This is a genomic window from Oceanobacillus timonensis (assembly GCF_900166635.1).
Classification (GTDB): Bacteria; Bacillota; Bacilli; order Bacillales; family Amphibacillaceae; genus Oceanobacillus; species Oceanobacillus timonensis.
This window is the reverse complement of sequence record NZ_LT800497.1, coordinates 1,683,711-1,799,053: the sequence shown is the minus strand read 5'-3', so window position 1 is coordinate 1,799,053 and position 115,343 is coordinate 1,683,711. Positions and strand designations below refer to the sequence as shown.

General features: G+C 38.7%; 99 protein-coding genes, 14 tRNA genes, 3 rRNA genes and 1 pseudogene. 23 read left to right on the top strand and 94 right to left on the bottom strand.

Annotated elements, in window-relative coordinates; translation table 11 throughout:
• Positions 1–69: 69 nt before the first annotated feature.
• The 5 genes from B7E05_RS08760 to B7E05_RS08740 all read right to left on the bottom strand — a co-directional run bounded on the left by B7E05_RS08760 (position 70) and on the right by B7E05_RS08740 (position 3,883).
• A complete protein-coding gene (locus tag B7E05_RS08760; protein ID WP_080873835.1) occupies positions 70–531 on the bottom strand; it encodes a GNAT family N-acetyltransferase in 462 nt (153 codons plus the stop codon).
• A gap of 109 nt (positions 532–640) precedes the next feature.
• Entirely contained in the window at positions 641–1,117 is a 477-nt protein-coding gene (locus tag B7E05_RS08755) for a GNAT family N-acetyltransferase (protein WP_218672698.1), read from the bottom strand.
• A 231-nt stretch (positions 1,118–1,348) separates the two neighbouring features.
• Positions 1,349–2,038: a DUF4097 family beta strand repeat-containing protein gene (locus tag B7E05_RS08750; protein WP_080873834.1), complete on the bottom strand. Its 690-nt coding sequence runs from the start codon at positions 2,036–2,038 to the stop codon at positions 1,349–1,351.
• Between the two features lie 30 nt (positions 2,039–2,068).
• Positions 2,069–2,650: a TetR/AcrR family transcriptional regulator gene (locus tag B7E05_RS08745; RefSeq protein WP_179134500.1), complete on the bottom strand. Its 582-nt coding sequence runs from the start codon at positions 2,648–2,650 to the stop codon at positions 2,069–2,071.
• Positions 2,651–3,007: 357 nt separating this feature from the next.
• Complete coding sequence (locus B7E05_RS08740; RefSeq protein ID WP_080873832.1) at positions 3,008–3,883, bottom strand: phosphotransferase family protein; 876 nt, start codon at positions 3,881–3,883, stop codon at positions 3,008–3,010.
• Positions 3,884–4,154: 271 nt separating this feature from the next.
• Between B7E05_RS08740 and B7E05_RS08735 the strand changes: the two genes are divergently transcribed.
• Positions 4,155–4,358, top strand: coding sequence for a hypothetical protein (locus tag B7E05_RS08735; RefSeq protein WP_179134499.1), 204 nt, complete (start codon positions 4,155–4,157; stop codon positions 4,356–4,358).
• Positions 4,359–4,463: 105 nt separating this feature from the next.
• On the opposite strand, the gene B7E05_RS08730 is transcribed toward B7E05_RS08735, so the two are convergent.
• The 5 genes from B7E05_RS08730 to B7E05_RS08705 all read right to left on the bottom strand — a co-directional run bounded on the left by B7E05_RS08730 (position 4,464) and on the right by B7E05_RS08705 (position 9,528).
• Positions 4,464–5,681, bottom strand: coding sequence for an erythromycin esterase family protein (locus tag B7E05_RS08730; protein WP_080873831.1), 1,218 nt, complete (start codon positions 5,679–5,681; stop codon positions 4,464–4,466).
• 82 nt (positions 5,682–5,763) lie between these two features.
• A complete protein-coding gene (locus tag B7E05_RS08725) occupies positions 5,764–5,934 on the bottom strand; it encodes a TetR family transcriptional regulator C-terminal domain-containing protein (protein WP_179134498.1) in 171 nt (56 codons plus the stop codon).
• Between the two features lie 85 nt (positions 5,935–6,019).
• Positions 6,020–7,444 carry an aspartate ammonia-lyase gene (locus B7E05_RS08720; protein WP_080873829.1) on the bottom strand — a complete coding sequence of 475 codons (1,425 nt, stop codon included), beginning with the start codon at positions 7,442–7,444 and terminating at the stop codon, positions 6,020–6,022.
• 709 nt (positions 7,445–8,153) lie between these two features.
• Positions 8,154–8,894 (bottom strand): type I methionyl aminopeptidase, encoded by a 741-nt coding sequence (gene map / locus B7E05_RS08710; RefSeq protein WP_080873827.1) that lies wholly within the window; start codon positions 8,892–8,894, stop codon positions 8,154–8,156.
• A 40-nt stretch (positions 8,895–8,934) separates the two neighbouring features.
• On the bottom strand, positions 8,935–9,528 hold the full coding sequence (locus B7E05_RS08705) for an AAA family ATPase (protein WP_080873826.1): 594 nt from the start codon (positions 9,526–9,528) through the stop codon (positions 8,935–8,937).
• 593 nt (positions 9,529–10,121) lie between these two features.
• On the opposite strand from B7E05_RS08705, the gene B7E05_RS22115 reads away from it, so the two are divergent.
• Positions 10,122–10,292: a hypothetical protein gene (locus B7E05_RS22115; RefSeq protein ID WP_179134497.1), complete on the top strand. Its 171-nt coding sequence runs from the start codon at positions 10,122–10,124 to the stop codon at positions 10,290–10,292.
• Positions 10,293–10,320: 28 nt separating this feature from the next.
• On the opposite strand, the gene B7E05_RS08695 is transcribed toward B7E05_RS22115, so the two are convergent.
• From B7E05_RS08695 to B7E05_RS08670, 6 genes are all read right to left on the bottom strand, one after another.
• Positions 10,321–11,724, bottom strand: a complete 1,404-nt coding sequence (locus tag B7E05_RS08695; RefSeq protein WP_080873824.1) for an MDR family MFS transporter — start codon at positions 11,722–11,724, stop codon at positions 10,321–10,323.
• 211 nt (positions 11,725–11,935) lie between these two features.
• Positions 11,936–13,378: an MDR family MFS transporter gene (locus B7E05_RS08690; protein ID WP_080873823.1), complete on the bottom strand. Its 1,443-nt coding sequence runs from the start codon at positions 13,376–13,378 to the stop codon at positions 11,936–11,938.
• Between the two features lie 346 nt (positions 13,379–13,724).
• Entirely contained in the window at positions 13,725–14,732 is a 1,008-nt protein-coding gene (locus B7E05_RS08685) for a ketoacyl-ACP synthase III (RefSeq protein WP_080873822.1), read from the bottom strand.
• 226 nt (positions 14,733–14,958) lie between these two features.
• Positions 14,959–15,171 carry a DUF3923 family protein gene (locus tag B7E05_RS08680; RefSeq protein ID WP_080873821.1) on the bottom strand — a complete coding sequence of 71 codons (213 nt, stop codon included), beginning with the start codon at positions 15,169–15,171 and terminating at the stop codon, positions 14,959–14,961.
• A 79-nt stretch (positions 15,172–15,250) separates the two neighbouring features.
• Positions 15,251–15,550: a DNA-binding protein gene (locus tag B7E05_RS08675; RefSeq protein ID WP_080873820.1), complete on the bottom strand. Its 300-nt coding sequence runs from the start codon at positions 15,548–15,550 to the stop codon at positions 15,251–15,253.
• A 207-nt stretch (positions 15,551–15,757) separates the two neighbouring features.
• Positions 15,758–16,453, bottom strand: a complete 696-nt coding sequence (locus B7E05_RS08670) for an SDR family NAD(P)-dependent oxidoreductase (RefSeq protein WP_080873819.1) — start codon at positions 16,451–16,453, stop codon at positions 15,758–15,760.
• A gap of 443 nt (positions 16,454–16,896) precedes the next feature.
• Between B7E05_RS08670 and B7E05_RS08660 the strand changes: the two genes are divergently transcribed.
• Positions 16,897–18,165, top strand: a complete 1,269-nt coding sequence (locus B7E05_RS08660; protein WP_080873817.1) for an aspartate aminotransferase type Ic — start codon at positions 16,897–16,899, stop codon at positions 18,163–18,165.
• Between the two features lie 110 nt (positions 18,166–18,275).
• Here B7E05_RS08660 and B7E05_RS08655 read toward each other — a convergent pair whose 3' ends face one another.
• The 7 genes and pseudogenes from B7E05_RS08655 to B7E05_RS08630 all read right to left on the bottom strand — a co-directional run bounded on the left by B7E05_RS08655 (position 18,276) and on the right by B7E05_RS08630 (position 24,373).
• Entirely contained in the window at positions 18,276–19,148 is an 873-nt protein-coding gene (locus tag B7E05_RS08655) for a DNA-3-methyladenine glycosylase family protein (protein ID WP_179134496.1), read from the bottom strand.
• Between the two features lie 160 nt (positions 19,149–19,308).
• Entirely contained in the window at positions 19,309–19,836 is a 528-nt protein-coding gene (locus B7E05_RS08650; RefSeq protein ID WP_179134495.1) for a GrpB family protein, read from the bottom strand.
• Positions 19,811–19,984: a hypothetical protein gene (locus B7E05_RS22110; protein WP_179134494.1), complete on the bottom strand. Its 174-nt coding sequence runs from the start codon at positions 19,982–19,984 to the stop codon at positions 19,811–19,813. The genes B7E05_RS08650 and B7E05_RS22110 overlap by 26 nt, the downstream gene beginning before the upstream one ends.
• A gap of 379 nt (positions 19,985–20,363) precedes the next feature.
• A pseudogene (locus tag B7E05_RS08645) lies at positions 20,364–20,841 on the bottom strand (GNAT family N-acetyltransferase).
• A 63-nt stretch (positions 20,842–20,904) separates the two neighbouring features.
• Entirely contained in the window at positions 20,905–21,804 is a 900-nt protein-coding gene (locus B7E05_RS08640) for a PhzF family phenazine biosynthesis protein (RefSeq protein ID WP_080873814.1), read from the bottom strand.
• A 76-nt stretch (positions 21,805–21,880) separates the two neighbouring features.
• Complete coding sequence (locus B7E05_RS08635) at positions 21,881–23,140, bottom strand: MFS transporter (RefSeq protein ID WP_080873813.1); 1,260 nt, start codon at positions 23,138–23,140, stop codon at positions 21,881–21,883.
• Between the two features lie 582 nt (positions 23,141–23,722).
• Entirely contained in the window at positions 23,723–24,373 is a 651-nt protein-coding gene (locus B7E05_RS08630) for an SDR family oxidoreductase (RefSeq protein ID WP_080873812.1), read from the bottom strand.
• Positions 24,374–24,722: 349 nt separating this feature from the next.
• On the opposite strand from B7E05_RS08630, the gene B7E05_RS08625 reads away from it, so the two are divergent.
• Positions 24,723–25,943: a dicarboxylate/amino acid:cation symporter gene (locus tag B7E05_RS08625; RefSeq protein ID WP_080873811.1), complete on the top strand. Its 1,221-nt coding sequence runs from the start codon at positions 24,723–24,725 to the stop codon at positions 25,941–25,943.
• A 94-nt stretch (positions 25,944–26,037) separates the two neighbouring features.
• Here the strand turns inward: B7E05_RS08625 and B7E05_RS08620 are convergent, their stop codons facing one another.
• Positions 26,038–26,937, bottom strand: a complete 900-nt coding sequence (locus B7E05_RS08620; protein ID WP_080873810.1) for a hypothetical protein — start codon at positions 26,935–26,937, stop codon at positions 26,038–26,040.
• Between the two features lie 812 nt (positions 26,938–27,749).
• Between B7E05_RS08620 and B7E05_RS22405 the strand changes: the two genes are divergently transcribed.
• From B7E05_RS22405 to B7E05_RS08610, 3 genes are all read left to right on the top strand, one after another.
• Complete coding sequence (locus tag B7E05_RS22405; RefSeq protein ID WP_245833039.1) at positions 27,750–27,890, top strand: hypothetical protein; 141 nt, start codon at positions 27,750–27,752, stop codon at positions 27,888–27,890.
• 14 nt (positions 27,891–27,904) lie between these two features.
• Positions 27,905–28,072 (top strand): helix-turn-helix domain-containing protein, encoded by a 168-nt coding sequence (locus B7E05_RS22400; protein WP_245833037.1) that lies wholly within the window; start codon positions 27,905–27,907, stop codon positions 28,070–28,072.
• 163 nt (positions 28,073–28,235) lie between these two features.
• A complete protein-coding gene (locus B7E05_RS08610; protein ID WP_080873809.1) occupies positions 28,236–28,640 on the top strand; it encodes a nuclear transport factor 2-like protein in 405 nt (134 codons plus the stop codon).
• A gap of 373 nt (positions 28,641–29,013) precedes the next feature.
• Here B7E05_RS08610 and B7E05_RS08605 read toward each other — a convergent pair.
• From B7E05_RS08605 to B7E05_RS08520, 18 genes are all read right to left on the bottom strand, one after another.
• Positions 29,014–29,095, bottom strand: a tRNA-Leu gene (locus B7E05_RS08605).
• Positions 29,096–29,102: 7 nt separating this feature from the next.
• Positions 29,103–29,176 (bottom strand) — tRNA-Cys (locus tag B7E05_RS08600).
• A gap of 8 nt (positions 29,177–29,184) precedes the next feature.
• Positions 29,185–29,259: transfer RNA gene (locus B7E05_RS08595), tRNA-Gly, on the bottom strand.
• A 4-nt stretch (positions 29,260–29,263) separates the two neighbouring features.
• Positions 29,264–29,338: transfer RNA gene (locus B7E05_RS08590), tRNA-Gln, on the bottom strand.
• Between the two features lie 40 nt (positions 29,339–29,378).
• Positions 29,379–29,451, bottom strand: a tRNA-His gene (locus B7E05_RS08585).
• Positions 29,452–29,456: 5 nt separating this feature from the next.
• Positions 29,457–29,530 (bottom strand) — tRNA-Trp (locus B7E05_RS08580).
• 15 nt (positions 29,531–29,545) lie between these two features.
• Positions 29,546–29,631 (bottom strand) — tRNA-Tyr (locus tag B7E05_RS08575).
• 15 nt (positions 29,632–29,646) lie between these two features.
• Positions 29,647–29,722: transfer RNA gene (locus B7E05_RS08570), tRNA-Phe, on the bottom strand.
• A 22-nt stretch (positions 29,723–29,744) separates the two neighbouring features.
• Positions 29,745–29,821 (bottom strand) — tRNA-Asp (locus tag B7E05_RS08565).
• Positions 29,822–29,825: 4 nt separating this feature from the next.
• A tRNA-Met gene (locus B7E05_RS08560) sits at positions 29,826–29,902 on the bottom strand.
• A gap of 22 nt (positions 29,903–29,924) precedes the next feature.
• Positions 29,925–30,000 (bottom strand) — tRNA-Val (locus B7E05_RS08555).
• Between the two features lie 30 nt (positions 30,001–30,030).
• Positions 30,031–30,105, bottom strand: a tRNA-Glu gene (locus tag B7E05_RS08550).
• Between the two features lie 16 nt (positions 30,106–30,121).
• Positions 30,122–30,213, bottom strand: a tRNA-Ser gene (locus tag B7E05_RS08545).
• 3 nt (positions 30,214–30,216) lie between these two features.
• Positions 30,217–30,291, bottom strand: a tRNA-Asn gene (locus B7E05_RS08540).
• 67 nt (positions 30,292–30,358) lie between these two features.
• Positions 30,359–30,474 (bottom strand): 5S ribosomal RNA (gene rrf / locus B7E05_RS08535).
• 130 nt (positions 30,475–30,604) lie between these two features.
• Positions 30,605–33,526 (bottom strand): 23S ribosomal RNA (locus B7E05_RS08530).
• A gap of 189 nt (positions 33,527–33,715) precedes the next feature.
• Positions 33,716–35,280: ribosomal RNA gene (locus tag B7E05_RS08525) — 16S ribosomal RNA — on the bottom strand.
• Together the 16S, 23S and 5S rRNA genes with 14 tRNA genes alongside form the textbook arrangement of a ribosomal RNA operon.
• 1,027 nt (positions 35,281–36,307) lie before the next feature.
• A complete protein-coding gene (locus tag B7E05_RS08520) occupies positions 36,308–37,189 on the bottom strand; it encodes a nucleotidyltransferase-like protein (RefSeq protein ID WP_080873808.1) in 882 nt (293 codons plus the stop codon).
• A 242-nt stretch (positions 37,190–37,431) separates the two neighbouring features.
• On the opposite strand from B7E05_RS08520, the gene B7E05_RS08515 reads away from it, so the two are divergent.
• Positions 37,432–37,803, top strand: coding sequence for a YgzB family protein (locus tag B7E05_RS08515; protein WP_080873807.1), 372 nt, complete (start codon positions 37,432–37,434; stop codon positions 37,801–37,803).
• Between the two features lie 91 nt (positions 37,804–37,894).
• Here the strand turns inward: B7E05_RS08515 and perR are convergent, their stop codons facing one another.
• The 4 genes from perR to B7E05_RS08495 form a co-directional block, all read right to left on the bottom strand.
• Positions 37,895–38,347 (bottom strand): peroxide-responsive transcriptional repressor PerR, encoded by a 453-nt coding sequence (perR, locus tag B7E05_RS08510; protein WP_080873806.1) that lies wholly within the window; start codon positions 38,345–38,347, stop codon positions 37,895–37,897.
• A 155-nt stretch (positions 38,348–38,502) separates the two neighbouring features.
• On the bottom strand, positions 38,503–39,060 hold the full coding sequence (locus B7E05_RS08505; protein ID WP_080873805.1) for a cob(I)yrinic acid a,c-diamide adenosyltransferase: 558 nt from the start codon (positions 39,058–39,060) through the stop codon (positions 38,503–38,505).
• 26 nt (positions 39,061–39,086) lie between these two features.
• On the bottom strand, positions 39,087–39,560 hold the full coding sequence (gene bcp / locus B7E05_RS08500; RefSeq protein ID WP_080873804.1) for a thioredoxin-dependent thiol peroxidase: 474 nt from the start codon (positions 39,558–39,560) through the stop codon (positions 39,087–39,089).
• Between the two features lie 62 nt (positions 39,561–39,622).
• The gene (locus B7E05_RS08495; protein ID WP_080873803.1) at positions 39,623–40,057 is read right to left on the bottom strand and encodes a potassium channel family protein; all 435 of its coding nucleotides are present in this window, start codon (positions 40,055–40,057) and stop codon (positions 39,623–39,625) included.
• 399 nt (positions 40,058–40,456) lie between these two features.
• Here B7E05_RS08495 and B7E05_RS08490 point away from each other — a divergent pair, with 399 nt between their 5' ends.
• Positions 40,457–41,755, top strand: a complete 1,299-nt coding sequence (locus tag B7E05_RS08490) for a glutamate-1-semialdehyde 2,1-aminomutase (protein ID WP_080873802.1) — start codon at positions 40,457–40,459, stop codon at positions 41,753–41,755.
• 74 nt (positions 41,756–41,829) lie between these two features.
• Here the strand turns inward: B7E05_RS08490 and B7E05_RS08485 are convergent, their stop codons facing one another.
• From B7E05_RS08485 to mutY, 4 genes are all read right to left on the bottom strand, one after another.
• The gene (locus tag B7E05_RS08485) at positions 41,830–43,578 is read right to left on the bottom strand and encodes an ABC transporter ATP-binding protein (protein ID WP_080873801.1); all 1,749 of its coding nucleotides are present in this window, start codon (positions 43,576–43,578) and stop codon (positions 41,830–41,832) included.
• Positions 43,579–43,735: 157 nt separating this feature from the next.
• Positions 43,736–44,269: a nucleoside tri-diphosphate phosphatase gene (gene ntdP, locus B7E05_RS08480; protein WP_080873800.1), complete on the bottom strand. Its 534-nt coding sequence runs from the start codon at positions 44,267–44,269 to the stop codon at positions 43,736–43,738.
• Positions 44,270–45,167: 898 nt separating this feature from the next.
• Positions 45,168–45,344 carry a gamma-type small acid-soluble spore protein gene (locus B7E05_RS08475; protein WP_080873799.1) on the bottom strand — a complete coding sequence of 59 codons (177 nt, stop codon included), beginning with the start codon at positions 45,342–45,344 and terminating at the stop codon, positions 45,168–45,170.
• 135 nt (positions 45,345–45,479) lie between these two features.
• Positions 45,480–46,556, bottom strand: coding sequence for an A/G-specific adenine glycosylase (gene mutY / locus B7E05_RS08470; RefSeq protein WP_080873798.1), 1,077 nt, complete (start codon positions 46,554–46,556; stop codon positions 45,480–45,482).
• Between the two features lie 72 nt (positions 46,557–46,628).
• On the opposite strand from mutY, the gene B7E05_RS08465 reads away from it, so the two are divergent.
• Positions 46,629–47,618, top strand: a complete 990-nt coding sequence (locus B7E05_RS08465; protein ID WP_080873797.1) for a metal-dependent hydrolase — start codon at positions 46,629–46,631, stop codon at positions 47,616–47,618.
• A gap of 196 nt (positions 47,619–47,814) precedes the next feature.
• Here the strand turns inward: B7E05_RS08465 and B7E05_RS08460 are convergent, their stop codons facing one another.
• Both B7E05_RS08460 and recX read right to left on the bottom strand, forming a co-directional pair.
• Positions 47,815–48,147 (bottom strand): YfhH family protein, encoded by a 333-nt coding sequence (locus tag B7E05_RS08460; protein ID WP_080873796.1) that lies wholly within the window; start codon positions 48,145–48,147, stop codon positions 47,815–47,817.
• Between the two features lie 61 nt (positions 48,148–48,208).
• Positions 48,209–49,027 carry a recombination regulator RecX gene (gene recX / locus B7E05_RS08455; protein ID WP_080873795.1) on the bottom strand — a complete coding sequence of 273 codons (819 nt, stop codon included), beginning with the start codon at positions 49,025–49,027 and terminating at the stop codon, positions 48,209–48,211.
• An 86-nt stretch (positions 49,028–49,113) separates the two neighbouring features.
• Between recX and B7E05_RS08450 the strand changes: the two genes are divergently transcribed.
• Positions 49,114–50,007, top strand: a complete 894-nt coding sequence (locus B7E05_RS08450) for a TIGR01777 family oxidoreductase (protein WP_080873794.1) — start codon at positions 49,114–49,116, stop codon at positions 50,005–50,007.
• A 165-nt stretch (positions 50,008–50,172) separates the two neighbouring features.
• Here the strand turns inward: B7E05_RS08450 and B7E05_RS08445 are convergent, their stop codons facing one another.
• The 15 genes from B7E05_RS08445 to B7E05_RS08375 form a co-directional block, all read right to left on the bottom strand.
• On the bottom strand, positions 50,173–50,352 hold the full coding sequence (locus tag B7E05_RS08445; protein ID WP_080873793.1) for a type II toxin-antitoxin system antitoxin: 180 nt from the start codon (positions 50,350–50,352) through the stop codon (positions 50,173–50,175).
• A gap of 12 nt (positions 50,353–50,364) precedes the next feature.
• Positions 50,365–51,210: an SPFH domain-containing protein gene (locus tag B7E05_RS08440; RefSeq protein ID WP_080873792.1), complete on the bottom strand. Its 846-nt coding sequence runs from the start codon at positions 51,208–51,210 to the stop codon at positions 50,365–50,367.
• A gap of 74 nt (positions 51,211–51,284) precedes the next feature.
• On the bottom strand, positions 51,285–52,163 hold the full coding sequence (locus B7E05_RS08435) for a ComEC/Rec2 family competence protein (protein WP_080873791.1): 879 nt from the start codon (positions 52,161–52,163) through the stop codon (positions 51,285–51,287).
• Between the two features lie 185 nt (positions 52,164–52,348).
• Entirely contained in the window at positions 52,349–55,393 is a 3,045-nt protein-coding gene (locus B7E05_RS08430) for an ATP-binding protein (protein ID WP_080873790.1), read from the bottom strand.
• 27 nt (positions 55,394–55,420) lie between these two features.
• Entirely contained in the window at positions 55,421–56,422 is a 1,002-nt protein-coding gene (locus B7E05_RS08425) for a response regulator (RefSeq protein ID WP_080873789.1), read from the bottom strand.
• A gap of 407 nt (positions 56,423–56,829) precedes the next feature.
• On the bottom strand, positions 56,830–59,838 hold the full coding sequence (locus B7E05_RS08420) for an ATP-binding response regulator (protein WP_080876259.1): 3,009 nt from the start codon (positions 59,836–59,838) through the stop codon (positions 56,830–56,832).
• 269 nt (positions 59,839–60,107) lie between these two features.
• Positions 60,108–62,255, bottom strand: a complete 2,148-nt coding sequence (locus tag B7E05_RS08415; protein ID WP_080873788.1) for an ATP-dependent Clp protease ATP-binding subunit — start codon at positions 62,253–62,255, stop codon at positions 60,108–60,110.
• Positions 62,256–62,585: 330 nt separating this feature from the next.
• Entirely contained in the window at positions 62,586–63,368 is a 783-nt protein-coding gene (pdaA, locus tag B7E05_RS08410; protein ID WP_080873787.1) for a delta-lactam-biosynthetic de-N-acetylase, read from the bottom strand.
• Positions 63,369–63,449: 81 nt separating this feature from the next.
• Positions 63,450–64,757: a Na+/H+ antiporter family protein gene (locus B7E05_RS08405; protein ID WP_080876258.1), complete on the bottom strand. Its 1,308-nt coding sequence runs from the start codon at positions 64,755–64,757 to the stop codon at positions 63,450–63,452.
• Positions 64,758–64,902: 145 nt separating this feature from the next.
• On the bottom strand, positions 64,903–65,703 hold the full coding sequence (locus B7E05_RS08400; protein ID WP_080873786.1) for a YfkD famly protein: 801 nt from the start codon (positions 65,701–65,703) through the stop codon (positions 64,903–64,905).
• A gap of 131 nt (positions 65,704–65,834) precedes the next feature.
• Entirely contained in the window at positions 65,835–66,647 is an 813-nt protein-coding gene (locus B7E05_RS08395) for a YihY/virulence factor BrkB family protein (RefSeq protein ID WP_080873785.1), read from the bottom strand.
• Positions 66,648–66,776: 129 nt separating this feature from the next.
• Positions 66,777–67,073 (bottom strand): YtxH domain-containing protein, encoded by a 297-nt coding sequence (locus tag B7E05_RS08390; protein WP_080873784.1) that lies wholly within the window; start codon positions 67,071–67,073, stop codon positions 66,777–66,779.
• A 13-nt stretch (positions 67,074–67,086) separates the two neighbouring features.
• On the bottom strand, positions 67,087–67,554 hold the full coding sequence (locus tag B7E05_RS08385) for a low molecular weight protein-tyrosine-phosphatase (protein ID WP_342744989.1): 468 nt from the start codon (positions 67,552–67,554) through the stop codon (positions 67,087–67,089).
• Positions 67,555–67,744: 190 nt separating this feature from the next.
• Positions 67,745–68,740: a glutaminase gene (locus B7E05_RS08380; protein ID WP_080873782.1), complete on the bottom strand. Its 996-nt coding sequence runs from the start codon at positions 68,738–68,740 to the stop codon at positions 67,745–67,747.
• A gap of 878 nt (positions 68,741–69,618) precedes the next feature.
• Positions 69,619–70,344: a CAP domain-containing protein gene (locus B7E05_RS08375; RefSeq protein ID WP_080873781.1), complete on the bottom strand. Its 726-nt coding sequence runs from the start codon at positions 70,342–70,344 to the stop codon at positions 69,619–69,621.
• A gap of 650 nt (positions 70,345–70,994) precedes the next feature.
• Here B7E05_RS08375 and mreBH point away from each other — a divergent pair.
• Positions 70,995–72,002, top strand: a complete 1,008-nt coding sequence (gene mreBH, locus B7E05_RS08370; RefSeq protein ID WP_080873780.1) for a rod-share determining protein MreBH — start codon at positions 70,995–70,997, stop codon at positions 72,000–72,002.
• Positions 72,003–72,367: 365 nt separating this feature from the next.
• On the opposite strand, the gene B7E05_RS08365 is transcribed toward mreBH, so the two are convergent.
• From B7E05_RS08365 to B7E05_RS08350, 4 genes are all read right to left on the bottom strand, one after another.
• Complete coding sequence (locus B7E05_RS08365) at positions 72,368–73,540, bottom strand: saccharopine dehydrogenase family protein (protein ID WP_080873779.1); 1,173 nt, start codon at positions 73,538–73,540, stop codon at positions 72,368–72,370.
• Between the two features lie 52 nt (positions 73,541–73,592).
• Positions 73,593–75,092 (bottom strand): aldehyde dehydrogenase family protein, encoded by a 1,500-nt coding sequence (locus B7E05_RS08360; protein WP_080873778.1) that lies wholly within the window; start codon positions 75,090–75,092, stop codon positions 73,593–73,595.
• Between the two features lie 402 nt (positions 75,093–75,494).
• On the bottom strand, positions 75,495–76,400 hold the full coding sequence (locus B7E05_RS08355; RefSeq protein WP_425435090.1) for a quinate/shikimate dehydrogenase: 906 nt from the start codon (positions 76,398–76,400) through the stop codon (positions 75,495–75,497).
• A 21-nt stretch (positions 76,401–76,421) separates the two neighbouring features.
• The gene (locus tag B7E05_RS08350) at positions 76,422–77,618 is read right to left on the bottom strand and encodes an MFS transporter (RefSeq protein WP_080873776.1); all 1,197 of its coding nucleotides are present in this window, start codon (positions 77,616–77,618) and stop codon (positions 76,422–76,424) included.
• A gap of 279 nt (positions 77,619–77,897) precedes the next feature.
• Between B7E05_RS08350 and B7E05_RS08345 the strand changes: the two genes are divergently transcribed.
• On the top strand, positions 77,898–79,250 hold the full coding sequence (locus B7E05_RS08345; protein WP_080876257.1) for a sodium-dependent transporter: 1,353 nt from the start codon (positions 77,898–77,900) through the stop codon (positions 79,248–79,250).
• Positions 79,251–79,424: 174 nt separating this feature from the next.
• On the top strand, positions 79,425–80,774 hold the full coding sequence (locus B7E05_RS08340) for a CoA-disulfide reductase (protein WP_080873775.1): 1,350 nt from the start codon (positions 79,425–79,427) through the stop codon (positions 80,772–80,774).
• Between the two features lie 46 nt (positions 80,775–80,820).
• On the opposite strand, the gene B7E05_RS08335 is transcribed toward B7E05_RS08340, so the two are convergent.
• From B7E05_RS08335 to B7E05_RS08320, 4 genes are all read right to left on the bottom strand, one after another.
• Entirely contained in the window at positions 80,821–81,489 is a 669-nt protein-coding gene (locus B7E05_RS08335; protein ID WP_080873774.1) for a hypothetical protein, read from the bottom strand.
• 330 nt (positions 81,490–81,819) lie between these two features.
• Complete coding sequence (locus B7E05_RS08330; RefSeq protein WP_080873773.1) at positions 81,820–83,706, bottom strand: ABC-F family ATP-binding cassette domain-containing protein; 1,887 nt, start codon at positions 83,704–83,706, stop codon at positions 81,820–81,822.
• A gap of 33 nt (positions 83,707–83,739) precedes the next feature.
• Positions 83,740–83,925: a hypothetical protein gene (locus tag B7E05_RS08325; protein ID WP_080873772.1), complete on the bottom strand. Its 186-nt coding sequence runs from the start codon at positions 83,923–83,925 to the stop codon at positions 83,740–83,742.
• Positions 83,926–84,153: 228 nt separating this feature from the next.
• Entirely contained in the window at positions 84,154–84,660 is a 507-nt protein-coding gene (locus tag B7E05_RS08320; protein ID WP_245833035.1) for a redoxin domain-containing protein, read from the bottom strand.
• A gap of 110 nt (positions 84,661–84,770) precedes the next feature.
• Here B7E05_RS08320 and B7E05_RS08315 point away from each other — a divergent pair, with 110 nt between their 5' ends.
• Positions 84,771–85,757 carry a P1 family peptidase gene (locus B7E05_RS08315; protein ID WP_080873770.1) on the top strand — a complete coding sequence of 329 codons (987 nt, stop codon included), beginning with the start codon at positions 84,771–84,773 and terminating at the stop codon, positions 85,755–85,757.
• Positions 85,758–85,849: 92 nt separating this feature from the next.
• Here B7E05_RS08315 and B7E05_RS08310 read toward each other — a convergent pair whose 3' ends face one another.
• From B7E05_RS08310 to B7E05_RS08300, 3 genes are all read right to left on the bottom strand, one after another.
• Positions 85,850–86,761: an RluA family pseudouridine synthase gene (locus tag B7E05_RS08310; protein ID WP_080873769.1), complete on the bottom strand. Its 912-nt coding sequence runs from the start codon at positions 86,759–86,761 to the stop codon at positions 85,850–85,852.
• Positions 86,762–86,845: 84 nt separating this feature from the next.
• A complete protein-coding gene (locus B7E05_RS08305) occupies positions 86,846–87,076 on the bottom strand; it encodes a helix-turn-helix domain-containing protein (RefSeq protein WP_080873768.1) in 231 nt (76 codons plus the stop codon).
• Positions 87,077–87,364, bottom strand: a complete 288-nt coding sequence (locus B7E05_RS08300) for a GNAT family N-acetyltransferase (RefSeq protein WP_080873767.1) — start codon at positions 87,362–87,364, stop codon at positions 87,077–87,079.
• 172 nt (positions 87,365–87,536) lie between these two features.
• Between B7E05_RS08300 and B7E05_RS08295 the strand changes: the two genes are divergently transcribed.
• Positions 87,537–88,397: a GNAT family N-acetyltransferase gene (locus tag B7E05_RS08295; RefSeq protein ID WP_080873766.1), complete on the top strand. Its 861-nt coding sequence runs from the start codon at positions 87,537–87,539 to the stop codon at positions 88,395–88,397.
• 79 nt (positions 88,398–88,476) lie between these two features.
• Here the strand turns inward: B7E05_RS08295 and B7E05_RS08290 are convergent, their stop codons facing one another.
• Both B7E05_RS08290 and B7E05_RS08285 read right to left on the bottom strand, forming a co-directional pair.
• Positions 88,477–89,007 carry a thermonuclease family protein gene (locus tag B7E05_RS08290; protein ID WP_080873765.1) on the bottom strand — a complete coding sequence of 177 codons (531 nt, stop codon included), beginning with the start codon at positions 89,005–89,007 and terminating at the stop codon, positions 88,477–88,479.
• Positions 89,008–89,052: 45 nt separating this feature from the next.
• Entirely contained in the window at positions 89,053–90,006 is a 954-nt protein-coding gene (locus B7E05_RS08285) for a D-2-hydroxyacid dehydrogenase (protein WP_080873764.1), read from the bottom strand.
• Positions 90,007–90,747: 741 nt separating this feature from the next.
• On the opposite strand from B7E05_RS08285, the gene B7E05_RS08275 reads away from it, so the two are divergent.
• Entirely contained in the window at positions 90,748–91,617 is an 870-nt protein-coding gene (locus B7E05_RS08275; protein WP_080873762.1) for an ATP-binding protein, read from the top strand.
• 30 nt (positions 91,618–91,647) lie between these two features.
• Positions 91,648–93,561, top strand: coding sequence for a vWA domain-containing protein (locus B7E05_RS08270; protein ID WP_080873761.1), 1,914 nt, complete (start codon positions 91,648–91,650; stop codon positions 93,559–93,561).
• A gap of 111 nt (positions 93,562–93,672) precedes the next feature.
• Here the strand turns inward: B7E05_RS08270 and B7E05_RS08265 are convergent, their stop codons facing one another.
• Positions 93,673–94,701, bottom strand: a complete 1,029-nt coding sequence (locus B7E05_RS08265) for a PTS sugar transporter subunit IIC (protein ID WP_080873760.1) — start codon at positions 94,699–94,701, stop codon at positions 93,673–93,675.
• A gap of 218 nt (positions 94,702–94,919) precedes the next feature.
• On the opposite strand from B7E05_RS08265, the gene B7E05_RS08260 reads away from it, so the two are divergent.
• Genes B7E05_RS08260 through B7E05_RS08250 form a run of 3 tightly spaced genes read left to right on the top strand, consistent with a single transcriptional unit; the run spans position 94,920 to position 98,490 of the window.
• A complete protein-coding gene (locus tag B7E05_RS08260; RefSeq protein ID WP_080873759.1) occupies positions 94,920–95,666 on the top strand; it encodes a DeoR/GlpR family DNA-binding transcription regulator in 747 nt (248 codons plus the stop codon).
• Positions 95,667–96,578 (top strand): 1-phosphofructokinase, encoded by a 912-nt coding sequence (gene pfkB / locus B7E05_RS08255; protein WP_080873758.1) that lies wholly within the window; start codon positions 95,667–95,669, stop codon positions 96,576–96,578. It begins immediately after the preceding gene.
• 25 nt (positions 96,579–96,603) lie between these two features.
• A complete protein-coding gene (locus B7E05_RS08250) occupies positions 96,604–98,490 on the top strand; it encodes a PTS fructose transporter subunit IIABC (protein WP_080873757.1) in 1,887 nt (628 codons plus the stop codon).
• Positions 98,491–98,578: 88 nt separating this feature from the next.
• Here B7E05_RS08250 and B7E05_RS22595 read toward each other — a convergent pair whose 3' ends face one another.
• Complete coding sequence (locus B7E05_RS22595; RefSeq protein WP_080873756.1) at positions 98,579–98,872, bottom strand: DUF2187 family protein; 294 nt, start codon at positions 98,870–98,872, stop codon at positions 98,579–98,581.
• A gap of 158 nt (positions 98,873–99,030) precedes the next feature.
• Between B7E05_RS22595 and B7E05_RS08240 the strand changes: the two genes are divergently transcribed.
• Positions 99,031–99,438, top strand: coding sequence for an SLAP domain-containing protein (locus B7E05_RS08240; RefSeq protein ID WP_080873755.1), 408 nt, complete (start codon positions 99,031–99,033; stop codon positions 99,436–99,438).
• 363 nt (positions 99,439–99,801) lie between these two features.
• Positions 99,802–100,425 carry a response regulator transcription factor gene (locus B7E05_RS08235; RefSeq protein ID WP_080873754.1) on the top strand — a complete coding sequence of 208 codons (624 nt, stop codon included), beginning with the start codon at positions 99,802–99,804 and terminating at the stop codon, positions 100,423–100,425.
• A 131-nt stretch (positions 100,426–100,556) separates the two neighbouring features.
• Here B7E05_RS08235 and B7E05_RS08230 read toward each other — a convergent pair whose 3' ends face one another.
• The 12 genes from B7E05_RS08230 to fdhA form a co-directional block, all read right to left on the bottom strand.
• Positions 100,557–100,811 (bottom strand): spore coat protein, encoded by a 255-nt coding sequence (locus tag B7E05_RS08230; protein ID WP_080873753.1) that lies wholly within the window; start codon positions 100,809–100,811, stop codon positions 100,557–100,559.
• A gap of 14 nt (positions 100,812–100,825) precedes the next feature.
• Complete coding sequence (locus B7E05_RS08225) at positions 100,826–101,011, bottom strand: hypothetical protein (protein ID WP_040984673.1); 186 nt, start codon at positions 101,009–101,011, stop codon at positions 100,826–100,828.
• 365 nt (positions 101,012–101,376) lie between these two features.
• The gene (gene xsc / locus B7E05_RS08220; RefSeq protein WP_080873752.1) at positions 101,377–103,155 is read right to left on the bottom strand and encodes a sulfoacetaldehyde acetyltransferase; all 1,779 of its coding nucleotides are present in this window, start codon (positions 103,153–103,155) and stop codon (positions 101,377–101,379) included.
• A 124-nt stretch (positions 103,156–103,279) separates the two neighbouring features.
• Positions 103,280–104,206 (bottom strand): selenium metabolism-associated LysR family transcriptional regulator, encoded by a 927-nt coding sequence (locus tag B7E05_RS08215; RefSeq protein ID WP_080873751.1) that lies wholly within the window; start codon positions 104,204–104,206, stop codon positions 103,280–103,282.
• Between the two features lie 154 nt (positions 104,207–104,360).
• A complete protein-coding gene (locus B7E05_RS08210; RefSeq protein ID WP_080873750.1) occupies positions 104,361–105,551 on the bottom strand; it encodes an iron-containing alcohol dehydrogenase in 1,191 nt (396 codons plus the stop codon).
• A 31-nt stretch (positions 105,552–105,582) separates the two neighbouring features.
• The gene (locus B7E05_RS08205; RefSeq protein ID WP_245833033.1) at positions 105,583–107,484 is read right to left on the bottom strand and encodes a TRAP transporter large permease; all 1,902 of its coding nucleotides are present in this window, start codon (positions 107,482–107,484) and stop codon (positions 105,583–105,585) included.
• A 5-nt stretch (positions 107,485–107,489) separates the two neighbouring features.
• On the bottom strand, positions 107,490–108,551 hold the full coding sequence (locus B7E05_RS08200) for a TRAP transporter substrate-binding protein (RefSeq protein ID WP_245833031.1): 1,062 nt from the start codon (positions 108,549–108,551) through the stop codon (positions 107,490–107,492).
• A gap of 57 nt (positions 108,552–108,608) precedes the next feature.
• Positions 108,609–109,334 carry a GntR family transcriptional regulator gene (locus tag B7E05_RS08195; RefSeq protein WP_080873748.1) on the bottom strand — a complete coding sequence of 242 codons (726 nt, stop codon included), beginning with the start codon at positions 109,332–109,334 and terminating at the stop codon, positions 108,609–108,611.
• Between the two features lie 421 nt (positions 109,335–109,755).
• Positions 109,756–110,211, bottom strand: a complete 456-nt coding sequence (locus B7E05_RS08190; protein ID WP_080873747.1) for a GNAT family N-acetyltransferase — start codon at positions 110,209–110,211, stop codon at positions 109,756–109,758.
• 111 nt (positions 110,212–110,322) lie between these two features.
• Entirely contained in the window at positions 110,323–112,245 is a 1,923-nt protein-coding gene (thrS, locus tag B7E05_RS08185) for a threonine--tRNA ligase (RefSeq protein WP_080873746.1), read from the bottom strand.
• A 711-nt stretch (positions 112,246–112,956) separates the two neighbouring features.
• Positions 112,957–113,367, bottom strand: coding sequence for a GlcG/HbpS family heme-binding protein (locus tag B7E05_RS08180; RefSeq protein WP_080873745.1), 411 nt, complete (start codon positions 113,365–113,367; stop codon positions 112,957–112,959).
• Positions 113,368–113,413: 46 nt separating this feature from the next.
• Positions 113,414–114,628, bottom strand: coding sequence for a formaldehyde dehydrogenase, glutathione-independent (gene fdhA / locus B7E05_RS08175; RefSeq protein WP_080873744.1), 1,215 nt, complete (start codon positions 114,626–114,628; stop codon positions 113,414–113,416).
• Positions 114,629–115,343 lie beyond the last annotated feature (715 nt).

The window sequence follows — 115,343 nt, the reverse complement described above, 5'->3', positions numbered from 1 at the left end:
CCCCATATCCTTATTTGTATTATCATCTTATAAAACCTCTATTGTATGCATCTTTCTTTTTTTAAGAAATTATAACAGCATCTCCATTTCAGAGTCCTTATCAACAAACCCCATTTTCTTATACAGATGATAACCATCTTTAAAAGCATGTAACCATATCCGGCCTACACCTGTACGCTTGCTGTATGTAATACATGCTTCTAATAATGCACGCGCTATTCCAAGACCTCTGTATTCCGGTTTGGTATACATATTCATTATATATGCTTCCACTCCGCTGATGTTTTCACCCTGGGGAGGCCTTTCAAAGAAAACGACCCCGCTTATAGCGACAATTTTTCCTTCAGCTTCTGCCAACCAGGCGACAAACTCACCATTAGACAGCTTTTCCTTAAAATAAATCTGGTTGGCGTTACATACATTTGTCTTATTTTCTTCATTGACATCACCGGCTGCCGTCAGAAGTTCGATTCTTAACTGGGTAATCGCATCCGCATCGCTTAATGAGGCTTTTCTGATTGTCCAATTCATTTCATTTGCTCCTCTTTTGTTTTATATCGTCTTCCATTTCACATATAAAACCAGCTTATCTATATTATGTTTTATGCATCCTATATTAAAAAATAAGGACAATACGACTTTATTTCAAATTATTCATTACTATAAAAAGATATTCTCCCCCATTTGTTTTTTGTATTTTTTCAGTAACATACTTAAAACCGGCTCGTTCATATACTTTGATTGCTCTTTGATTAAAGTCAGCTACTGACAGCCATATAACCTGGAAGGAGAAATGCTTTTCGATGTACGATAATATTTCCTTAACAAATTGTTCCCCAAATCCTTTTCCGGTTATTCCCGGTTTCATACCAAGCCCAAGTTCAATCTCATTCATAGCGGAATCTTTGGGAAACAGACAGAAGTAACCAACTAACTGGTTGTTATCTATAACGGAATAAAATGTATCGGTTCTTTGATGGGGATCAATGATTTCTTCATAGTCCTCCTGATCAGCGGTCATATCATAAAAATCATAAGGTTCATTATATTTCCAGCAGTCGGCAATTTCCATTGCTTCTTTCTGGTCCATTATTTTTAATTGAATATTCTTTAACATTCAACAGCACCTACTCTATTATTCTCAGTTATACCTTTTTAGATTTCAAACATGTTTATGCAATAATCCAGTACAGTTATAAAAATCTTTGTCAGATACCTGCTTCCGGCTGTGTCTATATAGAAACAGTTTTGGTAGATTTCTGCTAAAGCGGCTCTGTTTCCGCACCATAATCACTTCCTCTATTTAATGTGCTAATCTGTTACATACCTGTCTCTATCTATTTCCCTTTTAAGCTCTCGTAATATTTCCACTGGTAGTTTTGACAATTATCTCATTCTTGGGATTGCCTGCAATTTCTGTGTTATCTCCGCTGATTTTCTTACGCGTTTTATAGCGGATACAATAATCTGTTAAATTGGAGTTAATCGCTAATTTAATATTACCTGTTGTCATTTTAATATTTCCCACATGAAATAATCGATTATGGTTAACAAAAACCTTTCCGGTAGTACTTGAAATATGACTGCGACTGTTTTCTCCTTCACTCTCCAGATTATCCAATGAAATATGCCCAGTAGTTGTTTTAACCGATATATCCTGACCAGCTAAAGATTGAATCGCTATACTTCCCGTTTCCGTTTTAAAGGAAATCGCTGGAACAGCAAGGTCCTGCGCCGTGATAGAGCCGGTTATTGTTTTGATTTCTACTTTTCCAGCATAAGCTTCTGGAAGTCTGATATGAAAATAAACGCTATTAAAGAATTGAAAAGGCTTCAAAGAATTTGCTCTTGTTAATTGAAGGATACACCGTCCTTCCTTTACATCCTCCGTAAAAACAAATGACTTAGCATGCTCCTCCTTCGTAAAATAATATTCAATCTCTACATTATTGCCCGGAATATGCTCAACTGTGCCCTTCCCTCTCTCAAAAAATATAGATAAGTAGTCCACCTTAGATAAATCAAAAGTTCGTTTCATCTCTTCCCATTCCTCCTTATTCTCTTCTATTTATTCAAATAACCCATCGATAATCTGATCCAGAAAGAAGTCCAGCACTGCTTCATCATCATAAGCAATTGCTTCCTTTTGTGCAGACATTGCTAATAAAGCGGATAATATGCCGGTGATTTTAGGCAGCGGCTCCTTACAAATTAAATTACTTTTTTCTATAGTCTCGCTTAAATTTCTCATCGTGTATGCAGAGCTGTGAATAATCAGCCGATCTTCAGGCAAGCGGTTTAATAATGACTGGAAATCATCGCTGGACAATATCCTGATCCAGTTTCCCTGATCATACTCCTGATACAGCAGTTTAAACCCTTCGATAAAACCTTGTTTATTGGGAGATTTTGCTACAGCCTCATTCATACGCATAATCATTCTATCCTGCACCTGCCCCATCACATTCGCAAAAAGATCTTCTTTACTATCAAAAAAAAGATAAAATGCGCCTTTGGAAATCCCTGCTTTGCTGCACAGCTGATCAATACTCGTTTTTTTGTATCCATTACTCACCCAGCTTTTTTCACATTCCATAGATAAATTCTCTTTGATTTTTTGCTTCTCTTCTTGTGAAAAACCTCTAGCCATTTCCGCTGCTTCCTTTCTTTTTAAAATTACATGCATTTATATCTATATGACCAAATTCGTTTTTTAAGTCATACAAGTATAAAAAAATAAAATTTGCTTATGTAATGAAAAAATATGCTTCCACTTCATATTCTTCGTATCCTGGCAATTGAAGCACCTCTTTAAAAAGGAAGTATATAGGCTTAATTCCTAATTGTCAACTTAATCTGATAATTGGTATTATATTTTCAATTTTTTCTGGATGGAGGATGTTTTTTATAGCAGATTTAAAAACTATGCTCCCGGCACTTGTACGCCATAAGCATAGTCTTTGTTCTTCATTTAGCAGAGAAATTCTCAGCTGAATGAGTTTTCATTTTACCTATAATCTTTTATCCCATTCTCAAATGCTTGATTATCGTTATTCTCTATCCCATGCAACGCTTCTTGCAATGCAAAGGTACCCTTATAGAATTTCACCCGTTCAAAAATCTCATTTCCACCAGGGTATAAATCAATACATCTATCAAAGAAATCCACCCCGTAGCTGGAAAGAATACCGGCAAAATCATACGCCGGATCTCCTAGACCTGCCCCGCCAAAATCGATGACACCGGAAAGCTTTCCAGACTCCGGATCCCATAGTATATTCGAAGCTCCAAAATCTCCATGTATCAGTGTTGATTCTATACTGGAAGCTGATTTTTCCTTCAGAAAGGTTTCAAAAGAATGGGTGATTTCCTCCTGTGCTTCTTTTCTCATAAAAGGGAACAGCTTATGCTGTATTCTGGTGAACAGATCGGACATTTCTTCAAGAGGACTACTGTCACTCAGTTTTAGAACCATGTTTGCTTTTTCTTTTGAAATAGAATGCAGCTCTGTCAGAAAAGTTACCAGCTGCGATGCCAGCTCTTTTAATAATTCTTCATTTTCGATATTCTGCAGGCTTTCTCTCCATAAAGGGACGCCTGCAATCATTTTATATCCTGTAAACACTTCTCCCGGTTTTAGTGTTCTAAAAGACTGATATGTTGGATGTGGAACCGGGATTGTTATGAAATATTTAATATACTCCAGGAATTCTGTTTCTTTTTTCAATTGCGTAATCCCTTTTTCATATTTTGGGAACCGAAATACCAAGGAGTTATTGACAATCAGAACATCATTATTTTGACCAATATCATTCCTATAATAATGTTCCATGGAAAGATCAGGATATATTTGTTGGATGTTTTTAATATATTTATCAATCATTTATAACACCTCTTTTATTCTATTGTGGAATTAATTAAATGGTTTCTTGTCAATTATAGTTTTCAGATGTTGCTCTATTGTACAAAGTGCTGGATTAAACCGCTGAATACGACAGTAGATTTAATGATATTCTTTACTTAGCGTGGACTATATAAATAATTCGGAATTCTCCTCCCGAATGACCCTCTAATCCATTCATAAAGCAATAAACAATCTCTTCTTCTAACTGACTTAATTTGATGTAATGGGTAGAGTTACAAGCATTTACCAGTTGATTCAAAGTGCAGTTCAGGTAGTATTTATTCTAGTAATTGGCTTTATAGCTGATCTTGTTTCGTTGCGTCTTACCATTGTTGCTTTAGCATTAATTATGCTGTTGTCTTCTATTATTTATTCCATTTCTGTATTAAAGCCCGATAAAATCGGTTTTTATCGAGAGAATGAAAAAGAAGAGTTAAATGCAGAAGGAAAATAAATCTTTTTTCATACACAAATATGAACCTAGAACAAACTACCAGTTGTCTTAGATGATCTTATCAGCTTATACAAAGAAGAGCGCTTTCAAATAGTATTTTTTCAATTATTCAGACCGTTTTAAATAATTAGGTGAGGTCACTTCCCGTATAAAAATAATTGCATCATAGTGATCTTGTGGGTAAATAACCATTGGGGAAAGACCTGAAAATCCCGATTCTAATAAGATCCATCTTCTTTTAAGCCACATTTTTTTATCCGGCATTTGATTTTTTTCATCAAGTGGTAGAAATAAGTTTGATTCAGATGTCTCATAAAGTAATGGCTCTAAATGATAATGATTTCTTTTCTTAGTGTCTATCTCGAATTCAACCCGCAATGGAGTTGCAAATGTGCCGGCTCCCGCATAAAAACCAATTGCATAAAAGTCTTTGGGATAATTCTTTTGCAACCAGTAACCCACTGATTTAATTCCTAATAACTTTGCGGTAAGCGTGTGCCTTTTCCGTATATGAAAATTATGCGCCCATACAATGATTTTCTCATCTTTATAATAGTGATTCATCAGCCATTCTAAGTTTTGATACATATTAAAGCCTCTTTGAATCCCAGAGGACAGATAACCCTTTAAATTGACTTGTAGCCACTGCAGCCTATTTTGCATTCCCCTTTTGATTAATAGAAGCATCCTTTGTATTTCTGGATTCGTGTAGCTTTCCTGTTTGTTATTTATCATTTTCAATACGGATTCATATTCTGGAATAACAATCTTCATTCTTCTTTTTAAAGATTTTGTCATCTTCACCAACATTTCAGTGTTCAATTCAAAATAGTGTTCTTCAACCGTTCTCATAGTTTCATATAACTCGTTATCTGTATAATTTTTTATCCAATCTAACATATATTCAGATGTTAATGGATAAGTAGGCTGAGGATCCATTCCGCTAAGTTTTAAAGACTTAGCCCATTCCTCAGAAAACAGTGGCCTCAGCTCTTCATTATGGTAGATATCTAATAAGGTATTTTGAATTTGTTTTTCAGGGGAGTAATCGCCTAAAAATGATTTGCACAGCGTTGCTTCCAGAAGACCGCTTTCTAGCACGACAACGTTAAATCCATGATATTGATGCAAATAACGGATTAAGTCCGTTTTAGTTGTGAAATAGTCCGCTATCCCATGTGAATTTTCACCAAGAAGTACCATTCGCTTATCTTTTATAAAGCGATCAATAAACGAAAAGACACGATTTGTTGTTATTTCAGAAGCAGTACTTTTAATTTGTGCTTTCCAACGATTTTTCGTATTTTCTCTGATAAAGTTCATAATTACCTCCCCCTGTTTCAAACAACACCTAGACCTTTTAATCTATCTTAACATATACAAATTATCTTCTAAGGCCTTTAAATTACTTTAAAAGAGAATGAAGATGATACTTTAAAGTCCCCATCATGTCTTCATGTGTAAACTGCTCTGGATTTAATAAGTGATGCATCGCCATTCCATCAACGATAGCATGAAGCCTGTTAACCTCCATCTCTAGGTCAAGCCCGTCTTTTGCTATATCTAATAATTGCAATGCGTGAACAACATTTTTAAATCCTTTAAAACAAAAAGGTAACTGCATTCTTTGAGATACAAGATAACAGTTACCTTTTTGATATTCATTTTTTCATCAAAAACTCATTCCCGGCAATGCCTGGTGTCGTCATTTCTTTTGGATCCAGAATCGTATCCAATTCCTCCTCTGAAAGTAGGTCGTGCGCCTTGCAGATTTCTTTGATAGTCAGCCCTGTTTCAATTGCCTGCTTAACTACCTTGGCGGCTGTTTCATATCCTAAATGTGGATTCAATGCGGTGATAATGCCATAACTTTCTTCCACATACTCCCGGCACCTCTCTACATTTGCTTCTATGTCACTCACTGCATAGCGCGTAAATACATCCAAGCTGTTATTCATTACTTGAAGAGACTGCAGCAAATTAAACGTGATAACAGGCCCCATTACGTTCAACTCAAATTGCCCGGCCTCAGATGCCATACAAATCGACTGATCATTGCCCGCAACTTGAAAAGCAGCTTGATTTACCACTTCAATCATAACTGGGTTTACTTTCCCAGGCATAATAGAAGAACCTGGCTGTTTTACAGGAAGGGTGATCTCCTGAAGACCTGTCATTGGTCCAGAAGCCATCATGCGCAAGTCATTACAAATTTTGGACATATTCATTGCCAACACTTTCAATGATGCTGATAGTGCTGTATAAGCGTCTGTATTCTGTGTGCCATCCACTAAATTTTTCGCTGAATGGAGCTTTACGCCAAGCTGTTTGGATAATTGTGTTACTGCCTTTTCCATATATTCAGGTTTAGCATTAAGACCCGTCCCGACAGCTGTTGCACCAATATTGACTGTCAGCATTGCCTCCGCTACTTGCGTAATTCGATTTATATCCCGGCCAACTACTTCCGAATAAGCGCTGAATTCCTGGCTTAACTGGATGGGTACAGCGTCTTGCAGGTGGGTCCGTCCCATTTTCAACACATTCTGAAATTCCGCTTCTTTCTTCACCAGTTCTTTTTCCAATTGCTGCAAGGTCGTGATCAATTCCTGTGCCATGCGATAGGAAGCTATTTTTAAAGCTGTTGGTATCGTATCATTCGTGGACTGGGACATGTTGACATGCGTATTAGGCGAACAAAAACTATAATCCCCTCTTTCTTTTCCCAGTATTTCCAAAGCACGATTGGCCAAAACCTCGTTCATGTTCATATTAATGGAGGTTCCTGCTCCTCCCTGAATAGAATCGACAACGAACTGATCCAATAGTTTTCCTTCCAGCACTTCATCGGCAGCGCTTACAATTGCTTTCCCGATATCTTCCGGTAACATTCCGATATGCATATTGGCCAGTGCTGCTGCTTTTTTCACCTCGGCAAGCGCAAGAATCAGCTCTTTATGAACAGGAATTTCCGTGATAGGAAAGTTCTCAAGAGCACGTACCGTTTGAACACCATAATAGGCATCCTGAGAAATTGTTTTTTGACCCAAGGAGTCTTTTTCAATTCTAAAATCCGTTTTTTTCATTATATACACTTCCTGTACGAATACTAATCTAACACTTTCATTATACTATCAAAAGGGAATAATTCCTACCCCTCCTTTGTTTTCCTCTTCGTTCCATATGTCTTGTTTCATTTTTGTATGCTTTTTTTAACCCATTGCTTACTGATTACATAAGAATTGCAAACGATTTTGATAATGGATACTTTGATAAAGTTCCGGAGTGGATATACTTTCATCTTAAATAAGGGGCGATCTTCAAATAAAAAAAGATTTCATCGTATAGGTAAACTAATTTGCGTTTAAATTTCACAAATATTTTGATACAATGGTACTATTTCAAGGGATTGAGAAACTCTACCACCTGCGAACACGTGAAAAAGAGAGGGAGTTTTTATTGGTTGGCTTATTAGAAAACATATCCCAATTATCCGGAGCAGTCTTATTGTTTTGTGCCATTTACTATTATTTTCATTTTAAGAAAATCAAAAAGGAAAGAAAATTAACGTCTGTTGAACTAACTGTCTATATCCTGACGCAATTAGGAATTTTTCTATGGGCAGGTAGTAACTTCATTTTGTTTTTAGATAGAATTTGAATGTATTAAAAGCAATCTTGATTCCGATATATCTTGGTCGCTTTTGTTAATTAAATAAAATTTGCAAAATCTGACTCAATACAGTAAAAGCGCACTTTTATTCAATTAGTGCGCCCTTTTAGTAGTATTCACCTCTTACAATGTCGTAATAACCGGTCCTTCCTTCGTCAAAATAATCGTATGCTCATATTGAGCCACAAAGCTTTCATCTGTCAGAAAAGTCCAGCCATCTTCCGACTGGTACACTTCCTCTTCCAATGTCGAGATAAAAGGTTCAAAAGCAATCACCATACCATCTTTTAAAATTTCATCATCCCAGCGGGAGTAATAATTGAAAATATGGTCCGGTGCTTCATGAATAGATCGTCCAATGCCATGCCCCGTAAGGTTAGTTATAACGGTTAACTCATTTTGTTTGGCTGTATTGTGTACCGCTTTTCCAAGACCGCTTTTTTTCGAACCCGGCTTTGCCTTCTTCAGGCCAGCATCAAATGCTTCTTTAGCAACGTCGCATATTTTTTGCAGGATTTCCTCTCCGTTTCCGACTACAATCGAAATTCCAGTATCTGCGAAATAACCATTTTTGGAACCTGAAACATCAATATTAACAAGATCTCCTTCTTGAATCGTCCGCTTTCCCGGGATTCCATGCGCTACTTCTTCATTTACGCTGATACATGTATACCCAGGGAAATCATATTCTCCTTTTGGGGCGGATTGAGCATCTGCTTTTTCAAACATCGCTCCTGCCATATCATCCAGTTCTTTCGTCGTCATTCCCGGTTTAGCACGTTGGACTAATTCATCTCGAATCTCCGCGCAAATCTTACCGATTTCTTTTAATCCATTAAAATCCGCTTCTGTCTTTGCAATCATTTCATATCCTCACTTTTTAACATATTTTTTATTTCGTATTTCATTTAAGTCTAATATGCTTCATTAACACAATTACTCTATCAACCCATTTTTTCAAGGAAGTTCTTTTATCTGGTAAAAGGCTTATTTTACTCCGTTTTGCGATTTCATCCACAACCGTATCCATCCGTTTATTGTCCGTAATTATTTTTTCTTCCGTAATTTCTGTATTAAAAACTTGAATACAGCGGTCAATTTGTGACTTTGTCCACGTTTCACCTCGTTCTAGCCTTTTATTCAAGCGTTTTAACAAGGTGCTTTTATCAGCATATAGGATATAATGCCTTACAGAATGGCCATTGTCAATAAGTTTTTGAATGATTTCCTCGTAGTATTGGGGATTAAAGATGGTCATTGGTACAATAATCGTACCATTATATGTATCAGCAATATACTTTAACATTTCATAATTAAATGTTCTCCAATGCGCATGGTCTTGAAAATTAGATTTATGTAATTCCTTTGGTATGTTTTCACGGATAAAATAACCTATATTTTCTGGATCATACACAAATGAGTTGGGCAGTCTTCGTTTTAATTCATATGCGCTCGTTGTTTTTCCTGAACCAAAAGCTCCATTTAACCAAATTATCATGTATATGTCCCCTTTGTACTACTGTTTTCATATAAAACAAAATTCACCCAGATACATTGCATTTAAGATGATTGCAAAAATACAGTAGATTAAAATTCCCTACTTTAATGTATCATCATTTGTGCCAAATCCTTGAATTTCAAAATCCAATACTGGTTCTGCTTTTCTATATCTATTTAATAACCAATTATATTTTCGACTTCCCCTCTTGTGTATATGATACCAGTTCAGCAGCAATTGCAGTACAAATTTATCTATGCTAGGCTGAATTTAAGAGAAGATAAACATGGAATTGACAACGAAAATTTACAGACTATTCTGCTACTCCTCGTTGCTTTAGGAACCTTATATGTGGCAATGAAAATTTACAAAGACCCGCCAGCATCTGCAATACAGCGGAATTTTATCGCTGTCTTACCTACACTGAGTGGTGTTTCTGCTTTTTTAGTAGTGAGATTTTTTCTTCCAATTGCAGTAAGTGAAGGGTTAAGGATGTACCAATTGCTAGCTTTAAATGTATTGCCTCTTTTCACGGCGATAATATCGATCGTATTATTGATAAAATTAGATAACTAAAGAATAGGAGGACGAACATGATAGTTGTATCCGTTATATCTTCCAGTATGATTTTACAATGGTTTACATTTATTGTTGTACTGCTAGTTTCCTTTTTTTTAGCTTTTGCTATCCTATCTTCGCTGTTTGTCAATGATCGAAAAAAAGCACCAAACATCAAAACAGCAATAAACTGTTTTGACGCTTGATACTTTAATCAAAAACATTCCTATAACCTTACATAACACGATCTCCCGGTTTCACCTCTTCTTTTAACCTAAAGGAAAGGAGGAACCCAATAATAGCTATAACTGCAGCTACAATAAAGGAGACGTTCACCCCATGAATAATGCCATTCACACCATCAGCCGGTATACTCGTCGTAGACATGATGGTGACAAGTACCGCTGTACCTACAGAACCGGCCACTTGACGGAAGGTGTTATTCATCGCAGTTCCATGTGGAATCAATTCATTCGGCAACTGGTTCAACGCCAACGTCGTCATCGGCATCATAACCATCGCAATGGAAATCATCCGAATCGCATTCATGGTTGATAGATAGGCAAAACTTGTATCCGCAGATAAGTTCGTAAACGCAAAAGTTGTTACGGATAGAAGCAACAGACCGCCTCGAGCGAGCCATTTGCCTCCAAATCTATCAAAAAGATAACCGGTAATCGGGTTAGAGAATCCCATTATAATGGCACCTGGTAATAATACAAGTCCAGATTCAAGAGCCGAGAATCCAACCATATTCTGCATGTATAACGGTAAAATAACATTCGTACCAATCATCGCAGCAAAGACAAACATACCTAGAATGGTTGCCAGTGTGAATGTACCGTGTTTGAACACCCTGAACTCGAGCAGTGGTTCTTTCAATTTCAGCTGTCTTGTGATGAACCAGTAGAGAGAAATAATACCGATAACCATCGTTAATACAACTTGAAGACTGAACCATCCTGCATCACCAGCGACACTGAATCCGTATAGAAGTGAACCGAATCCAATCGTCGACAAGATGACAGATAAAACATCCAATTTTGGTTTTTTCAGCTCCGTCACATTTTTTAATAAGAAGTAAGCTGCAATCATATCGATAATGGCAATTGGCAGTACAACATAAAATACACTGCGCCAAGGGAACTGGTCTACGAGCCAGCCCGATAGACTTGGACCAATTGCCGGAGCAAATGCAATAACAAGGCCAAATAGCCCCATCGCTGTACCTCTTCTATGGACAGGGAAGGTCAGAAACAAGATTGTTTGCATTAGTGGCATCATAATACCTGCACCTGAAGCTTGTAAAATCCGTCCGACCAATAACAATGTAAAGTTCGGTGAAACTGCTGCAATAAAGGTTCCGATAGTGAACAATCCCATTGCAGTCATAAATAGCTTTCGTGTAGTGAATTTATCAATTAAAAAAGCCGTAATTGGAATCATAATACCATTTACGAGCATAAAAACAGACTGCAGCCATTGTGCTGTACTCTCACTTAAATTGAGATCTTTCATAATAGGTGGGAGTGCAGTCCCAAGCAACGTCTGGTTTAAAATAGTAACGAAAGCACCTGATAGTAATACCGCAAAAAGCGGAATATATTTTCTTAGTTCAAATGATTTTTCGTTCTCCATTATATACCAACTTCCTTACAAATAAAATTACATCTAAGCGACAATATTTGATAATATCATATATAAAATGAAAAATCAACTTATTTATACGCAAAAATGTGTAAATAAACTCCTTAAATGTTCCATATGTTCTTTCCCGAATGAATAAACGATAGCTTTCGTACATCACCATAAAACGACGCCAAGAGTGGCCTTGACGCCGTTTCAGGTTCTATTTTTGTTCACGATACACAGGACTTTCTTCTTGATCGGGGGAATGGCCCTTTTTGATAAAAAAGCTGAGCACAATACCGACAAGGGAAAGTACTGTAATAACCATAAAGGCTACATTAACACCGTGAATCATTGGATAGGCTATATCAGGATTGATTTCCGCAGATATTTCCGTTGTCGTCATTACAGTAATGACGATAGCCGTTCCAATGGACGCTGAAACCTGACGCATGGTGTTCGTCATTGCTGTCCCATGCGGAATCAACTCTCTTGGAAGCTGATTTAAACCGGCTGTTGTTACAGGCATCATAACCATAGACAAGCCAAACATTCGAATCGCGTACAAAATCGTAATCATGAGCATGGATGTAGATGGCCCCAGATTGGAAAAGAAGAATGTAGAAACGGTAATAATCGTAAGTCCAATAACCGAGAGCCATTTTGCCCCGAAATGATCAAATATGCGACCAGTAATCGGAGACATCATCCCATTCACAAGTGCGCCGGGAAGAAGCGCAATCCCTGCTTCCATCGCTGTAAAACTACGCCCGTTTTGCATATAGAGCGGGACCAGAGTTTCTGTACCAATCAGTCCCATAAACGCAATCATCGGAATAATCGTTGACAATGTGAAGATAGGATTTTTAAAAACCCTGAATTCCAGCATAGGCGTCTTCATACGTAACTGTCTGAATATAAATCCTGTCAGAGCTACAACGCCGACAACGAGCGTGGTAATGGTAATCATACTTCCCCAGCCATTGTTGCCCGCACTTGTAAATCCATATAAAAATCCGCCAAAACCGAAAGATGATAAAATAATCGATATAATATCCATTTTCGGATACGTCAATTCTGTAACGTTTTTCATCACTTTTGCAGCGACCAAAATGACAATGATTGCAATAGGAAGGATGATTAAAAATACGGCACGCCAAGAAAATGTAGTAATAACCCATCCGGACAAAGCAGGTCCAATTGCCGGAGCAAAGGAAATCACAAGCCCGACGAGCCCCATCGCTACCCCGCGGTTTTGCACAGGGAAAAGTAATAAAAATACAGTCTGCATCAACGGCATGATGACGCCCGCTCCACTAGATTGAATGGTCCTGCCCAAAAGCAACATCTCAAAGTTAGGGGCAAGGGCAGAAAAAGCTGTACCGACAGCAAACACAGTCATCGCAGTAATAAATAGCTGCCTTGTCGTGAATCGTTCCATTAAAAACGCCGTAACAGGTATCATCACGCCGTTAACAAGCATAAAAACTGTTGTCAGCCATTGCCCAGTATTAGCACTCACATTCATTTCTTCCATAATCGGTGGAATTGCGGTAATCATCGTTGTCTGGTTTAAAATTGAAATAAACCCACCTATAAGAAGTACAATAATGATGGGTGTTTTATTAAATGATTGCACTTTCGAGTGGTCACCTTCTTTCATACAACAAATTACAATAGAAACTATCTTACATGATTCATTTTGTTTTGTCGACGATTGTGTTTTTTATCACAATTCCCATTCATATCTATAATTGGAAATGGTTACTAAAATATTCGATTTAAAGAAATACGAATTACGATATGTAATAGATTATAAAAATGAACTTCATAGATATACTGCCATTTGGCATTATTCTTCTTAGACTATTTTCACTGCGTCATTGTACAAAATACAGTCTTGAGAAACATAAAAAAGGTGACACCTTTCAATAAATGTACATACAAAAAGGATTTTTGCAGATGACTTCATCACAAAAATCCTTCTCTTTTTTCCTGCAATAATGAACTTACAGTGGTGCAGGTGTATTGACTTGTTCATCAAAATGTATCTTTAATAGCTGCCCTGCATGCACTAATCCAGAACCAAACCCATACATAAGCACCTGATCTCCATTGTGAACTTTTCCTTCCCGGATTCCAAGATCCAGCGCTAAAGGAATCGTTGCCGCGGAAGTATTTCCAAACTTTTCAAGACTATAAAGGGTTTTTTCAATTGGATGTCCAATTTTTTCACAAATCGGTTCAATCAATCTCAGATTCGCACTATGCGGAATAAACCAATCCACTTCGTCCATGCTGGTTTCTGCTTTTTCCAAAAGGTGACGAACACTTTTCGGTACATTTCTTACCACCCACTTGAAAACTTCTCTTCCATTTTGGACAAGATATTGCGTATCCACTAGTTCTACATCATTTACCTTATTCGCTAGGCTCGTTTGATAGACATGCTGTGCGGCACTTCCATCACTGCCCAAATGAGATCCGATAAAATCAGTGGACTCTTCTTCTTTTTCTACTAAAACGGCCCCGGCAGCATCCCCAAATAGAATACAAGTGCTTCTATCTGTGTAGTCTGTTATTTTTGACAGTGTATCTACTCCAATCACAAGCACTTTTTGATGAAGACCGGATTGAATGAAACTATGCGCAGTATGTAGCCCATAAACAAATCCTGCACATGCTGCACTCAAATCGATTGCTCCAGCCTGCGTGATGTTCAAACGATTCTGTATGATACTGGCAACGGATGGAAAAGGAAAATCTGGTGTACTTGTTGCTACCATAATCATATCGACATCTTCTACGGTTTTATTATATCTGTGCATTAAATCTTTTACAGCAGAAACGCATAAATCACTCGTGAATTCATCAGAACGTGCTATTCTTCGTTCATGAATACCTGTCCTCTGAACAATCCAATCATTTGTTGTCTCAACCATTTCTTCAAGATCATAATTAGTTAGTTTTTTCTCCGGTACATAGCTTCCAATCGCAGTAACTCTTGTTCCTATCATCAAACCCCTCCAATATAACTAGAAGTTAGTATTATTACTTGGTACTAATTGTAACATAAAAAAACATTGGTAGCTTCCTGAAATAATTGAAAGATGTTATATTTCAATGAAGTTGTAACTTTAAAGGTTGCCTGAGTCACGAAACGGAAAAGCTCCCACTTCAAATTTTATCAAAAATGAAGCAGTTAGTAATGCACAACAACTAATTTATTCTCTCCCCCACTGGCTAATCATGCTTTCTCTTCCTCGCAAAATACAAAAATACCAATTGTCCTATCAATACAACGACAAAAAAACCGCCTAAAACAATAAATGCAAACAGTCTTAATTCCGGAGTCTGTACTACTCCAGTTCCATCTACATTTCGAACGCCAATAACAATGGCTGCCACTATAAATAATAGTAACCAACTAATACTTGTCATCCACCAAATTTTCATCATATGTATCACCTGTCTAAACCATTTTTATTTGAAATGCATTTATAACGATGTAAATTTATTAAATCCAAACCTATTATTATCTGTACATTTCTTTAGAGGAAATCCACTCCAAAAATTGGGCATATGGATAATAGGTTGTTCCATTTAACTCTACTTTAGGAGCATCCGGATACTTGCTTAATAATTCTTCCAATTCTTCTTTATCGAGGTTAACGTAAAATTCCAAATCACTCTCTCTGATGAAGGTATGGTATTCTTTGTTAGCTTCCGGACGGCCAAAATTTTGCAATCCTTTTCCAATAAAATACCCCATCACTGCTAATCCAATAGCTAATACAACAAAACCAAATCCTAAACCTGATATTTCTATTTCCATTTGATCTTCCTCCTGTCTTTTTCAAGTCTTCATTGAAGTTTTCAAAATATATCTAATCGGATCTATATACAATATCCTCATGCCTACTTCGTAAAGCCTTCCATGCAATTATGCTTCTTGCACAATGTTCTCTTCTTTTTATTTATTTTTGCTTCTTTCTTTTGTCTCTTATCTCAAATAGCCCCCATTATTTATATCAAAGGTGGATCATGTATAATGTTTGGACTTATCAGATAATAAAAACATGACTGTTTCAGCAACGTCCTTTGCAGTTACAGGCGTATGAATCAATTCATTATGTAAATAGTCATCTTTTCTCCACGAAGGGATGACTTCCATCATCGATGTATCAACCATTGTGGGAGCAACAGCATTCACTCGAACGTACGGAGAAAAATTCATTGCACAACTTTTCGTTAATCCCAGAATAGCAGCCTTTGAGGTTCCATAAATAGCATCTGAACTTCCTTCCATACCTGCAACGGATGACATATTGACAATTACTCCTTGGTCTTGCTCTTGAAGTAATTTTTCTCCAAAAAACGTTGAAAAGTAGATAGCTCCCTTAATATTCACATCCAATACCTTATCTATTTCATCAACTTGATAGTCAACTATATTCTTCGCTAAATAAATACCTGCATTATTAATTAAACCGTCTAAACGCGAATATTCTTGATCAATATATTGAAAAAAAGCAGAAACGTCGGCATAGTCGCTTACGTCTAACGAATATGTATATAATTTATCCGGGATAGCTGTAATATGTTGCAACTTATCTAAAGCTTCTTTATTTCTATCACATGCGATAACAGAAGCCCCCTCTTCTAAGCATTGCAGAACTACTTCTTTACCAATCCCAGAAGCTGCACCAGTTACTATCATTGTCTTATTATGGATCATCTTTTAAATCTCCTTTAAAACATATATTTTTAGTTTCATACTTCTGTCTCTTTTAATTTACATCAATTACCCACCGTAACAAACCTCTTAATAACCAAAAAAGAATCCGAATCGGAAATATGATAACTTCAGGAATCCAAAATAAAATATCTAGAAAAAAATCTGTTTTAGTATAATCCCCTTTTGGCTTTTTGCTCTTCCTTGTTTTTGATTTCTTCTTTTCCCACCAATCATTCATAAAATAACCATTCCCTTTTATTGTTGTTACCATTATTTACGAAAAACAACGGAGAAATGTTTCAATTATTCAACAAATCAAAGAAAAAATGATATACAATGAAATAGATTTGTGAACTTATCATGTTTTCCCTTGCAATTCTAAATGAATGAAATAAAATAATTAACAAGAGAAAAAATCAAGTTAACTATGTCGGAGGGATAAGATGAGCACGTTACAACAGCTGGATTATTCCAGTCTGCAGAATCTTCATGATAAAACAAAGAAAGAATTTGATGCGATTAAGCAACAAAATCTATCATTAAATATGGCTAGAGGAAAACCAAGTGCTGAACAACTAGAATTATCATTGGGGCTGTTAGACAGCGTCAATTCTGAAAATATTGGCGATAACTATTCGATTCTAAATTATGGAATGGTAGATGGTATACCAGAAGCAAAAGCATTGTTCAAAAAACTGCTGGAAGTTGATACAGAAGAGATTCTCATCGGAGGCAATGCAAGCCTGAACATCATGCATGACCTTATTTCAAAAGCATTAATTAAAGGTGTGATCGATAGTGAAACGCCTTGGAATACAGAAGATAAAGTGAAATTTATCTGTCCTGTTCCTGGTTACGACAGACATTTTACAATCTGTGAGCAATACGATATTGAAATGATTTCTGTGGATATGTTGGAAGACGGTCCGGATATGGACAAAGTGGAAGAACTCGTTCGGAACGATGCGTCCATCAAAGGAATGTGGAGCGTCCCAAAATACAGTAACCCTGAAGGTATCACTTACAGTGACGATGTCGTAGAGCGTTTAGCAAAAATGGAAACGAAAGCCACGGATTTTAAAATATTCTGGGATAACGCTTATGCCATTCATAATCTTACAGATCAACCTCCAAGATTAAAAAATATTTTGGAAGCATGTAAGAAACATGGCAATCCAGACAGAGTGTTTATGTTTGCATCCACTTCCAAAATGACTTTCCCGGGATCCGGTGTCGCTGTAGTGGCAGCAAGCAAAGAAAATATCAACTTTATTAAACAACAATTAAGTGTACAGACAATCGGTCCTGACAAAGTAAACCAGTTGCGTCACGTCCGCTTTTTCAAGAACTATGACAATATGTTGGAACACATGAAAAAGCATGCCGAAATTATGAAGCCTAAATTCGATACGGTCATAGAAATACTTCATTCCAAACTGGACGCCCATGATATTGCAACATGGACAGAACCTGACGGGGGCTATTTTATCAGCTTGAATACAATGGATAATTGTGCTTCTGAAGTAATCAGTCTTGCCAAAGAAGCTGGCGTCACTTTAACAGGTGCCGGAGCAGCATTCCCATATGGAAAGGATCCGAGAGATAGAAATATTCGCATAGCACCTTCTTTCCCTTCGCTGGAAGAAGTGGAAAAAGCAATCGACGTGTTATGTATTTGTATTATCCTTGTAAGTACAGAGAAATTCTTATAATATGCCACAAGCCATTTGTCTGTTTAGATGACAAATGGCTTGTTATTTAACCAACCAGTATTTAATATTTGGTCATTCCTTCCCGACCATTAGATCCAAACATATTCATATTAACGATCAAACCAATAAGCCAAGAATTTAAACGCTCCCCATTCTTTATATAACTGTTGTAATTGCGATTGGGGAGGAAGTTCCCCAGCGAAATATTTATGCTTTACATGCTTTTTAAATTCGCTATCTACAGGTAAATAATCATACCGTCCTAACAACATTAAAATAATACTAAGCGCATAAGGTCCGACCCCTCTAATCTCTTTCAGTTTATGAACGACATCTTCGGTTGGCATTTCCGGATTTGCGAGCTCCTCTAAATCATACGCATCATTGCATAACTGAAATGCGAGTTCATGAATATAATCACTTCTATATCCTAATTTTACGTCTTGGTTTAAAAAAGACTTTTCCTTTTTCAAAACAGCCTCCGGTTCAGGAAACGTAAATAGTTCCGAAGCTTCCGAATATCTGTCTCCTAAAAGAGTCACAAAATTTGTTGTCATTGCCATGGTCCGGCTCCAAGTCGTATTTGTGGTAAGAATGGTCTTTACAATATCTTCAAAGATGCTCGGGGAGCGTAATAGTCTTCCTCTATTCTCTGTTACGATTTCCTGCATATCCTGGTCAGCGCTACACATTTTATAAAAAGTACTAAAGTCTTCATCTAAACGGAACATCCAGTTCACTTTGCGAATAACCTCTTCACTTTCTTTTCTCGTTAACGTTTTCTTATCCCCTATTTCTATAATCAATGTATCTTGATCTTGTTTGATATGAAGCAGAACGATTTTACCAGTCGCTAATTTTTCCACTCTGCTCAGCGTATTTTCATCCTTATTATGATAAAAAGGCGATAATAAATACCACCCATGATCTGTAGCAGTAGCATGAAAATTGAATTTTTCAGGTAATGTAATGACCTTCTTCAATATGATTTCCTCCTGACTAACGGGCTCATTTATATCAAGATATCGTCTGCCGTACAAAAAATCAAAAGCAGTATACATCATTTCAACTATTGGAGGAAACTTTAATTCCGTGTGCTCCAATATTTCGTTTATATTACAAAGAAGTGTTTTGAAAACGAAATTATTTTTTCATGCTAAGCACCTTATTAACAAAACTTTCTTTTTCATCCGTATATTTAATAATTTCCATGCCCTTCTTTGTCATAAGAGCTTGTTTCAAATGCTCATATTCCCGTCTAAGTGGAGCGTCTGCATTTAAAGCATCCCTAAAATACAGAAGATTTCTCCACTTCACTCCATTGATGTCCGTCATATGGATATAATGTGTTTTTTCAAGAAATGTACCGTCTGTAAATTTTGCTAAAATAATTTCATTTTCTCTTTCTACTTTTAATCGATAAAATCCAATTGTCTGTAACCCCTTAAACGTTTTCGCTTCTACTTGGTGGATGTTTTCTACTCCTAATAGAATATCGATCACAGGCTTAGCGCTAATATCCTGAATGGCGGTACTTCCTATATGCTGAATAGTTTCTTCATCTACATTTAAAACATTTTTGATTTGTTCTTGTATGCATACAAATTCAGCTGACCATTCTTCATCATGAGGAACTAACTTGACTTCATTTCTTTTTAATCCTAAATGCATCGGTCTCCTCCATTCCATTTATTAACTCCCTCTTCTTTAAACCATTTACGAAGTTGAATTTTAACCGATGATAATTACTTTCGAGAGCTGCATAAAGCATACTTACAACAGGGTCCATTTTAGAAGAACCTTTTAAATCTAAAATCATTCGTCTTCCCTCTCTAATATGCAATGAAAGTTCCTTTTAATTTATTTTTATTGCAGTGTAACTGGCTTTAAGACTCCCACTTCAAGAATGGAGAAGAACCGAAAAATTCTACGCGGGAGATCCAACAGCCAGTAACGGTCCGATTCGTTCAACTTACCTTCAGTGAGAATAAAAGAGCTCCCACTGAAGGAAGTTTCGCTTTATATCTCTCTATCTTTTTTATTTTCTTGAAAGTAATCAGGAATAATAATGCAACCATAATTAGCATCTACTCATGTGCTTCTCCTCTATTATCCATGGTTTTCATCAAAATAATCACTCCTTGATATTCATGATATTCATCGTATGCAAGAGGTATTTTCCCAACTTACCTATCGCTTTACAATCTTTTAGAAAGAAGGATTTCATCACGAATCGGAATCCCGCCATTTCCTACTTGCGGGATTTCCGGCTTCCATTCTCTAGCTTTTTCAATAGCTCCTTGAAACAAAGCTGCTAACCCATATCCTCGCTTCTGATAAAAACCTAATGCATGCACATTATCATTTGTCGTTATCAGTTTCACATTTTGACAGTGTTTCTCTTTTGCAGCACCTTCTACTTTTTGAACTAAGGCTGTCCCAATACCTTTGCCTTCCTCTAAACTATCTAAAGAAATAATTTCACACTCATTATCAGAAATAATAAATGTAATATAGCCAATGATTGCTCTGTCCGTAATTTAACATGGCAAATCCTTCTAATTTCGTACAATCAAAAATGCCACTGGAAATAACCATTTTCGGACTTCCCCATTGTTTATTAAAAAAGTCATAAATCTTGTCTTCTGATAATTGTTCAGACGATATCATTTGCATCATATTTCTCCTTTAACACTATCAATTCCTAACAGATTCATTTAGTTTCTTTTTCACAAATTTCTAATTTTCTAACATTATATCAAAATCTTCCACAAACACAGCATTTCCCCTAACTTGGACATCATAGGACGCATTACTTCTAGAAATTCGGACGCCTACCCTGCCATCTTTTCCAATTTCCTTCCCTTGTTCTACCACTAGTTTCATAACATCTTTCTTGTCTTTCCTTATGTACTCAGCATAGTAAGCACCCATTACTCCTGAAGCTGTTCCTGTTACGGCATCCTCCAAAGTCCCTGAATATGGAGAGGAAAAATGTCGGGCATGCATATCAGCTTCTGCATTATACGTTTCGATACAAAATGGATGAACAGATGATGTAGGCATTTCCTTTAAAATTGCAGGGAAGTCCTTATTATTTGGATTCATTCTATGAAAAGCTTCTAAATTGTTAATAGGAATTAACAACGTCCACGTACCTGTGCTTCCATATAAAATAGGTAAGTTATCATGTATATCCTCTTCCTCTATCCCCATCGAGTGAGCTAAATGCTTTTTAGAACCATGGAATGCTTCAAATTTCGGTGCTGCCTGATTCATTGTTATCGTGATTTCGTTTTCAGCAGTGGAATGTAGCTTTACAGGTAAAATCCCTGCTCTTGTTTCAATCGTTAATGCTGTTTTTTCACCTAATAAACCCTTTGTTTTTAACGCATACACTGTTGCCATGGTTGCGTGTCCACATAAATTCATTTCATGCCCAGGTGTGAAAAAACGGATGCCAACATCCGCTACTTCTGATCTAACCGGAAATGCTGTTTCATTAAATCCTACCTGGGAAGCCGTTTCCTGCATTTGCTCCTCTGTCAGTTCATCTCCATTTAGAACTACTCCGGCCGGGTTTCCTTTGCCAGGCTCTTTACTAAATGCATCATAGTGATATACTTTTACGGATGTCATGATATTCCTCCTCAAAGCCTGCTAAAGGTCTTGATAAAACAATATATTCATCAATCACTTTTGCAGGCTATTTCATTCATACTATCTTATTCTGGTGAATTGGCTCTATCTTGCTTAATTTTACACCATATTTTCCGAAACGCAGGATGATAAATGCTGGAATCAAAAGAATCAAAGTCCCAATGATTAATGCCATTTTACCAGTAAATAATTCAGGGATAGCGCCTGCCAAAAAAGTACCAGCCATTGTTATCAGCCCTCCTATAACATAGGTGGAGCTTCTAACTCTTGTTAAAAATTCATCTGGCGTAATCCCCTGATGGACAGCGCCTTGGACAATAAAAGCCATGGAAAGCGTGCAATCAAAAATGGCCATTCCTAAACACATCATGATAAACGCATTTGCAACGGTCATCATTAATATACCTATTCCAGAAATAATCATTAAAATACAAATCAGTGTAACCCAATTTTTATTTTTACATTTATTTATCAATAAGATACCTGCAATATTACCCACACCTGCACTTGATAATAAGATCCCAATTCGTTCCTCTGATAGTTCCATGGTTATTTGTGCATAAAATATAGTAGTTAATGTAATATATACTGTTGTAAATCCTAATATACACATTGCTAATGTGCTAATCAATTGTTGTGGATTAGCTATCAAAATCTGCAAACCTTCTAATGTTCTTTCTAAAAAAGTATGGAATTTACTTTTCTTTGAAACTTCCCTTTCTGCTTTCTTAAAATCTGCCTTATTGCGAATCATAGCAACCAACATAGTAGATAAAAGAGATAAAGTTGCACATATAATCAATGTTAAAACTGAACCTGTTTTTGCTAATAATATTCCACCCAATGCAGGACCAATTACAATTGCAATGGCATCAGCAGCTTCGATATTTGTATGTGCTTTTAACAAGTTCTCCCTGCCGGCAATCCCAGGAATCATTGAAGTAAACGCCGTTCGGCTAATTAATGCAAGTAATCCCATGACAAATAACAAAAAAGCAATAATAACGGCATTCACATTTTTTGTAGCTAAAAGGAAAGCAAGTGTAAAAATACTTAATCCGTATAAAAAATGACAAGTAGCAGCGACCCGAACCTTATGCTTATTCTCTACCCATGTTCCAATTGGTATAGCAAATAAAATCGTGCCAACTTGCTGCGACAAAGCCACCAGTGCTGTAACTAACGGTGAACTGGTTAACCCTAATACAATCAAAGGAATCACTAACTCCCTAAACCTTCCGTTTAAAATAGAAAGGAATTCTGACCCCCACATATATTTAAAATTTCTGTTAATTAGTAATGGCTTCAATGTCATTCTCTCCTTATTAGATAAGGGAGATAAACTGCTTCGATTCTAACAGTTGGTATGAAATAATTTTCCTGTCCGCATAAATTCTTACTTTATTTTTTCATCATCTCCCTGTTCAAAATTAGTCATATCATTGAACGGAGAAAATTTTAGATTGGATTCATTTTTATTTAACCCCTTATTGTCAATAAAATCATTCTATGCATATCAGATTGTATCCATTCTAAGATTTTATTTCATCAATGTATTCGGTTTCAATTTAATCATCTAGCCATCGAATGAATAGATACAAAAGTACTTCTTCCATTCTACCTATATTTAAATATGGAATCAATATACACTTCTGATTACAATCCTTATAGCATCATTATTTATATTAGCAGGCATGTATTTGAGAAAATTGTATTGGCAGGTACAATTTAAAAAAGCGGTTAAGGAACTTCATTTGTTGAGAAAAAAGCGTTAAGGAGCCTGTATACGAAGCGCGAATACTCACTATATTTTAAGAAGACCTATGCATATCAAAAGATACGCATAGGTCTTCTTGTAGTATAGAAAAATTATACTTAATAGGGGTGAATTCTCTTATTATTTTACCGACTGTACGGCTTCTTCTACAGAAGTTTGTCCACCCACTGCACGGAATCTTTTGCCGATAGTTGCATCATTTTTCAAGCTCGTATAAATCACTTTTGCAATATCTTCCCGAGGTACTTCTCCCCGCTCCACATTAGCTCCAAGATTTACTTGATTGGTACCAGGTTCATTTGTTAATAACCCCGGATGAATAATCGTATAATCTAAATCGCTATTTATCAGCCATTCATCTGCATAATGTTTTGCTACGACGTATGGTGCAAACGATTCGGGAGCAGATTGAATCGCTTCCCGGCTCGTATCGAATGAACTAATCATAACAAAACGTTTCACATTTGCTTTTTCTGCTGCTTGAATGGTTTTCACTGCGCCGTCCAAGTCAATCATCAGGGTTTTATCCTTTCCAGTTTCAGAACCAGATCCAGCTGTGAATACAACCGCATCAACGCCCTCTGCTGCTTTGGCAATCGTATCGACTTCATCTTCTAAGTTCGTAACGGCAACTTCAGCACCTAAATCTTTAAAGTAATCGGCCTGTTCTTGCTTACGAATAAACGCACGTGCCTGATCTCCGTTTTCTTGAATCAACTTGACTAGATGTTTACCTATCTGTCCATTTGCTCCAACTACTAAGATATTCAAAACACTCACCCTTTCTTTTTGACTTCTCTCTTTTTATTGTAAAGGTTTGGAGAGGAGATGTTAAATAATTGGATTGATTAACATCTTAACCATGAATCCTTTGTTTAAACCCAACAATCAATTCATCCATTTCAAACTTGGATTCTTCCTACCTATCTGGTGCTTGTAAATCAAATAGCAATTGGTCCATTACACCAGTATGTAAATAGCGAAGTATTATTAAAATGGATAAAACTATTTACAAACAAACCCGCACGTAATTACATACTAAAACGATAGGAATTATAAACTTAATATGCTAATATATAATGCATAATAAAATTTAATAAAATAAAAGGAAGTGTGGAGAATGTCTTTATCAAATAAAATCTTTCTTGCTTTGGGAGTGGGAGTGCTATTTGGAGGTTTGCTGAACTGGCTTGCTCCGGCCTGGGTAGATCCGCTCGATCAGTATTTATTGCAGCCTGCCGGTGACATATTTTTACGAGCAATTCAATTGATTGTTGTCCCCCTCGTTTTTGCAGCTTTGATTATGGGCATCACGCAGTTAAGAGGAACTGGATATATTGCTCGATATACAACGAAGTTAATGAGTCTCTACATCGTGACTTCTGCTGTTGCTATCGCTTTAGGCATTGTTGTCGCACTCATCATTCGACCTGGTAATAATGCAGAAGCAATTGCTACAGGCGAAGCATCAAGTGATGAAGGATACTCTTTCATTGAATGGCTTGTGGGTATTTTCCCTTCCAACCCATTTGAAGCATTAGCAACAGGAAACCTTTTACAGGTTATCGTCATTGCTGCCCTTGTAGGTTCAGCGATTAATCTGCTGAAAGAAGAACAAACACGTCCCTTTTTGAATGTTGTGGAGAGTATGTACGAGATTGTGCAGAAAATACTGCAGCTTGTATTAAAAATTGCTCCATATGGGGTTTTTGCCTTAATTACCTCCGTGGTAGCAACACAGGGGTTTGGTATTATCGGCAATCTGGCTGTCTATATGCTCGGTTTGATTGTAGCAATTATTCTTATGGTCGGTATATATGTTTTGATTTTATTTTTCGCTGGCATAAAACCAAAAAGCTTTTTCCAAGGATTCGGATCCGCTTTTACGCTAGCATTTGGTACAGCCAGTTCCAATGCAGCTTTGCCCCTTGCCTTAAATGGAGCCAAGAGAATCGGTTTGCAAAGTGATTTATCCGGATTTGCCATTCCATTCGGAACAGCTCTAAAAAGGGACGGTGCGGGTATTTTACAAGGATTTAATGCCATCTTTGTTGCACAATTATTTGGCGTCGATCTAACAGCAGGACTTGTAATCGCTGTTTTTTTGAGTGCTTTGCTTGTCTCATTTAGTACTGCAGGAGTACCGGGGGCTGGGATTATTATGATGACCACCGTGCTATCAGCAGCAAATCTTCCTTTAGAAGGAATTGCAATTGTTGCGGGGATTGACCGGGTAACAGAAGGATTCCGCACCCTTTTGAATGTTTTTGGAAATACTGCGAATGCTAGTCTGTTGCAGCAGTGGGAAAATCGTCAGGGCAGTGAATTGCAGGATGAGTGAGAAATAATCGGTCTTTTTGATAATTTTAATAAAATAAGAGTCAAGTAACCCTTTATTGGGAAATATGGTAGATTTATTTGACTCTTACAGCATGTTAAACGGAAACATCAATTTTAGTTGCAGCAATCTTCATCTGCTCTATCAGTCGCTGGCGTAATTTCTCCTCAATGGAAGCATTGCAGCTTTTTAGATAACGAATCATAAAAAACCCATCCGATGCATCTATGCTCAAAATTAATTCATGTTTTAATCCAGTATGATCTTGCATTTTTATTTCAATGATAGAGTAGTATTTCTCCTGTGCCAGAATCTCACTATATTCTAGAGGGTTTCCTTCAATGAAGTCTTTTGTATGCTCTGCAATCGATTCAGCAGCCATCTCTTCAAAGTAATCGAAGGTAAGCTTTTCCGTTGTACGATATTGATAACGTTCTGTTTCGAGATAGTATCCGATAAACTCACTATCACTGTATGTAAGATAAGTGGCTGGCTTAAAATGCTCAAGTTGAATAACATCTATAAACCGCTTCATATTCTCAAAATATTTAGCACCTGAAGGCACAACCGCCTTTTCATCTGGCAATATTCTTCCTTCAGTATCTAAAAAAAGCTCACTATATCTTGCATATCTCATCATCCAAATCGTTTTACCTTCCACCTTAAGCTCTACATAGTAGCTTGATATATTGTTCGGGTTTGTCCCATTGTCATCCTCTTCATTCACACATGTATACATATGCTTCCGTGTATATGTAAAAGTTGCTCCCTCTTCACTCATATCTAATATCTCAAGGTTGAGAACCTCCGATGTAATATTGTAAATTTGAAAATTCATCGAAAGAGAAAAGTGATTTAAAAAGGAGATATCCCGATGGTTCGGATGAAACATTTCTGTCATTCGTTCAATATTCTTGTCCGTATACGTTGTTTCCAATTTCTGCACTATCTCTTTAATTGTTTGCTCACTTATTTTCGGTTTTCTTTTAAAAAACATTTATTATACCTCCAGTAAAACAGTTGAATTAAATACACTGAATAAACCTGAAAAAGAGGAAATCGAAAAAGTGTCCTGAAAATTTGGCATTTTCAAGTTCATCTACATTACAAGCTTAATTATTAAAGGTTATGTTAACTTATAATAGCAATTACTAACACTCGTTCTTTGCAATTTTTATTCCTAATGGTTAAATTCTTTTATTAGCTAAATGAAAACATAATCTCTTGCCCACCCTAGGGAAAAGTTGAATGAGCAGTAAAGATTGTACCGGATATATAAAAAGCTTCCTATACTAGAATGATAATGGCGTTACAAACCAATATTATTCTAACACAGTAAACAGAAATATGAATAGTTCTAGTTTTTCACATACGAAGCCGCTCTGTTTAGTTTATCGAGTATACACGAGTTAGTTAAGTATGAGGTTATATGTATTAGAGTGTATGTGTTGCATTTGTGTTGTGCTTTATATAAACCTATGTTTTTCTATAATATACCTGAAAAACACAAATCATCTTAAAATGTACGAATAGTACTGTTTGTCGGATTCAAGTAAAACCGACAAACACTGATATGACAGGGATATTTTTACTTGTCACCTAAAATTATATTGCCACTTTTTGAGGGAATATAAAAAAGAGCCCCCTGTAAATTAAATTCCTCAATAAAAAGGTATCAATACCATGTTATTCTATTATGCTCCCATTCCTATTGCTAAACTCACTAGTTGACATCAATAATGTTAACTGGTAATCTATAATTGTTAACCAGTTAACAAAAAATCAGATAAACAAAGGGGGGGAAGGTTTGTGGAAAATTCCTCAAAAGAAAAAGCCCTGAAAGCCATTGAACATTTTATTTTGTATCGCGAAAAGAAGATGGCAAAAAGGGATAATCTAACCAAGGATTTATTAGTTGATCATGGTTATACCAAAATAAATGACCTTTAACGCAGTTGCATATTATGGCTCTGATAAACGAATACCCAAATGCATCCAATAACACATTACTTTCTAAGGAGCTAAGTATTTCAAAACCTGCAATTACTAAAGCTATTAATTCCTTAATTGAAGAAGGAATGGTCCTGGCTAAAAAAAGGAGAATGATCAAAAGGCTATTTATTATACTTTAACAAATTCAGGACAGCAACTTGCAGCGATTCATGATCGAATGCATCAAATTGCTAAAAATCGTTATAGCCAATTGTTGGATCAGTTCTCTGATAATGAATTAGAGCTGATTATTAAATTTTTAGAAGCCTGGTCAAATCAATTATAAAAAGAGGAGCAATTATTATGAATAAAGAACAAGCCATTGAATTTTTAAGTAAGATGTATCAAGAAATCATCGTTGATATGAAAATAGAAAAAATTCCTAATTACTTTAGTAAACAATACGTTCAAACAACTGATGGAGTTAGCACAAATATATCTGAATTTACAAGTCATGTCCAAGCATTAAAAGGGATTGTAAAGTCCATATCTTTATCCCCCTTTTATGATGTTCTCTTTGATGATGATAAACAAACGGCAACCCTAAGATATACTGTTACTGCAAATAAAAAGAGTGGCGAAACTGGCGAAATAGAAGTAGTAGCAATATTTGAATTAGACGATGATAAAATTGTCCGTTGCAACGAGCAATCTTGCCCATTAAATCAAAAAGAGGAATTTAAAGACTTAGCAAGTGTCAACTACTAACTTTCATTTAAATACCCAATGATGTAAAAACAACATTGGGTGTTTAAATTTATATAAAAAGTAATTATAACGCTAATCTTAACGGATTGGCTTTTTATTACCCAATCGGTGAAAATATCGGCAGTAATATGCCTAAGCTTCGTTACATACTCTTGCTCTAATAAGCCGTTACGTACTGCTCCCAAACTATTCCGATAATAATTCCGGACTATCTGCGATAAATGTTCGCCTTTTACCCATCGCCTAAAATCCGCTTTGCGTTTTAGTTTAGTCGTGCGAACCGTGGCCAAAATAGTGCGCATGGTAAACGTATCTGTACGAAAAAAACCCCGCTAAAGCTGTGTCATAACAGCTTTTAACGAGGTTTTTCTGATACCGGTGGTCGGGTTCGAACCGACACTCCTTGCGGAACACGATTTTGAGTCGTGCGCGTCTGCCAATTCCGCCACACCGGCATGTTCTTGGAGGCGGTAACCGGATTTGAACCGGTGATAAAGGTTTTGCAGACCTCTGCCTTACCACTTGGCTATACCGCCATTTCTTTTGGAGCGGAAGACGGGATTCGAACCCGCGACCCCCACCTTGGCAAGGTGGTGTTCTACCACTGAACTACTTCCGCAGAATGGCTGGGCCACCAGGATTCGAACCTGGGGTACACGGGATCAAAACCCGATGCCTTACCGCTTGGCTATGGCCCAATGATTAATTTATATAACTTATGTATTAAAATAAAAAAGGGGCGACCGGTGGGGATCGAACCCACGAGTGCCGGAGCCACAATCCGGTGCGTTAACCACTTCGCCACGACCGCCATATTGGCAGGGGTAGTAGGAATCGAACCCACATCAAAGGTTTTGGAGACCTTCGTTTTACCATTAAACTATACCCCTATGAAATTTAATAAATGGTGGAGGGAGTAGGACTCGAACCTACGAACCCGATGGGAGCGGATTTACAGTCCGCCGCGTTTGGCCAACTTCGCTATCCCTCCACTTTTTTGAAAAGATGGTGGCTCGGGACGGAATCGAACCGCCGACACAAGGATTTTCAGTCCTCTGCTCTACCGACTGAGCTACCAAGCCATAAGCTGTTTTAAACCTTTAATGGCGGTCCGGACGGGACTCGAACCCGCGACCTCCTGCGTGACAGGCAGGCATTCTAACCAGCTGAACTACCGGACCATTTTGGTTGCGGGGGCAGGATTTGAACCTGCGACCTCTGGGTTATGAGCCCAACGAGCTGCCAGACTGCTCCACCCCGCGATATAAATGTATAAATCTTACATGGTGGAGGATGCAGGGCTCGAACCTGCGACCCCCTGCTTGTAAGGCAGGTGCTCTCCCAGCTGAGCTAATCCTCCGAAGTACAAATGCGTCAATAAAAATAAAATTGGTGACCCGTACGGGATTCGAACCCGTGTTACCGCCGTGAAAGGGCGGTGTCTTAACCACTTGACCAACGGGCCATTAAAAAGGTTTTAATGGCGGAGAGCGAGGGATTCGAACCCTCGAAGCCGCGATAGCGGCTTACACGATTTCCAATCGTGCTCCTTCGGCCTCTCGGACAGCTCTCCAAATGGCTCCACAGGTAGGATTCGAACCTACGACCGATCGGTTAACAGCCGATAGCTCTACCACTGAGCTACTGTGGAATAATCCATAACAATAAAGAAAGAAGTATTTCGCTTGTCCTTAAGGACTTAGTCAGAGAATACTCTAGCCTGGCAACGTCCTACTCTCGCAGGGGGAAGCCCCCAACTACCATCGGCGCTGAAGAACTTAACTTCTGTGTTCGGCATGAGAACAGGTGTGACCTCTTCGCTATCGCCGCCAGACAAGGATTTAAAAAATCAGCAACAATCAATATTATAATCGTTTTTGAGAAAAAATCAAGTACTAATTTTAAAAAATATGTATGATTTTATACCTCAAAAACTAAATAAGAGTAACGTGACAAACAAAAACTTAGATAAGTCCTCAATCGATTAGTATCCGTCAGCTGCACGTGTCGCCACGCTTCCACCTCGGACCTATCAACCTCATCGTCTTTGAGGGATTTTACTCACTTGAAGTGATGGGAAGTTTCATCTTGAGGGGGGCTTCATGCTTAGATGCTTTCAGCACTTATCCTTACCACACGTAGCTACCCAGCTATGCTCCTGGCGGAACAACTGGTACACCAGCGGTGTGTCCATCCCGGTCCTCTCGTACTAAGGACAGCTCCTCTCAAACTTCCGACGCCCACGACGGATAGGGACCGAACTGTCTCACGACGTTCTGAACCCAGCTCGCGTACCGCTTTAATGGGCGAACAGCCCAACCCTTGGGACCGACTACAGCCCCAGGATGCGATGAGCCGACATCGAGGTGCCAAACCTCCCCGTCGATGTGAACTCTTGGGGGAGATAAGCCTGTTATCCCCGGGGTAGCTTTTATCCGTTGAGCGATGGCCCTTCCATGCGGAACCACCGGATCACTAAGCCCGACTTTCGTCCCTGCTCGACTTGTAGGTCTCGCAGTCAAGCTCCCTTCTGCCTTTACACTCTTCGAATGATTTCCAACCATTCTGAGGGAACCTTTGGGCGCCTCCGTTACCTTTTAGGAGGCGACCGCCCCAGTCAAACTGCCCGCCTGACACTGTCTCCGAACCGGATCACGGTCCTGGGTTAGAATGGTCATACAGTTAGGGTGGTATCCCACGGATGCCTCCACGTAAGCTAGCGCTCACGTTTCAAAGGCTCCCACCTATCCTGTACAAACTGCACAAACATTCCATATCAGGCTACAGTAAAGCTCCACGGGGTCTTTCCGTCCTGTCGCGGGTAATGCGCATCTTCACGCATAGTATAATTTCACCGGGTCTCTCGTTGAGACAGTGCCCAAGTCGTTGCACCTTTCGTGCGGGTCGGAACTTACCCGACAAGGAATTTCGCTACCTTAGGACCGTTATAGTTACGGCCGCCGTTTACTGGGGCTTCGATTCAGAGCTTCGCCCGAAAGCTAACTCTTCCTCTTAACCTTCCAGCACCGGGCAGGTGTCAGCCCCTATACTTCGCCTTTCGGCTTCGCAGAGACCTGTGTTTTTGCTAAACAGTCGCTTGGGCCTATTCACTGCGGCTCAGACTCAGCCTGAGCACCCCTTCTCCCGAAGTTACGGGGTCATTTTGCCGAGTTCCTTAACGAGAGTTCTCCCGCTCACCTTAGGATTCTCTCCTCGCCTACCTGTGTCGGTTTGCGGTACGGGCACCTATGATCTAACTAGAGGCTTTTCTTGGCAGTGTGAAATCCGGAACTTCGGTACTTCATTTCCCTCCCCGTCACAGCTCAGAAATATGTCAGACGGATTTGCCTATCTGACTTCCTCGCATGCTTGGACGCACATCCATCGGTGCGCACTCCTTATCCTCCTGCGTCCCCCCATTGCTCGAACAATCATGAGGTGGTACAGGAATATCAACCTGTTATCCATCGCCTACGCCTGTCGGCCTCGGCTTAGGTCCCGACTAACCCTGAGAGGACGAGCCTTCCTCAGGAAACCTTAGGCTTTCGGTGAAAGAGATTCTCACTCTTTTTTCGCTACTCATACCGGCATTCTCACTTCAAAGCGCTCCACCAGTCCTCACGGTCTGACTTCTCTGCCCTTTGAACGCTCTCCTACCATTGTTCGTAAGAACAATCCGCAGCTTCGGTGATACGTTTAGCCCCGGTACATTTTCGGCGCAGCGTCACTCGACCAGTGAGCTATTACGCACTCTTTCAATGATGGCTGCTTCTAAGCCAACATCCTGGTTGTCTGTGCAACGCCACATCCTTTTCCACTTAACGTATACTTAGGGACCTTAGCTGGCGGTCTGGGCTGTTTCCCTTTCGACTATGAACCTTATCACCCATAGTCTGACTCCCAAGCGGAAGTAACTGGCATTCGGAGTTTGACTGAATTCGGTAACCCGGTAGGGGCCCCTAGTCCAATCAGTGCTCTACCTCCAGTACTCTATTGCTTGAGGCTAGCCCTAAAGCTATTTCGGAGAGAACCAGCTATCTCTGTGTTCGATTGGAATTTCACCGCTACCCACACCTCATCCCCGCATTTTTCAACATACGTGGGTTCGGGCCTCCAGTCAGTGTTACCTGACCTTCACCCTGGACATGGGTAGATCACACAGTTTCGGGTCTACGACCGTATACTCACTCGCCCTATTCAGACTCGCTTTCGCTGCGGCTCCGTGTCTTCCACTTAACCTTGCATACGATCGTAACTCGCCGGTCCATTCTACAAAAGGTACGCCGTCACCCATAAACGGGCTTCGACTACTTGTAGGCACACGGTTTCAGGTTCTATTTCACTCCCCTCCCGGGGTGCTTTTCACCTTTCCCTCACGGTACTGGTTCACTATCGGTCACTAGGGAGTATTTAGCCTTGGGAGATGGTCCTCCCGGATTCCGACGGAATTCCACGTGTTCCGCCGTACTCAGGATACACTCCGGAGGAAACGCTTTTTCGATTACAGGGCTGTTACCTTCTTTGGCTGACCTTTCCAGGTCGATTCATCTAAAGCATTTCTTTGTAACTCCAATGGAATGTCCTACAACCCCAAGAAGCAAGCTCCTTGGTTTGGGCTCTTTCCGTTTCGCTCGCCGCTACTCAGGAAATCGATGTTTCTTTCTATTCCTCCAGGTACTGAGATGTTTCAGTTCCCCGGGTATGCCTCACCTACCCTATGTATTCAGATAGATGTCCTGTTCCATTACGAACAGTGGGTTCCCCCATTCGGAAATCCTCGGATAATAACATTTACTTACAACTCCCCGAGGCATATCGGTGTTAGTCCCGTCCTTCATCGGCTCCTAGTGCCAAGGCATCCACCGTGCGCCCTTATTCACTTAACTAAAGTTTTTGAATAAGATGGCTGATTACGGAAAGTAATCATTTGTGTTGCTATATCCATAGCTTTTTGCCTTATTTCTAAAGTTTGATGTCGTTGTTACTCTTATTTAGTTTTCAAGGTACAAACGAGAGAATTGCTCTCTCAAAACTGAACCAAACAACCAAGTACGAATTCCGTAATATATCCTTAGAAAGGAGGTGATCCAGCCGCACCTTCCGATACGGCTACCTTGTTACGACTTCACCCCAATCATTCGTCCCACCTTCGGCGGCTGGCTCCTAAAAAGGTTACCCCACCGACTTCGGGTGTTACGAACTCTCGTGGTGTGACGGGCGGTGTGTACAAGACCCGGGAACGTATTCACCGCGGCATGCTGATCCGCGATTACTAGCGATTCCGGCTTCATGCAGGCGAGTTGCAGCCTGCAATCCGAACTGAGAACGGTTTTCTGGGATTTGCTAAAACGTCACCGCTTCGCTTCCCTTTGTTCCGTCCATTGTAGCACGTGTGTAGCCCAGGTCATAAGGGGCATGATGATTTGACGTCATCCCCACCTTCCTCCGGTTTGTCACCGGCAGTCACCTTAGAGTGCCCAACTAAATGCTGGCAACTAAGATTAAGGGTTGCGCTCGTTGCGGGACTTAACCCAACATCTCACGACACGAGCTGACGACAACCATGCACCACCTGTCACTTTGTCCCCGAAGGGAAAACTCTATCTCTAGAGCGGTCAAAGGATGTCAAGACCTGGTAAGGTTCTTCGCGTTGCTTCGAATTAAACCACATGCTCCACCGCTTGTGCGGGTCCCCGTCAATTCTTTTGAGTTTCAGCCTTGCGGCCGTACTCCCCAGGCGGAGTGCTTAATGCGTTAACTTCAGCACTAAGGGGCGGAAACCCCCTAACACCTAGCACTCATCGTTTACGGCGTGGACTACCAGGGTATCTAATCCTGTTCGCTCCCCACGCTTTCGCTCCTCAGCGTCAGTTACAGACCAGAGAGTCGCCTTCGCCACTGGTGTTCCTCCACATCTCTACGCATTTCACCGCTACACGTGGAATTCCACTCTCCTCTTCTGCACTCAAGTCCTCCAGTTTCCAATGCACGTTTGCAGTTGAGCTGCAAGATTTCACATCAGACTTAAAAAACCGCCTGCGAGCGCTTTACGCCCAATAATTCCGGACAACGCTTGCCACCTACGTATTACCGCGGCTGCTGGCACGTAGTTAGCCGTGGCTTTCTGGTCGGGTACCGTCAAGGTACGATCAGTTACTATCGTACTTGTTCTTCCCCGACAACAGAGTTTTACGATCCGAAAACCTTCATCACTCACGCGGCGTTGCTCCGTCAGACTTTCGTCCATTGCGGAAGATTCCCTACTGCTGCCTCCCGTAGGAGTCTGGGCCGTGTCTCAGTCCCAGTGTGGCCGATCACCCTCTCAGGTCGGCTACGCATCGTCGCCTTGGTAAGCCATTACCTTACCAACTAGCTAATGCGCCGCAGGCCCATCTGTAAGTGACAGCAAAAGCCGTCTTTTAACTCCTCATCAGGTGATGGGAAGTGTTATCCGGTATTAGCTCGCGTTTCCGCGAGTTATCCCAGTCTTACAGGCAGGTTGCCTACGTGTTACTCACCCGTCCGCCGCTCGTTCCACGAACTTCCCTCCGAAGAGTTCCGTTCGCTTCCCGCGCTCGACTTGCATGTATTAGGCACGCCGCCAGCGTTCGTCCTGAGCCAAGATCAAACTCTCCATAAAAGTGTTTGAAACGTTAGCTTTCAGAAGTCAACTTCTGACTTATTTTTTAAGAAAAACGAGGTTGTCTTTCTTCTTTCGTACTGGTTGTTTTGTTCAGTTTTCAAAGAGCAATTTGTATGTCTTCGCCTTAATCAGCGACTTTATTAATGTAACATAAAAGCAAGTTTGTTGTCAATAACTTTTTTTATTTTATGTTAGCTGAGCGGTTGCTCAAATCAGCAACGAAACTAACTTTACCATCCTGAAAATAGAAAGTCAACGGTTATTTTAAAATTTATCCCAAACGAATTTACAAATAATGACACTCTGCGCTAAAACAGCAAGCTAACTAAACTGCTTATAAATAGCGAAAACCTTGTCATATCAATAATAGTTATACTTTCACATCATATATTTCAACAGAAAGAAGTGGTTGTTAAAAGTTACTGTTTTTATCTTCGCGTACTGCCCGCCTATTTAATCACCCTATTTGTTTACACTTAAACCCCTGTCCTGATTTGGAGCAACTTATACATTTCATCTATTATTCTGTGCAGCTTCAGCAACATCATCGTTAAATACTTCGTTTCTTTTAGATGGCTTCTCAATAATATATAAATGAACAATAAGATACTGAATGGTGTTATATAACCGCCATAACAGGGCATGGCGGGAAGGAGGTAATAGTAAAGTCTCCTGAAAAACGCTTCACTTCCTACAATTGCTATGTCCAGTCACCTCAACAAAGAGGACCTATCAACAGACGTTAACCTCGACAATGACGCACGGAAACCTGCAGCAAAAGAAATTCGTTTTTCTATCAAGGTCTCTTCACCGGGGTGGTTATAAAGACTGTCATTATTCATTATCCCTTCAAAAAGATCTTGTAACTTTTAATCATCCTCTTTTATTTACCACTTTCATATCCCCTCACCGTTCTAAAATAACCCTATTACAGTTAAACGAAAAATCCGCAGCTGGTACGATAACCCATAAAACGCAAACCTGAAATAACTTACCTCATCCTCACTCAGTTAAGGACGCTGTCTTATATCTCCTCTATTTCCTTCACCTTATACATTCGTTGAAACACAGCCGGGTTTTTAGTAGCGACGAGCTTCATATCAATAATATCTTTTTCCTCTAAATAAGATATTATTGCATTTAAATCCAACGTGTAGTGTTCAATTTCCGGTAGAGCTTTTATAGATGCATATGACCAATAATCATCTTGTTTGCTCAATACATTTAAGAGATGTGCGGAAGCAGATTCAGCTTTATTTAACATGACAAAGTCCATTGCAATCAGCATTAATTCAATTCTTTTTTCTAAATTCTCAGTGCTGTCCATAAATTTTTCATATAATTTGTAGACTTCCAAGTCAATATTCTTCACCTGGTTCCAGACCGTTACTTCCGGATAATACCCTTGGTCAATGACTGATAATCTCGCTAAGTAATGGAGTGAATTTAAAATCTTGCTGTATGAATCCATTATCTCTTTAGATTCATATAATGCTTTTCCTTCACTAAAGTTTTTCAGCAATTTTCCGAAGTCAATCATCTTTCTAAGTGTACGTTTATCCTCTGGAAAAGATTGAAGTTCATTTTTTAATTCTTTTACAAATTCATTCCGGTCATATACTTTCTTTCCATAAATAACCCATTCTGCTGCACGCCGATAACCGCTTGTATCAATCCAATCCATCAAAAGCGATTTCGTAACCATATGCATCGCTACAGTCTGGCCGTTTACTTCATAATGTTTTACGTACCAGTCTTCTTCCTGATTTTCGACAATAATCAATAAAATACTATCGAATTCATCAGTAATTGGATGATCAAATTGCGACCTCTCCACAACAAGTATTCCTAACGTATTTGGATTACCTGCGTGCTCCTGGTAAATCATTCTTTGAAAATTCTCCATTTAGCAGTTGCCTCCCTGTTTTCTCTCTCAATACACATGATTCGATATATACTTTAAAAACCCTTTTTTCACTCTAAAAAAATATACAATTTTAGAAAATAAGCTCTTTAGGCATAATTAAAATTATATTATAAATGCATCGCGTTATTCTTGCATCTTTCAAGACGAATAGGATTTCTTTATGATTCATTCTTCTTATATTCTATGATATACTGACTTTATCATTTAAGGGAGGATTTTTAATGGCGAAACAAATCACTTATTCCAGTAAAATAAATAAAATACGAACCTTTGCCTTAATCCTTGTTTTTGCCGGTATTTTAATCATGTATGTCGGTTTGATGGTCCGCAATATTAGTTGGTTAATGCTTATTCTGTTTATGTTAGGCATATTGATGATTATACTCAGTTGTGCTGTATACATATGGATTGGTACTTTATCATTACGGGCGGTCCCTGTCATATGTCCGAATTGTGAAAAGCCTACAAAAATGCTGGGACGTGTAGATGCCTGTATGCACTGCAAGGAACCGCTGACATTGGATAAGAACTTAGAAGGTAAAGACTTTGATGAACGGTATAATCAGCGTAAATTCCGTGAAGAAAATAAATAGAAAAAAGCACAATGCTTGGATGAGTCGATAATAACCCAAGCATTGTGCTTTTTTGATAACATAAAAATCAAACCTGCTCACTAGCTATACTTTACTGTTCCTTTGCTGCCATTTGCTCTTTGCAGGCATTACAAGTACCGTAAACTTCCAGGCGATGATGACTAACGTCAAAACCCGTCACCTGTTCCGCCAGCGATTCTACTTCTTCTAACGATGGATAGTGAAAATCAACAATCTTTCCACACTGATTACAGATGATATGATAATGATCTGATGTATTGCAGTCAAATCTGCTCGAAGAATCTCCATAAGTTAGTTCTCTTACCAGTCCAATATCTTTTAATACACGTAAATTATTATAAACCGTCGCAACACTCATATTTGGAAATTTCCCTTCAAGTGCTTTATATATATCATCCGCAGTCGGGTGAATCATTGAATTAAGCAAATACTCCAGTACGGCGTGTCGTTGTGGTGTAATCCGGACGCCTGACTTTTTCAATGTATCAATCGCTTGCCGTAATTTATCTTCAGTCTCAGACACCCTAAACACCTCTCTTCCAATTAATAAAATTATTAGATTATAATTCTTATAATTAGTTTATCGCCCTGTGTGCATTATGTCAATCAATTCAAACAAAGTATCTGTCGTTAAAAAGAGGTCCTATTTGCTACATTCTTTTTGTTCGGCTTTTTGAACTACACATGAATATGAAGAGGTTTCTCTTCTCCACCCAGCTGCTTGTTTACATATCTGGCTGCAACAAATAAATAATCGGATAACCGGTTCAGATAACTGAATACAAGTTTATTTTCTACTTCATCTTCCAACCCAACCGTTAATCGTTCTGCCCGTCTTGCTATGGTACGAGCCTGGTGCAATGCACTTGCTGCTTTGTGTCCGGAGGGCAGAATAAAATTCTTTAATGGTTCAAGTGACTTATCCCATTCATCAATTTGCGCTTCCATCGCATCAATATGATTTTGTTTCAGTTTCCAATAAACTTCCTTATCTTTTGGCGTGGATAATTCTGCTCCGACATGGAAAAGAATTGTTTGTACCTGATGCAGCTGATCGAGAAAGGCAGGTTTTCCTTCCCAATCCGTTTCTTCAATATAACTTGCAGCTAAACCGATACTCGCATTTACTTCATCACATGTTCCATACGCTTCCACCCGTAGATGGTTTTTAGGTACACGCTGTCCGTAGACCAGTGATGTTTGTCCTTTATCTCCAGATCTAGTGTAAATTCGCACTTTACCGCCCTCCACTCTTTCTAATCTCAGTCGTCTTTATTTTCTTTTAAATAATTCAAAGCATCCGTAACATGGTCTTTCACCCGAACTTTTCGATATTCTTTTATCAGCTTTCCTTCTTTATCTAAAATAAAAGTGGAACGCTCAATACCATAATATTCATTACCAAAATTCTTCTTCAGCTTCCATACACCAAATTGTTCGGCTACTTGATGGTCTTCATCCGAAAGTAATGTAAAAGGCAATTCATGCTTATCAATAAATTTTTGATGACGGGCAACTGGGTCAGGGCTGATACCGACAATAACTGCATCCAGATCCCCGAAACTTTCATGGTGATCCCTGAAATCACATGCCTCTGTTGTGCACCCAGGTGTCATATCTTTCGGATAAAAATATAAAACAACATACTTTCCTTGAAAATCAGATAGACTGACTTGTTCTCCGTCTTGGTTCGGTAACGTAAAATCATTTACCTTTGTTCCTAATTCCACCTGCATCGAATCCCTCCATATAATTCATCTATTCTCTACGTTAAATATAGCATATTACAGAATGAGATTCATTTATCGTTGTCTCTACTGTTGATTTGTACTACCCTTAGCACAAAGGCAGCAGGCAGTATGTACCCAATCAATGCCTCTGAAAGTGCAATAATACGTCCAATGCCGACTGGTGATAAATCTCCATAGCCAAGGGTCAGTAAAGTAACACCGCTAAAATAAATGGAATGGACGATGGACCCCCATATGGACACTTCTCTAAGTTCCCCATGCTCTACAATAACAATCCCTTGAAAGGATAGAATAAAATAAATCAATCCATAACCAATCATGATTATAAAATACACAATCAGCATAGCAATAAAGATTTCCAGAGAAAAATGACCCTCCCTCATCTGAAAACGGGAATGAGTTGATTTATATTGTATAAAGTCATAGAAACTTCTTCCGATTAAAATAATAATCAGGATAAAAAATATCCAAGGGATACCCATTCTTTCTGCCCCTCTCCCCATTGCCTTCTTTCTGAAGCACTTCTGGAAAAACCTTCTTTGAAACACACATATTTTGTACTCTTCTTATCTATATGCAGAAATCATAACAGTTTGTACAAGTTTTCCTTGCAATTTTTTGTTATATTAGTAACTGGGTAAAATTAGACAGCGAGAATAAATGTAGATTTTACCTTTTGGAGAATATACCAAAGATACCAGTGTTTTGGAAAAGGCCAGTAGTCGCAAAAGCTTTTCAGTGGGGCAAGTTTGCGCAGTCCCAATCCCGAATCAAAGTCCGGAACATTTTTGGTTATGTTTGGAATTCTCACGTTGAATGGAACCTGTAAATGTGTGCCAACATTTTTTGCAGGTTGGGAAGAATGAGGAGGAAACAAAATAATGAAGTTTACAAATTCAGAAAAGCTGTATCAGGAAGCTTTACAAGATATTGTCGGCGGGGTGAATTCTCCTTCCCGCTCTTATAAAGCGGTTGGCGGAGGAACGCCAGTCTATATGAAAAGAGGTCAAGGAGCCTATTTTTGGGATGTGGATGATAATAAATATATTGATTATTTAGGTGCATATGGCCCCATCATAACCGGACATGCGCATCCGCATATTGCTAAAGCAATTGCAGAAGCAGCAACTACCGGCGTTCTGTACGGAACACCGACAGAATTGGAAAATATCTTTGCGAAAATGTTAAAAGAAGCGATGCCTTCGTTGGAAAAAGTCCGTTTTAATAATTCCGGTACAGAAGCTGTCATGACAACGGTACGTGTTGCACGCGCCTATACTAATCGTACAAAAGTTATCAAGTTTGCCGGTTGCTATCATGGGCACTTCGATGCTGTGCTGGTCGAAGCTGGATCCGGCCCTTCTACACTTGGTACACCTGACTCCGCCGGGGTTCCTGCTTCCAGTGCTGCAGAGGTCATTACCGTGCCATTTAATGATTTAGACGCTTTTAAAGAAGCATTAGAGCGCTGGGAAGGCGAAATTGCAGCGGTACTTGTCGAACCGGTTGTAGGAAACTTTGGAATTGTAGAACCGTTCGAAGGGTTTTTACAGGAAGTGAATGAGCTGACTCACCGTGCCGGTGCACTTGTCATTTACGATGAGGTGATCACTGCCTTCCGCTTTACCTATGGAAGTGTACAGCAGCTCTATAACATCGAGCCTGACTTAACAGCTATGGGAAAAATTATTGGCGGCGGTCTCCCAATCGGCGCTTATGGCGGACGCAAAGACATTATGGAACAGGTTGCACCGCTTGGACCGGCATATCAGGCTGGTACCATGTCCGGAAATCCCGCTTCGATGGCAGCAGGAATTGCTTGCTTGGAAGTATTAAAAGAAGACGGGGTTTATGAAGAATTAGAACGTCTTGGACAGCGTCTGGAAGAAGGTATTTTGGAAAAAGCAAACGAAAATAATATCCGGATTACCGTCAACCGTCTCCGCGGAGCTCTAACTGTCTATTTCGGCGTGGATAAAGTAACAAACTACAGCGAAGCAGATGCTTCGGACGGAGAAGCTTTTGCAACGTTCTTCCAGCTCATGCTGAGAGAAGGTATTAACTTAGCTCCTTCTAAATATGAAGCTTGGTTCTTAACAACAGAACACACCGAGTCTGATATCGAGCATACGATTGATGCGATTGGCCGTGTATTTGAAAAAATGGCGGAAAATCAATAATATCACTTCCTAATATAAAAAAGGCTTTTCCCGGCGATGATTTATCACCGGAAAAAGCCTTTTTTTGTGCTGCTTTATTCATCTAAATTTTGAATTTGATATAGATCATAGTAGTGACCACGAAGCTGCATTAATTCCTCATGCGATCCGATTTCTACAATTTCTCCATCTTCTACTACTACGATGCGGCTAGCATGGGTAATGGTCGCTAAACGATGCGCTACAATAAAGGTTGTTCTGTCAGAAGCAAGTCTTTCCAGTGTTTCCTGAATAAGATGTTCACTTTCTAAATCCAATGCAGACGTTGCTTCATCAAAAATCAAGAGCGGCGGATTTTTCAGGAAGACACGCGCAATGGCAATCCGTTGCTTCTGTCCACCAGATAATTTTACACCGCGTTCGCCAACCATGGTTTCATACCCCTCAGGCATTTCTTCGATAAAGTCATGGGCGTTGGCTGCTTTTGCTGCCCGGACAACTTCTTCATCCGTTGCATCCGGATCGCCCATACGAATATTTGTCGCAATGGATTCAGAAAACAGAATATTATCCTGCAGAACCATGCCGATGTTATCCCGCAGCGCACGGGCTTGCATATCCCGCAAGTCCATATCGTCAATTTCAATGGAACCGCCTGTAACATCATAGAAGCGGGGAATCAAACTGATTAATGTTGATTTTCCTCCCCCACTCATTCCGACAAAGGCAATGGTTTCCCCTTTTTGAACATGGAGGTCCACATCTTTAAGCACGGTTTCTTCTTCATCGTCATATTGAAAGGAAACATGGTTAAAAGTAACTTTTCCTTGCAACCTTCCCGGATCCACTGCGTCTTTTTTATCCGTAATATCATAAGGCTCGTTCATTAATTCAAACACACGATCAATCGAAGCAATCGATTGTACCAAAGTGGTAGATGAATTAATCAATCTGCGTAGCGGACTGTAGACGCGTTCCATATATCCGACAAAAGCCACCATGGTACCGAGCGTTGTATTGCCCATAATAACCTGATAACCTGCAAAAGCAATAACTAGCAACGGTGCTAAGTCTGTAATGGTGTTTGTTACTGCAAAAGTCCTGGCATTCCAATCCGTGTGTTTCAATGCACGGTCCAGAAAATGTCTGTTTCTCTTATCAAACTGCTCATCTTCATAATCTTCCAGTGCGAAACTTCTCGTTACCGGAACACCTTGAATCCGTTCATGCAGATGCCCCTGCACTTCAGCCAGGGCTTGTGACCTTTCTCTTGTCAAACGGCGCAAACGGCCGAAAAAGTATTTGACAGAAATCCCGAATAACGGGAATAAAATAATCGATACAAAGGTGAGCGGCACATCCATGGTAAACATAATAATAATGGCAATTAAAATGGTTGTGACATCCAGCCAAATATTCATCAGCCCAGTCATCACAAAATTTTTCGTCTGCTCCACATCATGGATGACCCTGGAAATGATTTCTCCTGTCTTCGTCTGTGAATAAAATTTTAAACTTAATTTTTGCAGATGATCGAATAACTTTCCTCTAATGTCAAAGAGGATTTTATTTCCTACCCACTGTGCCAAATATTGACGTATATATTCAACTGGCGGACGGATAATTAAAAAGACAACAAAAGAGATTCCCATTATCCAGAATAACCGTGTGATTCTCTCGGATTGGGTCATTTCTTCTACCGTAACAATATTATCGATAACGTATCTTAAAATTAATGGCATTAACAATGGAATACCAAATTTAACAACACCGATGAGTAATGTCCATATGATTTTCCATGTGTACGGTTTTACAAATTTCATATACTGTCTGATACTGCTCATTTATCAACTTCCTCTACTTCAATACAATAATATAAAAGGGGTATCCTTATTACTATACCCAGTAATAAGGATACCCCTTTATCTATTCTGATTGCAATCAAATCGCTTTGAAGTCTTTCAAGGATTTCCGCTTTTCATCATTCTTCTTGCATCCCGCTTAATGATACGTTAAATACATTTCATACCAATCATCAACAAAGCCCGGGGAAAACGGCCCCTTTCCTTGACGAATCCAATGAATCAACACATCGAGCTGCTGATAAAGTATGTGATGAATTTCTTCCGGATAATGCATTAAAACTTTATTTTCTTCATATTCGTCTTCATCAAGTAAGTTAAAAGTCATATCCGGAAATACCTTTACATCTAAATCATAGTCAATGTACTTCAATGATTTGACCTCCTCGTCGTAAACAAATGGCGAACTGAGATTACAGTAATAATGAATACCATCATCCCGAAGCATGCCGATAATATTAAACCAATGCTTGGCATCGAAATAACATATGGCAGGTTCTCTCGTCATCCAGGAATGTCCGTCACTTTCCACCACCTTTGTTCGATCATTCGCTCCAATTATAATACTTTCTGTTCCTTTTAGTACGACACTATTTTTCCAGACTCTATGAAATTGTCCATTATGTTTATAACTTTGAATCATCATTTTTGCACCAGCGTTTGGAGAAACCATTCAAAATCTCCCTCTCCATTTTTCATACAGTGTTTTTAAGTTATCTTTCATTATAAGCCTTCAGCAATAAAAATTAAAGAATAAGTCTTTTTTATTTAGCATCGTAAATAGTAAATGGAAAGCGGACTCATTTCATGTCAGAATGGTTTTATTTGTATTAACTCAACTTTCGCACCTAAGATAAGCATATAAACCTTGTGTTTCAGGATGAACAAGATATGGTGTATAATAACCGCTCCGGCCAACCACTCCGCTTTCCATGGGGACAGCTTCAGCTAACTATAAAAGAAAACCGCTTTTCAAGTGGATCTTCAGCTCGCCCTGCGATGCACACGACGTGCAAGTGCAGGCGTTGTGACAAATGTTTTCGATGGGGCGAGTAAGCGCAGCCCCAGCCCCAGTCCCAACCCCAAGAACCACGGTTTTAGCCTGTAAACCACTTAGGAGTCTACGTGGTTGGCCTGCGCTCTAATAGGATTCTACAGCGCATGAAGGACATTTTGAATAGTTACAGTTTCCATTATGTATAAATAATTAAAAGGGTTTCCATACACGGAAACCCTTTTATTGGTTGAATAAGAAAATATAAAATTTTACATACTTTAATTCTTATTCAAGAATAGCCATGTCCAGCTCCAAGCGCCAAAAACTAGGAGACTTCACGTCGTGCCCTACGATAAAGAAGACTTACTGATTGACAAGCCGACAGGCGCAGACAGAAGTAAAGTCGCACTTATGCCCTGCGGGTGAAAGTCATCATCGGTTCGTTACCTCACCGTGATTCCTTTATCTCAGGTAATTAAGGAAGTTCGACCAAGGTCGAACCACCCCCAAAAACCGGGGGCGCAGTCTCTACGTTTTTAAACGGCGCTTTACGCTTTTGTGCTTAAAACAGATGTTATTGCTTGTTTTGTTGAGATTGTTGGTTTTGCTTTTTCACTTCTTGTGCATCTGTTTCTTGAGCAAACTCAGTACCATATTGTCCTTGGGCTGCTTGTTGGTTTTGCTTCTTCACTTGAGCTGCGTTTGTTTTTGCAGGATTTTGCTGGTTTTGTTGATTTTGTTTTTTAGCCATCAATATCACCTCCGCAATAATTAATCTGTCCCGAAATGCATTTCTTTATCCAAACTTTTTCAAGAAATATTTTTCACAGCTGCTTAATCGCGTTACAGCAGGGTTAACAGTTTTTACGGGATGTATTTTGACGGATTAATTATCCTCTAAAAAAGGAATCATTTTTTGATGCGAAACCGGAAACGGATATTTTTTCAACTCTTCCAAGGATACAAATTTTAATCGGCTGTCTTGTACGGTTTCCTGATTTGTTATCGCTTTGCGTACATCTACATTCCAAATAATATGAGAAAAAACATGTTTGATGGAAGTACAGGATTCTTTGATTTCCACATCTACACCATAATAATCTTTTATCCACATTTGCCAATCTTTTGGTACAATGTCATCTGCCGGAATCATTGGGAATTGCCATAATCCTGCCAACAATCCAGTATCAGGCCTTTTTTCAATCATATATTTCCCTTCCTGATTTTGGATAAGGAGTGCAATATATTTTTCCTTGCGCTGTTTCTTCGCTTTCTTTTTAACAGGAAGGTTTTCTTGAACACTTTCAGCATATGCCTGGCAATGCTCCATTACAGGGCAAAACATACATAAAGGTTGTTTCGGTGTACAAATGGTCGCACCCAAATCCATGATGGCCTGATTAAAAGAAGATGGGTCTTCCTCGGAAATCATTTCTCCTACATAAGATTCAAATAATTTTTTGGTTGAAGCTTGTGCGATGTCTTCATCAATAAGCAACACCCGGGAAAAAACACGCATCACATTCCCGTCTACTGCTGGAATCGGCTGATTATAAGCAATCGAGAGAATAGCTCCCTTCGTATAAGGTCCGATTCCCTTTAAATTACCAAGTTGTTTTGGATCATCAGGTATTTTTCCATCATAATTTTCTACAACTTCTCGTACAGCTGTTTGTAAATTTCTTGCGCGGGAATAATAACCTAAACCTTCCCATTGTTTTAATACATCTTGTTGTTCTGCTTCGGCCAAGTCATATACGGTCGGATATTTCTCCATAAACTGATTAAAATAAGGGATAACCGTATCTACTTTGGTTTGCTGAAGCATGATTTCAGACACCCAGACACGGTAAGCATCATTATTTTCACGCCAAGGCAAATGTCGTTTATTTTTCAAATACCAATTGATTAAATCCTCTTGGAACGCGGAAATATTTATATGTTCTAATCTTTTATCTTTCATGTTTTCACTTCCTATGTGTTAAAATAATATTGGAGTGCTTTGATGGAAGCAATTTAAGGAGGATACGTAACTATGGATACTGGTACACATATAGTTATGGGTGTTGCGCTCGGTGGCTTAGCAACTTTAGACCCTGCTGTACAAAGTAATCCTGCTCTATTTCATGCCGTATTGGTTGGAACAGTCGTCGGATCACATGCTCCTGATTTTGATACGATTTTTAAATTAAAAAGTAACGCAACGTATATAAGACAGCACCGTGGAGCGTCTCATTCCCTCCCTGCTATTCTTATGTGGAGTCTGCTTGTGTCTGGAGCAATTTATTTATTCGTTCCGGAAGTAAGCTATTTGACTCTATGGCTGTGGACACTGTTAGCTGTGTCTATTCATGTTTTTGTCGATTTATTTAATGCATATGGCACACAGGCTTTCCGGCCGTTCACAAAAAAATGGATTGCAAAAGGGTTTATTAATACCTTTGATCCCTACATTTTTTTCTTGAATGTTGCCGGTATCGTAGCATGGGCGTTAGGTGCCAATCCTGGATATACATGGCTGATTATTTATACAGTTATTGTATTATATTACATCAAACGCTATATGGACAAAAGGGAAATTGTTCAGAAAATTAAAGAATACCTCCCTGACACAGAATTTGTCGCTACGTCCCCTACTCTCAAACAAAATTACTGGCGTGTCGCTATCACAACAAACGACCGCTATTATGTAGGCAACGTTGAAAATCGGCATATTGAAATTGTTGATGAATTTTATCGTGTCCCATTGCCCGATACGGATGTCATAAAAGCCGCTAAAAAAGATAAAAATATATCTTCCTTTCTTAATTTTTCACCAGTATACCGCTGGGAAATAAATACAGAAGAAGATGATGTAACAGAAGTACGTTTTATTGATTTACGTTACCGCAGCAAAGGATATTATCCATTTGTTGCTGTGGTGAAGATGGATGAAAACCTGGAAGTGATTACTTCTTATACAGGCTGGATCTTCTCGGAACAAAAATTGCAGAGTAAGTTAATTCCAAGTGATTCAAGCCCGTAACACTTACAGTTTAACATGGTGCCTTTTATCGCTGCTGCAAATCGCTTCAATGAAATGGGCAACTGCAATTCCGCATATTTTCGCAGGCAACAGCGCAGCCCCATGCGATAGGCACGCTTTTAAAAGTTCCTTAAACCTTTAAAGAAAAAGCAACAACTCAGGTGAAGCGATAAGCTCCCTGAGTTGTTTTTTTGGTTCAGCTTACTTTCTTCCCTAATAAAGAAATAGGTAAAGCTTCAATATTTTCACTTTCTTTATTCAATAAATCAATGCGGTAGCCCCATGCAAATACCCCATTAATATAGGATATTTTAAACTTATAGCCCGCTTCCATTTTCAACTGATAAATGGCTTCTTTTTCAAAATCATCCGGACTCATTGTATAAGCAAGAGCTACTTGCATTTTCCGTTCATTAACCTGTACCTCCGAAACATTCCCAAGCTGTTCAGCTTTTTGAGCCTGTTCTTTTAACTTACCGATTTCCTGATGCAGTTGTTCTATGGAATAATCACTATAACGATAGTTCATTTTTCTCTCCCCCTGTCTTTCCATTCCTATTGTATCAAAATAATGAAACACTGACTTTCATTTATTCTTGATTCCCTATATATTCCTCGACAAATTGTTGAATCATATCAAAATGAAATCCTTTCCGGTATAGTCCTTCCATAACTTTTTGCTTTAATGGAAAACCTTCATATTTTTTCATATGCTTCTGGTACAGCTTTTCTCCTTGAAATGTTAAAGCTTCCCATTCCTGATCTGTATTTTCTTCCTGCTTCATATTCTGAACAGCATTGAAAATAAACTGCTGATCAAACCCTTTTTGCAGGATTGTATTTTTAGCCTGATTCATTTGTTTCTGAAAAGAATCTTTGGAACTTTGCTTTATTTTTTTGCCGAGCAGCTTTTGAATCTTTTCCTTTTGAAGCGCAGGCGTGTATTGTTCCAAAGCACTCGCAGCAATTGGGCCACTAATCCCCTTTTCAAATAACTCTTGTTCAATGACTTTCGGTCCTTTGGAGCTGGTATTCATACGGGAACGCACAAACATATCTGCAAATTGCTGGTCGTCCAGAAGATTCTCTTTCTTCAATCGCTGCATAATAACAGAAATTTGCTCATCTTCCACTTCTTTTTTCTGCAAATAGGTGATAACTTCTTTTTCGGAACGTATTCGATAGCTTAAAAAGTGTATAGTAAGGGTATATATCTTATGAAGGTTATCTTGTTCCTGAAGTGTTTCCATGAGTTCATCATTCAATTCCATTCCTTTTTCCAATCGGAATTTAATAAGAATTTCTTCATCAACACTAAACCCATATTTATCACCAGCTGGGGTATTTAAAAATATATTATAACGATGCTTCTGCTTTTTTTGTGTTGTTATCCGGCTGATTTTTTGCAATGTTATTCACCTCTCCTTTTATCATAGCAAAAAATAATGCGAGGAGATATCATAAGAATATCTATCACCTGAAGGAGGTTTTTCGTATGAACATACTCATAACCGGTGCTACAGGATTTTTAGGAAGTAAATTAGCTGTTCATCTTACTAATCTCAATCATAAACTATATATTTTATCCCGTTCCGCCGAGAAAAGATCGAATACATCGCATATGACTTTTTTGAATTATGATACGACTGCAAATGATCTGCCGGGAATAGATGCTGTCATTAACTTGGCTGGTGAATCACTGTTTGGATATTGGACGAAGAAAAAGAAGGAAATGATTCTTACCAGCCGGATTCGCGTCACTAAATACCTTGTCCAGTTAATGAAAGATATGAAGGAGAAACCACGTGTATTTATCAGCGGTTCCGCAGTAGGCTATTATGGCATGTCAGAAGACGTTATTTTCACAGAAGCAACGACACAGCCGGGCAATGACTTTCTTGCATCTGTAGTAAGACAATGGGAAACAGAAGCAAGTTACGCTGAAGAAATAGGAATCCGGACAGTTTATACACGATTTGGTGTGATGCTTGGCAAAGATGGTGGTGCATTTCCGCTTATGTCACTGCCCATCAAATTATATACCGGCGGGCATATTGGTGATGGGGAACAATGGCTCTCCTGGATTCACGTTAAAGATGCTGTGAAAATCATTACCTTTTGTTTAGAAAATTCCACCGTAAAGGGAGCAGTTAATGTCACAGCTCCTACACCAAAAAGGAATAAAGACTTTATAAAAAAAGCTGCACAGGTGTATAAACGCCCGAACTGGCTGCATCTGCCAACTGCATTTTTTTATCTGGCATTGGGTGAAATGACGCAGCTTCTCGCCAAAGGACAGTTTGTGTATCCACAGAAGGCGCTTGAACACGGTTTCACTTTTGATTTTCCGTTACTTGACCGAGCTTTATTAGACATAGCCAATCATTAAAAACAAGAAACTTAAAATAATGACTCTGAACCGATTATCTGATTCTAGATTAACGAACAAACGTTCCATTGTCAAGAAGGAATTACTCTAAATAATAAGCCTTGAAGAAATCAATCAGCGATTTCTTCAAGGCTTATTATACTAGGGGAGCTCGAAAAGACATAATCAATCTTCCCCTGTTTTCTTATCCTGTTTTTTCGGAAGTCTCCCCGCCCGTTTGGCAGATTCCCGCAGCAGGAATTCAACGTGGCTGTTGACACTGCGAAATTCATCCTTTGCCCATCGCTGCAATATCTCGTAGAGTTCAGGGTCTATGCGTAATGGAAAGTTTTTCTTCTTCGCCATAATAAGTCCCGCTTATTGATAAAGTGTCCCTGTATTGATTACCGGCTGGGTCCCTTGATCAGAAACAATAGCAACCAGCAGGTTATTAATCATTGCTACTCTTCGCTCATCATCTAAATCCACGACATTATCTGCTTCTAAACGGGCAATAGCATCCTGTGCCATTCCGACAGCACCTTGAACAATTTGTTCCCGGGCAGAGATAATAGCGCTTGCCTGCTGACGCTGCAACATCGCTTGAGCAATTTCTGTGGAATAAGCTAAGTGTGTTAACCGGGCCTCAATCACTTCCACACCAGCAACCTGGAGACGATCTTGCAATTCGTTTGTTAATTGGCTTGATACTTCATCTGCATTTCCACGTAAGGTTAACTCTTCGTTTGTAAATGAATCATACGGATATGTTGTCGCTACTGCACGGATAGCTGTTTCACTTTGAATTTCAACAAAGTCCTCATATTGATCGACATCAAAAACGGCTTTTGCTGCATCAACTACTTTAAAAACAACCACTGCGGCAATTTCAATCGGATTCCCGTTCACGTCATTTACTTTTAACCGATTGCTATTAAAGTTCCGGACTCTTAAAGAAATCGTTTTGCGTACAGAAAATGGAATGGTTACCAAAATTCCTTCCCGGCGTACAGTTCCCATGTATTTCCCTAAGAAAATAACAACGATGGATTGATTAGGCTGCACAATCGTTATACCACTGATTAAAACCACAGCAATAATAAATAATACGGCTCCTAAAATAAAATACGACTGAAAAAAACTAAATACTGCTGCTGCCAGTAATATAATAATGAAACCTATTCCGAGCGCACCATTGATACTCCAAGCTTTGCGTTCCTGCATGAAACCCTCTCCTTTATATCTTAATCATACTATTATGATATCACTTTTGTATTAATTTGTAAAACGATATTCCATCAGCTTGCTTGTTCGTCCACAAATTTTTGGATTGGATTCATTTTAGGATTGACCATTAGTGTCTCTCCATCCGTTTCCACAGTAATACTGTCAAGGGCCGCTGTAGAATAAATCAACGCATTGATTTCGTTTAGATGGTCAATAACTCGAGGAACAGGATGGCCATAGTTATTATCTTTGCTATAGGTTAAGATAGCCATTTCCGGGTCTACTGCTTTTAAAAACGCCATAGACGAGCTCGTATTCGAGCCATGGTGCCCTATTTTAACTACTTCTGCATCTACATCATGTTTTTTCAACATCTCTTTTTCCTCCTTTTTTCCAACATCGCCCATGAATAGCATATCGGTTTCACCATAATTTAATTTGATGACAAGAGAGGATGCATTAGGAGAGGTTAAGGGTTGTGCAGCATTCCAAATGTCCATTGAAATCATTGGATCAATTTCAATGGGTGTATCTTTTTCAGCAATGGTCATTGGTATTTGCAGATCACGAATCCGGTTCATATAAGAAGCAAATGTCTTTGTTGGATGAAGCTTCCCGATATCAAGTACACCGCCTACATCTACTTCATCCAACACCTGTACTAACCCGCCAATATGATCAACATCCGGGTGGGTAGCAACCATTAAATCAATTTCATTAATCCGTTGTTCCTTTATATAATTAACGACCGTATCACCAGCTTCCGGAGGGCCGCCATCAATTAAAATAGTTCGGTCCAAAGGCGTTTCAATTAAAATACTGTCTCCCTGGCCAACATTAATAAAATGGACCTTCATTGCAGGCAATTCCTGCTCTGCATGAATGGATGAAGGGATATGAAATGGTATGATTATCAGTATTAGTAAGAAAATAAAACCACATTTTCGCATATTTCAATGTCCTTCCCTTCTTTTTTCATTAGTGTGAGCGAAAAGGCAATACGATATGAGAAAAGGTGATTGGTAATTGTTGAAAAGTGGTTTATCTTTTCAAACGTAAAAAGAGGCTATTACCTTGATTCGGTAATAACCTCTTTTTCATCACATCTGTTCTATCTAAAGATTGGATGTATATCTTATTCCGTTGAAGGCAAATCCACCTCAAAAAACACTTTTGTTCCCTGGCCCGGCGAACGGACAATCTGTAATCCTCTTCCAAAATGCTGTTGTAATCGTTTATCCACATTCAAAATGCCGACTCCCGATTTGCTATTTGATTCTCCTTTTAAAATAGCTGGAATGTCTGTTTCTTCTATTCCTGTTCCATCATCTTCCACCGTGATAATTGCTCTAGAACGGGTAATATCTTTTTTACAGGTAATGGTAACTGTTCCTCTCCCTTTATTATTCCGGATCCCATGCTGTACCGCATTTTCTACCAGCGGCTGAATGGATAAAAACGGGACATATATACCTCGTTCTTCCTCCAGGTTCCACGCTACCTGTAAAGCTTCTCCAAAACGGACCTGCTCAATATACAGATACGAACGGACAATATTTAATTCTTCTTCCAGAGGGATCAGTTCTTTCATATGCTGAAATTGAAATTTACTTCTTAGCAAATTACTGAATTCATTCAGAAGCTTTCTCATTCTTTCTACATCCAATTCACTTAATGCCATGATGGAATTTAATGTATTAAATAAAAAATGCGGCTGAATCTGTGCCTGCAGCCAGGAAGTCTCCAGCTGCACCTGTTGTTCGGAAACACGCTTCAGTGTTATCAAAGAATCCATCCGTGCTTTCAACTCCACCGGCTCAACAGGTTTGGCAATATAGTCATTTGCGCCAGCTAAAAAAGCTGCCTGTATATCCGTCGTTCCACCAGTAAGAAGTAGCACAGGCAATTCTGTCAGGGAATAACGTTCCCGAATAATCCTGGTAAGTTCATATCCTGATATTTCCGGCATCATAATATCCGAGATAACCATACCCCAATCCCGTTTCTTCAGTTCCTCTACCGCTTGTTTGGAACAAGAAAGAAAGACCAGGTTATACATATCATTGGAAATAATAGCCTTTAACGCCAATAAACTCGCTGGGCTATCATCGACGATTAAGATAGATGGTGCCTGCTCATTTTTCCAGGCTGGCTGTTCTATGGGTTCCCTGTCTTTCTTCTTGGCAGCCTTTTCAATTTGGGTTTCAGAAGACGATTCCATCGCTTCTTGTGATGCCAATGCTAACGTGAATGTAAAGGTTGTCCTTTCTCCTTTTTCAGAAAAAACCCAAATGGTTCCGCCATGCAGTTCTACTAACTTTTTGGTTATATTTAATCCTAATCCTAAACCACCTTCAGACATTTCATTTTCCGGATGTCCTTGTTCATAAGGCTGAAATATCCTCTTCTGCAAATCCCTGCTAATCCCAATGCCTGTATCGGTCACATGAATTTCTGCGTTCTGTTCTTTAACAGAAGCCAAGATGGTAATGGATCCTTGCATGGTATACTTAATCGCGTTTTCTATGAGATTAAACATAATCTGTTTCACTCGATTTTCATCAGCATACACAGGTGGAAAATCTCCGGGAATCAGCTGGACAATGGACAGATTCTTTACGTCAGATGAAAAACGCAATGCATCGATAATCCCTGTGACAATCGGCTCCAATGTAACCACCTGTTTATTTAATCTCGGTTTATTAATCTGTAAGTTTCTGGTCTCCAATAAGTCTGTCAACAACAGGTTCATCTGCTGTCCTACATTTAAGACAGTGTTTAATTCCGCCATACTCTGTTTAGATAATGTTGTTTCTTCTCTGTCTCGTACCGCCTCCGACAGCAACAATATACTATTTAACGGATTACGGAATTCATGAGATGTATTTGCTAAAAACTGGTCTTTTTCTTCATTCACTTTTTTCAATCTTTCCGCTAGTGCCTTTGTTTCTCTATACTTTTGAAAATATCCCTGGAACCAGACAATCGTATAACAAGTAACAGCAATTATCATATCGAAAGGGTAAAAAGTAAGATAAACACTTTTTCCTGACCATATAAAATTCCATATTCCATGGTTGGAAATGGCAATAAAGCCAAGCAGCATAAGGTTTCTCGCTTTCGGTTTATCTTTATACATCAGAATAATCGACACACTGGTAACAACCACCGTAATAAGAGCAAATATATTATATACAGGACGAAGTGCCAAAATTTGCGGCATCGATAAAAAGATAGTTAACACAGCTAATGCAGCCATTGCCCATTTAAAAAATGGAAAGATTTTATTCCAATAAGGCAGTTTTTGATGATCGATACATTGAATCAGTGCATAAAAAATGACTAAATACACCGTATGTATCATCCAAAATTCTAATTCATAACCTATATTAATAAATTGCTGCAGTAACTTTTCACCAGTATAAAACAAAAAACCGGAAAATAAACTGAAGGTTAACAACGAGAAAGAAAGAACCTTTTTATCTCTTCCCCCTATAAAATAAATAATCAATGTGTATAAAGTATGCATCAACAGAATAGCCGCAATGACAACTTGAGAATAATTGGTAAGCTGAACTTCTCTTGTAATTGCTGCATCTGTTCCTAACCGAAGCGAGAGATAAATACCTCCATCTCTGCTATCTATATAATTTGCAACTTGAATCATCAGATCGATGTTTCCTTCTTCATCGGCTGTAAAAGTTACTGTCTTAGGCATAATATCCGCAACATAGGCCATTTCTGTTTCAGCAGGCCGGCCAGTCTCTGCTACTTTGCGGCCATTCACATAGACTTCAGAAGATGTACGGATATTTGGTATATATAATTTAAAGTTCTGATTATCATCCGGATTCACCTTCATTTGCAGTCGATAAGTACCGTAACCAAAAGGAGAACCAAGATTATTCTCCCATCCATGTGGAACTTGGATCGCTTCTGGTGTTTCTGCAGGTAATTCATCTTCCCGCATTAAAAACCTCGACGGGTAAAAATCCCATTCTCCATCCAGTACCAGCGTTTTTCTATCTTTTATTTCCCGTGAACTTAAATCAAGCTTTCCATCTTCAATAGCAGGAGTTATATTTTCTTGAAATATACCTACCCAGATCAATCGCAAAACAGACAAACTGATAATACAGAGAATCACAAAAATTCCCGTTCGGATATAATCTCGCTTCATTTATATCAACTCTTCTTTTAAAAGACATCAGTGAATCCAGTTTTTTTCTTTCACGATTTCTGCCGCTTCGGTATCAAAATCAGTTAAACTTTCTAATTTTGATATATTATAGGATGATGTTTTCTCATAACGATGCAAATAATCTGCCAATCGAATGATAAGCTCCAGCCATACATCTTTCAGGATTTTTCTCTCATTAACAGCCCAAAAGTAATCTAATCCGGCTAAGTACTCGTCTTGATACGCCTCCAGTACAGTGAAATACTGTTCTGCATGTATCGTTTTTCTTTTTAATAAATCATAAGCGGCAAGTTTAAACTCGCGCGATTGAATATGTATACTACGATCCATATCAATTTGGTAAAATTCTTTTTGGCTGACGATTTTAATAGGAATATCTTGTTGCTCCATAACCTTTCTAATTTGGTAAACAGCTGTATACAACTGGGCATTTGCCTTTTCCCACGAGAGATTGCTCCACAGCAATTCGATCAAATCGCTTTTTAAAATGGTATTTTCATGGTTGTAAATAAAGTAGGCAAATAATTCTTTTGCTTTGGACGTACGCCATTTCACATCTGCCCGCTTATTATCCTGATATATCTGTAAAGCTCCCAAGTCCTTAATAACGGTGGTCGATTCCCCTGTTGCAGTGTGCTGATCCATCGTCTTTCTTTCCATTATCCGCTGTACCGTTACAGCTAAACGCTCCTGTTTTACAGGCTTCAGAATATAATCCACTGCATTTAATTCAAAAGCTTTCACCGCATATTCATCATAGGCCGTAATAAAACCAATTTGTAAAGAAGGTTGAATATTTAACAGCTGTTCCGCCAGATCTGTTCCTTTAATTGCAGGCATATGTATATCTATAAATACAGCATCTACGTGTTCGGCCTGGATATGGTGGATTAAATCATCAGCCTCTACATATTTCCCGGTGACATGTACACCTTCTAGTTTACGTAACAGTAAATTCAAATATTGTAATGCTAAATGTTCATCGTCTATAATTGCTATACGAAGCATTGAATCTCCTCCTGATTATCTCTTGTCTGTGTTCCAAACTTTTATTATAATCCAAAGATACATGCTACAAAATAACATCTATTCCTCTTTTTCTATACAATTTCTATACATGAAACAGCAGCTTTACAATTCACATTTCCAGTTACTTTTCACACACATCGCCTAATTTATTATCCATGATAAAATTTTCTGTTTTTTTAATCATATCATACTATATTAAAAATAACTGTCATCTATAGAACTTTTTTATTGGTTTTTAATGGAATAAATGCTCTTTTTATTCCTGCTCTCATCTCTTTCAAAACCGGAAAAAATGACTTAAAAATAACACTTCATTCTACAGAAAAAAGATCATCTCCCTGCAGAATGAAGTTTTATTTGGTTTTTCTCATATAATCAATTATTTACTAATCAGCTGTATCGATTTCAAAAGATACCTTTGTCCCCTGTCCAGGTGCACTGTCTATTGTTAACCCTTTTCCATAATGCCGGTGCAACCTTTTTTCCAAGTTTATAATGCCTACACCTGATTCACTGTTCGATTCCCCTTTAAAAATGGCTGTGATCTCTTCTTCTTCCATTCCTGTTCCATCATCTTCTACCGTAATCATTGCTTTGTGGTTAGCTGCTTCTCTTTTCAAACGGATGCTTACTGTCCCTTTCCCTTTTCCTTGCCTAATACCGTGTTGCACTGCATTTTCCAAATCCCATTTCACCTGCAGCGCTTCTCCAAAACGAACTTGTTCAATATATAGATAGGAGTGAACGAGACGTAATTCTTCTTCTAAAGGAATCAACAAATGCATTTGCTGGAACTGAAATTTACTGCGTAATAAATTTCCGAATTCATCCAGCAACTTTCTCATCTCCTCCAGATCCCATTCGCTCAATGCTCTAATTGCATTTAATGTATTAAATAAGAAGTGCGGCTGTATTTGTGCTTGCAGCCACATTGTTTCCAATTGTAGCTGCTGCTCAGCAACCCGTTTCAGCGTAATCAACGAATTCAGACGGGTTTTCAGCTCTGTTGCCTCTACCGGTTTGGTTATATAATCATTTGCGCCTGCTGCAAAAGCAGCTTGGATATCCGAATTCCCACCTGTCAGCAGCAGGATAGGAAGTTCTGTTAGAGAATAACTTTCCCGAATCGTTCTGGTTAGCTTGTATCCGGATATTTTTGGCATCATTATATCCGAAATGACCATATCCCATTCTCCCTTTTCCAATTCTTTCAATGCCTGATCAGGACTGGATACAAGCACCAGATGATATAGATCATCCGGCAGAACCGCTTGTAAAGCCAATAAACTGGCAGGATCATCATCTACTGCCAAAATAGATGGTTTTTCATCATGTTGCAAAGGAGGCGGCGTTTCCATTTGTTCTGTTTCCTCATTCACTTTGATAGTTCGTTTATTCTCTCCAGAGAGGGGTATTGATTCTTCTTGCGTGAATGCTAATTCCAACGTAAAAGTAAAAGTTGTTTTCTCTCCTTTTACAGAGGCAACCCGGATGGTTCCGCCATGAAGTTCTACCAGCTGTTTTGTAATACTTAATCCCAATCCAAAACCGCCTTCCCGCGTCATCCCTTCTGGCGTTTCTTCTTGTTCATAGGGAAGAAATAACCGTTTCTGCATTTCCCGGCTAATACCAATCCCTGTGTCAGTAACATGAATTTCCGCTATATCGCCGTTTACTGTTGCAGAAATAGTAATATTCCCTTGATCCGTAAATTTGATAGCATTCTTAATTAAATTAAATAAAATTTGCGTGAGCCGATTCTCATCAGCATATACAGGAGGAAATGTTTTAGAAATACGATTGATAATTTGCACCTTCTTCACGTTAGATGAAAATTGCAGTAAGTCTATTACCCCTGTAACAATCGGTTCCAATTTGATAACCTGTTTATCAAGTCTTGGCTGCCCCTGTTGCAATTGCCGCTCTTCCAATAAATCCGTCAGCAGGAGGTTCATTCGATTGCCTACATTCAAAACCGTGTTTAAATCATTCCTGCTTTGTTCCGTTATCGCTGTTTCTTCCCTGTCTCGCACAGCTTTGGAAAGTAATAAAATACTGTTCAATGGATTACGGAATTCATGAGAGGTATTTGCTAAAAATTGATCTTTTTCCTGATTCATCCGCTGTAATGTCGCGGCCAGTTCTTTCGTCTCCTCATGTACGCGAAAGTAACCTTTGAACCAAACCACCATAAAACACACGATGGCAACAATCAAATCAAATGGATAATGCGGCATATATTCTCCGGTTCCTCTCCATATCAATGCCCATATCAATTGATGAATAACAGCAGCACAGGATATGATTAAAAATAAACTCCTGTTTCCTGATTGCTTATACGATCGTATCATCGTCAACACACCGATACCAACAAGGCCACAACCTGCGATAAGATAGGCAGGTAACAAGACAATCATTTGCGATAAGGTCAGCGGCAGAAACAATGTTACCGCGGCTAGTCCAAATACGCCCCATTGAAAATATGGGAATATTTTATTCCAATAAGGAAGTTTTTGATGATTGGTACATTGCAGAAAAATATAACACTCTATCAATACCAATGCTACAAAAAATCGGATTCCCCAGTCATTTTGCGTATAGAAAAAGGCATGCAATAATTTTTCTTTTCCACTAAGAAGAAATAGAACCGCATAAATAAAAGTTAATAAAGAAAAAAAGAGTAACCGCTTATCTTGATTTCCAATCAAATACAGGATGAACGCATATCTGGAATGAATAAGAAGAACGATGACCATCGCAATCTGCATATAAATAGAAAACTGCACTTCATTAGTCAACGCCTCTTCTGTTCCAAAACGAATGGAACGAATAATACCACTGTTAAAACTTCGTATATCTTTATAATTGGCAGCTTGAATCACAATATCTATAACGCCTTCTTCATTTGCTGTAAAAACAACACTTTGCGGAGAATTTTCAGCTATAAAACCTTCTTTCTCAGCAGCAATTTTTCCTGATGAAGACAGCTGCTCCCCATTGATATAGATGTCAGAAGCACTGCGGATACTCGGTATGTATAATTGATAATTCCTGTCTTGACCTGAAGGAACGTTGATTTGTAGACGGTAAGTTCCATAACCAGTAGAAGAACCCAAGATATTATTCCAGCCATCGGGGACTTTAACAGTTTCTTCAGGTACTGGTGCTGTTTCATTTTCATCCATTAAAAAAGCGAATGGATAGAAATTCCATTCCCCGTCCAATAGCAAAGTTTCTTTTTCAACTGTATCCCAATCTCGTAAATCAAGCTCTCCCTCTTCAATATCCAAAGGAGTACTACTCTGAAAAACGTCCATCCAAATAAGCCGAAAAGCTGATAAACAGGCGAAAACAAGCAGCAAAATCAGTCCCAGCTTCACGTAATTATTTTTCATCGCTATCATCTTTTCTAACATCATTTTTTAAATTGCATATCCTGGAATTTCATTTTGTTACAAAGATTCACTTTTCCCCAGAAGACCTAATCCGATTATACCCGCCTATAAATCAGAGCTATTCATTCAAATTCTATACTTTTCCTATACAAAATTTGGTTATTACTTTATTTGGACATAAAAAAAGATCAGCTAACCATTTATTGGTCAACTGATCTTTGTATGCTTACCTTTATTTGAAATGCCTTACGCAATGACTTTACTCTCTATTAAGATGCATTAGAAACGACAATGTCTTCTTCATCTACATCCACATGAACTGCTGTAACGTCTTCTCCTTCAAGAATCAAGTCGGTTAATTGATCCTCTACTTTATCTTGGATAACACGGCGCAATGGACGTGCACCAAAGCGGGCATCATATCCGAGTTCCACCAGACGTTCTTTTGCTTCATCAGAAATCGTAATCGTAATCTGATTTTCTTTCATGGTTGCTTCTAAATCATGCAGCATTAAGGAAACAATTTGTAGTAAATCATTTTCTTTCAGCTCATTGAAGTTCACAATCGCATCAAAACGGTTCAGGAATTCTGGTTTGAAATAGTTACTCAACATTTCCAGTGTAGCGACTGATTCATGTGTTTCTGCATTAAAGCCGACACTTACTTTTTTCTCACCAGTTCCAGCATTACTTGTCATAATGATAACTGTATCTTTAAAACTTACTTTTCTGCCATGAGAGTCTGTTAAAAGACCGTCCTCCATAATTTGCAAGAACATATTCTGTACATCTGGATGTGCTTTTTCAATTTCGTCCAGTAACAGAATAGAATATGGGTTTCTGCGGACACGTTCGGTCAGCTGTCCAGCTTCTTCATGTCCGACATATCCTGGTGGTGAACCGATAATTTTGGACACCGCGTGTTTTTCCATATACTCACTCATGTCCAGACGTAGCAGCGCATCTCTCGTACCGAATAATTCTTCTGCCAGTACTTTGGTTAATTCTGTTTTACCGACACCAGTAGGTCCGACAAACAGGAAGGAACCAATAGGACGTTCTTTTGCTTTCAATCCGGCACGGCTGCGGCGGATAGATTTAGCAACTTTATTTACTGCTTCTTCTTGTCCAATAACTTTGGCACGAAGATCATCAGCTAAGTTTTTCATTTTTTCTTTTTCATCTTTTTGCATTTTGGTTACTGGTATACCTGTTTTTTCTTCTACAATTAATTGAATATCCGAAATATCAATATCCAGTACCTTCTCGCCATCTTCTGCTTTATCCAGTTGTTTTTGCAACTGAATTTCTTGATAACGGAGGTTGGCAGCACGCTCATAATCTTCTTTCTCTGCTGCTTCCTGTTTTTGTTTAACAATTTCATCGATACGTTGCTGCAGCGATTCAGAATCTTTTTGTGCATTCGCCAAGTTCAAGCGGGAACCAACTTCATCCATTAAGTCAATCGCTTTATCCGGCAGGAAGCGGTCTTGAATATAGCGGTTGGATAAACCAACAAACGCCTCAACAACTTCATCTGAATAACGTACTTCATGGAATTTTTCATAACGGTCTTTAATGCCGTTCAGAATTTTCACCGTATCTTCCAGAGATGGTTCTTTGACGATAATCGGCTGCAGACGTCTTTCTAAAGCCGCATCTTTTTCAATTTGACGATATTCTTTTAAGGTAGTTGCACCGATAACTTGCAGGTCACCACGTGCCAGAGCCGGTTTTAAGATGTTGCCGGCATCCATTTGTGAACTTTCTGCTGTACCGGCGCCGACAAGTAAATGAATTTCGTCAATAAACACAATAACGTCATTACGTTCTTGCAGTTCAGCAATCAACTTATTCATTCTTTCTTCAAACTGACCGCGGACACCAGTATTGGCAACCAGAGAGGATACGTCCAACAGATAAATCTCTTTGTTCAATAATTTCGTTGGAACATTTCCTTCGATAATATTCACAGCCAATCCTTCTGCAATGGCTGTTTTACCAACACCTGGTTCACCGATTAAGACCGGATTGTTTTTATTTCTTCTATTTAATGTTTCAATTACGCGTTTAATTTCTTTATCTCTGCCAATGACAGGATCAATCTTTCCTGATCGTGCCTGATCAGTAATATTTTTTGCCAACTGATCAATCAGACCATTTCCATTGTTTGATTTTTGTTGTGTTCTCGTGCGTGCACTTGCACCACTTTGCTGTCCATTACCTTGGAAAAAGTTGTTGGCAAATGATTGATCCATATTGCCAAATGGAGAATTAGAGAAAAAGTCATTATTCATCATATTTCCTTGAATCTCTTGTAAGCATTCTTGGCAAAGATGCACTTCCATACGTTGTCCATTCATTTGCATTTGTGCATTGATGGTTGCATCGTTTTGGCCACAGTTTTGACATTTCATTTCTCATTCCTCCTTGATTTAGTCAGATAGGTTAATATTTCGTTGTTTTGACTTTGACTATCTTTGACTATAATTTCATTATACTCTGACCTTCTTTGACTTTCAAGTGTTTTAGTCAAATTTTTTTATTTTTTTTTGACCTTTGTATTTTTAATAACGAAAACCTTATTCTAACAGGGTTTTTATAGCTCTTCCTTTCATCTGTAGACCTTAAATACCTGCCGTAAATAAGATTTTTTAGAAGTATATCAAAAAAATGTGCTGTAAAAAAGAAAAAGAGCTTACCGGATTTACTATCTCCGGTTTGCTCTTTGCTTCATTACTGTTTATTTAATATGGAAACTGCTTTGGCAATTGCTTACGCATCCATAAATCATCAAGGCTTTTAAATTGGTACCCTTCTTGTTTCAAATCTTGAATGACTTTTTTCAAAGCTGTTGCATTATCACTGGAAACAGCATGCAGTAATATCACGGCTCCGGGATGTATTTGTTTCATTATCTCATCATAAGCATAGTCCGCACCTTTTTGTGCGTTTGTTTCCCAATCGATAAATGCCAGTGACCAGAATACATGCACAAGGCCGAGTTCTGTGGACCATTTTAGTGTATCTGAACTGAATGTTCCACGGGGCGGCCTGACATAGGTTAATTCTTTCTGGTCACTCACCTCTGCTACAGACTGTTCTAAATCTGTCAGTTCTTTTTGAATCGCTTCTTTATCCATCACGGTAAAGTCAGGATGATGATACGAATGGTTACCGATAATATGTCCATCATCCACCATTCTTTTGATCAAATCTGGTGAACTCTCCACATAATGTCCGGTTACAAAAAAAGCGGCAGGCACTTCCTCTTGTGCAAGCACATCTAATATATCCTGCGTATATCCCTGCTCATAGCCATTATCAAAGGTGAGATAAATATTTTTTTCGCCGCTGTCATCAACATAGAATGCATTGTATTGATCCAACACTTCTTGGTACGCGCCTATATCCGGCGGCGTATGATCATCTTTTTTCTGATAGCCCCAGCCGTATGCAGCAGCTGTATTCCATGAAAAAATGCAAAAGAAAAAGGCAAGTGATAACAGGATAGTGATTGATCGTTTCATGCGAACCCCACCTCGTTTTTTCTTACCTTTTCCTTATACTGCGAACATTATACACTTTTCATCTAATTTTTAAGCGCCCTCTTACAGGACCATCGCTGCAATCCATCCGAAAATAAACAACGGAATATTAAAATGAAGAAACGTTGGAACACATGTCTGCCAAATATGGTTATGCTGTCCATCTGCATTTAATCCGGCTGTTGGTCCAAGTGTACTGTCAGATGCCGGAGACCCTGCATCCCCTAAAGCGCCGGCCGTTCCAACTAAAGCGGCTGTAGCCAGCGGTGAAAAGCCGGCAGTCAAACAAATCGGCACAAACAAAGCAGCAATAATCGGGATCGTTCCAAACGATGTTCCAATGCCAATGGTTATAACCAGGCCTAATAACAATAAAACAAAAGCGATTAACGGCTTATTGTCTCCTAAGACAGACGCAGAAGCTTCTACTAATTCTGCTACCGCACCGGTTTCTTGTAAAACTTCAGCAAATCCGGCAGCTACTAAAATAACAAAAGAAATCGTACCCATCATGGAAATCCCTTGTGTCATTACTTGATCCAGCTCTCTATACGGAACTGCCACTAATACAAACAGTGCAATAATTCCTGTTAATGCTCCTAAAATTAAATTACCTGTTATGATTTGTACAATCAATGCTAATACAATCGCAACAAGGGTAAGAACATGTTTCTTACTAAATGTTACTTTTTCGATTAAGTCTCTAGCCTCTGCGTTCGATTCTTTCATCTCTTTTTTAGGCTCTTTATCTTTTCTATACGTAATAAATATCGCTATAAATAATCCAAGAATCATTCCAGATCCGGGAATTAACATGGATAACGTTACTTGACTTAATGTGATCTCTGCACCATTCGATCTTAAGCCTTCCAAAATCAAATTTTGGAACAACAGTCCAAAGCCTGCCGGAATCATAACATAAGGTGCTTTTAACCCAAACGCTAAGGAAACAGCCACTGCCCGGCGGTCCATTCTCATTTGATCAAATAACTTTAATAAAGGCGGAATTAAAATTGGAATAAATGCAATGTGCACCGGCACCAGATTTTGTGATAAAGATGCAACTCCGGCTAACGCTAATAGCATCATGGTCTTTTTACCGGTCAATATACGTATAATAAAGTTCACTAATATTTTTGTAATTCCTGTATAGCTGATTGCTGCTGCAAAAGCTCCTAACAAGATATAGCTAAGTGCTGTATTAGCAGACTCACCCATTCCGCTCACCATTAATTCCACGGAATCAACAAATCCAAGACCTGTCATCAGCCCTGCCGCAATCGCGGATATGATAATAGATAAAATAACATTAACCTTTAATAAACACAGTACAGTCATAAGTAAGACTGCGACAATAACAACCCAACCCATTTCTCTTCCTCCAATAATCATCTCTAAATCTCTTTAATACTTTATCATAATAAAGCATTAAAGAATAAATTGCAAGGGATTTTTTATATTTTTACATAGGAAAAGGACTGTCTATTCGACAATCCCTTATTTTGCATATACATTTTTAATTGACTTTAAAGGAAAATGATACATGATCCTGCACAGGTATCCAAGCGCCAATTCCCTGTTTTGTCACGTTTTTTATCTGAATTGTTTTTTTGGAACCTTTTAATTCAATATATACTTCTCCAAAGGTAACTTGCCCTTTTTCATTGACAGCAGGAGCATAAGCATCCAAAATCCCATGTTTTTGTACTGGAATGTTATACGAATTAGGTAGCTTTGTATTGTGGCCGATGACCGTTTGATACGAAAGAGGCAAATTTGTATTTTCACTCGCTTTTAATAACATCATGGTTTTTATTTGTTCCGGATCACTGATTTTACTGGTTAGCGCTCCTTTTATTTCTTTTTCTTCCTGTTGATAATAACTCATCTCTTGTACATCTTCCCCACCGACATTATTCATTTCATTTTTATTAATCGGCTGATATTCCCAATTAATATTTGATTCCGCGGATTGGTAATTGATTGGCCATCTTCCTAAATAGACCATACCTCGATAACCAATCGCTACAGGGGAAGGTTTAATACTGCTTTCATTCAGAACTTTAATTAACTCCGGATTTTCAATTGGAATGTCCACTTCTTTTATTAATTCCTCGGTTAACTTACTTGGTTCAATAATTTCCTGGTCTTCCGTTGAATTCGGAAATGTATTTTCTTTAGAAATATCCAGCACATGGCTGGGGATATCTGATTCTTTATTTTCTTCTTTTTCTTCTGCAAGGCTGCTGATTGGCATCCATAGGGTTGTTAAACATAAGAAAAGTGTAAAAAAATAAGCCCAATTACATTTTTTCATTACCGTCCCTTCCTTTCTTTTTGTTTTATTTTTTCAGAAAGGAAGAAAACTATACACTTGAAGCCATGAGACTTTTTGGAAATTGTATATAAAAAATAAAGCCGGAATGTATTTCCCGGCTTTATTTTTTATCATTCCTTCTTATCCAGCAGGGCAGCATTTAAAATACCGCCTGTAATAATAATAATTCCAAACAAATAGAACCAGATCAGCAGCACAATAATGGTTCCTAAACTGCCATATGTTGCAGAAAAATTCCCCAAATTATTGACGTAAAAGGAGAATCCCCAAGAAACCAGCTGCCATGCAAATGTTGCGAATGCAGTTCCCCATATAACTTGAGAAAATTTCAGACGTCCATTAGGTGCAAGCTTATACAAGAAAAGCAATACAATAAAGAAAATCAGAGATGACAATACCCATCTCAAGGTTCCCCATGCAGATAGAAAAGACTCCGTAAAACCAATCCATGAAAACAGATACGTACCAATCATTCTCCCGAATACCGGTAACAGTAAAGCTAAAATAATAATTAACACCATACCTATTGTCAGCACTATTGCTACCATCCGAGCGACGATAAAAGATCGGTCAGTGTGTATCCCATAAGCATAGTTGAATGCTTTTGTAATCGCATTAACACCATTTGAAGCAGCCCACAAAGTTCCGATTATCCCAATCGAAAGCAGCCCGCCGTTTTGAACAGTCAAGGAGTCCAAATTCGTTGAAATCAGACTCATCACCTGCTCAGGAGCAAAATCACCAATTGTCTCTAAAATTAAATCCATATCAATTGGCAAATAAGGAATCAAATTAAGTAAGAAAATTAAAAAAGGAAACAAAGACAGAATAAAGAAATAGGCAAGCTGAGCTGCTAATCCAAATACATCTACCTCTTTATAATGTCCCCAAAACTTTTTACCTGCACTTTTCAAATTTCGAATGCTTTTCTACCTCCCCTTCTCCTTTGAAAATGGCTTGTTCAAAAAGGAGAAGGCAGCTGCTGGCAAAGAATAAACATTTCTTATTTAACTTTTATCCTTCTAATAATCCTTCTATTTGAACATCCTGTACTACTCTATTTCATTATTGGAAAATTTATTCGTTACTTTATCCAAAGTCTGTTCTACCTGCTCTAAAGCATTCATTGCATTAGCAGATCCGCTTTCAAAAACTTGGTTTACCTTATCCACAGTACCTTGTAATCCCTGAATCGCTTCAGAAGGGTTACTGATATAATAAGATGAAACAGATTTCATTTCTTTTGCTTTTCCGCAGGCATAACTGCGTGCTTCCTTATCCAATAATGCTACAGCTCCTCCTGTTACTGCTCCAGCAACAACACCTATAATAATTTTACGTTTACCCATTAGTATCTCTCCTTTAATCTAAATAATGCTTTTCTTTTAAAAATTGAAGCAGTCCGTGACAGCCTTCTGAAACTAACTGATATGTCTGATCAAAATCACCCGTATAGTATGGATCAGGGATATCCTCATCTTCTATGTTTTCCACAAACTCCATTAATTTCACAATAACTGTCTCGTCATGATTGTTGGACCTTTGAAGTGCAGTAAAATTATTCTGATCCATCGCAACCATGTAATCAAATTGCTTATAATCTTCTTCCTCCAGCAACCTGGATATCATTCCATCATAGGGAACCCCTTGCTGATCAAGGATGTTCTTCGTTCCGGAATGAGGAGTTTCTCCAAGATGCCAGCTTCCCGTTCCGCAAGAATCAACCTGAATCTTATCTTCCAGCTGCTCACGCTTCACAAGATCCCGGAAAATCGCTTCCGCCATCGGAGAACGGCAAATATTACCTAAACAAACAAATAATACACGCACCAATCACTATACACCCCGTTACTCTTTTTCGTCCGCTTTGTAGAAGCGCTTGTCTTCCTATCCTGCATATCCGATAAAAATTTTCATGATATGCTACATTACTTCCATTATAAGCAACTTATCCCGATAAGCAAAGGCTTAATTGTGGAAAATTGTTATTCTGCATCATTTTTTGCCGGAAAATGCGAAACTAAAATAAACTCATATCCCAGCTGTTCGCAATATGACGCAATAATTTAATTCCTGAAACACTGTTTCCCTGCTTATCCAAAGCTGGTCCAAATACACCAATACCACAACCGTCTAAAAATGGCAAGTCATTTTCCCTTACTCTTGGCGGAACTACTGCTAAAATACCGCCTGAAACACCACTCTTGGCAGGAATTCCGACATAGGAAGCAAATTTTCCTGAAGCGTCATACATACCACATGTTAACATCAATGATTTCGCAATGCGTGCTACATTTTTGGGAATAATAACTTCTTCCGTCTCCGGATGAACGCCGTCATTGGAAAGAATCAGACCTATGCGGGCCAAATCATCCGTGGTGATATTTATAGAACACTGTTTAAAATAGGTTTCTAACGTCACCCCTAAATCCGATTCCAGATATCCTTCCTCTAACAGATAATAACCGATGGCACGATTTCGCATAGAAGTATCTCTTTCTGATACATACACATCAATATCTAACTCTGGACGATACCCAATCATTTTTTCCATTAATTGAAATAACGGTTCCAGCTTTTCATCCGATGTATTGCCGCTTAATAAGGAAGAAACCGTAATAGCTCCAGCATTTACCATTGGATTAAATGGCCTGTTCGCCGAGTTAATCGCCAAATGAACAATGGAATTGAATGCTTCTCCCGTAGGTTCTACATCCACCCGCTGCAACACATACGTTATCCCTCTGTCCATACATGCAACAATAAAGCTGAGAACTTTCGATATACTTTGAATCGAAAAGGAGTAATTTACGTCGCCTGATTGGATTTGCATCCCGCTTTTTCCGATAATCGTAATACCTAAAGCGTCAGGATCAGCTTCCTCTAATTTTGGTATATAATCCGCTACGTTTCCTGTATCTGTCTGTTTCTTAAAAAATTCTACCCATCCATCGACGTATTCTTGCAGCCATTGTTTATTTTTTTCTGTGTTTAAATTGACAAATCCTTGTACCATATTATCACTCCTTTAGGATAAAGTAGCTTTTTTACTTTATTTTTTACTCTAATAAGGATTATTTTGCTAGGGATTAATCGGCATTACTCACTTTTCGCCCTTTAAAAAGGAACTTCCATTCCATAGGAACAGGGTTGATAAAGAATAGAGGATAAAGTGTAAGGCGACCGCTGCGGCGGACCGTTTTGCTTTCCGACGTACAAATGTTTTCAATGGGGCGAGTAAGCGCAGCCCCAGTCCCAACCCCAGGACGTTGCGTTCTTAGTCTGCCTAGGGGGCACGCTCTTCAGCTAACTTTTGCCAAGAAGTTCACTTGGCAAAAGGGCATCTTCAGATGGTGCTGATCCCTCAGGAGTCAAAACGGTCCGTCTCCGCTAGTAGGATACTCTTACGGTTGAAATAGCTGAATAAATAAAGGGTCGATCAGACAGAACCAATTTTTGTGGTGCATGGCAAAAAGGCTCAGCAATCATTCCTTTCTATACATGAAAGCTATACACCATATTCTGTTCAAAAAATAGAAGGATGATTTAACGAAAAGCAAGCATGCTAATAGCAATCATGGTCATCCCGGAACAGCAAGGGTTATATGTTTATTCTTTGGTATGAAAGTTGAGTCATTATAAATCCCGTTGTTTCCGTTTAAAAAGAAGAACTACTTTTTACGAAGCAATGAAATCTTCTTATATGAACTATACCCCATAAAGCAGAGATTTAGCCGTCAACTTTTATCTTAACTTCGTTTATTTTCCTAAGCAAAATAAACGCAATAACCGGAAATATGCTTTATTAAAACAAAAAACCTTTCCGAATGAATGGTCTCAATAGCCATCCAAACGGAAAGGTTTTATTTGCATGATTTAATGAAAAGAATTTGCTTATTTTCCAATAAACATTTGTGTCCAGTAGTTACCATCTTCAACATGACCAATACCGATATGTGTGAAATCAGCATTCATGATGTTTTCACGGTGACCTTCACTGTTCATCCAAGCATCTACTACTTCTTCTGGAGATTGCTGTCCTTGCGCAATGTTTTCACCAGCAGTGTTGTAATCAATATCGAAACTTTCCATCATATCAAATGGAGAGCCGTAGTTCGGGCTATTATGATCAAAGTAATTGTTTTCTTGCATATCCTTTGATTTTTCGCTGGCTACTTCACTTAACTCTGTGTCTATTTCAAGTGGCTCCAGACCTTGTTTTTCTCTTTCTTCATTTGTTAAGTCAACTACTTCTTGTTCAAATTGACTTACTTCACCGTCTGATTGGTTGTCTTCTGTGTTTTGCTCTGCTTCTTCCTGATTACCAGTATCAGCCTGATTTTCTTTCTCCGCTGACTGGTTATCTGCAGGCGTCTCAGCTTCTGCTTCTTTACCTGGAGCTGCTTCTCCATTTATTGCATCAAAGCAATTGAAATCACTGGTATTTAATTGCTCTGTATCTATATTGTTCCAGCCTTGTCCATTCTCAGAATAATAGACTTGTTCGGAACTTTGAGGAGAGGCTCCGGAATTTGCAGATGCTTCAACACTTGAAGTGAATCCTCCTCCAATTAATACGGTTGCTGACAATGCAGTAGCAATGCCTACTTTCTTAAACATGCACATACACTCCTTTTTTGTTGTTTTGTTTTGTGCAAAAAAATCATAACACGGGTTTGGCTGTAACATTTGAAATAATCGAGGCAAGGTTTACCAAGGACTTTTTTCTCCCATTATTTTTTACTTTTAAACTTGTAAAACCCTGTCAAATCTACTATTCTAAAATGCGTATAATTCTCCTGTATTGGAAATTAATCAATCGACAGGAAATCATTTCTATAAAACGAATATTGACAAGTTTCAACAGGAGGACTAATGTTACACCATAAGCAAAATTGTAACGGAAATGTTACTTGATTTCATTTCACTTTTATTTTATTTTATAAACTAGTTCTGTCTATATAAATAAGGGAGTTCATTACCCCCAAAAAAGCAATTATTTGATAGAATAGTATTTAAAGACTGAAATAATTATGTTATACGAACAAAAGAACAAAGAATAAACCGTAAACAATCAGATGATATATGAAACGTAAATTACCGGATTACACTAAAACATAAAGAGAATATTTAATAAGGTAAGCTTAATGAACGTTATTTTTCATTTTGGATCAAGCTTATTGTATATTCTCTCATACAGAAAAGTGTCGTATATTGTCTTTTCTGCATGCAATCAAAATAAAAACGTTATTTAATGGAGGATTTTATATATGTTTTCAAGCGCTGAAATTGGAATTGACTTAGGAACTGCAAATATCTTAGTATACTCAAAAACAAAAGGAATTGTTTTAAATGAACCATGCGTCGTAGCTATTGATGTGAATACAAAGCAAGTAATGGCTGTCGGAACAGAAGCAAAAGAAATGGTCGGAAAGACACCAAAGAACATCATCCCGATCCGTCCTCTAAAAGATGGCGTTATCGCTGATTATGACGTGACTGCTCAACTACTGAAAGAATTGCTTAAAAAGGTAAGCAAAACATTAGGAATGTCTATGCGTAAACCAAATGTCATCGTATGTACACCATCAGGCAGTACAAGTGTTGAAAGAAGAGCGATTCATAATGCTGTCTCCAGTTACGGAGCAAAACAAGTTCATTTAATTGAAGAGCCTGTTGCTGCAGCAATCGGGGCTGATCTTCCAGTCGATGAACCTTATGCCAATGTTATTGTAGATATTGGCGGCGGAACATCAGAAGTAGGTATTATTTCTTTTGGTGGTATCGTGTCCTGCAATTCCGTACGTACAGCGGGAGATAAAATGGATGAAGAGATTATTCAGCATATCCGTAAACAATATAATATTTTAATTGGTGAACGTACTGCCGAAAATATTAAAATGGAAATTGGTTATGCACTTCCAAATCATCAAGAAGAAAAAATGGAAATCCGCGGTCGTGACATGGTTACCGGACTTCCAAAAACAATCGAAGTTACTTCTACAGAGATTTATTCTTCTTTAAAAGAATCGTTAGATCAAATTTTAGAAACAATCCGCGCAACTTTAGAGGAATGCCCGCCGGAATTAAGCGGTGATATTGTTGATAATGGGATTGTCCTGACAGGTGGCGGTTCTCAATTAAACGGTATGAAGGATTGGCTTGCGGAAGAACTCAGTGTCCCTGTTCACATTGCTCCAAACCCGTTAGAATCAGTAGCAATTGGAACTGGCCGTGCATTAAAAATGATCCATAAATTACAAAAAGCAGCAAAATAAAATTTCATTTTCTCTGGAGATATTATACTTTAAATCGTACTATTGCCGGCATTTATTTGTATTTTTATCTAAATATACAGCGTACGGGATTTTTTCTTTTCCGCATCCTGTATAAAATAGGTTATCCTTTTAAAAATAGAAGTTTTAAAGGGCTTATTCATTGTGTTTAAAAAGTTGACCTGAAAGAAATCAAGCATAGAGCTCACTTGATTTCTTTCTACGTCTACTTCTTAACGATATGGCACGTTTATTAAAGGAAATATTCTTCTAATAAGGGGTCAAAATGCTTCCCCATTTTTTAAAAAATGGAATAAGGAAGCTTATTTGTCATGCACAAAGATATTTTTTCCTTTACACCTTGTTTATCAAGACACTGTCGAATAGCTTTCCATCGAGATTTTTTCTTTAATCATCACTCCCCTTTTCGCCATTTCTTGGATATATGCTTCTCCAGGAATGATCTTTTCCGGCGGATATACACCGTTTTTGGTAATTTTCCCGCCTGCTATCATTTGGGCAGCTACTGATATTGTATTTGCTGTAGCCCGTGCCATTGCTGTAACTCCTGTCTGTTCCTCTTTATAAGTCACCATTTCATAGGTGAATGTTGTATTCACCTGCTTATTACGGCCTTTTATCACAGCCCGTAATAAAACGGCATCTTTTTTATCCTTTAATGCAACAATGGGATCAAGTACCTTTAATAAAACTTTACGCGGACTGATTTTGACGCCGTCTACCACGACATCATAATGGTTTTTTGTCAGATTCAAATCAACTAACAGTTTACATTTTTCAGCATGTCCCGGATATCGTATGGTTTTATACTCCAGCGTTTCTAAATAAGGAAAAGACTTTGTTAATGTGGACGTTCCCCCTGACGTATGAAATGCTTCTAATTCTCCGAAATCATCAAAACTAATCGGTTCAATTCCAGATAAAGATGGGACAGTGGTCAACGTGCTATCACGGATTATCTCGGATGGATCGGTATAATGATCCAGCACACCTTCCATCGAAAATACATGATTATACTGTAATGGCGGTTCCGGATGAACAGGAATCCCTCCCACAAATAATTGGATGGATGCCGCTTCTTCCAGTTTACTCACACCATAACCTGATAATATATTTATCATTCCAGGGGCTACACCTAAATCAGGAATCACGGTTACACCTGCAGCTCTTGCCTCCCCTTCCAACTCCAATACTTTATCAGTAATATGATCAATATGACCGCCTAAATCAACAACGGAAGTCCTCACCTTGATTCCTGTTTTCGCAACGAGTTCATTAAAAGTATAAAACAGAGCGTTGACAACAACATCAAAACGGCGCATATAGTCAGCAAGTTCCTTTTCATTCTGCGCATCTACCTGATAGGCTGTCATAAATGGCGACTGTAATTGATAACAAATATCCTGGGCACGCTGCAAATCAATGTCGGCAAGACCAATTTCTTGAATGCCCTCACTATTGGCCAAGTCTCTTGCAACTTCTTTTCCCATAAGCCCGGTTCCTAATACACCTATTTTCATGATAATTCCCCCTTTTTCTCTTACTTCTTTGAAAGGAACTTTCACAGATAGTCTATGCATCTGTATCAATTTGGGCACGCTGCAACTTTCCGCTGTAATCTACATAAACTGCTTTCCATTCCGTGAATACATCCAGTGCCTGCACGCCAGAATCACGATGTCCATTTCCGGTACCCTTCGTTCCTCCAAAAGGTAAATGAATTTCTGCACCGGTCGTCCCTGCATTCACATAAACAATTCCTGTATCCAAGTCGCGCTGTGCTTTAAACACACGGTTCACATTTTGTGTATAAATAGAGCTGGATAATCCGTACTTCACTTTATTATTTACAGCAATCGCTTCTTCAAAGTCATTTACCTCAATCAGCGAAACAACAGGTCCGAAAACCTCCTCTTGGGCAATCCGCATATCTATCGTTACATCCGTAAACAATGTCGGTTCAAAATAAAAACCCTTCTCATAATTCTTTACGGTGAGCTGTTTACCACCCGCCAGTAATTTCGCCCCCTCTTCTTTTCCGATTTCCATATATTTCAATATTTTATCCAGACCTGCCTGATTAATAATGGGACCAACTTTATTCTTGGTGTCCAATCCATCCCCTATCGTCAAGCCTTTCATTTCCTCTAATAAACGTTTCTCCAATATCTCCCGTACATCTTTATGGACAATCACACGGCTGCAGGCTGTACAGCGCTGTCCACTTGTTCCAAAAGCACTCCACAGAATACCTTCCACCGCCAAATCAATATCTGCGTCTTCCATGACGATGACAGCATTCTTCCCGCCCATTTCCAGAGAGACCTTTTTCAATTGTTTTCCGCATTCTGTCGCTACTTTTCTGCCGGTTTCATTGGATCCAGTAAAAGAGATCACACGAATTGCTTCCTGCTCAATCATTGCCTGCCCAATTGTAGCTCCCGATCCATATACGACATTCACTACCCCTTTAGGCAATCCAGCTTCTTTAAATATCTTTGCCAACTCCGATGCCATCATCGGTGTTTCGGAGGAAGGTTTCCAGATAACGGTGTTGCCCGCAACCATTGCAGGAAATGTTTTCCACGTAGCTATCGCTATCGGAAAATTCCATGGAGTAATAATCCCTACTACTCCAACCGGATGCCGTTGACTCATTGCAAATTTATCTTTTAATTCAGCTGGGGTTGTTTGCCCAAATAAACGTCTCCCTTCCCCAGCCATATAAAATGCCATATCAATTCCTTCTTGAACTTCACCGCGCGCTTCTTCAATGACTTTTCCGTTCTCTAAAGTTAATAATTGAGATAGTCTCTCCTTCTTTTTCTTCATGATTGCTCCTATTTTATACAGTATTTCAGCACGCTGAGGTGCAGGTACAAGCGCCCAATCTTTCTGCGCAATTCGAGCAGCTTCCACAGCCTGATCCATAGCTGCCGCATCAGAGTTCGGGACCTCCAAAAACTCCTTGCCATCGGCTGGATTATAAACATTTTCCCTTTCAGCAACATCCATCCATTCTCCGTTAATAAAGTTTTTTAAGACTTTCTCTTCATTTGAAAGCGTTATCATTTAATTTCCTCCCTTTTATAAAATGGTTCAACCTCATTTTCAGGTAAGTGAATTCAAGGAAATGATTCGAGATGAAGATGAAATACTACACATAGAATGAAATATCCCGTCCATTTACGTACTTAGTGAAAGATACAAAAAAGATGAATCTGGCCTTCCGTTCTTCTTTCCCTCAAAATAATACACTCTTTCTAACTTTAGTATAATGGAATCATCAATATGTTTACAACTAATTTTAAAAAATATTCAAAAATTGGTATATACACGTATATTGATTTGTTTTATTTTTTATGGAGAATAATCATCTGTCGTTTTCAGTTAGATAAAGAAATTTGGCTGGATAAAGTCCGGTTAAAACCAAACTTCATCCAGCCAATCAAACGCTTTTTTAGGTTGTTTCAATTAAAACATGATTTTTTTAATTTTTTCACGAGGCATTTCTTCTCCCGTGAATTTTTCGAACGCAAGCGCTCCCTGCCAAAGCATCATGCCAAGACCATTAATCGCTGTACTGCCGCCTTCTTCTGCTTGTTGCAGCAGTTTGGAACGTTGTGGGTTGTATACGACATCCGTAACAACCAAATCATCACGAAGCACATCTAACGTATCGTCGATAATGCTTAGATCATCATGGGGTTTCATACCAAGGCTTGTAGCGTTGGCAAGAACGAGACTTTCAGCAACTTCACGACGAAATGCATCTTTATCTTCAAGCGGTAAAATATTTGCTTTCACTTGATATTCCTGCATCTCTTCATTGATATATTTCACATTTTCTTCTGCGTTGCTGAAAAATTTATCATCACGGGCGAAAACACTAATTTCGCGAATACCTGATTGAACAAGCTGCGTGGTAATTGGTGTAGCAACCCCGCCAGAACCAACTAAAGTCACTTTTTGTCCTTTAAGTTCAACGCCGTGTTCCAGCAAATTGGATACATAACCAAGCCCATCTGTGTTATAGCCTTTCAGCTTACCGTTTTTGTTTACGACTGTATTGACAGCACCGGCATGTTTTGCACCTTCATCTACCTCATCCAAGTATTGAATCACTTCCATTTTGTTCGGCATCGATATGTTAAATCCAATGGCTCCTATGGCTTTCATACCCTCTACAGCCTTCTCTAATTCATCGTTGCCTACTTCAAATGCAAGATATGCATAATTTAAATCTTTCAGCGTGTAGCCTAGGTTGTGCATGCGCGGGGATAAGCTGTGCCCGATTGGTGTAGCGAGAAGCCCGACCAATTTCGTGTAACCATCTATTTTTTCCAAGTTTTTTTCAAAATCTGCTGTCATCGTATCCATCTCCTCTATTTTATTCTTATCTTAAGAAAAAATTCGCTTTCTTCGGGAAGCAATATAAAGTGCTAACAAAATGCTTAATAATGCAATCACCATATCAAACACAAGCGTCATACTGATTCCGATATAATCAACAAGGGAACCGGTAATGATTGGAACCAAAATAAAAGCTGCACTTGATGCAATATTTACGTAAGCTGTTGTTGTTCCTTTGTTTTTCCGGAAAAAATCGGTCATGATACTTAACGCCAGCTGGAATAATCCTGAAGTAAATAAACCTAACAAGAATGTGCTGACAAGAACGACCGGATAGGATTCAATAAAGAACAGTAACAGCATGGCAATAAATGCAATGATTGGATAAACAATTAAAACCGTAATCGGCTTTATAAACCGGTCAAGAACGACAGCAAGCAATATGACAGAAGCAAGCGCACCGATACTGAAATAGCTAAGCAGCTGGACAGCATCATTTTCGCTCAAACCGATAAACTGTTCACCAAGTTCAGGTAACCATGTTTGCCATACCACAAATAATGCCGTTGACGTAAAACCAATTAAGATAATAGCTAGACCTTCTCGCATCATGGATGGTTTGGCTTTTAATTTTTTCTTATCTTGTTCTTTATCTGACGCTTCCTCTTCCGAAGAATCGCCATTATCTACGTCAGGGAAAGGCATAAAGAATAAATAAATGCCGCTAATGACATAAAGAACACCAAGAATGAAGAATGACCATCCCCAAAAAATACCGTTTGCTGCCAAAAAGGAAATTAAGAACGGTAAAACGGTAGCTCCAATGGAGACAAAAGCTTTAACTAAAACCGTTGCCGTACTGGATTTCTTTGGAAATGACTCAATCAGTGCCGGGTATGTCCCAGAATCCAATAAGGAGTTAGCAATACCAGCAGTAATTGCAAATGCAAATGCTAAATAATAGCTTGATGTCAGCGGCATGCCGAGTAAAAACAGTAAATACAAAAAACTTGCTGCAATGATAATTGGCTTACGGCCGATTTTGTCAGAAAGCCTGCCTGCAAAAAATAAAGCGACTAACTTTCCAATTCCGATAGCCGAAACCAGAAAACTGACCTGTGAAGGAGTCACATCATACAGCCGAGATAAATTACCCATGTTAGAAGCAATGATAATATTGATCATGCCAAGCATGAAAAAGTTTAAATAGAGGCCAATTGATGTCTTTAAATAAGGGTTATTCAATTTCTGTCCTCTCCTTTGTTGTTTCGCTTTGTTGTACTCGGATTTAGTATGAGCGGCTTAGCAAAATCTATTCTCCTTCATTTACGGTCATTTTTTTCTTTGTATTGGAAAAACTAAAAAGGCTTCTTTTTGTGAAAGACTGTGACGGCTACTTTTACACTCCTTGTACATGAAGGAATCGATCCTATTACGTTTAGCTTGGAATAAGACTCCCGCTGATGGAAGCTTCATTTTATGATATACTGGACATTGATTTTATAGAGGAAGGATTTTATGTATATGGAAAAGAAAACAGAACAATGGTCGACAAAACTCGGATTTATTTTATCCTCTGCCGGTGCTGCCGTCGGATTGGGTGCCATTTGGAAATTCCCATATATGACCGGGATGAATGGCGGAGGAGCGTTTTTCTTTATTTTTATATTATTTACCATTTTGATTGGTCTGCCGCTGCTTATCGCTGAATTTGTGGTTGGGCGTGGAGCGCAAAAAGAAGCAGTCAGTGCATACCAAAAGCTGGCATCAAAACGGAGCATCTTTTCTTTTATCGGACATTGGGGAGTTGTCGGAGCCTTTATTTTAATGTCCTTTTACAGTGTTGTCGGCGGCTGGGTATTGATTTACAGTTTGATGTCCATATCCGGTATGGTCATCACAGATGGTGCCGATTACGGAGCTTTATTCGATACAATCACCGGGAACCCGCTGTTGACGATTGTAGGGTTGGCTGTGTTTGTATTTATTAATTCCTTTGTTATCTCTCATGGCATTCAAAATGGCATCGAAAAATATAGTAAAGTATTAATGCCATTATTGTTTATCTTCTTCCTTATTATTGTGGTACGTTCTTTAACCTTTGAAGGGGCTATGGAAGGGGTACGTTTCTTCCTCAAGCCGGACTTTTCACAGTTAAACGGAGAAAATATTCTATATGCATTAGGGCAGGCATTTTTCTCGCTAGCTGTCGGTATATCCGTTATGGTTACTTACAGTTCTTATCTTGCTAAGAATGTCAGTTTAACCACTTCAGCAGCTTCTGTTTCTATTATGAATATTTTCGTATCTTTACTTGCGGGATTAGCAATATTTCCGATTGTATTCGCATTTGGACTGGAACCGACAGAAGGACCGGGACTGCTGTTTGTCGTACTTCCGGAAGCATTTTCACAAATGCCTTTTGGTTCATTATTCTTGAGTTTATTTCTACTGTTATTCTTGTTTGCGATTTTAACTTCTTCTTTCAGTATGCTGGAGATTATTACGTCTTCTCTAGATGAAAAAACAAAAGGATCACGCAAACAAATTGCCTGGATAGCTGGTCTGGCTGTATTTATTTTTGGTATCCCTGCTGCCTTATCATCGAATGTTCTTGCAGATTTTCATATTTTCGGAAAAACAGCATTTGATGCCAGTGATTTCTTGGTCAGCAATATTATGCTGCCTGTTGGCTGTTTGTTTATTGCTTTATTTGTAGGTTTTACAATGAATCGTACATTAGTTGAACAAGAGTTTCAGGCAAGAAATCCGCTTGGCAACGGGATGTTTCAGGTGTGGTATCAACTATTAAGATGGATTGCGCCTGTGACCATCGTTATTGTTTTCCTTTATTCCCTTGGCGTTTTTCCATTTTAAAAACGGCACGGACAATGTATTTCAAACGAATGAAAATCTCTCTGCTCTTAGGCAGGGAGATTTTTTAGCATATAAACACTTTTTAAATGGTGCAAAACCGGGAACGATAATACTAGCAGGATGCATTTATACTAAAATATATGAATCAGTCAATTGGAAAGGAGAACTTTTATCATGATTAATAAAATTGTCATCGTCGGCGGTGTTGGAGGCGGGGCCACAGTCGCTGCACAAATACGGAGATATGATACCGATTCGGAAATTTATATCATTGAACGGAATGGTTATATTTCTTTTGCAAATTGTGGCATGCCTTATTATCTGGGAGGAACTATTACAGACCGAGATCGGGTAATTTACTCAGAAAATGATTTTAGAGAGAAGTATCATGTTTCCATTGAAACCTATGCAAGGGTTACGCACATCGAACCAGAGAAGAAAACCCTGTTTTTTGAAAAAAATAACAAACCATATGAAATGGACTATGATACATTAATTCTTTCACCAGGAGCACGAGCTGTTATGCCGGAATTAGACGGGATTGGGTACAATACGTTCACACTACGGACGGTGGAGGATATGGATCAGATCGAAGCATTTATCACGGATCAAAAACCGGAATCAGCTGCTATTATCGGCGGCGGGTTTGTCGGTTTGGAAATGCTCGAAAACCTGCATCAAAGAGGCTTGCAATGTTCTCTTGTCGATCATTCAGAACATGTCATGTCCCGATTAGATGATGATATGGCAAGCCTCGTTGATAATCATATCCAAGAAAACGGCGTAACACTTTATTTAAATGATAGATTGGAAAGCTACTCTGATCATGGCACTACACTGCATCTTCAAAGTGGAAAAACGATTCAGGCAGATATGACACTGATGGCTGTCGGAATTACACCAAACATTGAACTTGCGGAAAATGCTGGTCTGGAACTGGGTGAAACCGGAGCGATTAAAGTAAACGAGGCCATGCAAACGAGTGATCCTTCTATTTATGCGCTGGGAGATGCTGTAGAAGAAGTTGATTTTATTACAAAAAAACCGGCTCATGTCGCATTAGCATGGCCCGCACATCGACAGGCGTTTGTTATTGCAGCTCATTTAAACGGGGAAAATATTCAGCGTGAAGGGATATTAGGCTCCTCTATTTTCCGTATCTTTGATTATACCGTAGCTATTACAGGGCAGAATAGGAAAGCGTTAGAAGCATTGGATATTCCATTCGAAGCGGTTATGTCCAAAGGTTTTTCTCATGCAGGATACTATCCCGGTTCAGAAAAGTTGTGGATGAAGATTGTATTTGACCCGGAATCCGGACAATTATTAGGCGGCAGCGTTATTGGACCAAAAGGAGCTGATAAACGAATGGCCGTATTAGCAACAGCAATTAAAGGAAAACTTACGGTAGAGGACTTGACAGATTTGGAATTAGGCTATAACCCGATTTATTCAGGTTCAAAAGACGCGCTCAACATTCTAGGGTATAAAGCGAGAGAACAGTGGAAAAAAGCAACCAAATAAAATGCACTGCAAAGCCGACTGAATTGGACTTCAGCCGGCTTATTTTTTAATTATCTTCAAATTGATAAACTAATTCATATCTGGTTTCATCTAATAGTTCTGCAACATGTACGCGTACCCCATGACCGAATACAATCTCATCATCTGTCATGGCTATAATCATTGCACGAGTGTTGTTATGGATATCCAAATATATATCTCCGACAGCAGGTTGCAGTGTATCATCATTTTCTGCTAAATAAGAAATAGACTCATCTTGCAGCTGCTTTTCTTCCGGAACAAGAGACTTATCAAAATAAGCAATTTCTTGACTCGCGTCTGATTTCCCTGGAACCATCACAACATATTCACTATGTTTTACACCATTATCACGGGTTGTGATAACATTTCCATCTTCCACCCGTTCCACTTTCTCAATCTCATTCAATGAATAATGATCCAGGAAGTCTGGCGTAGGTTTCACAATCAAAATGTAATCACCGGCTTTCGGTTTTGCATATTGATCAACCGTATATCGTTTCCCATAGAAAATAAATGTATCATTATGTTTTGGGCGATAAAAATTAATTTCTCTAGCCGTTGTTAATACTTGTTTCATATCCTTTAACCGATACATATGAACGGATTTTTTAAACATCGGTTTCACAGAATATACCTTATGCAATTCATTTTCATAAAATACAAATTGTCCTTTTCTTACTTGAAAAAGTTTCATTTAATAACCTCCTTGATTAATCAATTCCAAAATAAGGCACGCTCTTCTTCTCTATATACCCTCATACTCGTAAAAATGAAACCTCTAAAGCTCTCGTTTTCATTTTAGGAAGCGAAATTATTTTCATTTGGAGCAAGGATTGATATGAATCTGCGTTTGACATAAACAGAAGTTTAATCGGGTCTCAAGTGCAGACAAACGCCTTGACACTAGACTTTTGTAACCTATCTGGTGATTTTCCAACGTAAGTATAACACGCTAATCATCCGAATGCTACCCGATTTTTTATCGTCTGCGAAAAAATCACAATAAATGATGCTTGCTGTTTCATTATTTATCTGATTCTAAGCTTTCTTTTAACAATGATAATGCTTCCCAGCGTTCCATTTTTTCTTCTAATTGATCTTCTACCTCTTGCTGCTCTGTAAATAAAGGCTGTACCTTGCCGATATCACTTCCTGCTGCTGCAATTTCCTGCTCAATGTCGGTTAATCGTGTTTCCAGCTGTGTGATTTCATCCTCTATTGTTTCCCATTCACGCTGTTCCATGTATGATAGTTTCTTTTTCGTTTTCGCAGCAGATGCAGGACTTGATTCTTTTGCAGCAGTTGCTTCCTTTTGTTTTGGAATCGTGTTTGTTTCCAAGAAATTGCTGTAGTTTCCGTAATAAAGGGAAACCTCTCCTTCTCCTTTAAAAACAAGGAGCTTGTCAACAATCCGGTCCAGAAAATAACGATCATGCGAAACTGTAATAACGACCCCGGGAAACGTCTCCAGATACGCTTCTAACACGCCTAAGGTTTGTGTATCCAAATCATTCGTCGGCTCGTCTAAAAACAAGACATTCGGTTCATGCATCAATACTTTAAGCAAATAAAGGCGACGTTTTTCCCCACCTGATAACGTACGTATATAAGCCCATTGCTGCGGTCTGGGAAATAGAAATTGTTCCAGCATCTGTTCTGCTGTAATCACTTGCCCATTCGCCGTATGCATAACTTCAGCCACTTCTTTAATATACTCAATGATGCGCAAATTCCCATCTAGATCCTCATCATCCTGTGTATAATAGCCGATTCGAACCGTCTCTCCGATTTTCACGTTCCCTTTGTCAGGAAAAATACGCTCTGCCATGATATTGAGTAATGTTGTTTTCCCAGTACCATTCGGGCCTATAATACCAACCCGGTCTCCCGGAATAATTTGATAGGTGAAGTCATGAATAAGCGTCTGCTGTTCAAAACCTTTTGAGATATTTTCTAAATCAATAACGTCATTCCCGAGCCGTTTGGACCCGGCTTGAATCGCTAGGTTTTCTTTTTTCGTATCAAATTTTTTCTCTTTCATTTCTTCTACCCGTTCCACACGGGCACGCTGCTTCGTTGACCTTGCCTTTGCTCCGCGTTTTAACCAGGCCAGTTCACGTTTTAACGTATTGCGATGTTTTTGCTCATCACTTATTTCCTGTGCTTCCCGTTCTGCTTTTTTCTCTAAAAACAACTCATAGTTTCCTTCATAAACATAAAGGTTTCCTTTATCCAGTTCAAATATCCGATTGGTTACCCTGTTCAGGAAGTAACGATCATGGGTAACTAATAAAATAGAACCGCGATAGTTTTGCAAATATTTTTCCAGCCATTCCACTGTTTCATGATCCAGATGGTTGGTAGGCTCATCCAAAATAAGCAGATCAGCAGGCTGAATCAATGCTTTAGCAATAGCAACCCGTTTTCGCTGCCCACCTGATAACTCGCGGACTTTTTTATCAAATGCTGTAATTCCGAGCTTCGTTAACACTGTTTTAGCATTTGCATTCGCTTCCCAAGCCTCTGCTTCATCCATCTTTTGCTGCAGCTGTAATAACTGCTGCTGAAACGTTTCTTTTTCCGGTTCTTTTTCCAAATGAAGCAAAGCTTGCTCATAAGCACGCATCAGCTTCATTTGTTCCGATTCTCCATAATAAATCTGTTCGATAACCGTTAAATCTTCCAAAAGATCGATTTCCTGTGCGATATACTCAATCTGATAATCTTTTGCATGTTTTATTTCTCCCTGATCCGGTTCATCTATGCCTGCAATCACTTTTAAGAAGCTTGATTTCCCGGTCCCATTCACACCGATTAAACCAATCCGCTCATACTCACCAATGGTTGTATTGATATTGGTAAACAGATTTTTATCTCCATAGGACTTGCTGATATTTTCAATACGTAACATAACGCATCCCTTCCTTATTTCTTTAAGTATGGATTATTTTTGATTGGTTTCCTTCTTTCCTTTAAACCAAGTCTTCATGATTAAAACAACCAGCAATAGCAGCCATGAAGTCACCAAATAAAAAATAAACTGGCTTGCCTGGTTCATGTCTTGATAAAACGAGAGTAATCCAAGCCATATAATGAAAATAACTACAAATTGCCCCAGCAGTAATTTCATGCTAACGCCTCCCAAGGTTAAATTATCTATGTATTTGTTCGCTCATTCTCCGATAAAAAACGCCTAACGTATATTTTATCGTATACGCACGTATTTTTCTATCATAATTCATTTTCTTTTGATTCCACGCCAACATTTATAGCCGCCATTTATTCCATAGCAAAGAAAACAAGCATGTTCCTTTGTAATCAAAGGGTTTCATGCTTGTTTAATAATCCGCTTGATAGCTTATTCTTCTTCCTTCATTTGCTCATACTGCTTCACCATTTGCTTATAGCTTAATGCCCCAAATGATTTAAATTGAATAATTCCTTCTGCATCAACCATATACGTCATTGGAATCGGCTGAATACGATATAATTGACTGACTTCCCCTTCCTTATCTAATAAAACAGGAAAGGTCAGCTCGAGTTCCTGCATAAATTGCCCCACTTGTTCTGTATTCATCTCTCCATCCGTTAAATTTACAGAAAGAATAACAGGGTCATGTTCCTGATAAAATTGCTCCATATCCGGCATTTCCTGCTTACAAGGCGGACACCAGGTTGCCCAAAAATTAATCATGACTCTTTCTCCTTGAAAATCAGATAATTGCACTGATTCCCCATCCAGCGTCTCCAACGTAAAATCAGGCGCCTTATCACCAATCTCAACACCTTCCTGTACATCCGCTGCATGAACTTCATTTATTGTAACCAGAAAAAAAAGCAGACCGAGCACGAAAATGTTCATCATACGCTTCCCCATACAATCACCTCTGTCTTAATTTCTCCGATATAGTCTATCCCATACAAGTGATATACAATTTGTTATAATGAAATCAAAAAAGAAGGGTTTTGACATGTATGCCATTGCCAAAAGGAGCAAAAAATTGTATTACAGATGTTTCTGGTGTTCAAGTAGGTCATGTAACACTGTATGAGCACGTTAATGAACAAGAAACCATTTGCACGGGAGTTACAGCTATTTTGCCCCACTCCGGAAATATATTCAGAAAAAAAGTCGTCGCATCCAATGCTGTTATTAATGGTTTTGGGAAAACAACGGGATTAGTGCAAATGGATGAGCTTGGTGTTTTAGAATCCCCTATTATGTTGACCAATACATTAGGTGTGGGAGCTGTTATGCAAGGTACCTTAACATATATGCTGGATGAAACAGAAGAAATTGGTGATACAACGGGAACCATTAACATCGTTGTCGGAGAATGCAATGATGGTTATTTAAACAGCATTCGCCTGCAAGCGGTAAAACCGGAGCATGCTATGCGTGCTATTCAACATGCAACAGCCGAAAAAAGTCTCGAGGGAGCAGTTGGCGCTGGAACCGGGATGCAGTGTCTGGGCTATAAGGGCGGCATCGGCACTTCCTCCAGAGTCATCTCTGCTGAAGACAAAAAATATACGCTTGGGGCACTTGTTGTAAGTAACTTCGGCAGACGGGAGCAGGCACCGTTCCCTGCAAATGGTAAAGAAAACCCCGATACTCCAGACGGATCTATCATGATGATACTTGCTACCGACGCTCCTTTTTCAGACCGTCAGCTAAAACGGCTGGCCAAACGTTGTGCGGTTGGACTTGGAAGAACCGGAAGTACGATTGATAATGGGAGCGGCGATATCGCCATTGCTTTTTCCACAGCCGCAACAATCGATCACCATTCCAACCAAGTAACAGCTTCTTTTACAATGGTGCGCGATGATCATCCAATCATGAATCAATTTTTCCAAGCTGTCGCAGAAGTAATTGAAGAAGCAATTTATCAATCTTTACAACGGGCAGAAACAACCATAGGACGTGGAGGGAGAGTATTAGAGCGAGCACCCATCTAGCTTGTTATTAGGAATGCCTTGTAACAGTAATCCTTCCGACAGACCAAAGAAAGCCATTACCCTTTTATGAACAAAGGATAATGGCTTTTGTCTTATTTCGATTTATGATAAAAAGATTTGGGAACATCCGAACGGAAAAACATCAATTTATTTGTACTCGGATGGTAAAGTGCCAATGCTTTTGCATGTAGTCCCAGCCGGCCAAGTACCCGGCGATTTCCGCCGCCATATTTCTTATCGCCTACTACTGGATGGCCAAGTTCTTGCATATGAACCCGGATTTGATTTTTTCTTCCTGTTTCCAGCTCCACTTCCAGTAGTGAAAATTGCTGGTTGGATTGAATGACCCGATAACGCGTTGCTGCACGCTGTCCGTCATTTTTAACGCGGCTGGAGTACATCTTATGGGTCGGGCTTTCTTTTAACCAGGACACAATATATCCTTTATCCTTTTGGACTTTTCCTTCTACGAAAACAACATAAGTTCTTTCCTTTACAATGTTTTTCCAATTGTTCTGAAGTTTCCGTTTCACTTCTTCGCTTTTGGCAAAAACCATGACCCCGGACGTTTCCTTATCGAGCCGATGAACAACGAAGATACGTCCTGCAGGATCATCCAGTTTCACATAATCCATTAGCTGATGAAATGCCGTTTGTCGTCTTTCTTCTTTTGTAGCAATGGAAAGCAGTCCTGCTTCCTTATCAATCACAATGATGTCTTCATCCTCATAAACAATAGACATACCAACAAAGACTTCTTGTTTAACAGCCTCTTTGTTTTTTAATATTTTAACAACTTGTCCCTGTTCCAGCATGTAATTATGCTGTGTTTGAATACGATCATTTACAGAAACCTGCCCTCTCGTTAAAATAGACTTCACGGAATTACGGCTGCGATTTTCTAATACTTCTCTTAGAAAAGGAAGTAATTCTTTGCCTTCCGTTACCGTATAGCTCAAAAAAGGGGCCGTTTTTTTCGATCGGGGACGTTTATTGTTTTTCATTTAAAATCTCCTTTATTCTTTGCGCAGCATCGAATTTCATTTTCTTCAAACATTTTTGAGAATATTCCACCTTGCGAAAGCTGCCTAATCCTCATCCTTCACATCGATATCTTCCGGAATCGGCTCGTCTAAGTATGCTTGAATAACCTTCCTATACTTCTCAACCTGTTCGAAATATGTTGTAAATTGTTCTTTATTAATAATATAATTTTCTCCATCATAAACCGCACGTATCTTCCCTTGCAAAACATAAGTACGCACAATGGATTCGTCTATTGATAAATATGCTGCTGTCTCTTTGATTGTTAAATACATTTAAATAAATTGATTTTGAAGGACGTCATGATACGCTTCATTTTTCTGCATTTGTTTTTTTGCAAACGGACATAAAGGGATAATATATTTATCATTTTCTCTTGCATACAGTACAACCTGCTCCAGCAGCTGTTGAGCGATTCCCTGGCTTCGGAGTTCTTTTGCCACATACGTATGATCAATCACTAAGCGATTCGACCCTGATTGTACAAAAGTAATTTCTGCTTCCGGGTCACGAATATCCTCCCCTACAAAAAATTTTGTTTCTCCTTTATGAATGGTAGCCATTTTAGCCCTCCTAAATATCTACATTTACTTCATTATACTCTTCCAAGTTTCTTGCTACAAGATATTATTTTTGTAAGCGTTTTAAATATTGAGAAATGACACACTTTTTTCGCAAATGAATTACTGGACGAAATGAGATGCTTCTTTTTACAATGGAACTTGAGGTGATTTGATGACTACGATTATCCGACAATTATTACCATCCGATAAAAAATCAATGGAGAACATGTATACCGGAATACCAGATGATTATATAACACGTATTTTTGATACATTATGTACAGGAAACCATGCGCTTTTTGGACTTTTTATAGACAATCAATTAGTGTGTACAGCTGGTTACACTACATTTGGACCTGAATACGCTATGCTCGGAAGATTAAGAAGTGATATTCGTTATCAAGGCCAAGGTTATTCCAAGCAATTAACACAATATGTCCGTAACCAGGCTTTTCAAGCACATCCTTTGCAATGGTTAGGCGCAAATACACAAAAACATAATATTCCTGCCCAAAAAGTTCTTTGCAGTATCGGCTTCAAAAAACAGACACTGCTGTATGGCTGTACTGCAAAAACGGTAAATGGATTGCTGCATACAGAAAATATTTGGCCGGAAACGGCCCAAATGAAAAGAAAACAGGAACTATTAGATACATACCATGTTAAAGAACATACATTTTTTCCAATTGAATGCTATTATCCTTTCCCAAGTGTCACCAAGTTATTTCAAGAAGAACAAATAAAAGACTGGCGTTTTTTTCAAGAGGAAGATCTTCCCCCTTTAATTACAAAAAAAGATATTAAAAAAGAAACGTATCTTCATGCTGTTTACCCTTATGAAGATTTATTTCAACGGGGAGGTTTATGGGAAACCATTGATCACGCACAAAAAGACTTACAAGATCAATATCCAGAAGAAGAAATCCACGTGTGGATGGATATTCCCGCTTCTATCATCCATCAATTACCTGAAAACCATCCATTTGAATTAGATTCTCCTTGGGTGTTATATGGAATGGATAAGAAAATATGATCCAATCACGCTTGAACAACAGCGCATTAATCAAGTATGTTTGGCTATACTTGATTAATGCGCTGTTGCTTTTCAATCTTTAATATTCATGAAACCTGCTCTCTGGGTAACCAGGAATAGACCAAATGTGATCCTCTTTTTCCTTCGCTTTTTTCTGCGCTTCTTCTAGTTCTTCCAAGTATTTTGTATTCGGTTCATATACAAAAGCTACTCTTGCATACCCTTCCTCTACCAATAACTGATTGATATTTTCATCATCCACCCAAATGTAGGCAAGCAGACGGTCATAATCATCTCTTTCTGGACTTCCTCTTTCTAATTCTACCGTTTCCCCTTCCGGCATGGATTCTTTGGCAAATTCACTGGCCTCTTCTCCAAATGGCTGCACTTCTGTATCCGGTTTGACACTTTCCGGAGTATCAATTAACAGCAGGCGGACACGTTCTCTGGTTCCATCTTCCAAATGAACAATAACCGTGTCGCCATCAACGACACGTTCTACTGTAACCAGCTCTCTTCCTTCCGAGGGCTCCTCATCTTCTGATAAATCAAGTAGTCCGCATCCTGTTAAAACAAACAGGGATACGAGTAAAATAAGTATCTTTTTCATTTCCTAAATCCTTACCTTCATCTTATTCTTTTTTCACGTTATTCCTTAATATCCGCGTTCATGCCGGTACAGATTAATGGATGGTGTGTCTCCATGAACATAGCTTTTTAAATTCGGAATAAAGATATCTTCAATGACACGCTGATTATAAAACTCCGTTGCTCCAGCTGTATGAGGTGTCACAATAACATTTTCCATCTCCCAAAGCGGATTAGTATTTTCTAATGGTTCCTTTTCAAACACATCCAGACCTGCACCAGCGATATCCTTATTCTCAAGTGCCTGAATTAATGCTTCTTCATCCACTACTGAACCACGTCCTATATTGACAAAAAAGGCTTCTTCCTTCATCTGCTTGAATTGCTCCTCGCCCATAAGATGGTGTGTCTCCTCGGTTAACGGCAATGTAACAACAACAAAATCACTTTGTGGAAGTACCTGGTCTAACTGATGTGGTTGATACATTTCATCTACATATTCTGCCGCTTTTCCTGAATGACGTACCCCAAGCACCTTCATCCCAAAAGCTTTTGCGATTTTGGCGGTCTCCTGTCCAATTTTTCCAACACCAAGTACTGCCATCGTCTTGTTATGAATCTCGCCGCGAAGTTTTGCGTGATGCCATACCTTTTCCTGCTGTTGTCTGACATAGGTAGGAATAAGCCGTGTTAATCCTAAAATATAAGCAAAAATCGTTTCGGAAATCGGATAACTATGTACCCCATTTGCGCTTGTCAGCATGATGCCTTTCTCTGCAATTTTATTTCGGTTTAAGGAGTCCACACCTGCACTCCAGGATTGCACCCATTTAAGCTGGTTACTTTCCAGATAAGTATTTTCTTTTTCTTTACGCCAATGAACCAGAATTTCTGCTTTTTTCAGAATATCATCCGAAAGATCTTCTCCTATATAAATATTCCAATCCGGCGCAATCTTCCGAATTTCCTCTACATACTTTTCCTTTAAATCCAAATGAATTGCCATCGTCCGTTCCACCATACACCCTCCTCGTAATCGGTACCATTTTTTCTTACAATAGAAAGTACCATCTTCTATATTATTACTCAACTTTCGCATCTAAGAATAGGCATATAAACCTTGCTGTTCCAGGATGAACAGGTTCTCTATTATCATGCCTGATTTTCGTTAAAGCGACCTTCTATTTTTAGAACAGAATATGGTGTATAGCTTCCGCTCCGGCCAATCATTCTGGTGTTTCCAATGGTTGGTTTAGCATTACAAAGCATGACAGCATGGATCGTTTGTATCGAGAATAGCTTCATGCACAGCAAGGAATGATTGCTGTATATTTTTACCACGCACCACGAAAAATCTGTTCTGTCTAATCTAATTTTTATTTGTTCAGCTATTTCAAACGTATAGAATACCCTACTAGCGGAGGCGGACCGTTTTGACTCCTGAGGGATCAGCACCATCTGAAGATCCACTTTTGCCAAGTGCTCTTCTTGGCAAAAGTTAGCTGAAGAGCGTGCCCCTAGGAAAGCAAAACGGTCCGCCGTAGCGGTCGCCTTACACGTTACCTTCTTTTCTTTGTCAATGGAAGTTGCTTTTTAAAGGGTGAAAGTTGAGTTATTATATTTATCTTAGCAATTGCTTAACAATAGCGCAACAACTGCGCATTCTTTGTAATTTTGCTCAAGTAGTAATACAATGTGAACGGAACTGAAAAGCTATGAGCAACGGAATCACTCTGATCTGATTTCGAAAGGAGAACCAACTATGAATGCCATTCAATTACCAGAGGAAATACAAAAACTGCTTGACAATAATAAAAAAACGTCGCCCGATCATAAAGAACTCATTCGTTCCGGCGGATATCTTCCTCCCAGTCAAGAATTATTTATTGATGCGATTGTCGCGTTAAGCATGGGTAAAAATATATTATTAAAAGGACCGACTGGCTCAGGGAAAACAAAATTGGCAGAAACACTCTCTTCCTTATTTGAACGCCCGATGTATAGTGTGAACTGCTCCGTCGACTTGGATGCGGAAAGTTTGATGGGTTTTAAAACACTAGCTTATGAAGAAGAAAAGCAAACCATCCAATTTATTCCGGGACCAGTAACCAACGCCATGAAGCAGGGCACTTTTCTTTATATTGATGAAATTAATATGGCCAAGCCGGAAACATTGCCATTGATTAATGGAGTATTGGATTATCGGCGGACGATTACCAATCCTTTCACGAATGAAATCGTTACTGCCACAGAAGGTTTCGGTGTTATTGCAGCAATTAATGAAGGTTATATCGGAACCGTTCCTTTGAACGAAGCGCTAAAAAACCGTTTTATTGTCATTGATGTACCATATATTCAAGGCGAACAGCTGGAGCAACTAATTTCAGATACAACCAGCCTGAACGATCAACAGCTGATAACGCGTTTTGTTACGTTATCCAACGACCTGATTACAGCAGTGAGCCAAGGAAAGCTGGCAGAGGACGCAGCATCTGTCCGTGCTTTACTCGATGCTTGTGATCTCTCGGCTTATCTTCCGCCTAAACGCGCTATTTTACGCAGCATTGTCGATAAATTGGATGAAGAACGTGAAAAAGCGTTTGTGGAGAATTTGGCAGACACGCTTTTTTGATGAACATCCTCTGAAAGGAGTAACTTCTATATGTATCGATTTCATCAAACCAAAGTGGATACCCATTTATTTATGCAGTTGCAGGATTTAACGACTGTGTTAGCAAAAAATGAACAGCTGCAATTTGAGTCCAGCTTCGGTTCTTTTATTGATTTAACAGAGAACAAAGTTACGGCCGCCCGCTTCTGGGACCGGCTTCCGGCAGAAACGCAAGAAGCCGGCGCAAAATCAGATGTCATCCTGCGCACATTGGGAACACTTCAGCAAACAGACGTAAAAACAGTGCAGCAATTTAAAGAAAACATCCAAGACTCCCAGCTCCCTAAATTCGGCATTCAGCTGCTGACATTATTAGAGGATATCCGTTTAGAAGACGCTATCCGCAAACAGCGTCCCGGTACAAAACAAAACTTTACGTACCGGCAAAATTACTTTCACCATTATTTCACAACACAGCTGCAAGCCAATATTACCCGCAGTTATGCCACGGATGAAATATTTTGCATGATTTATTTACAACTGTTTGCCAACACACCGGATCCGGATTTTCCGCGTGCAGGAGAAGAACAGCTGGAAATGCTCGAACGTTTAAAACCGGACTTATACAGCGTCTTTGAAACAAAACATACCAGGGATAATACTGCTTTAGTGGAAAATATCGTGCAAAAAATGCAAGGAGCAGGCTATACCGATTCGATTCATGAATACTTTATACTGCCAATCGGTCATGTAGAATCCTATGAAAAGAATACATTGTATGATGAATTAACACGTACAGACCCCCTTGTAAATGACGATGAGCAGGAAGAAACAAACGAAGAAAATGAATACTTTGATGAGACTTTCTCCACCTGGCATCGTGAAAATAAAAATGATGACCGCAAGCAAAATTTCCTGCAATTTGAGCTGGAACAAGGAACCAAGACTTCGATGCTTGGCGGCGGAGCCCGAGAAACAGAAGATGGCGACCAGGCGATGGCAGCAATTCAAGGAACGTCCGGTCAAAGTCAGCAAAATGACTATTCCGATCAGGAGACGTTGACCAAAGAGGAAAATACTTCCGAAGAGGGAAGTGATTCCAGTTTCGGAAAAGAAAATCAGCATGCGCAGATGTTTACAGAATATGCAGAGATACCGACGGAAGAAGACGAACTGCAGTACCGGCAATTGGCAGAAGAAATTAACCCTTTTAAAATCAAACTTGCCAAAACCATTCAATTAACGTTGGAACATAAGCAAAATGCACCAAGAACCAATTTATTGTTTGGCCGGCTGTCTAAAAAACTGCTGCCCATCTTTTTGGATGATTCTCCACGTGTCTTTTATAAAAAGGAACAGGAGTCCAAAGAATTTGATGCGGTATTCACGTTATTAATTGACTGCTCGGCTTCCATGGAAAATAAGATGGAAGAAACGAAACGCGGCGTAGCATTGTTTCATGAAGTATTGAAAGAATTACGCATTCCGCATGAAATTATCGGCTTTTGGGAAGATGCCAACAATGTAACAAATACCTATCAGCCAAACTATCTCCAATACATTCAAACATTGGAGGATTCTTTATACCAGGAACACGGCGCAAAAATCATGCAGCTCGAAGCACAAGAGGATAATCGTGACGGCTTCAGCATCCGTCATGTTACCAGAAAGCTCATTACCCGTAATGAGAAAAATAAGTTTCTATTGATTTTTTCGGATGGGCAACCGGCAGCTGCCGGTTATGATCAAAACGGCATCGTGGACACGTACCAGGCTGTAGCCGAAGCCCGCAAGCATCAAATTGATGTCATCGGCATGTTTTTGGCAAACGGTCACGTGGAAGAGAATGATGATAACCTAATGCAGAATATTTATGGAAAAGAACGCATTATGGTTCCTGATGTAACCGCCCTGCCAGAGCATTTCGCCCCTCTGCTTAAGCGTTTATTATTAAAGGTAATTTAAACAACATCTATTATGAAGGGCAGCATTCGCTGAGAATGCTGCCCTTTTGTATAAAAAAATATACTATTTTTCTGATATTTATTTTCCGACCAATCTACCTATGTACAACTGTTATTGGACTTCCATATGCAAATCGCCTGTTTTGGCCCAGCCTTTCAATTGCAGTAACTTGTAAGTCATCACAGAAATAATGGCAGGCGTAATCACCCCAACCACAATATACATGATTAAAACGCCCACGCCTTGATTGGCTAAAATATTTAATGGCGCAATAAAGGAGTTCAAACCTAAGCCGGCCAGTTCATAAGGAACTTCAAAATCAAATAATAAAATAGCTATTGGTGCACATATAATCGATGATATGAACGGCCCGATAACCAAGCGCGGATTCTTCACAATATTGGGGACCTGCACTTTTGGTGTTAAAAAGAATTGTGCAATATTCGCACCTAAATTGTTTTGTTTGATAGACATAGCGGTAAACCCTACAAATTGAGCCGTACAGCCAATCAATGCCGCTGCACTTGATATCTCGTCCAGCTGTAATGCAATTGCGATTGCTGCAGAAGATGCCGGTGACATTAAAAAGATACTCCAAACTAATGAAATGACGATAGCTGAAATAAACGGAGATCCTGAAGTAGAGCCAGCAATATAATCACTAATTTTCTCAAGTAACGGAGTTGTTATTGCGGCTAGTCCAACACCAGCCACCCCACCTACAAATATAGAACAAAACGGAATTGCCATCATATCAAGCGATGTTTTTCCTGTGACACGCTTTCCGACCCATATCGCAATAACTGCCGCTAATACCGCACTAATCGGCTGTCCTGTAATAAGCGTCCAACTTCCATCATCTGCCATCGATAAAGCATTCGCACCAACCGTACTGGAAGCCATAGCCCCAAAAATAACTAATGTATTTCCCCCAAGCTGATAGGCTATTCCCGCACCAATTGCCGGGGCAAGCATCAATTGAGCTGCATTACCAACTAATAAAAAACCTTCCCACCCTGTAAACGTTCCGATTGTCTCAATTAACAATCCAATACCAAGTGTCACTAAGACAGCATTTGCCAAACCTTGTGACGCTTTGTACATGCGGTCAATGATGTATTTCTTTGTTGTATCTTTCACTTTCCTTACCTCCTAAAAATTTTCTTTCATTCTTTTTCTTTCAATTAGTGGGAAATGTTATTTAATTCTAAATAGAAAGTGCTATTTATAATAAACCGAATTCTTTATCGCGTCAATAATGATTTTTATTTTAAATAGACAACTAATAATCGAAAAAGAATGTTTTTGGTTGTTTTTGAATGATTTTGGTGCTAGACTAAAAATAAGAGGTGAAGGTCATGCTAACAGATGAACGCCATCAATATATTTTACGTCGTTTAAATGAAAGCGGTGTAGTTAAGTCTGTTGATTTAATCGAGAGCCTTGACTGCTCCGAATCCACCATACGCAGAGATCTTGCATATCTTGAAGAAAAAGGGCACCTCCTGCGCATTCATGGCGGAGCAAAGTTAAATGCTACCTTTGGAACAGAATTAACATACCAGGAAAAAACAATCAAAAACAGTCAGCAAAAAAAGAATATAGGGAGGCATGCGGTTTCACTTTTGGAAGAGCATGACGTCATCTATTTAGACGCAGGGACAACAACACTGGAAATGATTCCATTTCTCACGAATTTATCTGTTACCGTTGTCACTAATGGTATTGCTCATGCTTCCATGCTTGCAGACAGGCAAATAGAAGCTTATCTTGTCGGCGGTAAATTAAAGCATTCTACAAAAGCGATGGTAGGTGCTCCCAGCCAACATTCTTTAATGAATTATCAATTCACGAAAGCCTTTCTCGGCGTAGACAGTATTGATATGACATACGGCTGTACAACGCCGGATCCGGAAGAAGCTTCCATGAAACAATTGGCAATTGAAAGAGCTTCCGACACGTATTTTCTTGCGGATGACAGCAAATGGAATAAAGTCAGCTTTGCAAAGATATGTGATTTTTCCGATGTAACGTTTATTACAGATAAGCTATCAACTATCCATCAACCTTATTTAAATCACACAACCATTTTGGAGGTAGATTAGATGATTTATACCATTACCTTAAACCCGTCGATTGACTTCATTGTACCAGTAGACCATATCGAATTAGGCGGGTTGAGTTACATGGACAATGATTATAAGCTCCCTGGCGGAAAGGGAATCAATGTATCACGGATTTTAAAAGCGCTCGGGACAGACTCTGTGGCTCTTGGCTTCACAGGCGGCTTTACAGGAAAATTTATCGAAGATGCTTTAAATGAATTAGATGTTCATACAAACTTTGTCCATATCAAGGAAGACACTCGCATCAATATCAAACTTAAATCAGATCAGGAAACAGAAATAAACGGGCGCGGTCCTGTTTTATCCGATGCAGAAATAAACCAGCTGTTGAAACAATTAGAACAGGTAAAAGAAGGAGATACGGTTATTCTATCCGGAAGCAAGCCCCCTTCTCTTGCTGATGATTTTTATGAACAGTTAATTCAGAGAACAAGTCGCCAAGGTGCTGCATTTGCAATTGATACAACAGGCGCTGCACTGGAATCATCTTTACGTTACAAACCATTATTGGTTAAACCGAATATTCATGAATTGGAAGCGTTATTTAATGTAAAACTGGAAACAGATGCAGGCGTAATCACCTACGGGAAAAAACTTTTAGAACAAGGAGCAGAACACGTTATTATTTCCATGGGCGGTGATGGTGCATTACTTGTTACCAAACAAGGATACTATAAAGCCAAAACGCCTGAAGGAAAACTTATTAACTCTGTTGGTGCAGGTGATTCTATGGTCGCAGGATTCATCAGCTCCTTCTTAAAATCAAAAGACCCCGTTGAATCGTTTAAAACGTCGGTTGCTTCCGGCAGCGCAACTGCTTTTTCGGAGGATCTAGCATCCACAGAAGCCATTGAAAAGCTACGACCTCAAGTCCAAATAAAAGAACTTTAATCTTACTACAGAAAGGATGAGAAACATGCAAGTAACCGACTTATTAAAAAAGGATGTTATGCTTTTAAATCTACAAGCTTCATCCAAAGAAGCAGCAATCGACGAAATGATTGCAAATCTTTATAAGTACAATGTATTAACAGAACAAGCGTCTTTTAAAGAAGCAATAATGAATCGCGAAGAACAGTCCTCTACTGGATTAGGCGATGGGATTGCAATGCCGCACGCGAAAACGAAAGCGGTAAAAAAACCTACTGTCCTGTTTGCGAAAAGTAAGCAGGGTGTGGATTATGATTCCTTGGATGGACAGCCTGCCCATCTCTTCTTCATGATAGCTGTCCCTGAAGGCGGAAATGATACACACTTACAGACATTGGCTGCTTTATCTAAGCTGTTGATGGAACCGACTTTTGTAACCAAACTAAAAGAAGCATCTACCCCGGATGAAGTCCAGCAGCTTTTCTTAGAAGAAACAAAAGAGGAGGACACATCGGAAGAAACAGATACTTCCGAATCTGAGAGCACAGAAATCAGCGGCGATAAGCCTTATTTAGTTGCTGTAACTGCCTGTCCTACCGGTATTGCGCATACCTATATGGCAGAAGATGCTTTAAAGAAACAAGCAGCAGAAATGGATATTGATATCAAAGTGGAAACAAACGGTTCAGACGGTGTCAAACATCGTTTAACCGACGAGGAGATCCAACGAGCTACCGGCGTTGTCATTGCCGCCAGCACCAAAGTAGAAATGGCACGATTTGACGGTAAACATGTTGTCGAACGACCTGTTGTCGATGGCATTAAAAAAGCAGAAGAACTCATTACGCAAGCAGTTAATCAAGATGCTCCCGTTTATCATAGCTCCGGTGAAAGCAGCGGGGATGATGAAGAATATGAAAAACAATCCGCTTGGGGAAAGATATATAAAGATTTAATGAACGGTATTTCCTATATGCTGCCATTTGTTATTGGCGGCGGTATTTTAATGGCTATTTCCTTTCTATTTGAAGGGATATACGGGGATGAATCAGAAGTTTTCCTTTTCTTCAATACCATTGGAGAAACAGCATTTAACTTCTTAATCCCTATTCTTGCTGGTTATATTGCTATGAGTATCAGTGACAGACCTGGACTGATGCCTGGTATTGTAGCTGGTATGATGGCAGTTGAAAGTGATGCCGGATTTATCGGCGGTCTGATTGGCGGTTTTGTAGCTGGTTACCTAGTCTTATTAATAAAACATTTATTAAAAGACCTGCCACAGTCTTTAGCAAGTCTTAAACCGATTTTATTATTCCCGGTACTTGGATTGCTTGTAACAGGAGCAGCCATGTACTTTGCCATCGGACCTGTATTTTCAACACTAAATAATTATATTTTAGATTTCTTACAAGGTCTTGGAACGGGAAATATCGTTTTACTTGGTGTACTCCTCGGTGGGATGATGGCCATTGATATGGGTGGACCATTTAATAAAGCAGCCTACGCATTCTCTATTGGTATTTTCACCGATACAGGAGATGGCGCTTTTATGGCAGCTGTCATGATTGGCGGCATGGTGCCTCCATTAGCTATTGCTCTGGCAACAACATTCTTTAAAAATAAATTTACGTCAGATGAACGTAAATCTGGAACAGCCAATTATATTATGGGGCTATTCTTTGTTACAGAAGGTGCTATTCCATTCGCGGCAGCCGATCCATTACGTGTGATTACCTCATCTGTTATTGGTTCAGCCATTGCCGGTGGACTGACGCAATTCTTCCAGAGTTCCGTCCCAGCACCGCATGGCGGTATTATTGTTGTTTTGGGTCTAGGTGATGCTCGAATATTCTTCATATTATCATTAATAATTGGTACTATTATTGCAGCATTAATACTTGGTTTCTGGAAAAAACCTATTTCCAGATAAAAGATTTTTACACTCAGGGAATGTTGCACTGATGTTGTTTCTATAAATGAAAAGCTCCGGCATATCAAACCATGCCGGAGCTTTTCATTTATTTTCTTTTATAATTTTTATGATTGACGACCGTTTTAATCGGTTCTCCTGTAGAAGGATGATTTCCGATACGGACAATCACGGAATTATCGCGTATAAGAAGAACCTCTGCTTTTTCTCCTTTATACTCTCCCCGGACAATACTAATCGTTTCTCCGACTTCTGCCATGTCCTCTTGCTTCACAGGCTCTTGTTCTTGTATTGGCTCTATTATCTGCCCTTGTTCCTGTTCTTGCTCCTGTTCTTGGTTCTGTTCTTGGTCTTGTTCCTGGTCTAAATTTTCCTCTTCCATGTTTATAACCTCCTTCATTCATAGCGGACGAGTGATTCACTCCACTTATCGTACCACAAGTCTAAAACGAATCATATTTTTTTTCAAAAGAAACGCTAAAAATTTATTCCTGCGACCGAATCTTATATAATCAAGGTATCTAGTTAGGAGGATTTGTTATGAACCTTGTTTTTGAGCCAAAATGGGATAAAGCCCTTCCAGATATAGACCGGCAAAAAATTGAACAAACTTTCCATCATAACGTACCAGCTGAGTCAGCGGATAATCCAATTACTTTCACCCCTTTATGGCAAGCAAGAAATCACCGATCCGATCTATTGGTTACTGTTTTGATTAATAATTTTAGTAGGCAGGCATATTCATTTAACCATTCTACACTGGAATATATAGAAAATGATACGGTTAAAGCGAGAGAAGAATTCACTTTAGACAGGGTTTTAGTTCCTCCTGACTCCAGTATGCCCTGGACTTTTATCTTTCCAAAATCCAGCTTTACCAATAACTCCATTAACTTAAACGGCCGTTTAGTTTGCCCCAAAACAAGCAACGATCATTTACTTCCATAAATTTCGGAGGATTATCTGATAATATCAATTAAAAAGTTTTAGGTAACTTAAACTTTTTAATTGATATATTACCCGGCTATTCATGCTTAAGTAGGTACTTTGACTTTTTTAAACCAGGATTTAAATATCATTTTATATTAAGAAACTGTTACAAAATTTAAATATCTTCAATCGTATGCTATATTTGATGATGGGACATTGCTATCTGCAAGATAAGACACTCCATACCTGTATTCTTAAATATATAATATTTAGAATCGTTTTTCAAAATTAGCAAATTAGAAGCAAGACTCAAGATCGCATGATTCTTCATTCTTATTGACATCACGAACTTACTTACTTAAACGACAGGAGATGATAATATTGAGTATTACGCCAACTTCAAACTCAACTTTTAATTTTATTGATGCATTTACGTTATCTGAAAAAACGAATTTAAATATTGCTATCTTATCTTTAAGAGAATTAGATGACTTTCAGCTTGATTCATCTAATAAACCGGATTTAATTATGATTCCAATTTATCAATACAACGATGTAACCCGTATATTGGAACAAGAGCAATTAAAAGATGTTAAAACGGCAATTATCCTCCCTAATTTGCATATGAAAGATACAATCCGCTTATATGAATTTAATATAGATGGATTCTTTGTTAAGAATATGAGCTTAAACGAGATTATTTCAGGGATTCGTTTCATTCATGAAGGATATATTTACGTTTATCCTGAATTGGCTAAAGCGTTGCACGATCAGTTTTTAACTCTGGCGTCCACGTTACAATCCCGTCCGGAAGGTCTTCTTACTAAACGGGAATGGGATGTTTTACTTGAAATATCCAGAGGAAATAATAATGAAATTATCGCCAGCAACTTAGAAATCTCGGATAAAACGGTGAAAAACCATGTAACAACTGTTTTACGGAAGCTTAATGTTAATGACCGGACCAATGCAATGCTTTTAGCATATCGAAAAGGCTGGATATAGGAAATACAGTCATTTAAAAACGAGAAGCCTATGCAAGAAATAGACTTCTCGTTTTTTTAATACATGGACGGCTTGTAAATCACTCGAGTTATGTCATGTTAAGCTCCATGCTTTACATACGTTTTCCCTCGTCAGCTGCCTTGAGATAATTCCGTCTGTACTTGTTGTATTTCTTGCGGACTTGCTGATTGTCCCGGCTGGTAATAACCGTGTTGCAATGCATATTGATATACTTTCAATTGGCGTGCTTCATCCCTATTTCTCAGCTCTACAAATTTTTGGCGCAACTCGGGATTATTTGATTCGGAAATATAACCAGCATAACCTTTCAAACTTGCATTAAGACCGTTTAAATAATCATTCACCATTTCTTTATCCTGAAACATTTCAAATCATCCTCCTATTGTAAAAATGACATTAGTTGTTGCTGTGCATTACGAGCATCCTGTGCATCAAATTGTAGAATCGATTTAAATTCCGGATCTTGTGCCTGCTCAGCATAAGCCTCCAGCTTATTCACAATCATCCCGTGCTCTCCAATAACTTTGCGCAACGTTTCCAGTTCAGTTTGCGTTAATTGGCTCATCAGACAAACCCCTTTCCAAAAATTAATCAAGGTTATTATGCCCGAACCATGATTTTATATGCTTTCATAAGAGAATGAAAAAGAAATTTGTTGTTGCCTTTACTTATCTTACTAAACTTTCGCCCTTTAAAAGGTAACTTCCTTTCCATTGGAACAGGGGTTGATCATTACTTCTATACAGCTGTTGCCAAAAATGAGAAGGTGAAGTGTAAGGCGATCGCTGAACTGCTCCCTGTCAAGTAGACAGTAAAAAACAAAAATCCTATGCAACAGCTTGGTACCGATATTCCAACGGTGCCAGGCTGTTTAAATATTTCTAAAAATCCCGCACCGAATATATCGGTACGGAATTTTTAGGTATTCGTTTATTTCTTTCCCCACACTTCATAATCTAAATGTTTATATTTATTAAGGTAGCGTGTTGGCATTTGTAATGCATCTCTTCGAAAAGGAGGTGCTAGTTGAGTTCCATCAACATATATATTGACAACAGCAGGTTTGCGTAAGCTTAATGCTTCCTTTATTATCGGTCCAATATCTGTTGCATTTTCAATAGTGTATCCCAAAGCTCCCATTGATTTAGCTACTTCTGCAAAATCCGGAGCTTTGATATCGGAACCAACATAGCGGTTATCATAATAATCCACTTGATTTTTCTTCTCTGCTGCCCACGACTTATTATTAAATACACAAGCAATTACTGGGATATTTTGCTCTACTGCAGTACTTACTTCATGCAGGCTCATTCCCCATGCTCCATCACCAATGATTGCGACTACTGGCGTATAAGGCTCTGCCAATTGCGCTCCAAGTGCTGATGGATATGCAAAACCTGTATTTCCAAATGTTAAGGCAGCAATATGACGTCTCGTTTGATTAAATTTTAAATATGCATTTGCTGTCGAGGAAACATTCCCAATATCTGTAGAAATAATCGTATTTTCAGGTATTGCTTTTGTTAATTCTAGTAAAGCACGGCGCGGATTAATCGGATTTCCGTCCTCCATTGCCAAATCAATTAGTTCTTGCTCCCATTCTTCTTTGACTGTTGCAATTTCTTCTAGTCTGGCTTGACTTTCTACAGCATTTGGTAACTCCACTGTCAGTTTTTCATATAATGCTTTTGTTGCCGCATTTGCATCTCCTATAATCCCCACTTCCACTGGATGCGTTCTGGCAATATTTCTTGGATTGATATCAATTTGAATGATTTTAGCATCTTTCGGAAAATAATCAATATCGTAACAAGGCAGCGTACCGAATACAGACAACCGTGTTCCTATCGCTAATACGACATCTGCTTTCTGGAGAGTATACATTGCTGCCTTAGAGCCCATATATCCAATTGGGCCTACAGCCAATGAGTGTTCCGCTGGAAAAGCATCATTATGCATATAAGAAACAGCGGTCGGGATTGTTAAATGTTCAGCAATCTGTTTTACAACATTTACTCCATCGGAATCAACGACTCCACGGCCAGAAATAATCACCGGGTATTCTGCATTCTTTAATAAGTCTGCTGCTTTATCTAATAATACAGGATCTCCACTCCCACGAGAATCTACCCGATATTGGTATGGCTGTAATATCTGATCTTCCAACTCTCCATAAAATAAATCACGTGGGATATCATAAAGTACTGGTCCACGCTCGGCATAAGCTATCCGAAATGCTGTACGTAAACAATCTGTAACTCTACTTTTATGCGTAACTCTTACCGTTTCTTTTGTGATATCCTGGAAAATAGAGACTTGATTCGCTTCTTGAAATCCATCCCAGCCAATTGTCGGAGTGCCCGCTGATGGAGAAATAATCACCATTGGTGTATGTGCCTGGTTTGCAGCAGCAACAGATGTTACCATATTTGTAATTCCAGGACCGTTTTGACCGATAACAACTCCAGCAGTGCCTGAAACACGTGTATAAGCATCCGCCATATGTGCTGCACTTTGTTCATGTCTTACTGGAAGAAATCGAATTCCTGCTGTAGGGAACAAATCAAGCATATCCATAAACGCCGATCCTACAATACCATAAACTTCTTTTACCCCTTCTGCTACTAATGTTTCCACAATTGCTTCACTTGGAGTCATCTTCATTTTTTGATTTGTCATCTGTTCCATATCCAAAGATTGCTTTGTCATTGTAATTCCTCCCAAACATTTTTTATTTAAGAATTGCTTCGAATAATCAACCTGAAACATTGGTAAAAGGCATATTAATCTTTCTGCATCGTGTTTTTTTCAAACACCTCCTTAAGGATTTATTTCAAAAATTCTGTGATAAAATTAACTCCCTCCTTTTCTTGGTCATCTTATATAATTCTTCAATAAATAACTCTGCTGTAGATTTCAAAACTTGATTTTTTCCATAAGCAGTATAAAAAAGACGATAGAAAGACATATCCTTTACTTTATAAGCTGTTAATAAATTCAGTTTCTGTTCTTTTTTTATGGCACTTTTAGAAGTAATAGAGACTCCTAATTTTGCTTCTACTGCTGCTTTAACTGCTTCTGTACTTCCTAATTCCATCACAATGTTCAATTCTTCTTCTTTCACACCAGATTCATTTAAATATTGATTTACTACTGCTCTTGTACCAGAACCTTTTTCTCTAACAATTAGAGGCAACGCTTTCAATTCATCCACTGAAATAACAAGATTTTCTGATGAAAAAGATAACGGAGAAGCAATAAGAACCAATTCGTCTTCTAAAAAGGATTCCACAATTATGTCTGTGTCATCGATCGGTTTTTCAATTAAACCGACATCAACACGCTGATTTTTAATTTCCGAAAGGATATTATTAGAGTTTGTAATATCTACTTTTATTTGGATTAGCGGGTACATATCTTTAAATTTCTTTAAAAATTCAGGCACAATATATTCTCCAATTGTGAAGCTGCAACCAATGCTTAATTCTCCATGAAGTGTATTCTCTATTTCCATGATTTCTTTACGGGTAATATCATTTAATCGTACAATTTCCTTTGCATGGTTCATCAAAGTTATTCCTGATTGAGTTAAGTTCACTTTCTTGGTAGTCCGTTCAAATAATTTCGTGCTTAATTCCTCTTCTAAAGCTTTAATCTGTGCTGTAATGGCAGGCTGGGTAACAAATAATAGTTTTGCAGCTTCAGAAAAGCTTTTCTTTTCAGCCACCACGATAAAAGTTTTTAATTTTTCATAATTCATATTTTCCCATCCCATCAATCTGTCATTTTTAATAGAAGGAACTTATAATTTTTAACAGACATACCGACATCACGACCAGTTAAACAATAAATATTTTATAATAAGATACTTTCTTTTCTATCCAGAATTAATTGTATGATGAATCTTTGTATGATTATACTTGTTTGATTGCTTTTACTTTATTTAATTTTTCAACCAAGTTTAAAAATAATTTTCTTATATCAGAGCTTGAAGGGACAATTCGATTAGTTAAAATACCATTCCCATTCAAAGCATCTTTTACTAAGCAGTCAATGTTATCCTGTAAATCCTGAAGGTGAATATAGTTCAAAGCATCCTTCCATATTTGAAAATCATCACAATACTTTTCAATAATTTGTATCGATTGCTCAGCAAGTTCATGTATATCTTTATTTGCATTCTCTCCTAAAGCAATCGCAATTTGCGCATATCTTTCAGGAGCTTCCTGCAAACCAAAGCGCATAACTAGCGGCAATAACACTGCTACACTTAATCCATGTGGAATATGGAATCTGGATCCTAACGCTCTTCCAGCAGCATGAGCTAAATTTGTAGAAGCATTAGAAAATGCAATTCCCGCATACGTACTGGCTAACAACATTTCTTCTCTGGCTGGAATATTCCTTCCATCATTGTATACAACTGGTAAAGATCTCCCTGCAATTTGAATCGCTGTTAACGCATATTGATCCGTTGCTAAGTTGGCTTTTGTTGATACAAAGGCTTCAATTGCATGCGTTAAAGCATCCACTCCGGTATATGCAGTAAATTGTTTCGGCAAACTACTCGTTAAAACTGGATCAAGTATAGCTATATCAGGAATTAAATCGGAATGCCCTGGATTCATTTTGATGCCTTTTTTTTTATCTGTAATAACCATAACCTTCGTTGCTTCAGAACCTGTTCCTGCAGTAGTCGGAACAGCTATTAAAGGCAGTCTTTTTAGACTGTCCTGCTTCGTTATTGCACTCCATTCCATCTGAGGGTCCCTATAAAAAAGTGCTGTTGCTTTCGCAATATCAATTGCACTCCCTCCTCCAATAGCAGCTACGCCATTAATCCGTTCTTTTTTCGCAACGCTTAAAGCTGCTTTTAAATGGTCAGTAGTTGGTTCTCCTTGATAATCCGAAAAGAAAGTTACAACAATATTTTCCTTTTTTATCATTTGATTCACTTTATCATCATAATTTAACGGTTCTGTTGTTAAAAATTTATCTATTATAACCAACAAGCGTGTGATTTTTTGCTTTTTAGCACACTTCCCAATGTCTTGTAAGCTGTTTTCACCTATCGTAATTTGTTTTGGCTGAAATATTGAATCCATATAATTTCCTCCCTTTACCACTTATAGTTATTTAACTTCTCACCAACTCCGGCAGCCACATACTAAGTTCTGGAATGTACGTAAGTAATATAAGAAGAACAATCATCGTTAAGAGTAAATATTTATTTCCTTTAATAATTTCTTCGATTTTGATTTTCGCAGTACTGGCTGCTACAAATAAATTAACTCCGACTGGGGGTGTAATAAAACCTACTGCTAAGTTAAAGATCATTATCAGTCCAAAATGAACTGGGTCAAGGCCAACTGCCATGGCCATTGGTAATAGTATCGGCGTCAGTATTACGATTGCGGCCAATGCTTCTAATACTAAACCGATAAGTAATAAGAATAGATTTAAGAATAAGAGGATGATGTATTTATTTTCACTTAATGATAAGACAAATTCAGCCACAATTTCTGCCACTTGTTCCAATGTGATTAACCGGCCAAATATGCTTGCCATAATCATTAACATTATAATCATGGAAGAAGTAATGCCTGCTTTAACAAGGCTTTGATAAACACCTTTTAAGCCTAAATCTTTATATACAAACATACCGACAACAATACCATAAGCAGCGGCTACTGCTGCAGCTTCGGTAGGAGTCATAAAGCCGCCATAAATCCCGCCTAAAATGATCACTGGAACCAATAACGCAAGTTTAGCGTCCCAAGCAGCCTTTGCGGAATTTTTGAGATTAAATGATGTTCGTTCACCCTGCCAGCCATTTTTCTTGGAAATGATAAAAGTTACAATTAATAAAATGATGCCGGTAAAAACGCCTGGAAGGATACCAGCAAGAAATAATTGAGAGATAGACTCTTGCGATACAACACCATAAATAACCAAAGGGTTACTAGGAGGAATAATAACTCCAATTGTCCCAGCTGTCGCCACCACTCCAGTTGCAAAGCCTGGATTATACCCTTGTTTAACCATTGCAGGTATGAGCAATGTCCCGATAGCTGCTACCGTCGCGGGTCCAGAACCACTTATTGCTGAAAAAAACATCGAAGTAATAATGGCTACTAATGCTAAACCGCCAGGTAAAAATCCTAACAATTCATCTGACAAATTTAATAACCGTTTGATAATTGCTCCTCCACCCATAATAACCCCTGCTGCAATAAAAAATGGAACCGCCATAATAGGAAAGTTATCAATACTTGTAAATGCTGTTTGCGGAAAAAAATCAACCGGAATTGCGTCAGTGGCCAGAACGGTTGCCAACGTACTTGCCCCCAGAGCAAATGCAATTTGCAAACCGATTAATATAAATAGAATAAAATAACCAAATAATACAAGTGAAATTGCCGCTTCTCCGAGAAAAGCAATGGGAAGAATCATGATAATAGCGAAAGTAATTCCCAATAATCCTTCTTTCATAGATATTTCTTTGGTATCTTCTATAAATATCTGGATTAAACGAATCATAATTAGTGCAAATCCAATCGGTACGGCGCTGTAAGGAACTGCCATCGGAATGGATAAGGCAGGTGTTGTTTGGTGTGTATCAATCTGAAAGGATATTAGCTCAAAACCATTAACTATCATCATATAGCTAAAATAGAACATAAATAATGTATTTGATAGCAGAAGACCTTTTTGGATGCTTGTTGGCAGTTTATCGGTTAATATGCTGACCTGAATAGATTCCCTTTTTCGTATTGCCAGGCTAGCTCCTAAAAAAGATACGAATATAAACAAGTATCTTGAAAGCTCTTCCGTCCATGTAGTAATATTTCCAATATCTAAAAATGGTAGTAAATAACGATTAATTACCTGAAGATTAATCAGAATAATGAAAATCAAAAATCCTGACACAATGAAAATTTCTTCAAATCTACGATCAAGTAAAGAAAGACCCTTCATCCAAAAATTGGGTGGTTCATTGGAATGATTATCACTTTTATTATCTACAACTGCTTCCACTCAACTCACCTCCTTTTTTCTTCAAAAATATTCTCTTTTGTCTTTCCCAATGTATCTAAAATAATGTCAACGTAATCGGGATCGGCATATCCTTCCCTTACATATTGATCCCAGACTATTTCTGTCGCCTGCTTCCATTCTAAATACTCTTCATCCGTAGGTTCATATATTTCAATTCCATCATCTATAAATTGCTGTTTAGCCTCCTCATCTCTTTTTGTTGCAACGATTCTTTGCCATTCCATCGCTTCCTGACCAGCCTCCATAATAATTTCCTGCTGGTCTGGTTCTAACTCTTCGTAGAGTTCTTTATTCATAACGAGAATATCTGAACTATAATTATAGTTTACTTCCGTTGCATGCGAGAGTACTTCCTGATGCTTCGAATCCCATAAAAGAGAATACGAATTGCCCTCGCCATCCACTGTTCCTTGCTGCAATGCTGTAAAAACTTCAGACCAAGCAACAGGAGTCGGACTTGCCCCAAAAGCAGTAAAATCTCCCTGTTCAATCCTTGAATTTGTTGTTCTAATTTTCATCCCATTAAGATCAGATGGCTTTTCAACTGGCTTAATGTTATTAACAATTTGTCGGAAACCATAGTCTGGAAAGAAAATAACCTTAAATCCTGATTGCTCCATCTCTTCTCGAACAATATCTCCGGGCTCTCCATCAATTGCTTTATATACTTCTTCTTTATTTTCAAAAATATAAGGCAAATCCCAAGCAGTAAAGTAATTTGTAAAACTGGTCATATTCGGTGTAGAGGAGCTGGCAAAAGCAATACTTCCTCTTTGTGCACTTTCAATCACTTCTCTGTCATCTCCGATCAATCCATCATGATACGTTTCAATGATTATTTCTCCATCTGATTTTTCTTCTACCAGTTCAGCGAATTTATCGATTCCCTGCGAAACAGGATGATTCCAAGCTTTTGACTGAGCAGCTCTAAGTGTAATGACTTCTAATTCCGTTGATCCGGAAAGTCTGGATAACCTTTCATTACCTAAAAAAACCATCAAAGAAAATACGAAAATAACGAAAATCGAGAGAAATAGCCTTTTCATAACAACCTCCATTTGACAGCGCTTACATAAAAATAAATAATACGTCCACACTATCAGTTACTTTTTATTAATGGCCCTTTTCGTTTTCATACGAAACGTATACTTATCAGGGCGAAATTGCCCAGTATAATACTCAATGACATTACCTATATCATCAACTATTATTCTCTCTACAAGCAATACATTTGAGCCATAAGGTATCTCTAAATATTGTGCTAAATGATCTTCAATTATCTCTGTTGTTATATACTGTTCTGCTTCATCTAGAACAATACCTAACTCATTTTCTAATAAGTCATATATTGTTTCTTTATCTAGATTAAATTGGGTTAAGCGTTCCCCGATTGATAATGGATAGTAATGCTTCTCAATTGCAATGGGCTTTTCATCCGCGTAACGAAGTCTTTCTATCATTAATACATCTTCTTCAAATACTTCTATCTGATGTTTATCTGCTGCTAACTTTTTAGAAGTTAATAGTTTGCTGCCTGGCACCATCCCCATTCTTCTTACTGTTTCTGTAAAACTGTTCAAAGAAGATAACCACTCTTGAATCGGAGGTTTCTTATTTACATAAGTTCCTTTTCCATGCACTTTAATTAACAATCCGTCATTTACTAGCTTTGTTACAGCTTCCCTTATTGTAGTTCTGCTTACTGAATACATATCCATTAATTCTCGCTCACTTGGTATTTTTTCAGTATACTTCTGCGCTGTTATTTTTTCTTTTAAACTTTTATAAATTTGGATATGTAATGGAATATATAATGTCTCATCAATCATCTCATTTTCACCTTTTTTGGTTGTGACGTCACTACCAGTTATTGCTATTAAAAATTAAAACATGAATACAATAATAAATCAATATTTTAAGAAAAATTAAATTATTACAAAATTTAATCAGATTGATTAATAATTTTTATTAATCCGCAAAAAAAGGGGGCGTACGATACTATCAACCTCTTATATTGCGTGTTTAAGGTTATATAAAATAGAATTGGTGAAGAGCATTTTACGAACACATCGTATGCTTTAGAATACACCAGTATTGAGAAATACTCGTCAACGCAGAAATTCTTCGTGTCATTTTTGTTCTATTTTTTGAACAACTTTTTACATCGCTTTTCTAAAAAGAAGGTTTCCAAATGAAGAAAGGACAGATGATTGTCATTTTCATCTGTCCTTTACTACTATTTTAAATTCTCTAACCATCCAACAACAGCACAGCTTCTCCTTCAACAAACTCCCCTGTCCGCTGAAAACCGCTATGTTCATACAATGTGATAGCTACATGATTATCTTTCACAGCTGATGTGCGTAATTCTTCCGCCGGATAATCTCCCTGAAAATCCTTAATAAATTTCTTTATCGATGCTTTGCCGTAACCTTTACCTTGGAAATCTTTCGCAACCATAAATCGTTCCAGCCACCATGAATCTTTACCATATTCTTCATCTGCACGGTAATAAGAATACATTAAAAACCCAACCATCTCTTCTTCATCATAAATCGCATATGGATGTTTCTCTTCTTCTTCATATACAGCTTCCAAAACGGAATACCAATTCGGAGCTACAAAATCTTTTTGATTATCATTCACCTTTAATAACGAGCATTTTTTATAGTTCGACTTGTCAATTTTCATAAATGTGATTGTCATCCTCACTCATCCCCTTCCAGTATAGATGATACCTTCATTTTATACGAAAGCAGAGAGAATGAATAGTTATTAATCAAAGGTTTATGCTCTGAAATTCCTCATTTCGCAAAATCATATTTGCTTTTCAGCAATTTCATGTTTAAGACGGTCTAACACATTCCTGACAGATACACTCTGGCTCTGTTTTTCCCCATATTTCCGGACGTTGATGGCTTGCTGCTCTTCTTCTTTATCACCAACAACAAAGATATAAGGGATTTTCTTCATCTGTGCTTCTCTTAATTTCAACCCCAGCTTCTCTTCCCGATAGTCTGTTTCCATACGTATACCAGCTTCCTCAAAAATTTCCTTTAGCTGATTTGCATAGGAATGATGCACAGATGAAACTGGTAAGATAACCGCTTGAACAGGAGCCAGCCATACCGGGAAAGCCCCCGCAAAATGTTCAATCAGAATCCCTAAAAAGCGATCAATAGAACCATAAATAGCCCGGTGAATCACAACTGGACGCACCTTTTCATTAGCTGCATTAATATAGGTTAAATCAAATTTTTCAGGCATCTGAAAATCCAATTGCAGTGTCGCACATTGATGACTGCGCCCTAAGGCATCTTTGATATGAAAATCAATTTTAGGGCCGTAAAACGCACCGTCCCCTTCATTGACTTGGTAAGGAAGCTCCATCCGCTTTAAAACATTTTCTAGAGCTTGCTCTGACAATTCCCAAGCAGCATCTTCCCCCATTGATTTTTCCGGTCGAGTAGATAACTCAACAGCATAGCTGAAACCAAATACTCCGTAGATCTTATCTATCAAATCAATTGCTTTTTCCATTTCCGCTTCAATTTGATCTTCTCTAGCAAAAATATGGGCATCATCCTGACAGAAAGTACGGACACGAAGCAGTCCATTTAACGCCCCACTGTATTCATGTCGGTGTACTTGCCCAAATTCAGCCAGCCTGATTGGCAAATCACGATACGAATGCAGTTTTTGTTTATAAATCAACATGTGTCCTGGGCAATTCATCGGTTTTAATGCAAAATTGGTATGGTCTACTTCAGAAAAATACATATTTTCATGGTAGTGATCCCAATGACCGGATTCTTCCCAAAGCTGCTGGTTCATCAGAAGCGGAGTACGCACTTCCTGATAGCCTGCTTTTAGCTGTGCTTCTCTGGAAAACTCCTCGAGTTTCTGACGAATCATTTGACCATTCGGCAAATAAAACGGCATGCCTGGTGCTTCTTCCGAAAACATAAACAGCTCCAATTGCTTTCCTAATTTACGATGATCTCTTTTTTCAGCTTCTTCTAAGAAATGCAAATGCGCTTCTAAATCTTTTTTCTTTGCAAAGGCAATGCCATAAATACGTTGAAGCATCTCATTATCGCTATCTCCTCTCCAATAGGCGCCTGCCAAATTGGTAAGGTGAAATGCTTTTACATAACCAGTAGATGGCAAATGTGGCCCCCGGCATAGGTCAGAGAAGTCTCCCTGCTTATAAATCGTAATCGGTTCATCTTTGGGAATGCTCTTTAACAGCTCTATTTTGTAAGGCTGATTCTGCTGTTTAAAATACGCCTCTGCTTGTTCTAAAGAGAGTGCATACGAACGAATCGGGATATTCTCCTGAATAATGCTTTGCATCTCTTTTTCGATTTTTACCAAATCAGCTTGCGTTATGGATTCCTGACACTTCATATCATAATAAAACCCATAATCAATCACCGGGCCAACCCCAAATTGAACATTCCCTTTCCCGTAAAGGTGCTCCACTGCCTGTGCTAAAATGTGTGCAGCAGTATGCCGCATAACCTCCAGTCCTTCTTCCGACTCCAGTGTCAACAGTTCAATCACACTCTCTTCGGAAATCGAATAACTGAGATCTACCAGTTTGCCATTCACCTTTCCTGCTACTGCTTTCTTCGCTAAACCAATCGATATGCTTTCTGCGATGTTTCTTAATGAAATTCCTTTTTCTACATAGCTTTCTTTTCCATCCGGAAATATGATTTTTACTTCATTTGTCATTTTTTGATACTCCCTCTCCGTTTGATGTTAGAAAACTTGGTTGTCACCAAGCTTTTAGGTGTCAATCTTAGTTACACTTATGCAGTAAGAAAGTGTAAACTTTCTTACTGCCAAATAAAAAAGCATACACGTCCCTCTATTACAAAGGGACGAATATGCTTTTCCGTGGTTCCACCCAGATTCCCGTCACATTGAATGACGGCTCCATTATGCAGTAACGTTGCATGTTTACGGCGGCAGTTGTTACCCTGACGCACTCGGAGGTGGTAAATTATCCTTCCTGGCTAGAGAGCTCTCAGCAGTTGCTCTCCTCTCTTTAAACCTTCCGGATCATTCATGTCCTCTTCATCGTTTTGATGATTCTTATATTTTATCGTATTAAAAAAACACATCCTCCCCTTCCTAAGAAGGGGCGAATGTGTTATCTTCGCGGTTCCACCCAAATTCCCGCCAACCTGATTGACGGCTTCATTTTGCAATAACGCTGCATATTACGGTGCCAGTTGTTACTCTAACACAGCTCCGAGGTGGTAAATGACTCTTCTTTGCTGGAGAGCTCACACCTTCTGCTCTCCTCTCTTGGAACCTTCCAAGTCATTCATGTCCTCTTCGTCGCTTTTGATTAATAAATTATAGAATATCATACTAAAGATTTTTACTTTATGCAAGGTTCTTTTTTATTTTTCAAAAGTTCACGAAGTTGTCTCAAATTCAGCCATTATCAAAAACATCTACTGCCGCCTGTGCTACTTGCATATCATGCTCTACAGAACTTCCGCTTACCCCTACAGCACCTACAACTTGATCATTTTCTACTAACGGAATGCCTCCCCCGAAAAGAACGAGCCGTCCATTATTTGTCGTGTTTATTCCATACAGTTCTGCGTGTGGAACCGTTGCCTCAGCTAAATTCGAAGTTGGCATCTTTAGCGCAACAGAAGTCCAAGCTTTATTTTGTGCGATGTCAATACTGGCCAGCCATGCATCGTCCATACGATGGACAGCGATAAGATTTCCGCCTTCATTGACAACGGATATAACCATAGAAACCCCGATATTTTGGGCTTCTTTTTCAGCACCATCAATAAGTTTTTTTGCTAGTTCAAGATTCACTTCACGCATCAAACGATTCCTCCTTAGTAAAAATAGTGAGATAATCTTTCAAACATTACTTTAATGAACCATGCGGATCAATAACAAATTTCTTAGCAACACCGCCATCAAATGCTTTATAACCATCTGGCGCTTCATTCAGTGAAATCACCGTTGCATTTACAGCTTTGGCAATCTGTGCCCGGTCACTTAAAATAGCTTGCATCAAATCTCGGTGGTATTTCATGACAGGTGTTTGCCCGGTAACAAATGTATGCGCCTTGGCAAAACCTAAACCGAATCGGATTTTTAATGCCCCTTCCTGCGCATCCTTGTCCTTAGCACCCGGATCACCTGTTACATAGAGCCCAGGAATCCCTAAACGTCCGCCAGCCCGGGTAATATCCATGATAGAATTTAATACAGTGGCCGGAGCCTCTTCTGCATTTTCTCCGTGACCGCTCGCTTCGAAACCGACTGCATCAATGGCACAGTCCACTTCCGGATCACCCAGAATTTGTTCGATCTGTTCTTCTAAATTAGCATGCTCCCGCAAATTTACCGCTTCACAGCCAAAGCTTCTTGCTTGCTCCAGCCGTTCCTCTATCATATCCCCGACAATGACAACCGACGCACCCAGCAGCTGAGCAGAGTGAGCTGCTGCTAATCCGACAGGTCCAGCTCCAGCTACATATACGGTAGACCCGGGTTTAACTCCTGCGCTTACCGCACCGTGGTAGCCTGTTGGAAAGATATCAGACAGCATCGTTAAGTCCAGTATTTTTTCCATTGCCTGGTCTTTATCAGGAAATTTCAGCAGCTGAAAATCTGCATAAGGTACCATCACATATTCGGACTGGCCGCCGACCCAGCCGCCCATGTCCACATAACCGTATGCAGAACCGGGACGATCCGGGTTCACATTTTCGCAAATATGTGTATCCTGCTGTTTGCAATTTCTGCAGCGCCCGCAAGCGATGTTAAACGGAACGGAAACAAAGTCACCTTTTTTAATAAACTCTACATCGCGTCCTGTTTCAACTACTTCTCCAGTAATTTCATGGCCAAGAACCAGTCCGGACGGAGCGGTTGTTCTGCCGCGAACCATATGCTGGTCACTTCCACATATATTCGTTGTAACCACTTTGACAATGACACCGTGTTCACATTTCCGCCCAACGTTCAAGGGATTGACGCCTGGACCATCTCTTAATATAAGTTCTGGGTATCCAATTTCTTCAACTGCCACTACTCCCGGTTCCTTATACACTACGCCTTTATTTGTCATCATCATTCCTCCTTGATTTTGTTATAACCATCGTGCGTAAGCGATGCCATTCTACAGAAGTATGAATTCGAATCCCCCCTTTAATAAATAATCAAGTTGGTTTCATTTTTCAAAAATTTCGTATTTATCCCTATCATAAATACGAACTGGCAACAGGTAAAATATCTAATATTGATGTGTCCTATCTGTAAAACTGATAATATACGATCTTCTGAACGAAAACCATCATACAAACTTTATGGCGCTTTGTTTCAACGTTACACAGGAACGTATATTATGATTACTGAATATTTTTCTGTTTCAGGTATTGTTCCCTTTTCGATATGCAGTAAACTCCAAATTTTGAATTTTATACCTTTTCTTTATGTTTGTACATCAATGTTTCTGATGACCCTGGATTTATAAAGATCGGGACCGTTCAATCTAAAATAGAGAAACACTGTCAGAGACAAGGAAGTTCATAATGATATATGGTGATTCGACAACTATCTTCAGTCATTTCAGCTTGTTTATTGTTAAAGTATATTATAAAATGAAAACGCAATCACGAATAATAATTTACTCAACTTTCGCACCTAAGAATAAGCATATAACTCTTGCTGTACCAGGATGAACATGATTTCTATTATCATGCTTGCTTTTCGTTCAATCATCCTTTTATTTTTGAACAGGATATGGTGTATAGCAACCGCTCCGGCCAACCACTCCGCTTTCCGAC

Bases quoted from the DNA above. Each gene is read 5' to 3' on its own strand.
- B7E05_RS22115 (WP_179134497.1), top strand. From the start codon at position 10,122: ATGATAGTTGTATCCGTTATATCTTCCAGTATGATTTTACAATGGTTT.
- B7E05_RS08275 (WP_080873762.1), top strand. From the start codon at position 90,748: ATGAATGCCATTCAATTACCAGAGGAAATACAAAAACTGCTTGACAAT.
- B7E05_RS08475 (WP_080873799.1), bottom strand. From the start codon at position 45,344: ATGGCTAAAAAACAAAATCAACAAAACCAGCAAAATCCTGCAAAAACA.
- B7E05_RS08745 (WP_179134500.1), bottom strand. From the start codon at position 2,650: ATGGCTAGAGGTTTTTCACAAGAAGAGAAGCAAAAAATCAAAGAGAAT.
- B7E05_RS08215 (WP_080873751.1), bottom strand. From the start codon at position 104,206: ATGAATTATGAAAAATTAAAAACTTTTATCGTGGTGGCTGAAAAGAAA.
- B7E05_RS22595 (WP_080873756.1), bottom strand. From the start codon at position 98,872: ATGGAAGAGGAAAATTTAGACCAGGAACAAGACCAAGAACAGAACCAA.
- B7E05_RS08650 (WP_179134495.1), bottom strand. From the start codon at position 19,836: ATGCATTTAGGATTAAAAAGAAATGAAGTCAAGTTAGTTCCTCATGAT.
- B7E05_RS08690 (WP_080873823.1), bottom strand. From the start codon at position 13,378: ATGAAAGAAGGTGACCACTCGAAAGTGCAATCATTTAATAAAACACCC.
- map (WP_080873827.1), bottom strand. From the start codon at position 8,894: ATGATTGCAAAGACAGAAGCGGATTTTAATGGATTAAAAGAAATCGGT.
- B7E05_RS08310 (WP_080873769.1), bottom strand. From the start codon at position 86,761: ATGAAAAACAATAAACGTCCCCGATCGAAAAAAACGGCCCCTTTTTTG.
- B7E05_RS08635 (WP_080873813.1), bottom strand. From the start codon at position 23,140: ATGACATTGAAGCCATTACTAATTAACAGAAATTTTAAATATATGTGG.
- B7E05_RS08740 (WP_080873832.1), bottom strand. From the start codon at position 3,883: ATGATTGATAAATATATTAAAAACATCCAACAAATATATCCTGATCTT.
- B7E05_RS08290 (WP_080873765.1), bottom strand. From the start codon at position 89,007: ATGAAAAAGATACTTATTTTACTCGTATCCCTGTTTGTTTTAACAGGA.
- B7E05_RS08230 (WP_080873753.1), bottom strand. From the start codon at position 100,811: ATGTTTCAGGATAAAGAAATGGTGAATGATTATTTAAACGGTCTTAAT.
- B7E05_RS08335 (WP_080873774.1), bottom strand. From the start codon at position 81,489: ATGAAACTTTTTCAAGTAAGAAAAGGACAATTTGTATTTTATGAAAAT.
- B7E05_RS08680 (WP_080873821.1), bottom strand. From the start codon at position 15,171: ATGAAAATTTGGTGGATGACAAGTATTAGTTGGTTACTATTATTTATA.
- pfkB (WP_080873758.1), top strand. From the start codon at position 95,667: ATGATTTATACCATTACCTTAAACCCGTCGATTGACTTCATTGTACCA.
- B7E05_RS08430 (WP_080873790.1), bottom strand. From the start codon at position 55,393: ATGAAGCGAGATTATATCCGAACGGGAATTTTTGTGATTCTCTGTATT.
- B7E05_RS08365 (WP_080873779.1), bottom strand. From the start codon at position 73,540: ATGAAAATAGGTGTATTAGGAACCGGGCTTATGGGAAAAGAAGTTGCA.
- B7E05_RS08405 (WP_080876258.1), bottom strand. From the start codon at position 64,757: ATGGGTTGGGTTGTTATTGTCGCAGTCTTACTTATGACTGTACTGTGT.
- B7E05_RS08180 (WP_080873745.1), bottom strand. From the start codon at position 113,367: ATGCGTGAAGTGAATCTTGAACTAGCAAAAAAACTTATTGATGGTGCT.
- B7E05_RS08495 (WP_080873803.1), bottom strand. From the start codon at position 40,057: ATGGGTATCCCTTGGATATTTTTTATCCTGATTATTATTTTAATCGGA.
- B7E05_RS08400 (WP_080873786.1), bottom strand. From the start codon at position 65,703: ATGAAAAAATGTAATTGGGCTTATTTTTTTACACTTTTCTTATGTTTA.
- B7E05_RS08340 (WP_080873775.1), top strand. From the start codon at position 79,425: ATGATTAATAAAATTGTCATCGTCGGCGGTGTTGGAGGCGGGGCCACA.
- B7E05_RS08190 (WP_080873747.1), bottom strand. From the start codon at position 110,211: ATGACAATCACATTTATGAAAATTGACAAGTCGAACTATAAAAAATGC.
- B7E05_RS08760 (WP_080873835.1), bottom strand. From the start codon at position 531: ATGAATTGGACAATCAGAAAAGCCTCATTAAGCGATGCGGATGCGATT.
- B7E05_RS08445 (WP_080873793.1), bottom strand. From the start codon at position 50,352: ATGGCGAAGAAGAAAAACTTTCCATTACGCATAGACCCTGAACTCTAC.
- B7E05_RS08360 (WP_080873778.1), bottom strand. From the start codon at position 75,092: ATGATAACGCTTTCAAATGAAGAGAAAGTCTTAAAAAACTTTATTAAC.
- B7E05_RS08660 (WP_080873817.1), top strand. From the start codon at position 16,897: ATGAGCACGTTACAACAGCTGGATTATTCCAGTCTGCAGAATCTTCAT.
- B7E05_RS08225 (WP_040984673.1), bottom strand. From the start codon at position 101,011: ATGAGCCAATTAACGCAAACTGAACTGGAAACGTTGCGCAAAGTTATT.
- B7E05_RS08515 (WP_080873807.1), top strand. From the start codon at position 37,432: ATGGCGAAACAAATCACTTATTCCAGTAAAATAAATAAAATACGAACC.
- B7E05_RS08345 (WP_080876257.1), top strand. From the start codon at position 77,898: ATGGAAAAGAAAACAGAACAATGGTCGACAAAACTCGGATTTATTTTA.
- B7E05_RS08685 (WP_080873822.1), bottom strand. From the start codon at position 14,732: ATGATAGGAACAAGAGTTACTGCGATTGGAAGCTATGTACCGGAGAAA.
- B7E05_RS08425 (WP_080873789.1), bottom strand. From the start codon at position 56,422: ATGCTTCGTATAGCAATTATAGACGATGAACATTTAGCATTACAATAT.
- B7E05_RS08415 (WP_080873788.1), bottom strand. From the start codon at position 62,255: ATGAAATGTCAAAACTGTGGCCAAAACGATGCAACCATCAATGCACAA.
- B7E05_RS08285 (WP_080873764.1), bottom strand. From the start codon at position 90,006: ATGGTGGAACGGACGATGGCAATTCATTTGGATTTAAAGGAAAAGTAT.
- B7E05_RS08625 (WP_080873811.1), top strand. From the start codon at position 24,723: ATGTCTTTATCAAATAAAATCTTTCTTGCTTTGGGAGTGGGAGTGCTA.
- thrS (WP_080873746.1), bottom strand. From the start codon at position 112,245: ATGACAAATGAAGTAAAAATCATATTTCCGGATGGAAAAGAAAGCTAT.
- B7E05_RS08460 (WP_080873796.1), bottom strand. From the start codon at position 48,147: ATGAACTATCGTTATAGTGATTATTCCATAGAACAACTGCATCAGGAA.
- B7E05_RS08465 (WP_080873797.1), top strand. From the start codon at position 46,629: ATGGATACTGGTACACATATAGTTATGGGTGTTGCGCTCGGTGGCTTA.
- B7E05_RS08440 (WP_080873792.1), bottom strand. From the start codon at position 51,210: ATGCAGGAACGCAAAGCTTGGAGTATCAATGGTGCGCTCGGAATAGGT.
- B7E05_RS08695 (WP_080873824.1), bottom strand. From the start codon at position 11,724: ATGGAGAACGAAAAATCATTTGAACTAAGAAAATATATTCCGCTTTTT.
- B7E05_RS08270 (WP_080873761.1), top strand. From the start codon at position 91,648: ATGTATCGATTTCATCAAACCAAAGTGGATACCCATTTATTTATGCAG.
- B7E05_RS08670 (WP_080873819.1), bottom strand. From the start codon at position 16,453: ATGATCCATAATAAGACAATGATAGTAACTGGTGCAGCTTCTGGGATT.
- pdaA (WP_080873787.1), bottom strand. From the start codon at position 63,368: ATGAAACGATCAATCACTATCCTGTTATCACTTGCCTTTTTCTTTTGC.
- B7E05_RS08420 (WP_080876259.1), bottom strand. From the start codon at position 59,838: ATGAAAAATAATTACGTGAAGCTGGGACTGATTTTGCTGCTTGTTTTC.
- B7E05_RS08195 (WP_080873748.1), bottom strand. From the start codon at position 109,334: ATGATTGATGAGACATTATATATTCCATTACATATCCAAATTTATAAA.
- B7E05_RS08375 (WP_080873781.1), bottom strand. From the start codon at position 70,344: ATGTTTAAGAAAGTAGGCATTGCTACTGCATTGTCAGCAACCGTATTA.
- B7E05_RS08355 (WP_425435090.1), bottom strand. From the start codon at position 76,400: ATGGATACGATGACAGCAGATTTTGAAAAAAACTTGGAAAAAATAGAT.
- ntdP (WP_080873800.1), bottom strand. From the start codon at position 44,269: ATGGTTTCTCCAAACGCTGGTGCAAAAATGATGATTCAAAGTTATAAA.
- B7E05_RS08330 (WP_080873773.1), bottom strand. From the start codon at position 83,706: ATGTTACGTATTGAAAATATCAGCAAGTCCTATGGAGATAAAAATCTG.
- B7E05_RS08705 (WP_080873826.1), bottom strand. From the start codon at position 9,528: ATGATAATTTGGTTAAATGGAGCTTTTGGTTCAGGAAAAACAACGAGC.
- B7E05_RS08720 (WP_080873829.1), bottom strand. From the start codon at position 7,444: ATGAAAAAAACGGATTTTAGAATTGAAAAAGACTCCTTGGGTCAAAAA.
- B7E05_RS22400 (WP_245833037.1), top strand. From the start codon at position 27,905: ATGGCTCTGATAAACGAATACCCAAATGCATCCAATAACACATTACTT.
- B7E05_RS08390 (WP_080873784.1), bottom strand. From the start codon at position 67,073: ATGGGTAAACGTAAAATTATTATAGGTGTTGTTGCTGGAGCAGTAACA.
- B7E05_RS08295 (WP_080873766.1), top strand. From the start codon at position 87,537: ATGACTACGATTATCCGACAATTATTACCATCCGATAAAAAATCAATG.
- B7E05_RS08730 (WP_080873831.1), bottom strand. From the start codon at position 5,681: ATGAACTTTATCAGAGAAAATACGAAAAATCGTTGGAAAGCACAAATT.
- B7E05_RS08380 (WP_080873782.1), bottom strand. From the start codon at position 68,740: ATGGTACAAGGATTTGTCAATTTAAACACAGAAAAAAATAAACAATGG.
- B7E05_RS08210 (WP_080873750.1), bottom strand. From the start codon at position 105,551: ATGGATTCAATATTTCAGCCAAAACAAATTACGATAGGTGAAAACAGC.
- fdhA (WP_080873744.1), bottom strand. From the start codon at position 114,628: ATGATGACAAATAAAGGCGTAGTGTATAAGGAACCGGGAGTAGTGGCA.
- B7E05_RS08260 (WP_080873759.1), top strand. From the start codon at position 94,920: ATGCTAACAGATGAACGCCATCAATATATTTTACGTCGTTTAAATGAA.
- B7E05_RS08200 (WP_245833031.1), bottom strand. From the start codon at position 108,551: ATGAAAAGGCTATTTCTCTCGATTTTCGTTATTTTCGTATTTTCTTTG.
- B7E05_RS08305 (WP_080873768.1), bottom strand. From the start codon at position 87,076: ATGTATTTAACAATCAAAGAGACAGCAGCATATTTATCAATAGACGAA.
- B7E05_RS08490 (WP_080873802.1), top strand. From the start codon at position 40,457: ATGAAGTTTACAAATTCAGAAAAGCTGTATCAGGAAGCTTTACAAGAT.
- B7E05_RS08435 (WP_080873791.1), bottom strand. From the start codon at position 52,163: ATGCGAAAATGTGGTTTTATTTTCTTACTAATACTGATAATCATACCA.
- bcp (WP_080873804.1), bottom strand. From the start codon at position 39,560: ATGCAGGTGGAATTAGGAACAAAGGTAAATGATTTTACGTTACCGAAC.
- B7E05_RS08325 (WP_080873772.1), bottom strand. From the start codon at position 83,925: ATGAAATTACTGCTGGGGCAATTTGTAGTTATTTTCATTATATGGCTT.
- B7E05_RS08640 (WP_080873814.1), bottom strand. From the start codon at position 21,804: ATGACATCCGTAAAAGTATATCACTATGATGCATTTAGTAAAGAGCCT.
- B7E05_RS08620 (WP_080873810.1), bottom strand. From the start codon at position 26,937: ATGTTTTTTAAAAGAAAACCGAAAATAAGTGAGCAAACAATTAAAGAG.
- B7E05_RS08755 (WP_218672698.1), bottom strand. From the start codon at position 1,117: ATGTTAAAGAATATTCAATTAAAAATAATGGACCAGAAAGAAGCAATG.
- B7E05_RS08675 (WP_080873820.1), bottom strand. From the start codon at position 15,550: ATGGAAATAGAAATATCAGGTTTAGGATTTGGTTTTGTTGTATTAGCT.
- B7E05_RS08485 (WP_080873801.1), bottom strand. From the start codon at position 43,578: ATGAGCAGTATCAGACAGTATATGAAATTTGTAAAACCGTACACATGG.
- mutY (WP_080873798.1), bottom strand. From the start codon at position 46,556: ATGAAAGATAAAAGATTAGAACATATAAATATTTCCGCGTTCCAAGAG.
- B7E05_RS08315 (WP_080873770.1), top strand. From the start codon at position 84,771: ATGCCATTGCCAAAAGGAGCAAAAAATTGTATTACAGATGTTTCTGGT.
- xsc (WP_080873752.1), bottom strand. From the start codon at position 103,155: ATGACAAAGCAATCTTTGGATATGGAACAGATGACAAATCAAAAAATG.
- B7E05_RS22110 (WP_179134494.1), bottom strand. From the start codon at position 19,984: ATGATTTTAGATTTAAAAGGTTCTTCTAAAATGGACCCTGTTGTAAGT.
- B7E05_RS08320 (WP_245833035.1), bottom strand. From the start codon at position 84,660: ATGATGAACATTTTCGTGCTCGGTCTGCTTTTTTTTCTGGTTACAATA.
- B7E05_RS08250 (WP_080873757.1), top strand. From the start codon at position 96,604: ATGCAAGTAACCGACTTATTAAAAAAGGATGTTATGCTTTTAAATCTA.
- B7E05_RS08610 (WP_080873809.1), top strand. From the start codon at position 28,236: ATGAATAAAGAACAAGCCATTGAATTTTTAAGTAAGATGTATCAAGAA.
- mreBH (WP_080873780.1), top strand. From the start codon at position 70,995: ATGTTTTCAAGCGCTGAAATTGGAATTGACTTAGGAACTGCAAATATC.
- B7E05_RS08750 (WP_080873834.1), bottom strand. From the start codon at position 2,038: ATGAAACGAACTTTTGATTTATCTAAGGTGGACTACTTATCTATATTT.
- B7E05_RS08300 (WP_080873767.1), bottom strand. From the start codon at position 87,364: ATGGCTACCATTCATAAAGGAGAAACAAAATTTTTTGTAGGGGAGGAT.
- B7E05_RS08240 (WP_080873755.1), top strand. From the start codon at position 99,031: ATGAACCTTGTTTTTGAGCCAAAATGGGATAAAGCCCTTCCAGATATA.
- B7E05_RS08520 (WP_080873808.1), bottom strand. From the start codon at position 37,189: ATGGAGAATTTTCAAAGAATGATTTACCAGGAGCACGCAGGTAATCCA.
- B7E05_RS08450 (WP_080873794.1), top strand. From the start codon at position 49,114: ATGAACATACTCATAACCGGTGCTACAGGATTTTTAGGAAGTAAATTA.